We start from the raw sequence: 115,343 nt of genomic DNA, 5'->3' as shown, positions 1-115,343 counted from the left end.
GGCAGTGGCGAAACTGAAGTCAAAGCACTCAATGATGTAAATTTGACTATCCACGAAGGCGAATATTGTTCAATTATGGGGCCTTCTGGTTCAGGTAAATCCACTGCCATGAATATTATCGGCTGTCTAGACCGACCTACAGGCGGACATTATTACTTAGATAATATTGATGTGGCGCAAATGGATGATAAATCATTGGCACACATCCGTAATAAAAAGCTGGGGTTTGTCTTCCAACAATTCCATTTATTGCCTCAGCTAACAGCATTAGAAAACGTGATGCTGCCAATGGTGTATGCTAGTGTCGATCCAAAAGAAAGAAGCGATCGCGCAACAGTTGCATTGACACGAGTCGGTTTAGCAAATCGCCTCAACAACAAACCAACTCAACTATCTGGTGGACAACAACAAAGAGTAGCGATCGCCCGTGCGATCGTTAATCGTCCCGTAGTACTCCTGGCCGATGAACCAACAGGCGCACTTGATTCGCGCACAACCCAAGAAGTCTTAGATATTTTTGGCGAACTCAATGCCAGTGGAATCACTGTTGTCATGGTGACACATGAACCAGAAGTTGCCCGTCAAACCCAGCGCATCGTTTGGTTCCGTGATGGCCAAGTAGTACACTCCAACCTTACCCCAGCCGACTTGAGTCAGTTAGCTGTCTCATAGGTTCTTCAAGTCCGCGTATGCGGACTTAGTTTGTGTAGCCGCACCTGTGCCAAAACCGATTATAAACTTGACGTTTTCCCAGTTTCGGCTTGTGTTGCGATCGGTTTGACATCGGTGTAACCCAACTCACCAGCTATTGTCCGAAACACTGAAATTTGTTCTTCAAAATCTAGTCCTTCAATTTGGGAAACTAGATTATTAATTGCCTTACTTGACTGGTAGCTAGCTGGTATCCCAACCACCGTATCCCCCATAGCTACCGCCCAAGCATACCAAACTAACAACTGGTTATTTTCTTTGATTGCCCCATAAGCACGAGAATATTCTGTGTCTTTGCGGTTAACAATATCCCGCATAATATCTAGTTGCTGCTCATCGGATAATTCAAAATAATCTCCTAGCAGAAGTGGTGCTAACTCTGGTTCAGCCGCAGCAGGGGCAGCTGGCGTGATCGAATCACCCATTTTTTCATAAACAAAATAGAACCAAGCTAATTTGGCATCGGTATCTAAGGCGTTAAACCCATCCACCAATTTTTGAGTTTCATTGCTCTGAGCTTGAGAAATAGTTTTGTCGTAACTTGCAGTCATTATTGTTTGTCTCCAAGGTAATTTAATCGGCCAAGCTAATTTTTACCAGAGTTCGACAATCAGATTCTACTGTCGATAGAAAGAGTTAAACTAATTGGAAATTTGAGCTTTAATCTACCTTTTAATAGAGAGAAAAGTCTCTCTAAAGGAAGCAATAAAACAGCGAATTGCTTTGCTATGCTTGCTGAAGTAAGCAATAAAAAATTTACCTTAAGGTTTTAATTATGCCTGATGAAGTAAAGCCCAATTTAAATGAATCTCCCACTCATGATTCACAATTAGCTGCCGAAAGCATAGCTAGTGGTAACGAAAAAGCACCAACGGTAGATTTTGATGCTGATTATGCAGCTGCACAAAAATTCAGTGTCAGCGAAGTCGATCGCACAGGTAAAGGTGAAGCAGCAGCCGAAGCAGCCACAGCACCTAAATATCAAACCTCTAAGCCACAAGAGATAAAAACTGAAGCGCAGTCAACTGGTAATCCTGATGATTATGCAGAGTTAGCAAAGGAAGTTGGCAATTCTAAGACTGGGGGTGTAACTAATGTCAGTGATGATTTAGTAAAACAAGCTTTAGAAAAGGGTGAACGGAAAAATTAGGTTTTCCTGATATCTTGCTATTTTGTTGGGTTGGGCAATGTCACAAATATTGAAATTGGAGTTTTCGGTATTGGTAGACATTGCCCATTTCAGTATTTTCGTCATTTGTCAATATTTAAGATTTTCACTATCGACTTTTGACTAAGTAAGTCGGTGAGAAAAATTCAATGTATATGAAGAAATATAAATTAGCTGTCGGGTGTGTTATGCCTTACAGCAACGCACCTGAGATTGTTGACGGTGCGGCGCTTGGCGACAACACACCCTACATTAAAATTCCTTAACTAGACATGATATTCAGATATCTCACTTACCATCACTCTTCGCGTTACCCCACCCCAACCCCTCTCCGATGCCTTGGGGAGGGGTTGGGGTGGGGTAGGCATTTGAGCTTAAGTAGTCAAAAGTCAAAATGAATACAGTGTAAGAGTTTCGTTGATTTAGAATGGGTGGTTTATTTACGCCGTACTGTACTAGGTCAATAAACGCTATAATTAACCACCATTCATTACTTCTAGTAGTTCACTAGGTCGCTCAATTAAATAATCTGGATTTTGCTTGGCGAGTACTTCTGCTGAGTTAAAGCCCCAAGTCACTGCAATCACCTGGATATTTGCTTTCTTTGATGCTTCTATGTCTCTGGTTTCATCTCCAACATAAATAACTTCTTGCGGTTTGAGTTGCTTTTGCCGCAATACATTATTAATAATCGTTGTCTTACCAAAAATTGTAATTCCTGAGTAGATAAAATCAAATAGATGATTTAAATCATTGATTGTGAGGAATTGCGTAACATTTTCTTTAGAATTAGAAGTGATAATACCTAGTTTATATCCTTGATTTTGGAGTTCTATTAATGCTTCTTTAATTCCTGGAATTGGTTTTAATTCTGGAATTTTGTTTTTTAATTCTCCTTTAACTTTTTTAACTAGAAAAGGTATTTTAAATAGAGAAACTCCTGAGTACTTAATGATTTCTCTAGATGTTAAGTTCTTGAGAAAGGCTAATTGTTCTGGATGTATGTGTCTATAACCAAAGTCTAAAGCTAGACGATTAGCAATACTTACAAGGGCATCTACTGTATCAGCAATAGTGCCATCAAAATCAAAAATAATTACTTTCGGGGTCATTCTTTGTCTGGATGCGTCAAGATTAGCTAGGGCGTTGCGTCGTAACATTTCTGGCTTAATCCGCCGCAAGGCAGATGCTGGAAATTGTTTATCCCACTCCTGATCTGAGATTTGGGCTAATTCTAGCAGCTTGGGAGCAATATTCCCAGGATAGGGCTGAAATTCTGCAATATCAGTTGTTTGGGCAAAACGTTGATTCCAAGGACAAACATCTTGGCAAATATCACAGCCAGCAACCCAGCCTTGCAAATGAGGTGTGATTGTCTGTGGCAATTCCTCGGCGCGATTTTCAATGGTATGATAGGCAATGCAGCGATTAGCATCTACAACAAAAGGCTGAGTAATTGCACCTGTAGGACAAGCCTGAAGACAACGAGTACAGCTACCACAGTGTTCTGTATGCGGGCGATCGCTCTCTAATTCCAAGTTGGTCAATACTTCTCCCAAAAATACCCAAGATCCATATTGCCGTGTAATCACATTACCATTCTTGGCAATCCAACCAATTCCAGCTTGTTGAGCCAACACTTTATCTTGCACTGGGCCGGTATCTGCATAAGAAGTAGCTCTTACGCCTGCATCAAGAGATTCTAGCCACATAGATAACTGCTTAAGTTTTTTATGCATCACCTTATGGTAATCTCTTCCCCAACCATAACGAGAAATTTTGCCGTATTCCTCACTTTCAGGACGTTGATGTGGTGTGTAGTAATTCAGCGCCACACATACTAGCGATCGCACTTCTGGCATCACTAAGCGGATATCCTGACGCTTTGGGTTAGCCATCCATTTCATATCGGCGTGATAACCCAGTTCAATCCATGCTTGTAACCTCTGCGCTTCTGTGGCATCTACCCTATCTACAGCAGCAATTCCAACTTTGTGAAAGCCCAACTCGCTGGCTTTTTCTTTCACCAGACTGCTGCTTGTTACGGAATAGTGATTCATTTTTTTATTTGGATTTTGCCTAACCAAAGGCGATTTTAGTCTACATTATGTAGTCAATACTTTTGATTAAGATTTATTACTTACCTGACATATAACCCGGATTTCTCACCACATCTCAATAATTAAATAAGTAATGAGTAATGAATCTTACTTATTACTTATTACTTCGCCCGTGAGGGGAGCAGGGGAGAGTTCAATCTGCCAAGTTCAATCCCTTCTCTCCTTGTGAGAAATGCGGGTTAAGACTTCCATCGTGGGGAAGATTTACCAATATGTAGTAATCTATCTCAACAGCGGCTTTCTTTTCACATATTTTTGTACTGAAATTAATATTCAGCTAACATAATACAGGTAATTTTATGAATTCTGCTGAATTTATATCCCCAGCGCAGTTGAAAGCTGAATTCGAGATTGAGGGAATTACAGAATCAAGTGTACTGCGTTATTTTGAAACCTTAAATGCAGGCGAATTTAAGGCAACTGCTGCCTTATTTGCGGTAGATGGTGTGATGCGTCCACCATTTGAATCTGATATTGTAGGGGCAGATGCGATCGCAGCCTACTTAAAACAAGAAGGTCAAGGCATTAAAGCTTACCCCAACTCAGGAATAGCCGAGACTTTAGAAAATGCTACGATCCAAATCCAGATCAGAGGTAAAGCACAAACTTCGTGGTGTAGTGTGAATGTCTTGTGGCTATTTATCCTCAACCAACAACACCAAATTTCATATACTAGAATCAAACTTTTAGCTTCCCCCAAAGAGTTGCTTTCTTTACGTCGTGAAAAATAGCAAATAAGCTAGGCGGGCAAGATGCCATTGGTGTTAACTTAACGCCAAAGCCATAACTTTCAGGACGTAGTGGCTTGGCAAGGCTAAAAGCAAAAAAATTGTAGGTTGGGTGGAGGCTTTGCCAAAGCCAACATCCTGATATGTGTTGGGTTGCGCTCCGCTCCACCCAACCTACGTCTAATGCACAATTTTTTTGCTTGCCACGCCAGTAGGAGGCAAGAGGAATCCCCATTAAAAAATTTAGGCTGCCACCGCGATCGCCAGCCGAACCGGGAGTAATGAGTTTTACATGTCGCGGAGGACTTTTTCAAGCCCCCGCTTTTAGGCGTGGGGTTTCTGACAGCTTTATTCTGACTCCTGAATTCTTCTTCAGAAATAACATGACTTGAAAAATAGTAACTTTCGTTTATTGGACTAATTCAGGTAAAGTAGCTTCTAACTTGAGACAGTTAGCACCATTAATCTGCAACTTGTAATCAACTTTATCCATAAGACGATTCATAATCAGCCAACCATAACCACCTTCTTGTTTTTCCATAGGATTTGGAGCGTAGTAGTTAGACATATCAAAACCTTCGCCGTAGTCCCAAATTTCTAGTGCAAGATCCCGATCTTGCACTTCCAAACGTAGTAAAATCGGTAAATTTGGTTTATCCCTGTGAGCATGACGGACTGCATTTGAATAGGCTTCCACTAAAGCCAGTCTCAAACGACTTGATTGCCGCGACCAATCTACAGATTCTCCTAGTTGAATTTTCAAACATCCCAGCAACCAGTTTTCGACAATATTCAGAAAATTCAAGTCACTTGGTACATGAAGCTCACTTTTCATGACTTACAAAATCTCCAGCGAAAGTATAGTTTGATCATCTTCTTGAACGTGATTATCTGCCTGGATGCGAGCTAGTAAATGGTTAAGAGAAAGTGGTTGTTGCTCTTCTTGTAGGAGTTGCCAAAGACCATCTTGATTCAGCATAGAACGGTTCTCTGGTTCAACCCCAGGCACAGTTTTTACTGATGAATCAGGACTATTTAATACCATTGCTTCTGTAATTCCATCGCTGGCTAGTAACAATGTGTCTCCAGTAGCGAGAACCAAGCGACCAGATTGCGCCTGCCATTTGGGCAAGATCCCCAAAGGAACGCTACGGACTTTGAGGTAATTGGGATTGTCGGCTAAAGTCGAACCGCGTGACCATAATAGTGGATAGATATGACCGGCATTAGTGTAGACGAGTTCCTTAGTGCTAGGGGTATAACAAGCTAACACAAGAGTGATAAAATAATTGTTGCTAATTAAATCTTCACTGAGAGCGTGGTTGAGCTTCTCCATGACCACATTCGGCTCTGCTGGTGTTTCTTGAGATAATTCTCGGCGCAAAACTGAAATAATACTAGCCATAAATAAAGCTGCTGGGACACCCTTGCCAGAAACGTCACCTACAGCCAACCACAAATCGCCTTTGGGATGGACAAACACTTCAAAAAAATCGCCTCCTACTTCCCGCGCCGGATAGCAGCAGGCTTGCACCTTCACGCCTTTGATGTCAGGTAAAGTTTGGCGTAGCAAATTGTATTGAATTTGGCGAGCCACCTCTAACTCAGTGTGAATCTGCTGTTGTTTTTCTTGGAGGCGCTGGTAGAGTTTTGCTTGAGAAAGGGCCAAAGCTGCTTGTTCGGCAACACCTGCAATCAGTTGGATGTCTTCGTCTTCCCAAGGGCGATCGCGTCCCCATTGGTGCAGGGCCAGCACAGCTAATAGATGCTGCTGATAGCTAAGTGGTACAACCAGATGGTGGCAAGGATTACCGTCATATACATCTTGAGCAAGTTGATAATGACGAGTTTCCAGCACTTTCTCAATTAAAATACTGGGGTCAAACAAACAATCAGATACAGGAGATTTAGGATCGTGGTAAAAGAACTTGTCTTGTATCAGGCGATCGCCCTCTACTGGTCTGAGTAAGCAACTGGTAGCTTCAAATGTTTCTCCAATAGTTGCGACAATTTTTTGCAGCATACTGTCATAGTCTAAAGACTCCCGAATTGCCGTTGTCACCGCATTCACCAAAGATTCTCGTCGTAGGGCCCGACGTAACTCTTTAGTGCGCTTCTTAACTAGGCGATATGTATCAGTAGCTTGCTCAACTAAGCCTCGAAGCCGTTCAGGATTCCAGGGTTTAGTAATGTACTTGAATACCTGACCAGAGTTAATCGCATCGACCAAATCTTCGACATCAGTAAAACCAGTTAACAAAATCCGAATCGTGTCTGGAAAGCGTTCTACGGTGCGACTAAAAAATTCAGTCCCATTCATTTCTGGCATTCTTTGGTCAGAAATAATCACCGCCATTTCGCCAAATTTATCTAAGATTTCCATAGCGCCAAAGGCATGGTTGGCTTTATATACTTGAAAATCTCGCCTAAAAGTGCGGTAGAGTAAATCTAAGTTATCCGGCTCATCATCTACCACCATGAGCTTAAGTTTTTCCGCCCCGTTCTCAGCCATATTTGACTTTTTTTTTCACATATTTGAATGGCGAGATAGTATGATGTTTATCCCACCTGATAAATAACAGAAAATCAGAGAAGCCATTCACTTTGAAAATATAACTTTCTCAAAGTTTTGAGTTTCTCTCGATCGTCCTCAATTGTTCCACACCAAAATTAAATTTATCCAACTAACCCAGAACGCAAGGCGCGGACTGCTGCTTGGGTACGGTCATCGGCACATAGCTTATTCAAAATATTGCGAACGTGAGTTTTAACAGTGCCAACTGTGATGTAAAGTCTTTCCGCAATTACTGCATTACTACAACCTTCGACAATCAACTGTAACACTTCCAATTCCCTTTCTGTCAGGGTGTAAGGTTGAATTCCTTCCAAATTCTCAAGAGAATCAGGGTTAGGGGCAATAGTTTTAGTACCGACAAAAGCCGATTCCAACTTTTGAGGATTTTGTTGCGCTTGTTGTAATACAATCCGAGCGATCGCTGGATCGATCCAGGCGTTGCCATTGTAAGTTACTCGCACTGCTTCCAGCAAATTATCAAATTTGATATCCTTCATACAGTAAGAGTCTGCACCAGCGGCAAAAGCTGCCAACACCGCTTCTTTGTTATCCCGCAGCGTCAAAATTAACACTTTTGTAAGTAGCTGCTGCCCATTAGTAGTAGATTTTACCTCCCGTGTTAACTCAATGCCATCCTTATCTGGTAAACCAATATCTACAATGGCAATATCTGGTCGTACCATTTTTAACATCTTTAGCCCCTCAACAGCATTGGCAGCTTCACCTACAACTTCAATTTCATCCTTTTGCTGTAGTGCTGTCCGAATACCTACACGAGTTAGGTCATGATCTTCAATTAAAGCGATACGAATTTTACTCATAGCCAACTTCAGCCCGTTACACTACCTTAACCATAAAGTCGAGTTTCGTGTCATACTCCCACACTAACCGCAAGTAGTATAGTGGGGGCTTCTACTTCCGGAACTAGAGTTGCGAGTCGAGCGTTTTATACTGAGTGAATATTATACTTTAACAATAAAAGTTGGACTGGTTCAGCCCAAATACAAACGCCCAAGACTGAGTAGTTCACTTATGCTTTCTATTCTTGCAGGACAATGGGTGTCTTTCCTGTCAAAGTTCTAATATAAAAAATTTGATAAACTTAACATTCATACAAAACCTGGTGTGAGGATTACTCAAGAATAGGCTATGTCTAACGGCAATCAAGCATTTTCAGTGTTGGGGATACCAGTTCATGTGATGGCTAACTATCCAGGCTGGTTGTTAGAATGCCTGCACGCAGGCAGAGGAACTCATGTAGTAACGCTCAATGCAGAAATGACTATGCAGGCAGAGCGAAATCAATTATTAGCTCAGATCATTAAAAATGCTGAACTCGTGATTCCAGATGGAGCCGGGGTTGTTCTGTATTTACGCTGGCTGTTATGGCAAAAAGTACAGCGTTTTCCAGGGATTGAATTAGCAGAAAAACTTTTGCAAGAACTTGGGCAACAGAAGACAGGAACAAAGATATTTTTCTATGGAGGAGCGCCTGGAGTCGCTGCAAAAACGGCAGATTTTTGGCAGCAGCAAATTCCAGATTTGAGTATAGTCGGCACTCACTCAGGCTACCATTCGGCAGAAGAAGAAGCACAATTGCGACAAACTCTTGCTCAATTGCAGCCACAAGTGATTTTTGTCGGTTTGGGAGTGCCACGTCAAGAGTTATGGATTGCCGAAAACCGCCATTTGTGTCCTCAAGCAATTTGGATTGGCGTTGGTGGCAGTTTTGATATTTGGTCGGGAACTAAAACTCGCGCTCCCGCCTGGTTAGGAAATAATAATTTGGAATGGTTGTATCGCCTTTATCAAGAACCTTGGCGCTGGCGGCGGATGTTGGCTTTGCCAGCCTTTGCAGTGAAAGTGTTTGTTTATCGTTTGACAGCAAGGGGTGCAATTAGTTAAGAGTGCTGAGTGCTGAGTGCTGAATTCTGAGTGTTGAGTGTTCTTACTTAGTTAGTATTAAAGTCTTCAAAAAGTTTTAAATTTTCTTTGTTGAATTTAAATTCCCAGGCGAAACCTGGGAATCCTTATTTTTGAGAGGAATGTCACATCTGAGCCACCAAGCTGTTCGGTTGTGGGTATGAGGAAAATTTAACAATGCCAGTATTAACAACTCAAGTTAAGAAAGACAAATCCCTTCATAGAGAGGATAGTGAAACTCAACAGCGCGGTAGCAATACTACTGCAAAGGTGCTATTGCAATCTGTAACCAAGACTTATGCTAACGGCACTCACGCCTTGTTGAATGCGAATCTTGAAGTGAAAAAGGGAGAATTTCTGTTTATCACGGGGCCAAGTGGTTCTGGTAAATCAACGCTCTTGAAACTGCTCTATGGCCAGGAGTTGCCTACACAGGGAGAAGTAATTGTTGATGAATGTAATGTAGCGGATTTGCGGGGCGATCGCTTGTCATTATTGCGGCGACGGATTGGTATTGTATTTCAAGACTACAAACTCATTAGCCAGCGAACAGTAGCAGAAAATGTCACTTTTGTGCTGCAAGCTCAAGGATATACCCGTAAAGAAATTCAACGGCGCTTGGAACCAACCTTAAAGCTAGTAGGTTTACTGAGTAAAGCTGACTGCTTTCCAGATCAGTTGTCTGGGGGAGAGCAACAGCGGGTGAGTATTGCCCGTGCGATCGTTGGTACACCACCCTTGCTGTTAGCGGATGAGCCTACTGGAAATCTCGATCCAGATAATTCCTGGCAAGTGATCCAGATTCTCCAGAAGTTAAATTCCTTTGGGGCTACAGTAATTGTCACCACCCACGATGAACAATTAGTACGGCGGTGCAATCATCCGGTAGTGCAAGTCCGCAATGGAAGGCTGTCTCGAAAATAAGGACTGGGGACTGGGGACTGGGGATTGGGGATTGGGGATTGGGGACTGGGGATTGGGGATTGGGGATTGGGGATTGGGGATTGGGGATTGGGGATTGGGGATTGGGGATTGGGGATTGGGTATTAACGCTCTTCTATGACTCTGGAGAGAGAATAATCCAAGCGATTAGAAATCGCGGCTACACAAACTCTCGTCCGTCTGCGCGGACTAACGCCAAAATAGGGTTTCAAATTTAATCTGACGAGAGTAATAAAAGAGCGTTAATGAGGACTCATCATTTAACTAATGACTAATGACTAATGACCAATGACCAATGACTAATGACTAATAAACTTTGACTTTTGCTGATACGGGTGTGAAAGTTGTTGCTGTTTTGGGGGGTAAAACTTGTAGGCGATCGCAGGTTTGTAAACTCTTAAAAGCTGCCTCTCGAACTACAACTTCTTCCTCTCGACTCAGTAGGAGTTGCAAGCATTCCACAACATCTTGCTGCACTGAAGAATCAACTCGCTTACGGCTGATCAATTTAGTTAGTTGACGTAGGGCAATCAACCGCTTCAATGGATCTTTTTCTGTTAAGTTGACCAATAACTGATCGAGATGGTCTTCTTCGCGATTTTCATAGAAGTTGACAATTTGCCATACCAATAAAACTAAAGTTAATAGGGTTCCCACACCTTGCGCGATCGCACCAGCAGCAATCCAGTGACTATGAGAGTCAACCCATATTGCCGCTGCCATGTAAGTGCTGACAGTAGCAATACCACCACTGACGACTGCCAAGGCCAAGCGACGATTTGAACTGTTTAAGAAATTACCTATTTTAGACCAGCGTAACTGCCAATCCCACTCCTGCATTGAGTAAACCAATACCATTACCCCAATGCCGATTAAGAGAGCCAATAGCAGTTTCCAGTTCCACAACAACATGGCTATGACGATTGTCAAGAACCCAAGAAAGCCCCCAGGCCCAGAAAAGCGCCTAAATGTTTGCTGCTTTATGGCTCCCTTTGTCTTGAATTTTGTCAGCGACCAGTTCCAGTCGGGGATCTGGTTGATCAATTGCTGCCAAGAAGACGAAGCCTGTGCCACAGTGTTTACCTACTTGATTACGAAATTACTTATTGTATAAGTTTTACTATGGATGAAGAAAGAATCAAGACTCAAACCACAAGATGCCTAGTTTTATGGACGAATAGTAGACTAGTACAGCACAGCGCAAATTAAGATACCATTTTCAACGACTCAGAGCAAGGGCATCTTGTATGTAAGTCTTAATTAAAGACAAAAACGAAAATTATCAAGGGTGAATTGTCCATCAAAAGCACAGAAGGTAACGCTGTAGATGTTATTCACATTGATAGATAATAAAGTATTAGGGGAAATTGCGGAGTCTGAGTTGGCAAGATTAGAGGCTGGTAGTACAGTTTGACCAAGCAGTTGCCGATCGCGATCGTAGGCGGAAAGCACTAGCCGTTGTGAACTAGTGACAAAAGCGCTAACCGAATTAACCGGACGCAAAAAAGTAGCTTCTAAAAATCCGCTTTTGGGCGCTCCCATTAAGACTGTTAGCCCTGAATAGGTTGGAAACGCTGGATTTGATGGCTGTATTGCTAGAGAATTATGAAAAATGACTCCCCAACGTTCATATTGCCGCTCTACTGCTTCAAAACACTTCAAGTCTTCTAAGTCTAAAGAAATACAAGTAGGTACAGTAACTCTGGCAGCATCAATAGCTGGCTCGACCTGACCCCGCCAAGCTGAAGCTTTAATTTCGTTTTGTATACTAAAGTTGTCAAGTGCAAATTTAGCGTCTTCAATCGTTAGTAGTTTATTTGATTGAAGAGTAGCCTGCTTTACCATGACATCCCGCCTTACCATTACTTAGATAATAATCAGATTAGTTATACATTAAATACTATTTTTTCCCCATCATATAGAAGTAGGATTAATAGCTTACTAGAATAAGCGTTTTAACTATTGTTAACGCTCAAAATTCTCAAAATTATTTATGGGTTTTTTGATAGACTACCATAAAAACTTATGCTGGGTTCAGGCTTGAGTTATACTCGCTACCATGAAAAACCCTTATAAAACAGTATTTTCAACCTTAAGTTACTTTTTATTATGAAAAAAATCACCAAATCTTTACAAGTAATCCAGTAATTTTATATCTACTTAATCTGACTGTGGTGAGAAGTCTTAGATGATTGGTTCGCGGATAATAACAATGACCGCGAAGTTTGAACTAAATACTTGAATAGCGGTAGCAGGGCGTTGAGCCAGTGCTGAGTTAAAAGACCAGGTTTCTTTTTTCACTTATGCCAACTAATTACTACAGTTAACAAAGAATACTTATGTTTCAACCACTAGGATTTGAACAACGCTCCATAAATACCTCACTAGGTAGGATGATATATTATACTGCTGCTGGAGCGCCTTGGGAGGACGATGTGACTGCCAAAGATGATCGGGAAACTTTGGTATTCCTGCACGGCTTTGGTGGTGGATCTTCTGCTTATGAGTGGTCGAAAGTTTATCCGGCTTTTGCTGCTGAATATCGGGTCATTGCACCAGATTTGCTCGGTTGGGGTAGGTCTGAGCATCCACCACGGAGTTATAAAATTGAGGATTATTTGACGACGATTCGGGAATTTTTCGAGCAGACTTGTACGGGGCCAGTAACAGCGATCGCTTCTTCTTTGACCGCAGCATTTACAATTCGAGTAGCGGCAGATCATCCTGATTTATTCAAGTCTTTAATTCTTACCACCCCCGCCGGACTTTCGGACTTTGGCGAAGACTACTCCCGTAGTTTTTTTGCCCAGTTAGTTAGCGTTCCCATTGTTGATCGTTTACTTTACAGCACTGGAATTGCTACTAGTGGTGGTATTCGCGGCTTCTTAGAGCAACGGCAATTTGCCAAATCCAATCGAGTCTACCAGGAAATTGTAGATGCTTATCTACAATCCGCCCAACAGCCTAATGCCGAGTATGCAGCACTATCCTTTGTACGTGGCGATTTATCCTTTGATTTATCCCTTTACATTCAACAGCTGACCACTCCCACTGCCATTATTTGGGGAGAAAAGTCAGAGTTTACAGGGCCCTCAATTGGTCGCCGCCTTGCCGAAATCAATCCCCAAGCGATCCGATTTTTTCAACAGTTGGAAGATGTCGGATTAACACCACAATTAGAATTGCCAGCAGTGACAATCGGCTTAATTCGCAAATTTTTGCCTCTGCTTAATTAACAGGAGCAAAACTGCCTATAGCGGTTATCAGTCTTCTGAAGTACAGTAGCAGCAGTGAGTAAACCAACCGAGTAAATTCTCTATCGTCACTTCTGCGAATGCCGCATCTAAGCAAGAGATTAAAAGGGAACAGGGAACGGGCAACAGGCAACAGGGAAATCCCCATAATTAAAATCAGGGGATTTGTACAAGGACACATTGAAACATCGTGGCTTATGCCATCTCGTTTCAAATATTTTTATCTCTTTTCATAAATAAATTTAGGGGCTTTAAACCCTGTATTCGGGGCTAATTTTTTTCTGTTCCCTGTTAAGAGTTCCCTGTTCCCGCCCCGAAGGGGCTTGGTAAATCAGGATATGTCCTTGCATCGATGCGACGGAGAATGTTCTCAATCGGTGAAAAATCGGGAGAGTAGGGGGGGAGATAAATGAGGCGAGCGCCAGCAGCGATGATCAAGGCTTCAAGTTCAGGACTTTTATGAATCGAGCAATTATCCATTAGAACGACTGCGCCAGGCCAAAGCTGAGGTACGAGATGAGAGTGAGATGAAAGCATCAAAGGTCAAGGCATCGATAGAACCTAAACCACTCCACTGGGTGAGCAGTCCTTTTAAGCTAATGGCACCAATTACCGAGACATTTTTGCCTTTGCGGTTGGGCTTTTGAGCATAGGCTCTTTGTCCTGGTAAGGCACGGGCACATTTGCGGATGAAGGACAGATTGACCCCCGATTCATCTAAGAAAATCAGATCTTCTACAGGTATCCAGCTTTTGAGTTTCCAGTACTCAAATCGGGCTAGTTGGACTTCATCGCTGCCTTTTTTCGTGGGGTGGAGACTTTTTTTTTGAGGTTGAGGTGAAGCTTCCAGCGAACCATCCGATTCACCGTGGCCACCCCAATTAAGACCTCTGTTTTCTCGTAAAGTCGTTCCCGCAATTCGCTTAACGTTGCATCGGGCTGTGCTGCGACGAGTTGACGCAGATGCTCAAAGCCTGTGCTTGTGCAGGGGAGCAGGGGAGCAGGGGAGCAGAGGAGAGTTCAATGTGCCAAGTTCAATCCCCTCTGCCCCTCTGCCCATCTGCATTTCAAACTTGTGAGAAATGCGGGATTCTGACTCCTGACTCCTGAATTCTGTTCGATAAGATCCCCAACTTCTTAAAGAAGTCGGGGATCTGCGGGTTTTCATTCTCACAAATCAAATAGGATTACTAGAGAAAATAGTATCAACAAAAGTGAGAATACTATTTGTCTTTTAATCTGATATCAATGACAGTTGCATTGAAGTTGTAGTTAAAGCCTTCTAACTCAAATGGCATCCCAATTTTTACTTTACTGTTACCCAGAACTGGCCCGCTTTCAGTAACTTGGGCTTTGCCGTCTAAAGTCAAAAGAAAATCTGTACTATAATTGTTGGTCTTGGGATCTGGAAGTTCTTTGACAGTGCCATCAGGTTGGAAAACATTGACTGTTCTAGGTAGCTGTTGAATAGATTTGATCTCAATCTGTCCGTAGGGTTGGTTGCGGATAATTACATTAGTTTTTCCGCCTTTTTTTAACCCATTATCGATTAATTTTTCCGGGTCACGTACATTCAAACCACGAACTACTAAGTCTACTTCGATGGGTACTGTTTTCGCACCAACTTGGGCAACAGAACCAGAAGTGCCAGGAAAGATAAAGATGCCAAATATAACTAGCAGAATTACCAGTGCAGCACCTAAATCTAGGAGGTTTATTTTGCCAAACAAGCGACCTTTTGAATCTAAAATAGCCATAAAAACTTTTCCGAGGTAATAACGAAGTAATTGGTTGTAGCAAGAAGGTTTTCGATGGGAACGGCAATTTTCCCTATTTGGTAATAACTCAAAGCATCTGGGGGTTGCGGTTATGCGACAGTTTATCACGAGTTTGTAAGTTCCAATAAGCAGCAGCTAACCCTAAAACTTTTACTGGTTAAGATTGACGTAGCTAGAAAGTAAAATCTAGTGTTTAAACCTGTCTCTAGAGAGAATCCCTAGTTTTCCGCAGTTCGGTAGATTTGCTTAAAAATGATCTGTATAACAACTCCTTTGGGCTGAAGTTAAGAATGCAACTTAGAATACTTTAAATGCGTCTCATGATTTGTCCCATTATTTTATGTTCTCCCGAAATAATCTTCAGAGCGTATTATGTTCAACTGGAAAGGTTTTGTTACAAATTACCGTATATGGCGGCGTCGTTGGTTTTATCCCCTAATTTCGGTGGTAGTCGCCCTGAGTCTGTGCCTGAGTACACCCTTGCCTGGAAGAACTTTAGATTTCTTGCCTCTTCTAATGCAAGGTTTTCAGGCATTTCAGCTTTCTAATATATCTCCTAATCAAGAAGTTGATCTTGGTAAGCAGATTAATCAGGAATTAGTCGGCAGTCAAGTCCGGCTTTACCGCAATCCCGAAGTTAATCGTTATGTAGAGCAAGTTGGTCGGCGTTTAGCAGCGAATAGCGATCGCCCCAATCTCCCCTATACTTTCCAGATAGTTCAGGATGACTCTATTAACGCCTTTGCTACCTTAGGCGGCTATGTATATGTCCACACAGGTTTGCTGAAAACCGCAGACAATGAAGCGGAACTAGCAAGTGTACTCGCCCATGAAATTGGTCACATTGGCGGAAAACACGTAGTCAAGCAGATGCAGCAAAAAGCCCTCGAAAGTGGTCTATTAACAGCCGCCGGCTTAGATCGAAATTCAGCAGTGCAAATTGGTGTACAGTTAGCGCGAGACTTACCACGCAGTCGTCAAAATGAATTTGAGGCTGATCAAAGAGGACTGCGAACTTTGACACGTACTGGTTATTCCCAGTCTGCAATGGTTTCTTTTATGCAAAAGCTGCTGAAAAAAGGTGGTTCTGCGCCGACATTTTTGAGTACACACCCCGGAACTAGCGATCGCATTGATGCCCTCAGACGTGCAATTAACTCTCAACCTAGTAATGGAAAATATGGCTTGGATAACGCTAGTTATAAAGCTAATGTTCGAGCATTAGTGAGGTCTTGACAAGATTGGGCATTGGGCATACAAGTAAAAAGAACCAAGTAAAAAGTAAAAAGAAAGATAAATTTAATATTTCTTTTAACTTTTAACCTTTAACTTTTAACGTGTTTCTTTTCCCCTGCTCCCTTATCTCCTCACTCTCAATTGTGATGGCGGCGATCAACTTTGATTTTAGCTGGATCAACGGTAATTACAACCTCTTCTAAAGGCAGGGTACGGATATAGTTTTTAAAGATATTAACTTGATAAACCAACTGATTTGTGACATCCAGTCCAGTCAACCAGCCACTACGAGGATGATAAGCGCCAGTATCTATATCTAGCCATCCCCTTCCTTGTGCTAGTTTGCCAGGGGAAACACCAGGCAGGGTAAAGGTAATAGTGTGACCGATAATAATTTGCTTATCAGAGAAGTAGGGTTTTTCAATGCTGTGAAATTCCTCTCGTATCCAGCATAGTTCATCGGCTGTTTGTTCTGTCACCGACTTGGAAGGGTCAACACCAGCATGAGTTAACCAAATATCCCCCAAGTCAAGGTATGTAGGCAAAGCTTTTAACCAATCCAGGTGGTCGTCAGGAATTGGAGCCTCTTGGTAACTGGCTACAGTCGCTTGTCCTCCACCATACAGCCATGCCTGCATCGTTGAAGAAGAAGTCCTTTCATTGGTCAGAATGTTTAATAACATCTGCTCGTGATTTCCCAGTAAACATGGGTAGTTATTTCGTTTGACAAAATTGACTACTTGTGCGCTATGAGGTCCACGATCGATTAAGTCTCCCAGAAAATAGACTTGATCTTCTGAGGTGGGGGCGATCGCCTCTAACAATGTCATTAAGCCTTCATAGTGTCCATGCACATCCCCAATTACAATTCGTCTGGGGCTAGTTTCGCTCATTGTCTCTTAGCTACAATAGTTTGGCTAATACTTCTGCTACAGTTTACGCTGTCTGCTTTCCGTAATAGAAGGTAAAAATACTGGATAATGTTTATTTTATTTTAATTCTTGTACGAGTAATAAACTTAACTTATCAAATATATACAAGGGCAGTTGTTTTTCAGATATCACTTATAATGACGATGGCTTAAGACTAGCTTTTTCTGCTAATTTGAACTACTTAGCCGAGAATTTAGGCTCTTGCCATATTCATCACTTTCAACTTCACAATGTCTAAGGATTTCTCTACTGAAATTAGTTCGCGCATCTGCAAGCACATGAATGACGATCATGCTGATGCTGTAGTTATTTATGCTAAAGCTTTTGGCGGTGTTACAGATGTAAGTGCAGCCGAAATGCTGTCAATTGATGCACAGGGTATGGATTTAGCAGCGCAAGTGAATGGAGAGGCTGTACCAGTTCGCATCCAGTTTGATCATGTTTTAGCAGATGCGGAAGATGCCCATCAAACTCTGATTGCGATGGTGAAGCAGGCGCGGGTGAAGGCTAAGTAAGTTACCACCCCTTCGGGGCGGGAGTAGGGAGTAGGGAGTAGGGAGTAGGGGAAGAAATTAGCCCTCGATTTAGGTTTAAAGCCGTACTTCGTCCCACTACGCGCTAACGCCTGCAAGTGGCGCGATCAAATCCTTGTAAACGCTAGCGTAGGTTGAAACCCCGCCCGATGTTAAGCCTGATTTGTTTCCCTACTCCCTACTCCCTACTCCCTTTCATATAGGTTTTCAATTGAATAGACCATACGCGTAGGGGCACAATATATTGTGCCCCTACAATAATTTTTATTGCACGCATTTGAAAATTATTTTTATCTCTATGGAAAAAATTAGGTTTGTTGATTTATTTTCAGGAATAGGAGGAATTAGATTAGCCTTTGAACAAGCGGCTCATTCTTTAAATATAGAAAGTGAATGCGTCTTAAGCAGCGAAATTAATACAGATGCTCGATTCGTTTATGAAAAAAACTTTGCTCAAACAGCTTTAGGTGATATTCGATTAATTGATCAACTACCAGAACATGAATTTTTACTCGCTGGATTTCCTTGCCAATCTTTTTCTCATGCTGGCAAAAAAGAAGGGTTTGTCGATACGCGAGGCACACTATTTTTTGAAATAACAAGATTACTTGATACTTATAAACCACAAGCTTTTATTTTTGAGAATGTTCGAGGTCTTTATAGTCACGAGCAAGGGCGAACATTAGCAACAATTAAGCATGAAATTCAAAAAAGAGGTTATAGTTTTCAGGCTTTTTTACTAAATAGTGCCAACTTTGGCTTACCGCAAAATCGTGTCCGCATTTATTTGGTAGGAATTTTAGATGCTTCTCCCACTTTTGAGTTAACTTCTGACGTGGGGTCTAAAGACTCCCATTCATATAATCCTCAGCAGTTATCTTTGTTTTATCCACCAAAAAAATCTGTGACTGTCGCCGATATTTTGGAAAATAATCCAGATGAAAAGTATGATTGTTCACCAAACTTTGTCAATGCGTTGAAACGAATATTTAATTATGATTTAAATCGCTTACATGGAATCAGGCTGATTGATTATCGGGGTGGAAACTCTATTCATTCCTGGGATTTAGGGTTGCGTGGCGAGTGTAGTGCTGAGGAAATTCAACTAATGAACCGTTTCATATTAAAAAGACGGAATAAACAATTTGGACAAGAACAAGATGGCAAATTATTAACTCAAGAGCAAATAGCTAGCTTTTTTGAACATCCCAATTTAGACGAAATTTTGAATTCACTAGTTACAAAAAAGTGTTTAAAACTTATTAATGATAAATATAAACCTCTCTCGGGTAACTTTTCATTTGAAGTTTATAAATTTGTAGATCCAAATAAGATTTCGGTAACGCTGGTTGCTAGCGATGCCAATAGATTGGGAGTTTACCACAATCAGAGAGTGCGGCGACTAACTCCGCGAGAAGCTGCAAGATTGCAAGGCTTTCCTGATAGCTTTATACTTCATCCCAATGATGATAAGGCTTACCATCAACTAGGAAATTCTGTGAGTATTAATGTAGTTAAAGCTGTGGCTCAGGAAGTGATTATAAAAACCTTATACTCTACTCAAGAAAGAATGGATAAATCTCAGATCACACTTGCTGAATCTTTGAATTACGTTCTTTAACTAGTAGTTAGTGTAATGGTTTGGTCTGAAGTAATTGCTATTCCATTTTAGGGTGTGTTAGACCGAGCCATAACGCACCAAAAGAGTCAAATTTATGCGTTACGCTAACGCATCCTACTGGCGTGTCAAGGCAGGCTAAAATGTTGCAAAAAAATTGTAGGTTGGGTGGAGGCTTTGCCAAAGCCAACATACTGATATCTGTTGGGTTGCGCTCCGCTCCACCCAACCTACGTCTAATGCACAATTTTTTTGCTTGCCATCCCACTACACTCATTTTATACTTAATTATGAATTAAGTTGATGTCATCTCCAACAACACTATCCCAAGCAGCGATTTCAGCTTGATATTCTGCATCCTCAGCATCCTGCTTGAGTGATGTAATCATTTCTGCTGCTAAAATTTGGCGGCGGTGTTCTGCTAGCAGTGTATTGATGTATGCACTACGATTTCCCTGTGCATACTGATCTACAAATTGCAGAATGTCTTTTTTTAGGGTAATTGTGACTTTCATCATCTTTTTTGGCTACGGAAATTAGGTGGACATATATTTTTGGTAATTAATATCAATTTTCTATCTGCAATAACCAAAAGCCGCTATAAGTCATCCCAGAATCATCGGGTTGAACTAACAAAAAATGCAATCCTTGGCTTTGCTGTTTGCGTTGTTCAAATGCTTGGGCTGCTGTTGTAACTTCTGGATCTTCAAATGTGGCAACAATCCACCTATCGACTAAACCAGCTTCTAATATTAAGCCATCTGGTGCGCCAGAGATATAGTTTAAGCTTACGAGACGGGATTGCTGCAACCACCGTGCTAGGCGCATTGATTGCCGTCCACCATAAATTACGACACCAGGGACAGGGAGTGTTGATGCCAAACCCAAATTGATGGGTTTGAGATGTTCTGGGATGTGCAAAATGGGGATGGGGCGATCGCTAAATCTCGTTTCTACATCACTAGCAGCTAGAGTCGCAAAACGCCATTGTTCTCCCCAGAGATTCTCTGGTAATGGTGCTGGGGGCGGTTTATCCAGCGTTGAGGGATATTGCTTTTCTTGTAACCACTGCTTCAACGCCAAAGTGTGACGGGTAGGTTGGACATTAATACTTAAATTGCGTCCAGCCGCCTCAATTAAACTTAGTGACTGAGGACGAAATACCTGAATCACATCGGGCAATTTTTCACCAGCAGCTAGCTCAAGTTGAGTAGTAACCCAATTAGAATTTGCTGCTGACTGGAGACAGGTAGCTTCGTATTTAAAACTGCGAGTTGCGTCACAAATCAACAACTCCCATAAAACTTGTCCAGATGCATCCTGTAAGGGACGACGATAAAAATCAACCTGCCAAATTTTCATTATGTGGGGAGTGGGGAGTAGGGATGAGGGAGATGAGGCAATACGGTTCGGTTAAGGTTTTTTGATTAAAATTCTAAATTCCAAAGACGCGATAAATCGCCGTCTCTACAAAGGAATGATTATTGTAGAGACGGCGATTTATCGCGTCTCTTGCCTTAACCGAACAGTATTGGGAGATGAGGGGGATGAGGATTACATCTGAAATTGACCCTTCTCTGCGAGACGCTCCGCGAACGGCTACGCTCAGGTTAAAAGGGAACAGGGAACGGGCAACAGGCAACAGGGAAATCCCCATAATTAAAATCAGGGGATTTGTACAAGGACACATTGAAACATCGTAGCTTACGCCATCTCGTTTCAAATATTTTTATCTCTTTTCATAAATAAATTTAGGGGCTTTAAACCCTGTATTCGGGGCTAATTTTTTTTCTGTTCCCTGTTAAGAGTTCCCTGTTCCCGCCCCGAAGGGGCTTGGTAAATTTTTTACTTGGTAAAAACAAATTCGCTTATGGATGACGAATCCCCATGATTTTCTGGTAAGATGCCTAATGTCTTGACCATCAATGCCATAAGCGAAAACCAAGCTAGTAGGTACATGTTGCAAGCAAAAGTTTGGGTCTTGGAAGGACTCCTGCCCTTGGAGGGAATGTAAGACCAATAGAACTATGGAGTTCTGGAGGCTATTCCCGATGAATTGGGAGAGCTACGTCCATCTGACGACGAGGTAGTTCACAAAGCCTGAATCCATTCTTTGACAGAATATTCAGTCCAGATGCCATTTTTCCAATAGGGATCGTTTTCAATTAACTGGCGCACAGTGGCTTCGTCTTCGGCTTCGTAAATTCCAAAAACTTTTGTGACATCCTTGGTGGGGCCGATAGTAATCAACACACCGGATTCTTTCTGTTTTGCTAATCCGTCTAAATGAGCTTGACGGTGGGGGACGCGTTTTTCGAGAACGTCTTCGCAGTAAGTTCCCCAGAGTATGTATTTAGGCATAATTACTTGTTACTCCTACTGGTTAATAAGATATTGCTCTGCTAAAAGCTTGAGTCGATCTCCTTCTAAAATGAGATTGTCAATTGCTTCTTTGATTTCAAAATATGGCTGACGAGAGAATTTTTTTTCTCGTTCAATTGCACGTCGAGTTTCTGCCCTCAACCTTCCAGCCCACTTGTGTTTCCCAAAAATGTCCAAGCCAACTGATACAACACTATCTGTACCAGATTGACTTGCTTCCTGATTAATATTACGTATATTTACATTAACCTCCTTTTTGATCGCTCTGAGTTGCTTTTGTAATAGAGAAATTTGTTTAACCTGTAGTTTGACTGATTTAGGATTATCAAGTGTGAGAGACATCTGTGATTGCATCTGCTGAATTTGTTGAGTTATTTCCAGCGTGTTCATAATATGCCCGGTCTAAAATTGAAAATTTTTGGCTAGTCTTTACAGAAGAATTTGAGGCAGAGCCTCAAGTAAAGTATTCCCAGGTTGAACCTGGGAACTAGACCAAAACTCCTAACTCTTAACTCCTAACTCCTAACTCCTAACTCCTAACTTCCCTCCTAACTCCTCAAATTGACGCCGAATTTTTCCACCAAAGCCTCGCGGACTTTATTATGTACTGGTTCAACTTCTGCCTCAGTCAGAGTACGATCGCTAGCCCGATAAATTAAGCGGAATGCTAAACTCCGCTGTCCTTCGGGGACGTTTTCGCCACGATATTCATCAAATAATTCCACTGATTCGAGCAAATCTCTACCCGCTTTGGTAATTACTTTTTCAATTTCGACAACTGAGATTTTCACGGGTGCGAAAAAGGCGATGTCGCGATCGCTAGCTGGATAGGTAGAATAGGGCTGGAATGTTGGCACAAGAACTTCATCTTCTCCCAGAGAATCTAAAAGCACATCTAGATCCAATTGGAAAACGTAAACGGAATCTGGTAAACCTTTTTCTCGTCGTAATTGGGGATGGAGTTGTCCAAAAATCCCCAGTCTGTTACCCCGAATCCACAGAGAAGCGGTGCGTCCTGGATGTAAGCGTTCGTCGCGGCGATCGGGTTGAAATTCGATTTGCAAGCTAAGTTGCCGAAATACACTTTCTAAAATGCCTTTGGCTTCAAACCAGGTGATGGGTTCTTCGCGTCCACTTTTTGACCATTTGCCAAGGGTGCGATCGCCTCCCACAACCCCCGCCAGAGCTTCTGTTTCTTGCAAACCGTCTTCTTCTTGCCAGAAAATTTGTCCGATTTCAAAACCGTTCAGCGCACCATTACCCTGCTCTAAATTGTATTGAAAGGCATCAATTAACCCCGATATCAAATCAGTTCGCAGCGCCGAATATTCAACAAATAAGGGGTTCGACAGGACTATATTTCTGTCTTCTCCTGGTTTGACTAAAGAATAATGGATTAATTCTGTCAATCCTTCAGCCCGCAGGAAAGCTCGTAACTTGCGAACCAGTTCTTGATCTAAAGGCAGATAACCCGCTTCCGCTTTTTCTGGTAAGGTATCACAGAATTTGTTGTAGCCATAGAGACGGGCAATTTCTTCAATTAAATCAATTTCCCGCTCTAAGTCGCGGTAACGATAGGGTGGGACGGAAACTGACCATGTAGGTTGATGGCTGCTATCTTCTCCTGAAGGTGTTAACTTACATCCCAATGCAGTCAGGATGCGCTCAACATCTTGTTCTTGGAGTTCACCTGTATCCTCTTCTAATTCGATGGGCCCCAATATCTGATTAACTCGGTCTAAGCGCAGTGCAATAGAACGACTCCAAGTAGACGGATCGGGGCGGGTGTCGGTAATTTCCTGCTGGACTATAATTCCACTCGCTAATTCACTAATTAAGGATAAGGCGCGGCGATTAGCTATTTCCAACTCAGCCCGGTTAACTCCCCGTTCATATCTGCTAGAAGCTTCACTTCTTAAGCCTGCACTCCTCGAAGAACGGCGAATTGCCACGGAATCAAATAAGGCTGCTTCTAAAAGTAAACTTTGAGTACCTGCATGGACTTCTGTTTCTTCCCCACCCATGACTCCCGCCAGTGCAACGGGTTTGTCGTTAGCGGTAATTAACAAATTTTGGGTTGATAGGGTGCGAGTTTGTCCATCCAGCGTTTTGAGGGATTCTCCAGCAGTGGCGAAGCGAACGCCAATGGTTAAATTTTGGCTACTTGCAACAGATTGTAGGCGATCGCAATCAAAGGCGTGTAGTGGTTGTCCCCATTCCAACAAAACGTAGTTAGTGATATCCACAACATTACTGATGGGACGTACCCCAGCCGCGCGCAAACGCTGTTGCAGCCATTCGGGAGATGGAGCAATTTTGACTTGTTCAATTACCGTACCAATGTATGCAGGACAAGCTTGGGTATCAGCAATTTTTAAAGTTAAATTTCCCGCACTTTTGGGAATAGAGACTTCATCAGGTTCAGAAATACTCAACTTTCCACCAGTTAAAGCTGCTACTTCTCTGGCTACACCTACCATACTCAAAGCATCAGCGCGATTGGCAGTGGCAGTAAGGTCTAAAATTACATCATCTAAACCCAACAACGGCCGCACATCACTACCCAAGGGTAAATTTTCCTGAGTAAAAATATGAATTCCGTCTACATCGGTGGGCAAACCGAGTTCCTTTAAAGAACAAATCATGCCCTGAGATGGGACACCACGTAGTTTTGCAGGTTTAATTTTTAAATCGATGTTGGGTAAGTAAGTACCCGTAGTTGCCACAGGCACATAGATATCTGCCTTCACATTGGCAGCGCCGCAGACAATATTTAAAATCTCATCTGCACCAATATCCACTTGGCAAACACTTAATTTATCGGCGTTGGGATGGGGTTGACGCTCAAGCACTTTGCCGATAACCACGCCATTTGCCCAAGTGCGGCGGTCTTCAATTTCTTCAACCTCAAACCCCGCCATTGTCAGGGTTTCGGCTAAGTCTTCTGGACTAAGTTTTATCTCTACTAGTTCGCGCAGCCAATTTAGAGAAATACGCATGGAGTGTGCTTGTTTTAGGAATCGTCTTTTGTTCTCATTTTAGGGTGCAAGAAGGGCTCGATGGCTATTCGTCCCGCAAGGCGTACCCTTTCACTTGAACAATCCTACTACGTTAGACTGGCAGAACAATCTCTCATGCTCATCTTTTCTTGTCGTTTTGGCTTGTTTCAATGTGGGAGAGATGTTATTGAGCTAACCAGATACGACATGCGATCGCAACATCTAGTATTGGTAAACTTCTAAGATTTTAAGGTTTGTCCACACTTTTTACAACTATATAGTCTGTCAATAAATAATTGATGGATAAATTACCTGTAGAGACGGCGATTTATCGCGTCTCTCTAACTGAGTTAAGTAAGTCGGTGAGAAAAATTCAATGTATATGAAGAAATATAAATTAGCTGTAGGGTGTGTTATGCCTTATAGCAACGCACCTGAGATTGTTGACGGTGCGGCGCTTGGCGACAACACACCCGACATTAAAATTCCTTAACATAGCTGGAAATATTAGCACCGACTTACTTAATAAAAAGACTGGCATTATGAGCAAAACCCTCTATTAACTTTCATCCACTCTGACGCTGTTGCTTATAGTCATAATCATCATGCTATTCAATCGTGCCAAATAGCTCCAGAATTTTCAGTTGCTTTCGACGTTGCACATACTCTCTTAATGCCTCTTCAACAACAGCATCCTTAGTTGGATGACCACCAAGTTCGAGAGCTTCCTTGATTAAGTTTTCGTCAATTTCTAGATTAGTAGCCATGTATAGATTCTTGTAATTACGAATTACCTCTCTCACTCTACAAGAGATTTGACCGCATTTAATAATTGCTGTTTCGTAAAAGGCTTAGTTAAATAAACGTTTGCACCTTGTCGCATTCCCCAAATCCGGTCAATCGGCTGATTTTTAGAACTACAAATAATAATTGGCACTTTTTGAGTTGCTGGATTTTTTTTCAGTTGACGGCAGAATTCAAAACCGCTAATTTCTGGCATTACCACATCAGTAATAATTGCATCTGGCTGGTGATTTATTGCCTTATCCATCCCATCTTTAGCATCATAAGCTTTAATTACCGTGTGTCCGCTGTCTCTTAAAAAACTATTGATTAACTCCAACTGAGAAGGAGCATCTTCGACAACTAAAACTGTAGCCATATTAATTTATACTCACTAGCTTAAAGTCGTTATATTTTACCGTTAATTTAAGCCAAATGCATGAAAACTATTTTTAGTAATTCGGCGCGGGTAAACGGTTTCGTCAGATATCCAGATGCCCCGACTAATTTCGCTTTCACTTTGTCTACAATTCCTTTATTACCAGTGACAAAGATGATAGGAGTTTTCTGAAATATTGAATTATTTCGTATAATCCGACACAACTCATAACCATCGATTCCTAGCATGTTTAAATCCAGCAAAATTAAGTCTGGTTTATGCCTTATAATTGACAAAACTGCTTTGACTGGGTCGTTGATAGTCACTACAGAAAAATTTTCGTTTTCTAAGAAATAGCTAATTTCTTTAAGAATTGTCGGGCTATCATCTACAGAAACGATTTTATGGACTTTTTTTGCTGTGACAGTAGCAGCCGTTACTCTTTGGGAAGTAGGATTTATGTTATTTGATATTGTTGGTTCCTGAAAGTTTTCTTTTGGAGGAGTAGAAATCTGTGGTAATCGCTGAACAGGAACTATTTTCTCTTCAGGAATATTTGGATAAGAATTGACAGTGGTACTTACTTCTTGTTTGGTGTCAACTAACCCTGAAATCAATTTTGAGAAAAGCGATTGCTCCTCAAAAATCTTTGGTAATCTATCATAAGGTGGATCGGGTTCATGTAAGATAATCGCACCCTGAAGGATGTAAGGGTATAAATTGCGAGCCAGTTGGATCTCATCTTGATTCAAAATTGCAGCCAGATGACACAGGCTAAAACCCTTCATCCAAGTAGTTAAATCGGGCTGAAGTTTTGGTAAATCTTGGTTCCCAAGTTTACTGTTAATCAACAGATATGGACGTTGATATGGAGAAGAAATTTGGGGAACAAAAGCTTGCCAATTCTGTAATCTTAGTTGGCAACGATCTAGAATTTTTTCTACATCTAGCCTGCAAATTTTTGTCATTCTACTAAGTGGTTCTGCTAATTCATAACTACCTTCTTTGATTAGCAAAAATGATTCAATCACTTCTTTAACTAATTCTTGAACCAGCACTGCTGCTTGCGTAGAATGTAGATGTTGTTGACTAACAAGCCAAGATATAGCCTGATACTCAGGAGGATAGTTTCTCGATATGTTGTCATCTTCGATTAACTGACTGTGTACATCAGGTTCAAACATCAGCCTTACTTGAATACGAACTTCACTGCTAAGGAGTGGAATTTGGTGACTGAGGCGACGTAAATGGCGTTCTAGTCTATCAAAGGGTTCTACTGAATGGGTGGCGTAGGTTATTTTGCCCTGCTCTAAGTAAATTGACCAAGAAACTGAGTTACTCAATGCTTGTAAGCAAGTACTGTCGGAGCAATTGGATAACTGTCTTAACAAACTGAGAGGACGTAGTTGGGTGAATGCGCCTGAGTTATTCATATTTTTCAAGTTTTTTGCGGAATCAAGAATCGAACATTTGTAGATTAAAAATATCAGTTTATGAAGTATTTTCTTCTTTGTAATATTTCTCTACGCACAAATTATTTCTTTGAAAATATGTATATATATTAAAAACTATAAGTTTTATAACCGATTTGTTACATTTGGCACGTCCTACTTAATTTATCTCAAAAAACAATTAGTGGGTATGAATAAAAGTAAATAATTATTATGGCTAGACTAACAGTCGATGTTAGTTGCTTCTAACCTTTACTGACTACTGACGAGTCTTGGGTGAAGACCTTAAATAATGACGTTTATTTATGCCTACTCAGAAAAGCAAGCAAATTTGATTCCAAGTTAGCGCAGTTACACTGGTATACTTCTAGAGTTAACGATCTGAATTATGGTTAATTACTTTTCTCTTAAGGAACAGTTCTCCTACATAAAATCTTTAAAAAGTTATCTAGGAAAGTTTACGTATTTATTGTACTGTAGGTTTAATGGATATAAATTTTTGGTAGATACATTACAACAGGTAATGCTAGATTTTGATAAACTATTTTTTGCTAAACTAAAATGTACTCAAGTTCTTCTTAAATATATAGAGAACTTCATGAAAATAATTTGTTTAATAAAGATTAGAGCATCTACCACTAGATACTATATTCTATAGTCGCTGAAGCGACTGGCTGAAATTACATACTCTCGATCAAAGGGAAATAAAGCTTTGAACTTTAACATAACACAAAAAGTTATGCATGATACATTAAGACTTGATGAAGTAGTAGAATTTGCTGAGAACCCAGAGCCACGTTGTCCTTGTGTACTTCTATTAGACACATCTGGGTCGATGCAAGGAGATCCGATTGAGGCTTTAAATCAAGGTTTACTCAGCTTAAAGGATGAATTAGTCAAAAATTCCTTAGCCGCAAGACGAGTGGAAGTGGCGATCGTCACTTTTGATAGTAATATCAATGTAGTACAAGACTTTGTGACTGCCGATCAATTTAATCCCCCTATTTTGACAGCACAGGGCTTGACTACAATGGGTGCGGGAATTCATAAAGCTTTGGACATCATTCAAGAGCGGAAATCTCAGTATCGTGCCAATGGCATTGCTTACTATCGTCCTTGGGTGTTTATGATTACCGATGGAGAACCGCAAGGCGAGTTAGAACATACTGTAGAGCAGGCATCCCAGCGCCTACAGGGAGATGAAGCGAATAAGCGGGTAGCATTTTTTACGGTAGGTGTGGAAAATGCGAATATGACCCGTTTAAATCAAATAGCTGTACGTACTCCCCTGAAGCTCAAAGGGCTGAACTTTATCGAGATGTTTGTCTGGTTGTCAACTAGTATGTCAGCTGTTTCTCATTCCCAGGTGGACGAACAGGTAGCACTACCGCCGATTGGTTGGGGGACTGTTTAATTAAAATTGCAGCTTGGTGTTTACACAGCCAGCTGCTGGAAAAAAAATCTATGAACATATCAAAACAGATTACTCAATGGCGGATTGTGGCTGCGTCTGTATGTGGTACAAGTCACTTAAAAAACAATCAATTATGTCAGGATGCTCATCATTGGCAGATATTGTCAGATAACGTTTTAGTGGCGGCGGCAGCAGATGGCGCGGGTTCTGCTAGCCTGGGAAAAGTGGGAGCAATGATTGCTGTGGAGACAGCAATAGAAAACATTTCAACCATTGGGCTGAACCGAAAAAGTTTGAGTGATGATGTCTACGTGCGATCGCTTTTAAATGATGCCATACTAGCTGCTAAAAAAGCTGTAGAAGTTGAGGCAGCTAATTCAGACAAACAGCCTCAAGATTTAGCAACTACCTTAATTATGACGGTTGCCACACCAGAAGTTGTCGCTGTGGCCCAGATAGGTGATGGTTTGGCAGTGGCAAAAGATCGTCTGGGCAATCTGTTGGCACTGACCATGCCTGATAGCGGTGAATATATCAACGAAACTACTTTTTTAACTTCGCCCAACGCCTTAGACAGAGCGCAGATGAGATTATGGCGCACAGACATAGTAAATGTTGGTATCATTACCGACGGACTACAAATGTTAGCTTTGAATATGGTTGTTGGCGAACCTCACAAACCATTCTTTTTTCCACTGTTTGAATTTGTCGCCAATACCGAAGATAAGACATTAGCTAAGGAGCAATTGGTAAAATTTTTACGCTCAGAGCGGATTACCCAACGCACTGACGATGATTTGACACTCATTATAGCCGCATTCAACGACTTATAAGCAATAAATTTACAGGTTTCTCATCTTAAATAACTCCCGTTAGCGGTAATTTCATTATGCAGGTACTACGTTGTTCCCCTAGAAAAGAAATCCTCAGCCTCAATGTCAGTTTGGGGCGTGGCGGTGAAGCTTGTGTTTACACAGTGCCATCCGATAACAACTTGGTGGCGAAGATTTACCACAAGCCAACCACTGCCCATGCTGATAAACTCCAGGCGATGCTAGCCAACCCACCAGAAAACCCAACGGCTAGTTTGGGGCATATCTCTATCGCTTGGCCAGAGGATTTATTACGGGCGGCAGATGGCAAAAATAGCATCCTGGGGTTTTTGATGCCACGCATTCAAGGGATGCGTCCAATCATCGACTTTTACAACCCCAGAACCCGTCGCCAACACTGCCCCCTATTCAACTATCAGTACCTGCTCCGCACGGCGCGTAACCTAGCGGCGGCTTTTGCAGCTTTGCACGCTAGTGGATATTGTATTGGTGATGTGAACGAGTCCAATATTCTCGTCAGTGACACCGCACTGGTGACTTTAATAGACACAGACTCTTTCCAAGTACCAGACCCAAACAACAATGTTGTTTATCGCTGTCCAGTAGGTAAACCAGAGTTTACTCCACCAGAACTACAGAATAAAACTTTTGCCCAACACGATCGCGAAATCTCTCACGATTTATTTGGGTTATCGGTGCTAGTCTTTCAACTCTTAATGGAAGGCACTCACCCATTTTCGGGGATATTTCAAGGTTCGATTGAGCCACCACCCTACGAAGCACGCATTGCATCGGGTCATTTCACTTACAGCGAAAAGCGTTACGTACCCTACTTACCGACACCCATTGCACCCCCTTGGGAAATTCTCCATCCCGGCTTACAAGAACTATTTATCCGTTGTTTTGAAGAGGGTCACAACAACCCACAACTGCGCCCCAGTGCCCAAACTTGGCTCTCAGCAATCGCTGAAGCCGAAGATTCCCTGATTACCTGCACGACAAATCCCCAGCATCGCTACAACAACCACATGCGTAGCTGTCCGTGGTGTGAACGTACCGTGCGATTAGGTGGACGCGACCCCTTTCCATCACATCGGGCTATAGAAGCTAGAGAACATTTACAACCGCGAATCAAACCGAGAAAGCACTACACCCAGACACCGCGTTTTCCGCAGCGTGGTCTGTCACCGCAGCTAAGTAATTACTGGCAGCCAATAATTACCCCCAGCGGTTCATCTTATAAACCTTCCAAGAAGTCAAAATTGTATCCGGTTGTTTTTTGCTTGCTGGGTTTTGGTCTATTGGGATATGCGGACTTAATGATTAAATTTACTCAGCCGTTGGTATCCCAAAATGCCTACACCCAACAAACAATCAAGTCTCTCAAGCCAAATAACAAACTTAGCTTCGCTGATTCCTATCAGCAAGGTTATATTGCTTACAAAGAGCGAGACTATGACAAAGCAATTGTCAGCTTTACCGAAGCGATTGAACAAGAACCTACACAGGCCAGAGCAATTGTAAATCGTGGTAATGCTCGCTATAACCTGAAAGACTATGAAGGAGCAGTTGCAGATTATAGCCAAGCTCTCCAAATCAATCCCAATCAAATCAAAGCTCTGGTAAATCGGGGTAATGCCCGCTATATGCTTGCCGAATATAGCAACGATCCCGATCAAGAGTATAAACTAGCGATCGCTGACTATAATCAGGCCATCGGTCTGGATAAGAATGAAATTGAAGCTTATATCAGACGGGGAATTGTCCGCGCCCAAATGGCTAAATACAGCGGTGAATCCCCACAGGTTTACAAAAAAGCGATCGCAGATTTTACTTACGCCATAAAACTTAATATATCCAAAGCCGAAGCTTACTTTCAGCGTGGTGCTGTCTATTATCAAATTGCTCAATATAGCAGCAATTATGAGCAAGAATATCATCAAGCGATCGCTGACTTTAACCAAGCATTAATCCTCAGCCCCAAACTAGCAAAAGCATATCTCAAACGAGGTATGGTTCGCTACGAACTGGCACAATATGGCGGTAGTGAATCTAGCAAAAACCAGGCAAAAGCTGTCGAAGATATACAGGCATCTACCAAAATCTTTCTTGAGCAAAATGACATGGATAATTATCAGCAAGCACTCAGTAACTTATGCGTAGTCGTAGAAAATAAATGTGATCCTTTATTCCAAGGAGCAAATAATGGGGAAAAAACTAACTAGAAACAAGTAGTTTTTGTTACTTGCATATTTTTGGTTTTGATTGAAAAAATCAAGCCTGACTAGGGTTAGCGTCAGCTAATACCGTTTCTTTGTGAAGCTGCATATAATTCACCCCCCAGCCAATACTGCTCGGATAAGCAGGGGAGGCTGGCGTTGCAGGGGAAGCAAAACTCAACGCCAGCCTCCATTTCTCCCCCGGCTATTGAACAGCTTGCCTCAACCAAGAAATTCCAAAACCTACGCAGTATTCACCCCCCAGCTATCGCCGTCCACCCGATACCTTGGGGGGGGTATTATTATGTGTATCTTCATACAGAATTGGTATAATCCTAGTACAAGAAGGCAAAAGTAAAAAGAAATAATGCTTATTTTGTAAGCTTTCTGGCTATTTTAAATGGGTGTTTTATTTACGCCGTGTTGTACTAGTTATTTCATGGTGATATTTTTATTTTATTTAGTAATTGATTTCTGTACTTATAGATATTCATACAGCTTTTATATAGAAAAGATTTTAATTTATATTTCCTTTATAATTTTGCCGGAAATTACAGTTAGATTATTGACGGAGAAAAAGAAATCAGAAATCAATTTTCCTCCATCTAAGTGCATCCTCTTCATGTCGATAAAGTTAACCAATTTTAGATTTTAGGTTTGCGGTTTGGGATTAGTCATTGAACGTCACGAGCGTCAGAGTAGATTTATTCCGCCCCCTTTCAGAGCGGGGTATGTACCAAAAAACTCTTTTAACCAAAATCCAAAATCCAAAATTGGCACGGTCAAATAATTATATCCCTACAAATCTCCGAGGTAATTGCATGAAAGCGGTGATTTTAGCTGGAGGTCTTGGTACACGCCTCAGTGAAGAAACTAGTATCAGACCTAAGCCGATGGTTGAAATTGGTGGTAAGCCAATTCTTTGGCACATCATGAAAACTTACTCAGCCCACGGCATTAATGACTTCATCATTTGTTGTGGTTACAAAGGTTACATAATTAAAGAGTATTTTGCTAACTACTTCTTACACATGTCAGATGTTACTTTTGACATGCGATTTAACCAGATGAACGTGCATTCTGGTTATGCTGAACCCTGGCGCGTCACCTTAGTAAATACGGGTGATAATACAATGACAGGCGGACGCTTAAAGCGAATCAGCGAACATCTTGGTAATGAGACTTTTTGCTTTACTTATGGTGATGGTGTAAGTAATATTAATATCACAGAGCTAGTTAACTTTCACAAACAGCAAAAGAGCTTAGGAACACTCACAGCCGTTCAACCAGCCGGACGTTTTGGCGCTATTTCTTTAGGATATGAGCAAACCAAAATCACCAGCTTTCGGGAAAAACCTGAAGGTGATGGAGCTTGGATTAATGGCGGTTATTTTGTGTTAGAACCAGAAGTAATCAACTTAATTGCTGATGACTCTACAGTGTGGGAGCAAGAACCATTAGAAAAGCTAGCTGATATGGAACAGCTATCCGCTTTCAGACATGATGGATTTTGGCAACCAATGGACACCTTACGTGATAAAAACTATCTCGAAGGGCTGTGGAAGAACAATCAGGCTCCTTGGAAGGTATGGGAAGAGAAGAGTTAGGAGTTAGGAGTTAGGAGCCAGGAGTTAAATAACAAATGACAAATGACAAATGACAAATAACTTTATAGATTTACTGTAATTTGAAGTGCGATAATACTAATGTATGATTTTGCGATTATCGGTGGGGGAATAGTTGGACTTTCCACAGCGTTGGCTTTAGGAAAACGCTATGCCAATGCTCGTATTTTAGTACTAGAAAAAGAGAGCCAATGGGCATTTCACCAAACTGGCAATAATAGCGGGGTAATTCATTCTGGTATTTACTATAAACCAGGAAGTTTCAAAGCTAAATTTTGTCGTGATGGTTCTCGCTCAATGGTAGAATTTTGCCAAGAGCATGGAATTGACCATGAAGTTTGTGGGAAAGTGATTGTCGCAACTGAAGAACAAGAGCTACCACGCTTAGAAAATCTCTACAAACGCGGCTTAGATAATGGCATAGAAGTCCAGAGAATCAGCCCCGAAGAAGTCAAGGAAATTGAACCTCACGTAAGATGTGTAGGTGGAATTCGGGTATTCTCAACTGGCATTGTTAATTACAAGCAAGTTTGTTTGAAATATGCCCAGTTAATTCAACAGCAGGGTGGAGATTTACACCTCAATACAAAAGTCCTGAAAATCTCTGCAAGTGGTAAAAATCAGCTATTGCAAACAAACAAGGGTAACTTTGAAACCCGCTTTGTAATTAATTGTACTGGATTGCATAGCGATCGCACCGCTAAACTAGGTCAAGTTGAACCCCAAGCCAAAATTGTCCCATTTCGGGGAGAATATTACGAACTCACCCCAGAAAAACGCTATCTGGTTAAGACACTAATTTACCCAGTACCCAATCCAGATTTCCCCTTCTTAGGTGTCCACTTTACCCGAATGATTGATGGTAGCGTCCATGCGGGGCCAAACGCAGTTCTATCGCTCAAACGCGAAGGTTACAAAAAAACCGATTTTGACTTACGGGATTTTCTGGAAGTTATCACCTATCCCGGTTTTTGGAAATTAGCAGCCAAACACGCCCCTGAAGGCATCCAAGAAATCATTCGTTCCTTTAGCAAAGCAGCCTTCACCAGAAGTTTGCAAAAACTAATTCCCGAAGTCCAAGCACAAGACTTAGTTCCCACCCATGCAGGTGTTCGCGCTCAAGCCTTAATGAACGATGGCAAGCTTGTAGATGACTTTTTGATTGTTTCTGGTCAAAACTCCATTCATGTTTGCAATGCTCCTTCTCCGGCTGCCACATCTTCTCTAGAAATTGGTAAAGCGCTTGTGGCAGAAATTCCGCAACTTTCCCATCTAAATAGTGTGGTAACTGCATAGATAACATAGTTATTATTTCCGGGACTGTTGAATTAAGGGATGAATCTTGTATAGTGAGCATCTTTTCTTTACCTGCCTGGAAATACAAGAGACTGGTAAGATACCCATCCCACAAGATAAAAAGTGTAGTGCATCAATTAAGAACCGCTATACCCGGATTTCTCACCACATCTCTCAAAACCTTGTGCTCTTGAGCAGGGGAGCAGAGGAGCAGGGGAGAGATTTGTACAACAAGTTCTTTCCCCTCTGCCCCTCTGCCCCTCTGCCCCTCTGCATTTCAAGCTTGTGAGAAATGCGGGTATAGAGTGCTACTACCTAATGGGTAAGCCTGCAAAGTACATAATGACTCTTGGTACAGCTTTGCATAAGTTCGTAACTTTTTTAAACGCAGAGGAACACAGAGGTAAACGCATAGGCGCAACTCTTGGAGACGCTACGCGTAGCAAGATCCCCGTAGGGGTACGCCTTCCCGCAGGGTAGGTACGCAGAGTTTTGCCAAAGTTAATTCGCTATGAATTAATGAAATGTTGTACTTAGATATAGCGGTTCTGGGTTGAGTCCAATGACCTAAACCCATCCCTACAAGGAAAGGGGAGTAAGATTCAAAGCCTCTCTCCGAAGAGAAGCAAGTGTATTGCATACAAACTAAAAACACTATAGTGGTTCCCTTTTAAATGCAACACGCTGTAGGGTTACACATCTATGCGCCCCTCTAAACGAAGAATTTCACTCATCAATACAAAGGCATTAACACAATGAAAATATTAGTAACTGGAACAGAAGGCTATCTAGGTTCGTTATTACCCCCTCTGTTAATTGAACGAGGACATGAAGTTATTGGTCTAGATACCGGCTTCTATAAAGTTGGTTGGCTATACAACGCTAGTGGCGTGACACCCAAAACCCTCAACAAAGATATCCGCAACATCACCCCTGATGATTTGGAAGGTATTGAAGCAATAGTCCACATGGCGGAACTCTCCAACGACCCAGCCGGACAATTGGCACCAAATATTACCTACGAAATTAATCATGTAGGTTCAGTTCGTCTGGCTAGTCTGGCTAAGGCTATGGGTGTGCGTCGCTTCGTATATATGTCTTCATGCAGTGTCTACGGTGTTGCTACCGCCGGTGATGTCACAGAAGAATCCTCAGTTAATCCTCAAACAGCCTACGCAGAATGCAAAACTCTCGTAGAAAGAGATGTCAGACCACTCGCTGACGATGACTTCTCTCCCACCTTTATGCGGAATGCTACAGCCTTTGGTGCTTCTCCCAGAATGCGTTTTGATATTGTTTTAAACAACTTAGCAGGGTTGGCATGGACTAGCAAAGAAATCAAAATGATTAGTGATGGCACACCTTGGCGGCCATTAGTCCACGCATTGGATATTTGCAAAGCAATAGTCTGCACCTTAGAAGCACCACGCGACATTGTACATAACCAAATCTTCAACGTGGGAGATACAGCAAATAACTATCGCGTTAAAGAAATCGCAGAAATTATTGCTGATATTTTCCCCGATTGTAAATTGTCCTTTGGTGACAACGGCGCAGATAACCGCAGCTATCGCGTATCCTTCGAGAAAATCAACACAATCCTACCTGGATTTAAGTGTGATTGGAATGCTCGACTTGGTGCCCAGCAACTATTTGATTTATTTAGTCAAATACACATGGCTGAAGATACTTTCTTGTTTAGAGGATTTACTCGCTTAAAACAGCTAGAGTATCTGATTCGGACAGAGCAAATTGACAAAGATTTCTTCTGGAATAAAAAGTAGCTAGAGTTAGCTATTAGTGTGTAAATAAAAATTTAACCGTAGTAACTAGTCGTAATTTATGTTTTAGAAATCAGGTATAAACTACGAAACTATGAGAGTAAATCATACACACTAATAGCAGCACGAAAAAGGTTTTCAGACCTATCTCATCCATCAAATTATTTGCAATCAGTGAGTTGAAGTTTATGGCGATCGCAAAATGTCGTTTTAGTGGTCAACCTCTACATCAAACCTTTATTGATCTAGGAATGTCACCTTTAGCCAATGCTTATCTTAGAGCAGAACAGCTAAATAATGCCGAAAAGTTTTATCCTCTCCATGCTTATGTTTCTGAAGACACTCTCTTAGTTCAATTAGAACAGTTTGAAACTCCAAATCACATTTTTAGTGACTATGCCTATTTTTCTTCTTACTCGGTAAGTTGGCTAAAACATGCTAAAGCCTACACCGATATGATGGTAGAAAAGTTCAACTTTAATCATCATAATCAAATTATTGAAATTGCTAGTAACGACGGCTACTTACTGCAATATTTTTTAGAGAAGGGAATCCCCGTTTTAGGCATAGAACCAGCGGCAAATATTGCCAAGGTTGCTGAAGACAGAGGCATTCCTAGTATCAACAAGTTTTTTGGAGTCGAAACAGCCAAAGAACTCGTGATACAAGGAAAACTAGCCGACCTTTTGATCGGTAATAATGTTTTAGCTCATGTACCGGATCTAAACGATTTCATCGCTGGGATGAAACTCATCCTCAAACCCAATGGCATTTTGACGATGGAGTTTCCTCACATCTTACGACTCATTCAAGAAAATCAGTTTGATACGATTTATCATGAGCATTTTTCTTACTTCTCATTCCTGACTATCGAGAAAATTTTTGCAGCACACAACTTGCAACTTTTTGACGTAGAAGAATTATCAACTCATGGCGGTTCACTCAGAATTTATGCCAAACATGACTACGCCGATCATCTCAGTATTAGTGACCGAGTTAGACATTTGAAAGCCAAAGAAATTGCTGCTGGACTGCATCGTATAGAGACTTACATTACATTTGGAGCAAAAGTCAAAGAAACAAAGCACAAGCTATTAAAATTCCTCTTGAGGGCTAAAGCAGAAGGTAAATCAATCGTTGGTTATGGCGCACCAGCTAAAGGCAATACATTGCTTAATTACTGTGGAATTGGAAAAGATTTTATTGATTACACAGTAGATTCCAATCCTTATAAACAGGGATTATTTTTACCTGGAACTCATATTCCTATCTTTGAACCAGATAGAATCCGTCAAACCAAACCAGATTATGTCCTAATTTTACCTTGGAATATCAAGGAGGAAATTATGGAGCAAATGGCATTCATTGGTGAATGGGGTGGACAGTTTGTAGTACCAATTCCTGAAGTAAAAATTTATCCCTGTCCTATTCCGGATAGGCTTTTAATAGCGTCGTAATTACTAAAGAGAAGCAAAAACGCCTCTTTTTACTAAAAATTTAACTTTTCTGAGTAATTAAAAGGCGCATATCTTATAAAATTTATGTCGTCAAACCGCAAAAGAATAAATTTGAAGGCAGCTTTTTAATTACCGAAACTGCTGTTAATACTAGTTCTTATTAACTACAGAGTTGAGCTTAATATGAATAAATTACTGACCATTGCTATACCCACTTATAATCGTGCTGAGTTACTTGATAAACAGTTAGCATGGCTAGCTCAAGCTATCAAAGGTTTTGAAGATGATTGTGAAATTTTAGTTTCTGATAATTGTTCCACAGACAATACTCAAAAGGTGATTCATAAATGGCAAGCAACACTTAGCAATATCACATTTAAATCAAATAAAAATCCTCAGAATTTAGGCGTTGTCAAAAATATCATGTATTGCCTAAATTCTACAATAACAAAATATGTTTGGACAATTGGTGATGATGACCCGATTCAAGATAGAGCCATTGCTTATGTGATTAGCAAACTCAAGGAACATGAAGATTTATCGTTGTTGTTTCTCAACTTTTCCGGTCGTAACCAAATTACTGGTGAACCAGTTCATCCACCCACAATTGTTGGTAATCGCTGGTTTGATATTGATAGTGAAGAAGGTGATGGTGATGGTAAAGCTATATTTGAGCATTGTTTCTCAAAAAGTGTCGGTGCAGTGATTTTTCTGACTGCGACAATTTACCGCACTGATTTAGTGAAACGCGCTCTCCAAAATTGGCAAGATGCTGAGAATAACTGGATATCTTTAGCATATTTAGCCGGATATTGTGCTGCTAATGGTCGTGTAATTGTCACGAAAGAGACTTATTTAGAATGTGTTGTTGGTGTGAGTTATTGGCAGAAAGAACCAAAGTCTGCACTGTTAATGCAATACAAACACATACCCGAAGTGATTTTGAAATTGGAGGAGAGTGGATATTCTAAGCAGTTTTGCAGGCGGATGCTTTTGCAAAACGGTAAAGAAGTCAACTTGAAAGTTTTCTTGGGTGCTTTAAGAAGATGGCCGATGTCCGCCATCAAGACAGTAGTTCCATTTTTGGCTTTAGTCAGCTTGTGTGCTTTTGATGTGATGGTTTCTAAAGAGTTCAGGTTAGCAGAATCAGGTGAAATATCTACTCAAGAAGTGCAGAGCTATAAGCAATAAACTACTAAATTGCTGATAACCATACATCGAAACTAGAAGGAGTTTACGACATGTTTAGTGTAATTAAACGCAAAATATCTACACTATCTTCTGACTTAGAATATTATGTAGCTCGTTGGAAGCATAGCAGAAATCTGCCAGCATTAGAAGGACGCGATCGCAAGATCCTTAATGCTCTCAAAAAAGATGGCGTTTATATCACAACCCTGGCAGATTTAGAGTTGAACTCTAGCTCAGAACTGCTCAAAGCTTCTTACCATCAATTGTCTCAGATGGACAATGCCAAGAATGACCATCTAGACGAAAAATGGCCACAAATTTCCACAGTTACAGGCTTACCAGAATTTTATGCCTGGGGAATGGAGAAAAGACTTCTCAATATCATCGAAAATTATATTGGTCTTCCCATTGCTTTCCACGGTGTACATTTACGCAAAGATTTCAATAATAAACATCAATTTGGGACGCTGCTATGGCATAGCGATGCAGAAGACCGTCGGATTATCAAAATCTTTATTTACTTGAATGATGTAGAAGAAAAAACTGGGCCTTTTGAATACATTCCTCGCTCTTTAACTCCCTTATTTAGTTGGAATTATATTCAGCTTTTCTACAAACTTTGGAAGTCCGGCTATATGGGCATCGATGATGAAGAAGTAAAACCAGTCATCCCCAAATCAGCTTGGAAATCCTGCCCAGGCCCAGCAGGCACAGTCATTATTGTAGATACGAAGAATGCTTTGCATCACGGCACAGTCCGCACAGAAGACCGGTCAGCGCTATTCTTTTGTTACACCGCCAACCCTCCCGAAAGACCAGACCTCTGCACCCAATACTGGGATGATACTTATCCCAGAGCAGAGTTACATTCTGCATCTGATGCAATGTCTGTTTAGGGACTAAGTATTTACTGTGGGGTGAGCATATTGCCCGCACTTGGTTACTGGGCGGGCGAGACGCCTATTTCTTGGAAATCCTTTAATCTGCGGACATTCTAAGACTCAACATTCATCTCAAAGGAATCATCATGATTTTCACCGAAACCGCACTCAAAGACGCATTCATTATTGACTTAGAAGAAAAGCCAGACCATCGTGGTTTTTTCGCTCGGTCTTTCTGCGCTCAAGAATTTGAAGCATACGGATTAAAGCCAACAGTTGCTCAATGTAACCTGTCTTTTAACTACAAAAAAGGCACTATTCGGGGAATGCACTATCAAATTCTGCCAGCAGCAGAAACGAAATTAATTCGTTGTACTAAAGGCGCTATCTATGACGTAATTATTGATATGCGTCCTGAATCTCCTAGCTTTTTATCACACATTGGTGTAGAGCTAACCCCAGAAAATCGCCGCGCTTTGTATGTTCCAGAAATGTTTGCTCATGGCTACCAAGCACTTACAGATGAAACTGAAGTCGTATATCAAGTGGGTGAATTTTACACCCCAGGGTATGAAAGAGGTTTACGCTATGATGACCCATTCTTTAACATTGATTGGCCTCTAGATTTGACTGAAATCTCTGAGAAAGATTTAAATTGGCCTTTGTTGAGAATGATGACTGTTGGCGGTACAGCTTCCAGATAAATTTAAACTCTTTATCTGCACCTCTAGGTGAGATAAAAAATCATTAATTTAGGTAGAAATAAATGCCAAATAATATTCTATCTCGTGTTGGAAATATTATCTCTTTTGTCTCCAATAAAGTTCAAGCTCGGATCAATTACGCTAAGACCTTACAGGTTGTTTCCCTAAAGCCTAAACAGCCTTCTAAAGGAAATGTACTTCTTTCTTATCGGATTGAACCATTCCTCATCAAACCAGGCCAGCCTGTCCCTAATGACCAGAGTTGGAACTGGGAATGTCTACTAATCGCCCAAACTTTTTTAGACTTGGGCTATAACGTTGATGTCATCCAGTTTCATAATGATAAATTCGTTCCTCAAAAAGATTACGCGTTTTTCATTGATATCCGTCATCGTCTAGAAGCGCTTGCGCCAAAACTTAATAAAGATTGCATTAAAATTTTCCACGTTGACATTGCTAATATGATTTTTCGCAATGCAGCAGAATGCAACAGACTTTTAGAACTCCAACAACGCAGAGGAATCACTTTACGTCCACAGCGATTTGAAACGCCCAACTTGGGAATTGAATATGCCGATTACGCTACTGTATTGGGCAACAATTTCACAGTTGATACATTCAAATATGCCAACAAACCAATGTATCGTATTCCCATTTCTTCGTCACTTGTGTATCCCTCTCCTGACGAGAAAGACTTTGAAGCGGTAAGAAAGAATTTTATCTGGTTTGGTGGTAGCGCTTTAGTTCTCAAAGGATTAGACTTGGTTTTAGATGCCTTTGCCCAAATGCCAGAATACCATTTAACAGTTTGTGGCCCGGTAAGTAATGACAAAGAGTTTGAGCAAGCTTTCTATAAAGAACTATACGAAACCCCTAACATTCATACTTATGGTTGGATTGATGTTAGTAGCCCTGACTTTTTAAAGATTACAAATAATTGTTTAGGACTTGTTTATCCTTCTGTTTCTGAGGGACAGGCAGGTGCAGTAATCACCAGCTTACAAGCCGGATTAATCCCGATTTTAAGCTATGAATCTGGTGTGGATGTTCATGATTTTGGTGTGATTTTCGATAACCTTTCCCTTGAAGAAATTAAGGCGAAAGTTAGAAGTATTTCCAATTTGCCTGTTGAAGACCTAAAGTTGATGTCTCGGAAGGCATGGGAATACGCAAGAGCTAATCATACCAAAGAAAAGTTTGCTCAAGCCTACAGAAATGCTGTGGAGCAAATTATCGAAAATCACAGCCAGAAAAAACAGATATCTAGCAAACAATTGGTTAGCATTTAGCCCTGGCGATTAGAAATCGCACGCCAGTTGCTCATGGGGGAAACCCCCTTGGCGCTAGCCTCTCCCTTTGGGAGAAGACCGCACTGGCTTGGCTATACAAACCTAGACGCTTTGCGGCTTCCCGCAGGGTAGTCCGCCTGCGCGGACTAAGGAAAAATTAAGGGTTTTAAACCCACGGAGGTGGGTTTTGCCTGTGTAGCCGCGACTTCTAGTTACTTGGTTTAAGATGTCGCTAACATCAAATGTACTTAATATTTAGCTGTAACAAATTATTAAGTGCAAAATTATCGAGAATTTGTAACACAACAAACAGTTCTAAAAAGGAGTTTAGTTCATGATTATTATCGATCGCGCCTTACAAGCCCGTGCAGCAGCAGGAAATCCTATCAAAGTGGGAATGATTGGTGCTGGTTTTATGGGTCGAGGAATTGCCAACCAAATTGTCAATTCAGTGCCAGGAATGGAGTTAGTTGCGATCTCCAATCGTCAGATTGATGCAGCGAAACAAGCTTATTCGGAAGCCGGAATTGAAGATATTCAAGTTGTTGCAACTGTCAGCGAACTAGAAGATGCGATCGCTAACGGTAAGTATGCAGTCACAGAAGACGCTAAGTTACTGTGTCGGGCCGAGGGCATCGATGCATTAATCGAAGTCACAGGTGCAGTGGAATTTGGCGCTCACATCGTTATGGAAGCGATCGCCCACCGCAAGCATGTGATCATGATGAATGCCGAACTCGATGGTACCATTGGCCCCATCCTGAAAGTGTATGCCGATAAAGCAGGCGTCATTCTCAGCGCTTGTGATGGCGATCAGCCAGGGGTACAAATGAACCTTTACCGCTTTGTCAAAAGCATTGGTTTAACTCCCTTATTGTGCGGTAACATTAAAGGACTCCAAGACCCCTATCGCAATCCCACCACCCAGGAAGGATTTGCTAAACGTTGGGGTCAAAAGCCCCACATGGTAGCTAGCTTCGCTGACGGAACCAAAATTTCCTTTGAGCAAGCGATCGTTGCCAATGCCACAGGCATGAAAGTCGCCAAACGAGGAATGCTGGGATACAACTTCAACGGTTATGTCGATGAAATGGCCCATATATATGATGTTGAACAACTCAAAGAACTGGGCGGCATTGTCGATTATGTAGTTGGAGCAAAACCAGGCCCAGGCGTATATGTATTTGCCACTCACGACGATCCCAAGCAACAGCACTATCTCAACTTATACAAATTAGGCGAAGGCCCGCTTTACAGCTTCTATACTCCTTATCACCTCTGTCATTTTGAAGTTCCCTTGTCCGTAGCGCGTGCTGTTCTGTTCGGTGATGCCGTTATGTCTCCACTAGCAGGCCCACTAGTAGATGTTGTCACTACTGCCAAAATCGACCTGAAAGCAGGAGAAACCTTAGATGGCATCGGCTACTACATGACCTACGGACAATGTGAAAATTCCGATATCGTCCAACAGCAAAATCTTCTACCAATCGGTCTAGCTGAAGGGTGTCGCCTCAAACGAGATATTTCTAAAGATCAAGTCCTCACTTATGAGGATGTAGAATTACCCGAAGGCAGACTTTGCGACCAACTACGAGCCGAGCAAAACACCTATTTCGCTCCAGAAAAAGTCTTAGTAGCAGTTGGATAATATCGGTTCCAAAGATATTTGCAACAAATGAATTGGCTGTAGGGGCGTAGAGACAGGGCGAATAGAATTCGCGGCTACACTAGCATTGTCCGCCTGCGCGGACTAAGGCAAAATTTAGGGTTTGAAACTGAAACCCACCTCCGTGGGTAAAGCCTCGTGTAGACGCGGTTTCTAACCGCCGATTTAACTAAAGTTGTTGATAGTAACTTGCTAGGGGAGCGTTTAAACAACCCCGATCGAAACTTTAGGTTAAATTCATGAAAATTGCTCTCGTCCACGATTATTTAACCCAGCGAGGTGGGGCAGAGCGTGTGTTTGAACTGCTTTGTAAGCGCTATCCCGAAGCAGATATTTTCACATCTTTGTACGATCCCCAAAAAACTATTGATCTAGGCGATCGCATAGTTAATACAACCTTCTTGCAAAAGATTCCTGGTGCAGCAAAATATTTTAGATCAATGGCTCCTCTATATTTTCCTGCCTTTCGTGCCTTGGATCTGCAAGACTATGATTTAATTATTAGCAGTAGCACCAGCTTTGCCAAAGCAGTAAGAAAAAACCCTAATGCTCGCCACATTTGTTTTTGTCATAATGTCACTCGTTTTTTATGGGATACAGCAACTTATTTAAGAGAGTACGGAGACTATAGATATTTTGCTCCTTTACTCGAGCAAGTATTTCAATTAATGAGAAAGGTAGACCTGAAATATGCACAGGAACCTGACCTTTACATTGCTAACTCTAGTGTTGTTGCCCGCCGTATTGAAAATATTTATGGCAAAAAGGCAATAATGGTAAATTATCCAATTGATACTAGTAAATTTGTTTTTTCAGATATAAAAGATGAATATTATCTCGCCTCCGCTCGGATGATCAGTTATAAGCGACTTGATATAATAGTCGAAGCTTTTAATTGGTTAGGGTGGCGGTTATTAATATCTGGTGATGGGCCAGAACAAGCACGGTTAAAATCCAAAGCATTACAAAATATTGTGTTCTTGGGACACGTAAGTGATAGAACCCGCAAAGACTTGTTTTCCAAAGCCAAGTCTATTATTGTCGCAGCCTTAGAAGACTACGGATTAGTGCCAGTAGAGGCTAATGCTAGCGGCACACCAGTCATCGCTTATGGAGCAGGTGGAGTATTAGATACTCAAATTCCAGGTGAAACAGGAGTCTTTTTCAAAAGGCAAACACCCGAATCTCTCCAATTTGCATTACTAGAAGCCAACGGCATTTCTTGGGATTACGATCGCATCCGCAATCATGCTGTAGCAAACTTTTCAGAGAATGCCTTCTTTGGCAAGGTTGAGCAAATTATTAACCAGGCTTGTGGTGTACATCTTTAATAATAAAGAATTCAGGAGTCAGAATTCAGAATAGGCTAAACGTCCCGCTAGCGCTAACAGCATGAATTTTGCCAAACTAGCGAAATCATAGGTTAAATTTACTGGTTTTATCCAATATTTACTAGTCTTCAACTAGTGACCCATGTAAATTATCTACTGATTATATTCTGACTTCTGAATTCTTCTTTATCTCTTAGCGTAAATCTCGAAGACAAGGATAATAAAAGTGGTTCAAGCTAGTCTAAATCCTCAGATAACTCCAACCTCTGAAAATGAAGCAGGTTACGGACAATTATTTGCCGTACTTGTGCGGAGATTCCCTTGGTTTTTAGCAGTATTAATTAGTTCTATTGCTATTGCAAGTATGGTAACTTTAAAGACCAAACCTACTTATAAAAGTTCAATGCAACTGCTAGTAGAACCTAACTATCAAGGTAAAACAGAAGGTGCTGGGTTAGACAACCAGTTTACTGACTCTAATGTGGTCATAGATACTGCCACCCAGCTTAACTTGATGCAAAGTTCGGGACTTATCCAAAAAGCAGTTGATAAACTTCAGTCTGATTATCCAGATATAAGTTCAGGTGAAATTAAAGCTTCTTTGGTCTTAACTCAATTAAGGAGCAAAGAAGATAATGTTGCTACCAAAATCTTTCAAGTTGAATACACCGCTGGAGATCCAGAAAAGACCCAAAAAGTTCTGAGTGCAATTCGACAAGTTTATGTGGAATATAATAAACAACAACAGAATTCGCGTTTACAAAAAGGTCTGCAAATTATCAGGGAACAGTTAAGTAAAGCTAGTGAAGAAGTAAACGCGGCTGAAACAAATTTACAAAGGTTTCGGAGAAATCAGAACTTAATTGATCCAGAGTCACAGGCCAAAGCAATTGAGACAGCTTTGAACAATATTGCCCAAGAACGACAGACAACTCGTGCCCAGTATGGGGAAGCTTTGGCACGCCAAAAATCTTTAGAAGAACAACTTAACCGTTCTCCTCAAAACGCTCTAGTTGCTTCTCGTTTGAGTCAGTCTACTCGCTATCAAGGCTTACTGAACGAAATTCAAAAAAGCGAACTGGCACTAGCACAAGAACGCTTACGCTTTACAGATGAAACTCCGAGTGTGCAAAAGCTCAAAGAACAACTCCAAGGACAGAAGGAATTATTGCAACAAGAGGTAGGAAGAACTTTAGGCGGAAAGTCTGCTGGTGCATTCACTTCTGGAGATTCTCTTCTCGAACGAGGACAACTTGGCCAAATTGATCTCAGCCTTGCTGGTCAGCTAGTGGAGACGCAGACCACTATAGTTTCTTTAACTGCTCGCGATCAAACTTTGGCTCAGAAAGAAAACGAGCTGCGTTTTGAAATCAAACGTTTCCCGCCTCTGTTAGCTTATTACAATCGGATGTTACCGCAGTTGCAATTTAGTCGTGAAAGGTTGGAGCAACTTTTAAGAGCAGAACAGCAATTACGGCAAGAACTTTCCAAGGGTGGATTTAATTGGGAAGTGGTAGAAGATCCTCAAAAAGGCGGACAATTAGGCCCAAATCTCCAACAGAATTTACTGTTAGGTGCTGTGGTTGGGTTAATGTTAGGAGGCATTGCTGCCTTTATTCGAGAATCAGCTGATGATGCAGTTCATACTACTGCTGAATTAGAGAAGCAAATGGCCATGCCGTTATTGGGAACAACCCCCAAGTTACCGCCAGCCAAACCTAAAGAATCAATGATCAAGTTGCCTTTTGGCAAGCCAGAAGTTCTCGCCCCCTGGACAATTCAGGTATTGCAATCTCCACCGCGTTGGGAATCGCTGGATCTGATTTACAAAAACATTGAACTTTTAAATACTGTTACTAATTTAAAATCTTTGATGATCACTTCGGCTTTAGCCGATGAGGGTAAATCAGCTTTGGCGTTGGGTTTGGCAATGAGTGCTGCCCGTTTACACAAAAGGGTGTTGCTGATTGATGCCAATTTACGCGATCCCAGTTTGCACGAACAACTGAATCTTCCTAATGAACAGGGACTTTCAACTCTATTGGCGAGTGATACAACTCTACCCAACCAAATTAGTCTTCAATACTCAGGTTCCTCCTACATCGATATTTTGACCGCTGGCCCCAAACCTATTGACCCCGCGAATCTGTTGAGTTCCCCGCGGATGATACAATTAATGGCAGCATTTGAGGAAAACTATGATTTGGTACTCATAGATGCTCCCCCAGTTCTCGGCTTGGTGGATGCTATGCTGACTGCATCATCTTGTCGTAGCGTGGTCATGGTGGCAAGCATTGGTATTGTGACACGAAGTCAACTGACTCAAGCGACAGCGATGCTGAGTAAGTTAAATCTGATTGGGGTTGTAGCTAATGGGGTATCAAACTCTAGTAGTAATTACGTACCTAATATCAAACAACAGCAATTAGCACTACGTCAAGGTGTGGAAAAGTAGCTAGTACAAGAAGGCAAAAGTAAAAAGAAAGAATGCTTATTTTGTAAGCTTTCTGGCTATTTTGAATGGGTGGTTTATTTACGCCGTGTTGTACTAGTACAGCGCGGCGGAAATCAAGCTACCATTTAAAACAAGCAAAAGCCTTGATATACAAAACTTTTGACTTTTGACTTCCGCCTTGCGGTACTAGTACTACTAAATGATAAATCCCCAACTTCTTAGAGAAGTCGGGGATTTTGCGTTTCGCATTCATAATCAAAATTTAATTTTGTTGCAATCAGGAAAAATTAAGTTTATTTATGCTATCTTTATGGGTTATCAGAGAAATCACTGGCTCTTTAAAGAGTAAATAAAGAATTTATTTGAGCGATCGCTATTTCTACATAGTCTTATATTCTAGAGATTAAAGCACTTCCAAAAAGGTTAGAACACAACAGTAGACTAGTTTTGTGCAGTATATCGACACAATGAACACCTCAGCCTAATTGAACATAGATATAAATTTATGGGTAATTTCCCTCTACACTTTACTACTGTCAGTAGTTCCCGGAAAATCATAATTTACCCATGAATGTTAATAGTAGCGGTGACTGCTACATATCTAATTAGTATCTGTCTAATTTGTACATCTCTACACCAGCAGAATTCTGCACGATATGTGCTTGGCTGAGTGCCAGATAATAACATATTTTTGCGCTCAATTATCTCCAACTTTTTGGAGTTACAACAAGATTTGGATTTGGGTCTTTGGCATTGATAGCCTTTGATAACTCCTCAGCAACTCACTCCTGTATAATCCCAAAGACTTATGACAACTTCAATAATTCCAACTCTAGAGAATTTATATGATGTAACCCAGCAACAGCAAGGTAATCGCCCTGGGCACTGTACACTCCAGTGGCGACGGGGTAAGTTGTTGGTGAAGCCGCTTGGACGAGTTAAACAACCATATCTACCTGCATTAGATAGTAAGCGATCGCTAGTAGAATGCTTACAACATTCTCCTATAAGTTTGGTAAGCATAGATGCAAAACTGGGTGAAGCTTTGCTCAGGTTTTGGGCGGATGCGTGTGAAGAAGCTCAAAAACCAATATTTCTCAGCTTACCCGCTAGCAATAAACTGCCTAACCAACCCTGGAGACTATTGCAGCGACTAATTGATTGGATTGCTGCTTTGGTATTGCTGCTATTAGTAAGTCCAGTCATATTGGGATTAATTGTATTAATGCAGGTTTACTCACCAGGGTCGCTTTTTTGTTGTGAATGGCGTGTTGGAGAACGGGGTAAACTCTTTCGGGCAATTAAATTTTGCACAACTACAAAGCACAACATCAGCCCGCTAGGACGTTGGATGCATAAATATGGTCTTGACAATCTGCCCCAGTTATTTAACGTACTGCGCGGTGACATGAGTTTGACCGGATCTTGTTGTTGGACTTTGGAAGATGCAGTACAGCTAAATAAACTACCAGAAATTACAGCTTCCTGGGAAGTAGAGGCACAGTCTCACCTGTTACATCTAGATAGCCAAACACTATAAGTCATCTGTGCGGTAATTGATGATTTGATTTACCGCACTGAGGCTCAAACAGAAATTGTTTATGTAGCATCTATAGAGTAATACGGTTCTAGATAATTGGTCTTTCAAGACGCGATAAATCGCGTCTCTACATCAGGATTTTGTTGCTCTGTTTGAACTGTATTGATTTATAGCGGTCTATCTACCTTGCCAAACTATTATTATAAAATCCATGCATTTAAAACTTCCTCAACCACTCAGTAATCTGCTCAGAGCTACCAGCTTTTGGCAGGACAACTATTTGATATTGCGAGAATTTAAACACTTTCGCAAAATTGCAATTTTAGCTCTGATATTCTCAATTTTTGCCGCAACCTTTGAAGGCGTGAGTATTGGTTTTTTACTTTCCTTCTTGCAAAGCTTAACCAGTCCCAACGCTCAACCTGTCCAAACAGGAATAGAATGGTTTGATATTTGGATTTTGGGAGCTAAGACATCAGCAATTAATCGCCTATATCGCATATCTTTACTGATTTTATTGAGTACTTGGTTACGTGCCACCTTCAATTATTTTTCTCAAGTCTATACTGAATTATCTCAATTACATCTTGCTGATCGCTTACGTAAACAGATTTTTGAACAGTTACAATCTTTATCATTAAGTTACTTTGCCAAAACTCGTTCTGGTGAGCTAATTAACACAATTACCACAGAAATTGAAAGGATTAGACAGGGTTTCAGTAGCGGAGCCTTTTTAGTGACTAGAGGATTAACAACCCTTGTCTACTTAATATCAATGTTTTTGATATCATGGCAACTAACGCTAATTTCAGCATTATTATTTACCCTTTTAGGTGTAGGATTATCCAATTTAAATGCCAGGGTGAGAGAATCAAGTTTTGGCATGACAACTGCTAATGCTAATTTTACATCAACAGCCGTAGAATTTATTAATGGCATTCGCACTGTTCACTCCTGTGGCACTCAAGAATTTGAGCGCCAGCGTTACTATAAAGCTAGCGACAAGATAATAAGTACTACAACAAAAGTTGTCTTCACTTGGACACTTGTTAAGCCAATTGCTGAAGGGGTAGCTACTACGGTGTTAGTCGGAATGATTATTTTGGCATTCACCACCCTGGTTACTAATGGAACACTACAAGTTGCTTCTTTATTAACATTTTTCTTTGTACTGTTTCGTTTCATCCCATTCGTTCAAGATATTAATGGCACAAGAGCATTTCTCAGTACCTTACATGGTTCAGCAGACAACGTTAAAAACCTCTTAAAAAGTGATGACAAAAATTATTTTCAGAATGGTAAAGTTAGGTTTAATACCTTAAAAAGGTCAATAAATTTAGTATCTGTAGATTTTGGCTACGACGAGCAAAATCTAGTGCTGCATAATATTACCCTAACCATTGAAAAGGGAAAAATGACAGCATTAGTCGGAGCATCTGGGGCTGGTAAAACAACCATTGCTGATTTAATTCCCCGATTTTATAATGCTACAGAGGGATATCTTTACATTGATGAAATTGATGTACGAGAATTTGAAATTAACTCCCTACGTCGCAAAATAGCTGTCGTCAGTCAGGATACTTTTATTTTTAATACTAATGTTTGGCAAAATATTGCTTACGGGACTCCAGAAGCCACTAATGACGAAATTCAAGAAGCCGCTAAACTAGCGAATGCACTGGAATTTATTTTGGAAATGCCTGAAGGTTTTGATACCAAATTAGGAGATCGGGGTGTTAGGTTATCTGGAGGACAAAGGCAGCGAATTGCTATTGCACGTGCCCTATTACGGAACCCAGAAATTTTGATTTTGGACGAAGCAACTAGTGCCTTAGATTCTGTATCTGAGCGCTTAATTCAAGATTCATTAGAAAAGCTATCTGTGGGAAAAACAGTAATTGCGATCGCTCACCGTCTTTCTACTATTTCTAAGGCAGATAAAGTTGTAGTTTTAGAACACGGAAGAATTGTAGAGCAAGGTAAGTATCAAGAACTTTTGGAGCTAAAAGGTAAGCTTTGGGAATATCACCAGATGCAATACCATAATTCGTAATACGTAATACTCGCCTCCAGCGAGAAGCCAGCTACGTAATTCGTAATTATTAAATTACGAATTCGTTATTATCCTCAATTATTTATAGTTTTAACAAGGAAAAATCAATGGTAAATCTAGGCTACCACACTGCTAAAATTCAGGGTAAATTTAATCGCTCCCTATATAAAGCAGCCCTTTCTCAGATTGTCAGCATCCCAATCAAACAAACTCGGCAAGTTCCCATAAGTGTCTATGCTTTATCATGTGAACGCGATTTGCCAGAACAAGTAGCAAGTATTCGCTCATTCATCCGCCATGTCGGCATTCCAGATACATTCACTGTAGTTTCTGATGGTAGCTACACTGACTATAGTTGTGATTTACTTCGCCGCATCCATCCTTGCGTTCAGGTAATACTTTTACAAAACTTCCTAAGAAAGGATTTGCCTCAATGTGTTCTTGATTATGCCCAACTGCATCCAATGGGCAAAAAATTGTCGGCACTCATGTCAATTCCTATTAATGGAACTACGATTTATACTGATTCAGATATTTTATTTTTCCCCGGCGGGATTGACTTAATTAATTTGAGTAACTCCGAGGACAAATACTCTCTTTATCTGCCTGATTGTTCTATGTCACTAGACGAGCGAATTATTTATGATGATTCCGAGAAGTCAAATCCAGTAAATGGTGGATTTATATTATTTAGGCATGAATTTGACTGGAGTTTTGCTATCGAACGTTTAGCAAATCTTCAAGAAAATCCCACTTATTTTACTGAACAAACAATTGTACATTTGACAATGCACCATAATCATGGTAAACCTCTAGGCTCAAAACAATATGTTCTCAATGTAGAAGATCAGTTTATATATCCAGATAAATTTGCTAGTAATCAAATTACTCTGAGACATTACGTTAGTGATGTCAGACACAAATTTTGGTTTAACGTTGGCATATAAATTGATGAAGATTAGGCTCTATTGATATGAGCAACTAAACTAATAATTACGTGAAAATAAGTGGTGAATAATGCCTAACTCAATCAATAATACCAAGCAAAATGAGGAACAGTTGCACAGGGGAATTTTTGAAGAGAACCTGATTTACCAATGCTCCAATTTTAATGTCGGTGGGAGCGGAGGTGTTGAAACTTATTTAGCCTCTCTGTTTGAACATCGACCACCTGATATTAGCGATCGCGTGATAAAATCACTGAAAAATATCGATCAAAGCCAGTTTAAACTGCTGCACATCCACAGTCCAGATTTGCTATTGCAGCTGACAGGCGAATGTCCGACTATCTTCAGCGTTCATAATCACTCATTATATTGTCCTAGTGGCACAAAATATTTAGCAGGGCAACAGACAATCTGCGATCGCAACTTCTCTTACTTAGGATGTAGCTGGGGTAAATTAGTAGATAAATGTGGTAGCCGTAAACCATTAAGAACTCTTAGAGAACTTCAAACCACTCATCAGTTTTTAGATGTATTAAAAAAGATAAAAATTACTTTTATTGCTAATAGCGAATATGTGCGTCAAGAGTTAATTAAAAATGGTGTACCTCCAGAACAAACTGTAACTCTACACTGTGGAATCTCTATCCCACAAACAGCAACAGCACCTTTGAGTTTAGAAATCCATCAAAACCATAGAATTTTGTTTGCTGGGCGGATTGTTTCTGATAAAGGTCTAGAATGGTTACTCAAAACCTTAATACATACAAACCCACACATTCAACTTGATATTGCAGGTGAAGGTTGGGAACGACCACGGTTAGAAAAGTTAGCAAGTACACTCGGATTGAATAACCGGATCACTTGGCATGGTTGGTGCGATACTGATAAACTAAATAAACTTTATCAACAGTGTTTTGCAGTCATCTTTCCTAGTGTTTGGCCTGAACCTGCCGGTCTTATAACTCTAGAAGCTTATGCTCGTTACCGACCTGTAATTGCTAGTGCAGTTGGAGGTATTCCAGAACATTTACGAGATGGAGAAACGGGTATTCTTGTTCTAGCTAATGATATCCAAAAGCTGGCTGGTGCTATTAATGAGTTGTATATAGATCATCCAAAAAGCCGATACATGGGTGAACAAGGTCATGCTTTATTGCTCAAAGAATTTACAATGGCTGCTCATGTAAATAATCTCCGAACAATTTATGCAAAAACAATAGCTGAATTCCCTTACAAAGCGAAAAAACTATATAGCATCTCTCAAGGTAAATAAAGCTTAGTACAACATTTCATTAATTCATAGCGAATTAACTTTGGCAAAACTCTGTGTACCTTTGCGTTTACCTCTGTGTTCCTCTGCGTTTAAAAAAATTACGAACTTATGCAAACCTGTACTTAGTTTAGTCAAAACATCAAATGGTGCATCTTTTATCTATGAAATATAAAGTGAGCAAAATATGTCATTGCATCAAGAATACCAACAACCTTTAGTCAGCGTTATTATCCCCACCTATAATCGACCAGAGTATCTCAAGCAAGCGATCGCTAGTGCTATAAAACAAACTTATCAAAATATTGAAATTATTATTTCTGATAATTGTAGTTCCGAAAATCCCCAAAAACTCGTCACATCTTTTGGTGATTCACGCATTAGATTTTGGCGACATCAGCAAAATGTGGGTATGTTAGCTAATCAGCAGCATGGCTTCAAGATGGCGCAAGGTAAATATGTTGCTAGTCTCCATGACGATGATATCTGGAATGAAGACTTTTTAGCAAAGCTTGTACCACCACTAGAAGCAAATGCTGATTTAATTATCGCTTTTTGTGACCAATATATCATAGATGCTAATGGCATCATTAATCATGTTGGAACCGAAGAAAATACACGCGGTTACAAGCGAGATCAACTAGCAAAAGGAATTCATCAACCTTTTTACAAAATTGGTTTAATAGATAAAAGCATACCTACTGCGGCAGCTTGTGTGATTCGCAATAATTTTGTGGATTGGGATAGTCTTCCCTCAGAAGTTGGCGGAATGTGGGATTTATATTTAACTTATCTGTGCTGTATATCTGGTCATGGTGCTTACTATTATCCAGAAAGATTGACGCGATATCGTGCCCATGAGCAAACTGATACTATGCTCAGTGGTAGTCGAGATGTGCAGGCAAAAATTCGCAAAGCTAAAAGCGAAATGTTTTGTTATCAAGTCTTTATGGAAGATACTCGTCTACAAGAATTCAGAACTTATTTTCAACAGAAATGGTTAGAAGCTAATACTACTTTGGGAATTGGGTTGCTAAGAAGTGAACAGATAGCCGCAGCACGTCCTTATTTTTGGCAAGTGCTGAATAAACAAAAATTTGATGTGCGAACTCTGGCAGCACTTGGTCTGAGTTTTACTCCGCAATTTTTAGCAAGTAAGTTAATGAGAATATCGAAATAATGGAGCAATTGCATCTATATCTTTTAAACTAACCGCAGAGACGCAGAGGGCACAGAGAGAATAAAAACAAGAATATTTTTTAACTCTTAAATTGCACTTTTTTTGAAGATATTATTGTTAGCAAAGGTAGCGTATGAAACTTTGTATTATTACTCATAAAATTAAAAAAGGTGATGGTCAGGGACGGGTAAACTACGAAGTTGCTCAAGAAGCAATTCGTCGTGGTCATGAACTGACATTATTAGCTAGTGAAGTTGCACCAGAGCTAGAAGACAATAGCCAAGTTGATTGGATTAAAATTCCAGTTAAAGGCTATCCTACGGAATTTGTACGTAATTTTATATTTGCCCAAAAAAGTGCAGATTGGTTACGTCAACATCGCTCTGAAATTGATTTAGTTAAAGTCAATGGAGCAATTAATATGACTGCGGCTGATGTGAATGCTGTACATTTTGTCCACAGTTCATGGTTGCGATCGCCTGTTCATATTTCCCGCAACCGCCGCGATTTATATGGTTTTTACCAATGGCTATTTACGGCTTTTAATGCCCGTTGGGAAAAACAGGCTTTCCAAAAAGCGCAGGTTGTGGTGTCTGTATCGGAAAAGGTAGCTCAGGAATTAGTCAATATTGGTGTACCGCGTTCTCGGATTCGGGTAATTGTCAATGGCGTTGATCTAGAAGAGTTTACCCCTGGTGAAAGCAATCGCCAAAAATTAGGTTTACCAGAGAATGTCACCTTAGCCCTGTTTGCTGGAGACATCCGCACACCTAGAAAAAATTTAGATACAGTCCTACACGCCTTGGTGAAAGTTCCCGATTTACATCTGGCGGTGGTAGGTCATATCGAAGGTAGTCCCTTCCCACAACTAGCAGCATCTTTGGGGTTAAGCGATCGCGTGCATTTTGTCGGATTTCGCCGTGATATCCCCGAAATTATGCGGTCAGTAGATTTATTTATTTTTCCTTCCCGATATGAAGCTTGTAGCCTCGTATTGTTAGAAGCACTTTCTTCAGGACTACCAGTAATTACTGCCATAGCTACCGGGGGTGCAGAGTTGGTGACACGAGAATGTGGCATCGTCTTAACCGACTCAAATGATATCGATGCTTTGGCTGTGGCGATGATGTCCTTGGTAAGCGATTCTGCCCGAATGCAGCAAATGAGTCAAGCTGCTCGTTCTGTGGCAGAACAATATAGTTGGACTACTATGGCTCAAACTTATGTGGATCTATTTGAGGAGTTAAGCAAGAATGCGGAACACCGTTCTGATACCAACTTATCGCCGTCCACAAGACCTCTCACGCTGCCTTTTGGCGCTACAGGAGCAAACTAAACCAGTTAATCAGGTGATAGTGGTTGTCCGCGATACGGATGCAGAAACTTGGCAATTTCTGGCGCAACGAAAGGCTGACAATTTGCCATTGCATACTGTGAAAGTAACACAACCGGGAGTAGTAGCAGCCCTCAACGCTGGACTAGCAGCAGTGGAAGGCGATATTGTTTCCATTACTGATGATGATGCCGCACCCTACCCGGATTGGTTGGAGCGTATTGCCGCTTACTTTACCTGTGATAGTCGCCTCGGCGGTCTGGGAGGGCGTGATTGGATACACCACGGCAGTAAATTAGAAGACGAATCCCGTTTAGTCGTTGGACAGTTGCAATGGTTTGGGCGAGTAATTGGCAACCATCACCTGGGAGTGGGAGAACCCCGCGAAGTCGATATTCTCAAGGGCGTGAACATGAGTTTTCGTACCCAAGCAATCGGACAATTGCGCTTTGACGAGCGGATGCGCGGTACTGGAGCGCAGGTACACTTTGAAATGGCGTTTACTCTGACATTAAAACGGGCTGGTTGGAAGATAATTTATGATCCTAATGTTGCTGTAGATCATTATCCAGCACAACGTTTTGATGAAGATCAGCGAAATAACTTTAATGAAATTGCCTTTATTAATTTAGTCCATAATGAAACCTTAGTTTTATTAGAGCATTTGCCATTTATCCGCCGGATTGTATTTTTGTTATGGGCAGTATTTGTGGGTACTTGCGATAGTTTGGGCTTGGTACAATGGCTGAGATTTTTACCTAGTCAAGGGCAGTTGGCTGGGAAAAAATTGCTAGCATCCTGGCGTGGAAGGTGGCAAGGATATAAACAATTCAAAATTCAAAATGACGCTCGCTGACTCGCTAACGCTGCGCTAACAAAATTCAAAATGAATTCAATTTCTTCTTAGTTCTAGTCTCAAGACTGGAAATTAAGACACTTTGGCTGCTGTCTCTAGAGAGCCAGTAATCCAAAATCTAAAATCCAAAATCTAAAATTGAATGAATTCTAAGCAGATACTTTTCAATAGTTTTTTACAAGAAAGCTATTCTCCTGAAGAGCGATCGCAACAGGGTTGGATGGCGATCGCAGGCTTTATGCTACTAACTGTAGTTTGCTATTTTGCTGGTGCTACTGCTGCATTGCGCCTAATTTACCCGGTGACAGCTTTAGCAGTAGGCGTATTTTTATACTTGCGGCATCCCATTCTCTACATCAGTTTTACCTGGTGGATCTGGTTTCTCACACCCTTAGCTACTCGCTTAGTTGACTATCGGGTGGGCTGGGATGCTACCCGTCAAATGCTCATAGCACCTTACTTGGTGGTATTTGTCACCATAGCAACATTCTTACGACACTTTCCCCGCGCTTCTCGTCAAGGGGGCTTGCCGTTTGTTATCGCTTTTATCGGAGTGTTCTATGGCTTTCTAATCGGTCTGATTTATAATCCACCTATCCCTGTAGCCCGCGGATTGATGGATTGGCTTAGTCCGATCATCTTCGCTTTTCACTTATTTATCAACTGGCGAGATTATCCCAGCTATCGCCAAAACTTTCAGCGAACATTTCTCTGGTGTGTGTTGATTTTAGGAACTTATGGCGTATATCAATTTGTAGTGGCTCCTGAGTGGGATAGGTACTGGCTGATACAATCAAAACTATTCATGAGTTCTGGAAATCCTGTACCTTTCGGGATGCGCGTCTGGAGTACATTGCACTCAGTCGGCCCCTTTGGTTCTGTTATGCAAGCTGGATTACTATTGTTATTTACCAGTTCGGGAAGTTTAATTTTTCCGGCTTCAGCTGTTGGTTACTTATCCTTTTTGTTAACACAAGCACGTACTAATTGGGGAGGCTGGTTATTTGGAATAATTATGATTATGGGTTCAGTCAAAGCCAGAATTCAAATGCGCTTAATTATCATCATCGTGGTTATGGCAATTTGTGTTGTACCATTAGCAACTATTCAGCCAATTTCTGGGGTTTTAGCAGCCCGTTTGCAAACTTTTTCTAATCTTCAAGACGATACCAGTTTTAAAGATAGATCGGGAAGTTATGATAAAAACCTTGGTTTAGCCCTTTCTAATGGTCTAGGTAACGGCTTAGGAAATATTTGGAAAGTCAACGAAAAAACTGGTCAAATTGAAGTAGTGGTAATTGATAGTGGCATTTTAGATATGTTTTTCACCCTTGGTTGGTTTGGAGCCATCTTTTATATGGGTGGATTAATCTTGTTAATTATTAGTGTTAGCAGCTATAGTGAAGGCCGTTTTGATAGTTTTCTCAGTGCTGCCCGCGCTATTGGGATCAGTTCTGCTACACAGCTAGTTATTGGTAGTGGAATGTTAAGTGTAGCCGGGATGATTCTTTGGGGATTTTTGGCTATGGCGATGGCAGGACATAAATACTATAGCAATCCTCAGATATCCGACTTCTCTAAGAAGTCGGGGATTTGATAAATATTACAACTTAAATAGGACTGATTAGATTATGAAAGTAATTATTGTAATGCCACTAGCCGAGCAACGAGGCGGCGGTGAAATGATGCTTTGGGATTTGGTACAGCAGGGACGTAATGCTGGTGTTGAGTGGCTGGTGATATTTTTAGAAGACGGCCCGATGGTGGAACAAGTCAAGTCCCTTGGGATTGATGCGCGAGTTGTAGAAAGTGGACGTTTACGCCAAATCCACCGTTTTATTGGCGCTGTTTTGCGGATAGCTGCGATCGCCCGCCGCGAACGTGCAGATATAATTGTCAATTGGATGTGGATCACGCATATATCTGGAGGTTTGGCGGCGATGCTGGCGGGGTTGCCTGCTGTGTGGTATCAACTAGAAGTACCTAGTGATAAGACTTGGTTAGTGCGAATCGCTACTTTAATTCCAGCGCGGGCAATTATCACCCTTTCGCAAGATGGTAAACAAGCACAAGCAGAGATTTGGCCCCATAGACCAACACCTCTGGTTTATCCTGGTGTCGCATTAGACCGATTTGAGCCTAATGCTTTACCAACTCCAGAAGAAACACGGCGGAAACTAGGCTTACCTTTACACGGGCCGTTGATTGGAATTGTAGGACGATTGCAACGATGGAAGGGAATGCACGTATTGGTGCAGGCGATGCCCAAAATTTTACAGAAGTATCCCGATGCCCATTGTGTGGTGGTTGGCGGTAAGCATGATTTGGAACCGGATTATGAGGACTTTTTAAAAGCCGAAATCACCGCCTTGGGATTGAAAAACCAAGTAATTATGGCTGGACTACAGCGTAATATCCCGGAGTGGGTGCAGGCGATGGATGTATTTGTTCATGCATCAGATAAAGAACCCTTTGGGATTGTGATTATTGAGGCGATGGCGCTGGGTAAACCTGTGATTGCTGGCGATGCAGGGGGGCCAACAGAGATTATTACCGATGGGATGAATGGACTATTAACACCTTACGGCGATGCCGATAAATTAGCGATCGCAATTCTCCGCTATCTTGACGAGCAAGAATTTGCCCAGAGTGCGGGAGTAGCTGCTAGGCAACGCGCCCTCGATTTTTCAACTCAGAATTACGCCCAAAATTTTATTAATGCGATTCGTTCTGCAATACCAAGTGTTTCTTAAGTTAATGTAGCATTTTCCTAATGTAGAGACATTGCATTGCAACGTCTCTACCACCAAATGATGTTAATTTCTGGAGATGTCTAGTAGATTGTAGATTCACTAGACATCTGGTGAAAATGAATGTAGAGACGTAGCACTGCTACGTCTCTACAAGGACTCTGGATAACGCATATTTAATTTCTGGAGATGTCTACTATAAAAACCTCAATTTTTCTTAGAGTAGATACCACCTCCATAAACTGCAAACCCACCGTATACAAAAGCTGGCATAATTAGAACAATCCACCATTTTCCTAATAGCCACCATTGATTTACAGGTGTACTCGGCTCAATGTTGTTAGTGATAAAGAACCCCAAAGCAGTTGCTAAACTCGCGATCGCATGAATGTAGATAGGGCATCTGAAGCCAGCTTTCCACCACGCCACCATAGCAGATATCAAGATAAAAGCAATAAGAATAACTTTGATCGTACTCACGTTCAGTCCTCAACAAATTGAACTCCCTCAATCGTGTTCAGCAATCTCAATATCCGAATGCTTCACACTCAAGAGTCGATACACTACTAGTATTCCCATATTAATTTCAGATATAATTCACAACTAAACGATGAAACTGTCTCGTGATGAAAATTAGCCTCTGCACCTCAATGAGTTAACGCCCAGTGCGGGTTGCAATTTTCATAACTCAGGTAGGATTGCGATCGCTGTTGCTCAACCAAAGCTACAATAATGTGCGATGTGCAGTATCCAGTATCTCGACACAAAAATTATCAAAATTAAAACGCTTTAGACAGTCCTGCTTGTTTCAAAACTGCGTTAGCTGTATGGCGTGACTTGATAAAACTATCTACCACAAAACGACGGTCTGTGATTGGACTATACCAAATTTCATGGTCTCCCTTGCCTTGCCTTTCCAAGTAGCATCCAGCTTCCAAAAGCATCTTTTTCAACTCAGGAGTAAAAGACACACCCATTTATGAAATGACCTCTATCAACTCTTGTCGATGGCTGCTTAATTCAAAGCTGATAGAACCCACATAATCAGAAGGCACAATTCGATTTAGAACAAGGAGTTCTGGTATCATTTCTCTGAGCTTTTGCGTAAGAGACTCAATCGTAGAAGCTTCTGTTACTAATCCTGGCACATTTTCACTAGTTGCGACCCAAACTTCTGCATCTTTATCCCAAAATGCTTGAACTTTCAATGTGTTTTGTGTCATGTTCGAGCGCTACACACAAATTTACGACGGTAATTCAAGTTTAAAACATTGGCTCAAGTATCGCATCGTCCCAACATTGAGTGAAACGTAGCTAAAAGCTGATCTTACCTATGGTTAATGTACTAACGAGTTCATACTCCAAATAAATGCGATCGCAACCTACTTTCAAAACGCCAAATTACAGACGAGGAAATACGATCCATTTGCTCGTCAAGACCACGTTCTCTTAATAATTGCTTGAAATACTCTTTTTTAGCAATAAGGTTTGTTAGTCTATTGGGAGAGTTTGTCAGGATGCTCCCCGTTCAGTTGCGGGTTGTACTCCTCAATGCGCTGTCGTTCCATAGCATTGAGATATGATTCAGCTACCAATTCGTAGTATATGACAAACTGCTTCTTTCGCTGTTTTTGTAGCTGATCCAGTCTATGATGGCTATCACCTGCCCAACGACTACGTAAATTTTTCGCCTGCCCTACATACCAAACTATAAATTGTTCATCTAGTACATAGTATATTCCTGAATTTTCAGGAAGTAACTCTCTACTCTTTATACTTATATGAGGTAATTGCAAGATATATTCATTTGCATTCATATTGACGTTCTATAGTTACTAAGTTAGGTATCTACAGCTATAAAACTATCCCGTAGATGAAAGTCAGCCTCCACCCCTCGATGAGTTAACGCCCAGTAAGTCACCTCACCAGCTCTATATTTAATAAGGGTAGTAATGCCAACTTCAATGGCTTGCTCTGCCGAGATGATTTTACCCAAATCGACATCTAACGTAAGTACCAAACCATCAGCTTGATTTTGAACACTAAACGGGAGCTTTTCAAAAGTTGTTTCCTCTTGCATTCCTTGACGATACCCATCAAAATGATAGACATTCCAGTGTCCGGCGAGAGAGAGGTTGAATTCCCAATACCGTTGAGAATTCTTGATGCCAAGGAAAAACTCGAAGCAGGTATCTTGCCACAATTCGTACTTGCGTGATGGTGCATTTGATGGCCTAGGAATTGCAATTTCTTTTAAATCGCCTCCAAGGGTGTAGCAGATGGTAAGTTGATTAGCATTTCGGGAGATATTGCCTGTAATTTTCAAATTAGGAAAGGACTCAGTAGAAGGGAAAGGTTGCAGGGAAAATGTCTGGTCGTTCATTTCATATCTTGGATAATTTTACAAATCTGCGTTTCTTGAGATTCAATACTTTCGGTAAGCTTAAACTGAACGATCGCTCTTGCCAAATTATGTTCTGGGTGCTTAACTTTAAAGTAGACATTCCCTGCTAAATAATCAGCAAAAAATCTCAGTCCTAGTTCAAAAGTAATTAGACGAATCGCATCATATATGTATGCATAATCATTCTCGGTCAGAAATGCTTTAGCCACAGCGAGATAACCCTGTAGAATTTCTTGACACAGATCGGTATCGAAATAAATACTTTCCCAATTCTCAGTTTCTTCACCAACCGGATTGCAACCCGATCGCAGGCAATCACCAATATCGTAATGTACCAGACCAGGTTTCACGGTGTCCAGGTCTATAACGCTGACGGCTTGCTGGGTAACAATGTCAAACATCACGTTATTGATTTTTGGATCGCCGTGCATCAGACGCAAGGGTAGAATACCTTCAGATTTGGCATTTTCTAGGATATGTGCAAAGACTTGGCGATCGCTAACAAACTTTAAGCAATAATTAACTTCAGAAGATTCACTCACACTAGTTTTCGCCAAAACTCCCTCATAATGTTGGAGATAAAGCGGTGTAATATGGAACCCTTCGAGGGTGTCAGCAAGTTTTTCTGGCGGCAAATCGCTGATGAGATTGTGGAACATTCCCAAGGCATAACCGATTTCTTTGGCGTGTGAGCGATCGCCTATACTATCAAAAGACTGGGAGCCTTCAATAAAGCTGATAGCCCGCCAAAATGAGCCGTCTGCACCCTTGCAGTGGTCTTGAGCATTTTTGGTCAACAGTACGCGTGGCACTTCCCAGCGACGATTAAGGGGTATATCCTGCAACCGTTTGTGAACATGTTCTGTGAAGGTACGCATATTCTGCATAATCAGTTGTGGCTGACGAAATACCTGCGTGTTGATGCGTTGCAGGACAAAATTTTGTTCTTTTGAGGAATCTAGAGTTGCTAAAAAGGTGTCATTGATATTACCACTGCCAAATGCTTTGACGCTTGTAACCTGCCCCAGTTGGGTGAATTGGTTAGCGATCGCCACTAGATTTCGGGTACTCTGTGTATTGATTTCTTCTGTCATGTGTTTGACCTGTACTACTCCTCACCTACATTGCACGCAAGCAATAGGGGATATCGTAGCGCAAGTGTCAAGATAATTCGTAATTCGTAATTGATTACCCAGATGTCAATTATGATTTTTTAAAAGTGCTATAGCAAGATACCCGACTTCTCAAAGAAGTCGGGGAGCTGTGGGTTGCAATTCAATAGTTAGGAAATCTCATCGTTATCAACCCACTCGTCATAAGATGAGTCATAACCAATATAATGAACAAAGTATTGCTGACCTTGAATTTGCTCAATAGTTGCAGAATACCAAGCCTCTTGGTCATCATCCCAACATTTTACTTTTTGACCGACTGCATATCCATTGTCATCAGCAGCACGAAGATCGCGAGTGCAAATGTCATCTTCGCCTATCCACTCGTTATGAGATGAACCGTAACCAAGGTAATGAATAAAGAATTGGTCATCTTGGATCTTCTCAATTGTTCCCTGATACCAATCCTCGTCATCATTATCCCAGACTTCCACTGTTTTACTTACTTCATACTGATTCTTATCTGACTTGACAGCAGATGAGACATCTTGAATCGGCTTTTGCTGTTCTTGTTTAATTTCTTCTTTTACTAAAGCATAAGCTTGCAAAATCAAATTGCGAGCGACAGTTTGAGTTCCTGTATGCTCGTAGTAATTGGTAGTTTGATCTAGGAATGCTGCGACAAAATCTAAATTATCATCAGCAATCTGAATAAAATTATCCAAATTGCGAGAAATTGATTGCGGGGTTATGCCTGTTTTGGATACTAAGTCATTCATCCAGCCTTGCACTGAGTTGAAACCCTGACTAATAAAACCAACTTTATCAGAAGGATTATTACCTGGAAGAAAGTTATTAACGGCTAAGAAAACTGGATTTTGAGTTATGAGACCAGCATCAGTGCCGCTAATAACTCCGTGAATTTTGCTCAGGAAATCGGGGCCTAAGGGCAAAATTCCATCTATACAAACTAGAGCGACCATCCGTATTAGGGATGCATTTTGATAGTTGTTAGCAAGGGAATTAGCAAACTCTTGGGGATTAGGTTGAGGAACGCCATTTAGTTTGCAAAAGGCAATGATTTCGACAGCAATCTTTAGTAATAAGTCAATGGATTGAGTGACATCAGCTTTGGGAGTAATTTTGCCTAAAAAAGAGAGAAAGCCGATTTTCTCACTAACTTTATTTGCTAAAGCCGCCGCTGCCATAGCTGTGTCTGCCTTATCAATTGTTTGATAAAGTTTGATTGCAAACTGGTAGCCTTTTTGAGGATCTTTGTATAGATTAGCGGCGCGATCGCGGATTTTCTGGATTACCTTAGCATCGGTTTCTCCAGTAATGCTGCGAATACTATTGTCAAACCCCGTCAAATTGCTCCATTCACCTGGTGCTACATAATCAAGAGCTTTTAAAACTTTGACAGTAATATTGTCAGTCGGTAATTCGTCAACCAACTGAATAATTGATTTGTCCATCAGCCGATCCTCAAAACTCAAAATATGGTTACAATCCGGTTCAGAGTAGCCCAGCGCCCACAAGAAGCTTTTCTCTGGTGGGTGCTGGGCAATTACTAAACCGTATTTATAGAGTTCCCCGAACCGATCAAAAAATAACGATGTTAGCAATAGGTGCTACACCTAAAGATATTGCACAGGCGATTGCTGGTGTATTTTGAATGCTTGATTGTAAACATTAATATGGAGTGATCGCTTAACTATAAAAACTAATAAAAACTAATTCATTTTGCGATCGATACAAATCCTGTTTGTTATTTTAGACAGATAAAAAAGCTGAATCCCTAACTGAAAAACGCCTCCAGCCAGAACAGAATAAGAGAATGTAGAGGGCAAGAAGAACCCACATTTTTAAGTGCGCGTTCCTCCTACCTCCTGATCTGAAAGTGCTGAGTGCTGTACATGGATAGCGGGGCGTTTAGCCCGTGCTGAGTGCTGAGTTATTATTCTCCCCCCAGTCCCCAATCCCCAGTCCCCAGTCCCCCAATACGGTTCGGTTAAGGTTTTTTGATTAAAATTCTAAATTCCAAAGACGCGATAAATCGCCGTCTCTACAAAGGAATGATTATTGTAGAGACGGCGATTTATCGCGTCTCTTGCCTTAACCGAACAGTATTGCCAGTGATTCTATTAACAGCGAAAGTCCAAGGGAGCGATCGCGCCCGTTTCGCCCAGATGGGTATTGCCGGAATTATTACCAAACCCTTTGAACCCACCTCGATTTGCAACGAAGTTACCAAGATTCTGGGATGGAACGATTAATTTTTAAGCTTTGTAACAAAATCTATATCTTTATTAGTTTCTTATTTTTGTAATTTATCTTTCTTGGTTAAAGATAAAAATCTTTTATCTCACCGGAAAAGTGTATGAAATCAAATGAATATGCTAGAGGAGGTAAATATAACTGGCAAAACGATATTGCTCATTGATGATGAACTGAATGTCCGTGAGATAGTAAAATTTTGCCTCCAAGATTTAGCTGGTTGGAATGTGGTGACGGCAGATTCTCCATTAGAAGGATTACAGAATGCAGTACGCCATAGTCCTGATGCGATTGTATTAGACATCTCAATTCGTGATATGGCTAGTTTTGAGTTGATGAATAAACTCAGAAATAATTCAGAAACTCAAGCTATTCCCTTAGTATTGCTCAGTGCAAAAGCGCGATGGCTGGATTCGCAAATTTTGCGACAGTATCAAGTTGCAGGTGTAATCCTCAAACCCTTTAATCCAGTTACCCTCCCTGCTCAAGTTGCTCAATTGCTGGGTTGGGATTTTACTTCACTAATAGAATGAAAAATATTGCCTAGCAAAAATGACTAATTCAGAATCAAGTCGTTTGGGTGAACTCGCCAACCTGTTTTTTAAACTGGGCGTCATTGGCTTTGGCGGCCCAGTTGCCCATATTGCCATGATTGAAGATGAAGTGGTTAAGCGCCGTCAGTGGTTGACAAAGGAGCATTTTCTCGATTTGCTGGGTGCAACTAACCTAATTCCTGGCCCAAATTCCACAGAAATGGCTATCCACATAGGATACATCTATGCAGGATGGCTGGGGCTGATTGTGTCGGGCGTTTGTTTTGTCTTACCTGCGGTTCTAGTTACTTGCGGGTTTGCTTGGGTTTATGTTGCCTACGGCACTCTACCCCAAGTCATTCCCTTACTTTATGGCATTAAACCGGCTGTTTTAGGAATAATTCTTAACGCCCTCTGGGGCTTGGCAAAAAAGGCTGTGAAAACCCACCAATTACTAGTAATTGCTTTGGCTGTAGCATTCCTGACATTATTATTGAAATTAAATGAAGTAGTTGCCCTATTAATTGGGGGATTGCTGGGTATGATTTGGTTACATTCTGGTGATAAAAACGACAAGCCAGGAGATAAAGCCAACTTTCTCATTGCTAGTCTCAGCACCGGCGCAACTTGGAAGGCATCAGCGGCTATTGCTGCATTAGTAGCTACTGCATCTACTGCAACCAATGTTTCTTTATGGCAGTTGGGTTGGTTTTTTCTGAAAGTCGGTAGTGTTTTGTTTGGTGGTGGCTACCTTTTGGTGGCTTTTCTGCAAGGGGGGTTAGTTCAAGAATATGGCTGGCTGACACAGCAGCAGTTATTAGATGCGATCGCAATTGGTCAATTTACTCCTGGCCCAGTACTTTCCACTGCTACCTTTATCGGTTATCTCATTGCCGGCATACCTGGCGCAATTGTTGCCACAATCGGAATTTTTCTACCTTCTTTTGTTTTCGTTGCTGCCTTGAATCCCCTAATCCCACGCTTACGGGCTTCTTCTTGGACTAGAGCCTTTTTGGATGCTGTGAATGTTAGTGCTGTAGCGCTAATGGTTGTTACTACTCTACAACTGGGGACAGCCACTTTAACGTTACCACAAGCCCCATTTGTAGATTTTCTCGGACTTGCGATCGCCATCGTCTCAGCTATTTTAGCTATTCACTACCGCATCAATGCTGCATGGCTAGTCTTTGGTAGCGCTTTCATTGGATGGGGTGCTTCACTCTTGGGCTACACTCGATAAAATTGCAAGTATTGTAGATTAATAGCAGTTATTAGCTTGACTTTAAACACTTGTTAGTTTGTTGACTCGAATTTGTAGAGATTTTTCTGATTTTGTCGGCTTAAACAAGTCAAAAAAAATATATATAAAATCTTGCTTTCAAACTATTTTCATGTGATAATCACCATTAACTACTGTAAACCTACCAATTTATAGTAGTTAATAATCAGAGTTGAATAATTCAGCTTTTGAAAAGCTATAAACATACCAGTCTATAACTTTAGGAATAATACCTATAAAGTTTGCGACTTTGCGTTTTAGCACACATCTGTGCATACATTCGACTTAACTTATAAAGGATGAGAGATAAGTTTTTCATGCCAATTTTTATGTCCCTATTCGATCATTTAAATTACTATCCTCAATAGTTAAGAAATTAGTTTATGAAGTTCCAGTCATTTCATTTTATCCCAAGTTTGGGGCGGTCTAAATCTTCCCAGTCCCCAATCCCTATTACCCCTTATCCCCAGAGGGGGCCCGACCTTCCCCAATCCCCAGTCCCTATTTCAATCCGAGGTCTTTCGGCAATAGTTGCAATGGGTGCATTTTTGGGTTTAGCGATCGCTACTCATACCGGCAGTTCCAAAAATGCTACAGTCACTTACCCGATTGCTACCAACTTGTCAAATGTTACCTTACGCGCTTCAAATTACAAAGGCGGTTGGGATTTGCAACTTAAGTTATCTGGACAAGATAAATTTCCCTACAAAACCGAGTTTACAGAATTTACTGGCGGAAACTTGATCGTACAGGCAATCAACGCCAACGCTATTGATGTTGGTAGTGCTAGCGAGATCCCACCAATTTTTGCGATTCAATCCCAAGGGGCAGTAAAAATCATTGCTTCCATTAAGGGGCCGACAGTGGGTCAAGTCGTACTTGTGCCACAAAACTCCAAAGCGAAGAAGTTTGCTGACCTCAAAGGTAAGAAAATCGGCTATGTCAAAGCGACTACAGCTCATTACTTCCTGATTAAGATGTTGGCACAAGAGGGATTGACACTCAAAGATGTGAAGGCTGTACCGCTAACTATTCCTGACGGACTCTCTGCCTTTAGGAGAGGCGACCTAGATGCTTGGGCTACTTATGGTTACGCAATCCAGCAAGCCCAGAAAGACGGAGCTAAGGTACTCAAATCAGCGAAAAATATTCTCAGCGGTAATTTTACAATTGTCGCATCACCGAGTGCGATCGCCGATCCTAATAAAAAAGTTGCGATCGCAGACTTCCTCTGCCGCATCCAAAAATCGCAAGATTGGCAAGCATCAAATATAGACGTGTGGTCAAAGAACTATGCAAAAGCAATTGGAGTGGATGAAACCTTTGTCCTCAAAGATGCCAAAGAGGGTTTAAAACAGACGCGATCACAAGTGCTGCCAATTTCCCAACAGGCGATCGCTTCTCAGCAAGATGTAGCTGACACCTTTTATCGTGCCGGAGTTATTTCCACGAAGGTTGACGTGAAACCATTATGGGATGGAAGCTTTACCAATGCGATTAATAAATGCAAATAGTCAATCAACGGTTTGACTGACAATAGAAAAGTTAACTGAAACTAAGGTGAAATATGTCAATTCAAGACACAGTAACTAGCTGGGAACAACTGTTAGAAATTGCCCAAAAAAATACCCCTGCTCGACGGGTGCGTAGACCAGGGCAATCTCCTTCTACTGCTCCTATCCCTAGCAGTCTCCATAAACTGCCACCAGATACAGAACCGCCAGTACTTCTTTACCGTGATACTAACTCTTGGTGTCCATTTTGTGAAAGGGTTTGGTTTGCTCTCGAAGAAAAGGAAATTCCCTTTGCAACAGAGTTTATCGACTTGACTAACAAGCCTAAATGGTATACAGACTTAGTTCCTACAACCCTTGTCCCGGCTGCAAAAATTGAGGGAAAGTTAGTTTATGAATCCAAAGACATTCTCTTAGCCTTAGAAGAACAATTTGGGTCAACCTTGCTCCCTGAAGACCCACAGGAAAACGCAGTTGCTAGGCAGTGGCTTGAGGATGCTGAAACCAATGGTGTGAGAGATATCGCTTACAAATTTCTCAGACAAGCTCCTGAAGATCCAAATGAATTAGCCAGCTTACAGGCAACTTTTGAAGCGAAATTAGACGAACTGGAACAACTTCTTGGAAAGTATGCTGGCCCCTACTTTTTGTCAACATTTAGCGTGGTAGATATTACCTACAGCCCCCATTTAGACCGCTTGGCAGCTAACTTACCCGTTTATCGGGGATATCACCTCAAGGGAAATCCCCGGTATCCTCGGATCAACGCTTGGTTTGAAGCACTCAAGCAGCGTCCCGCCTATCAGCGCGTCAAATCGGATGATACCACCAACAATTTACTCCTGCGTCGCCGATGGGGCGTGACACCAATCGGCAATCCTTTGCCCCCTGACCCAGCAGCTAGCCAAGAAATTCAATTTCGGGCAGAAGCGGCTGAGAGGTTGACTGATAACCGAGAAGTTGCTTTAGGAGATATCCTCAAAAACTCCGGGGTGCAAGCATTGGCGGTCAATGGGGACACAACAGCCGTTAAAGAAGCGGTTGATTTTCACCTGAGATTGCTGGCTGACTATCTCATCAACGGCAATGGTGCAGCATTACCGTGGGGGCGCGTGGGTGGCAAAGACAATGCCGATCCCACTGCGGCCGCAATTGGAGCCATCACACTTGCCTATGTGAGAAATCGCATCTGTGCGCCACGGGATATGAGCGCTGGTGCTGCAACTGCATTCCGAGCAGCAGCAGATAAAGTTTTGGCATCTCTCTATTAGCGATCGCTAGTGACAGGCTAAGATTCTATTTCGCATGGTGGTAGTCGGGATAATTTTTAACTACCATAGGACTTACGCAAAAACCCTCTCAAACTCTCATTCCTCCGTGGCCTCTGCGTCCTCTGTGGTAGCCTGCGGTAAGCCGCTCCGCGTCTACGTTTTTCGTTACCTTTGCGTAAGTCCTATACCACCTATGATCCGATCGGCTTCAATGTCAGCCTCCTTGTGGGAATAGGTAAGTTTCAATCCAGGATTACAGCCCAGCACGTCCAATTAGACCGTTTCGGTAATGTTACCCCAAATACCCAATTTCCTATCTGTACCTGCCGTTTCTGCGATCGCCAACTGAGAACTCAGCCCGACAACCATTTTTCACCCAAATACGATCATTCCTATAGCCCCAATTTCCTCTACAAGTGGCGTCAGACAATTGCCTAACAAGCCTCACTCTGCCTCTAGTATGTATTGAACAAGTATTCCTCTGATTATTACGGCTTGAACAAGTAATTATTTCTTGAGCTGAAGCGGGAGATGCAACGCCCAAAAGTGTAGCTATACTAATGCTAGCAACCATAAAGGTGGTAGCAACAATGGGAAGACGGATAGCCATATTCAATGTTAGACCCCTTCAAAAATTCAAAAACAAAAACTATAGTAATTATAGCAAACTGCATTAATAGCCAATTTTCAAATCAATTAAATGCAAAGAATATTTGCATCATTAATAGTATTAAATGCAACAGTTTTTATCAAGAATATAACTACTACTTAAGGAGTAAAGCCAGGAAAGTGAAAAAGCAGAGGAGCAGAGGAGCAGAGGAGCAGAGGAGAAAAACCACGCCACTTGCGGGTGGGGCTTCAACCAAGGAAGCTAGGGAGCAAGGGAGCTATCGCGCCACTTGCGGGCGAAAGCGCGTAGCGGGACGAAGTACGGCTTTGAACCTTATCTTTTTCGTAAAAAGTAAAAAGTCTAAAACCTATATACAGCAGGTTTATAGTAGGCTTTTTCCACTTTAACTTTCGTTTTATAACTGATCTAAGATCAATACATTTGGGCATTGATTTGAGCAAATTTATGTAAATAAAAAAAGGAGAGTATTGCTACTCTCCTAAGGTAATATGAGTGAAAATTTATTTTCTTAGTGATTCAAGCGAGCTTGACGTTCACGTAATTCATGAGTGCGTCGTTCACGAGCTTGACGTTCACGCAATTCACGAGTGCGTCGTTCACGAGCTTGGCGTTCACGCAATTCACGAGCGCGTTGTTCACGGATTTGACGTTCACGTTGAATTCGATTGTTATTAAAAGCTACAGTATTATGATTAAAACGATCGCGCTCAGATTTAAATTCAGCAGCATTAGCATTTTGAGAAAGAGCAGCAATTGAGGTAGCGGCTAATAAGCCTCCAAGTAGAATAGCTTTTAAGCGGTTCATATATTTCTTAATCTGCCTTGCATTACTTGATTTGTACATTCTCAATGTAATCGACATAATCAGATATACGCCTGTGACAAAAGTCATATTTAAATAGTTACTTTTGTCACTAATACTTAGGATTGATATTTAATTTTTGAAATTGGATAACAGCCGAATGTCACTGAATATTTATTATACTTGGATATACTTAGGGAGGCTTTAAGCGTCAGATGCGCTACCCGCCTCCATACCATGTTTTCCGTCTCAACTGCTGAGTTGTTCTTTGCGGAATGTCAAATTATTTCACTAAATCCTTCACCTTGTTCATAATGCTCACTGGATCAATGCCTTGGTGCAAAAATTGTTCCCATAAACCGCCACAACCTTCTTTATGAGTACCAAGATAAGCATACTTGGGAGTCAACCCACGCTCTAATAGCCAACTACCGAAACGGCTGCCCAATCCAGTTCGACGGTTAAAGGATTCCACAACCAGTACAAAAGGAGCATTACCGATTTTCACCATCATCTCTTCGTCAATAACGTTTAGGGTTGGTTTATTGATCAAACCTACGTCTAGCCCTTCTTGCTGGAGACGTTCGACAGCATCGAGGGCACGATACAGAGCTTCACCAAAGCTGATGATGTAGCCTTGGGTTCCTTCTCGAATTACCTCATCTTTGCCAGGGACAAATTTATAGTCGCTACCAAAAAATTCATGACCGTTTTTGTCAAGAATGTTAGGTACTTTAGAACGAGTGGAGAAAATAAATCGCAGTCCCGGATCGAAGAACACAGTTTCTACACAAGCTTTCATTTGATTAGCATCAGATGGAAAGTAAAGACGTGTTTCGTAGCCATCATCTAAACCATTATCAGCAAACATATTGTTCAAACCGAAGTGGCAGGTATTATCTGCCATATCATCGATACCTGCATGAGAAAAGTGACAAAGTACATTAGAGTAGTTCAACCGCGCCATCGTAATCTCTGAGATACACATTTCCAAGAAAGCGCTAAAGGTTGCGAAAATACCTTGTTTTCCTGCCTCCATCCCAAATCCAGCAGCAGCTGAAAAGTTACCCCGTTCCATAATGCCAGAGGAGATAAAAATTTCGGGGTATGCCTCGTGAATCTTCTTCAGACCACAAGAGCCTTCAAGATCGCTATCAATGACTCTGACTTTTTGCTTGCGTTCTGCTTCACTGATGCGACTTAAGACAGAAACTACCGCATCACCAAACACATTGCGGTTAGCATCCCATTTATTACTAGAGCCAAGAAAAGTGTAAGTGTGCTTCGGTTTTTGAATGCTCTTGATGTATTCAACAGCAGCAGTTTGTTGGCGTAATTCGAGATATTGAATTGCTAACTCTACGGAAATCACATCATGACCGTGAGTAGAACCTTCTAATCCTTTAATACCAGGACACATGGGGCGTTTATTGATGATGGCAGCTGGCCCAGGAGTTGCTACAGCTTCGCAAATCCGACGGTATAAGTCGTCTAAATCTTCTCCATCTCCTTCGAGTATCTTCAACCCATGCCCTTCTAAGGTTTTGGCAACGGTAAAGCCAGGTAGATATTTTGAAGGATGTCCGGCGATTGTCACGTCATTATCATCAATGATTAGTTTAACATTAAGATGTTGAGCGACAGCCAAGCGGGCAGCTTCAGCGTCATTACCTTCTTGCTGGGAACCATCGGAACCAAGACAGAAAACAATCTTACCTGGATTTGCGATCGCTACGCCATTGACGTAGGGCCATATATGTCCTAGTCGTCCAGAGCTAAATTTTACACCAGGAGTTAGTCCTAGTTCCGGGTGTCCTGGTAAGCCAGAGTGGGCTTCACGATAGTGTAGGAGTTGCTCACTTGGTAAGTCACCGTGCAAAGCTGCCATCAAATACTGAGTTGCAACTCGATGTCCAGCTTCATCAAAGAAAATCGGCACAAATTGATCTGATGCTGCCTGAAATAAGGCATCAAGTATGACCACCTCTGGTACTGTGTCATAAGGGCCTCCAGTGTGACCACCCACCCCTCTAGCGGCTCCGGTGGCTGTAAACAAGACGATCGCATCACGGCAGAGTTGAATATTTGTTTTTAGGCTCTCTCGTTGCTCCACGGTAAGAGTTGTCTTGGCTGGGTTAAGAACTAGAGGCTTGTAAGCACTCAAATCAATGGGAAATTGAATCTTCGTAACAGTCATAAATTATTCCTTGGATTTAAACCGATTTAAACAGGACAACAGCATTGGCAAATTTCGGAAAAAGCTGTATCAGAAATTTGAGCAATAGCAATCTGACCCTTTTTGATCAACAAAGCAGGCGTGAAAAGTCATTGAAAATGCAGCTAAGATTGTTAAACCCCGCTTGCGTGAATATGCTTGAATTTATTTAAAGGCGATCGAAAATATGCAGAAACCTGCATGTCTATGAGTATAAACTCACAAACGCGCAATTTCAAGATCAAATATGCAACTTCAGGAAAATCAACTATGCTAACTGCGGAGCGACGACAATTTATCTTGGAAATTCTGCGTCGTGACAAGAAGGTACTATCGTCGGAACTCAGCGCTGTTCTAAAGGTTTCTGAAGATACAATTCGTCGGGATCTGCGAGAACTAGCTGAATCTGGTCTTTTGCAGCGCGTTCATGGGGGGGCACTTCTGGTTTCTCCAGCTGTTGCTAGTTATGCCGATCGCCAAAAACAAGCACCGAAAGAAAAAGAAGCGATCGCTCGTGCAGCTGCCAAATTAGTTTGTACAGGGCAGGTGGTGATTTTAGATGGAGGTACAACAACTCTCCAAGTAGCCCGTCATTTGCCCTTGGATTTGCAAGCAACAATTGTCACCAATAGCCCTCCCATTGCGATCGCCTTGGCAGAACATCCCCATGTTGAAGTTGTCATGTTAGGTGGACAACTCTACAAAAAAGCTTTGGTAAACGTTGGTGCTACTACAGTTGAGGCATTACGAATGATTCGTGCAGATTTGTGCATGTTGGGGGTGTGTAGTCTACATCCAGAATTTGGGATTAGTGTACAGAATTTGGACGAAGCCCATGTCAAACGAGCGATGATTACTGGAGCAGCTGAGGTAGTTGGATTAGCCACAGAGGAAAAGTTAGACACTGCTGCACCTTATGTTGTGCAGTCGATTCATGCACTAACTTATCTTGTAACGGCATCGACTGTATCTGATCGGATGCTAACTTCTTACAAAGCTTTAGGTTTGACGATCATCCGTGACGAGTCGGCTTGAGGAAGGCAGTCCCGATGCATGAAAGTGCGCCTTCGGGTAAAAATGTTTCCATCCCCTTTAGGGGAAATGGTTATGTAAAGAATAGAATATCACGCTATTAATGCTCTTGTTCTATTGTTTCCATCCCCGTGAGGGGTAAAGGAATTAAAACTTTACCCATTTAGAAGCCTTATGCAGACAGGGTTACAGATACCCATTTTCGCGGGGGGTCTAATTTATCTGTCAATAAGCTGCATTTGTTGAGAATTTAGTACTAGTAGACCCTCCTCAAAAGCTTACCCAGAGAGATTTTCGCGGGGGTCAACGAAATCATAAGGGTTTTGGCGATCGCCTGACCCCCGCGAAAAATTTACGTACACAAAGTCAAAATAAGTACTTTGAGATTCACTTGGAAACGTCAGATTAAGTTTTCAAGGTTCTGGCGAGTGGTGTCGATGAGTTCAACACATTTGAAAAAACGGTATAGCATTCTACCTGGGGTTGTCAATATTTTGTCAAAACCCTTAATAAATAATTGTGGGTGAGAATGTCGGTAAATTGGAAATCTTAACAATTTTCTTGTGATGTTTCACACGCACCAATATTCACCCAGCTGCTAGAACCATCTTGCCAATGCTCTTTCTTCCATATAGGGGCATTGTGTTTGAGCGTATCAATAGCATATTGGCAAGCTGTAAACGCCTCACTCCGATGGGGACAACCCACTGCTACTAAAACGCTGATTTCCCCAACTCGCAAACGTCCAACGCGATGATGAATCGCGACTCGATTCACATCAGACATAGATAAGCGAATATCAGCAGCAATTTGATAAAATATCCGCAATGCCATCGGTTCATAGGCTTGATACTCTAGAGCAATCACAGGTTTACCATCGGTCTGATTGCGAACCATGCCACTCATCACAACCACAGCACCATTGCCTGGATCGTCAGACTTGGTGTAAATTTCTTCAAGAGATAATGGTGCAAAGGTAATGGCAAAACTATCTCCGGCTCTTGGTTTAACAGCAGAGCTAAGTGTGGTTGTCATAACAGCTTTGATATTGTATGGGCTTTTTATATTGTCTCTGAAAAAAGCGTTGCTAGTCTATGTTTGGTGGCTTTAGTTAATGCTTGTGGGCAAAAGCAGATTTTTGAAGTCGATAAATTTTGTTGCCCATCAGCAATTAAGGGTTAAAATTCTCTTTCCATAGTAAAAATAATTTTATTTGTTAGCAAAAAATTATCATGACCCAAATCTTCTAAAATCCATTTTAAATAACCAAACTTTACTGTTATTGCCGTTAAGTCATATTACTATAGTTAAAGTCATCAAGTTATCTGCTTATTAAATTATTTAAATAATCAGATAGTAATTTGATTGGGCTATCAAGTGCAGTCAAGGCTGAATTGCCTACAGAAGTCTAGATGACATTGATGGCAATGCTCACCTATAGAAAGCGCTATAAATCTACGTTTCTTATTAATACGAGGCAAGTGGTCATTCGGCAATAGTTAGGAAAAATTTAATGACATCTTTCGTGTGTAACAAAGAATCAGCGAGGCTTGAGGCTCTGCATCAGTACCAGATTCTCGACACTCCACCAGAAGAAGCATTCGACGATCTAGCGTTCTTAGCCGCACAGATTTTTAACACACCGATCGCCTTGGTTAATTTAATTGACGCTAACCGTCAGTGGTTCAAAGCCAAGGTGGGGTTAGATATACCAGAAATGCCACGAAATAGGGGTTTCGACTCGATTTGTATGGAAAGTGGCGAAGTTCTAATTATTCCTGACACCTTGGCTGATGAACGCTTTGCGACAAATTCCCTAGTTACTTCTGCTGAATTTGCTGTGAGATTTTATGCTGGCGTACCTTTGCTAGCACCGGGAGGAGAAGCGATCGGGACTCTGTGTATAGTCGATCGCGTACCACACCAAATCAGTCTGCAACAGGTGGAAGCACTGCAAACTCTGAGCCGTATGGTAGTTCGACAACTAGAGATCCGGCGGAACTTAGTTGAACTAGCAAGCATAAAACAGGAATACAAGCAGGCACAAGAGGCATTACATCAAAGCGAATCTATTTTTGGCAGTTTCTTTAACAGTTCACCGATGATGATGGGAATTGCCGAGTTGGTAGATAATGACATCCTGCATATTTCGGATAACCCCGCCACAGCGAAATTTTTTGGACTCACGCCAGAAGCAATGCAAAATCGGCTAGCGCGAGATATGGGTGCAACAGATCAGCGTGTATCCCAGTGGATACATTATTACCGTCAAGCAGAACGCACTCAATCACCCGTCAAGTTTGAATATTCTGACAATATTCCCCAAGGCCAAATATGGGTATCAGCTACAGTCTCAACAATTACAGCAAATTCCGGTAGCCGTAAGCAATTCGCATACATAGCTGAGGATATTACAGAACGCAAACAAATAGAACAAAAAATCTGCGAACAAGCAGCATTGCTGGATATTGTTAGTGATGCAATTGTTGTGCAAGATTTGTCTAACAAAATTTTATTATGGAACAAAAATGCTGAAAAACTTTACGGCTGGAAGTCAGAAGAAGCTATAGGTAAGCAGTCTAATGAACTTTTCTCCACTGAACCTTTGGCGCAACACTTAGAAATTTATCAAACTGTTTTAAAGAATGGTTTTTGGCAAGGTGAGTTACACAAAACCAGCAAATCGGGCAAGAAACTTATCGTTGAAAGTCGCTGGATGCTGATCAAGGATGAGTATTTTCAAGCCAAATCAATTCTCGCCGTTGATACTGATATTACCCAGAATAAACAACTAGAAAAGCAAGTTTTACGTACTCAACGGATGGAAAGTATCGGCACTCTTGCTAGTGGTATTGCTCATGATTTAAATAATGTGTTGTCACCAATTTTAATGTCAGTGCATCTGCTCAAAGCTAAAAGCCACGATCAACAGATTAGTCAGATGTTGTCAATCATAGAAAGCAATGCCAAACGTGGTGCTGATTTAGTCAAGCAAGTACTGTCATTTGCTAGGGGAATTGAAGGCGATGTCCAAGGACAAACCCTTACGCCTCAACACACTGTACTGCAAGTCAAACACCTGATTTTAGAAATGCAGCAAATTATCTTACAAACATTTCCCAAATCAATCGCAGTACACACAGAAATTCAGGAGGACTTGTTACCTATTTGTGCTGATAGTACCCAACTGCATCAGATACTAATTAATTTGTGTCTTAATGCGCGGGATGCTATGCTTACAGGTGGAACTTTAACAATATCTGCCGAGAATATTTGGATTGATGAAATTTATGCGAGTATGCATATAGGGGCTACAGTTGGTGCTTACATTGTCCTGACAGTTTTTGATACTGGGTCTGGAATTAGTCAAGAAATATTAGATAGAATCTTTGAGCCATTTTTTACCACAAAAGAATTTGGGAAAGGTACAGGGCTTGGACTATCAACAGTAATGAAAATTATTAAAGAACATGATGGTTTTATCACTCTATCAAGTTGTGTAGGCAAAGGTACAAAATTTCAGGTGTACTTGCCAGCGGTTAATCAAGTTCCAATCCAATCATTACAAGATATAGAAATACCAACGGGAGCGGGAGAATGCATTTTGGTTGTAGATGATGAAACTGCCATTCAGGAAATTACTAAAACATCCTTAGAAAATTATAATTACACAGCAATTACTGCTAGTGATGGCATGGAAGCATTAGCAATTTATGCCCAGCATAAAGAAAAAATTAGTGCCGCGATTATTGATATAATGATGTCCAAAATGGATGGAGCAACTACCATTCGCACATTGCAACGCATAAATCCGCTATTGCCGATTATTGCTGTTAGTGGACTGGCAACAAGTGAGCAAGTCCCAATCGATAAAACGGCTGAGTATACAGCCTTTTTACCTAAACCTTATACAACGCAAGAATTATTGAAAACCCTACATACAGTTATTAGTCATTAATCTACATTATCTAGACTAGGACTTACGCAAAAACCCTCTCAAACTCTCATTCCTCCGTGGCCTCTGCGTTCTCTGTGGTAGCCTGCGGCAAGCCGCTCCACGTCTACGTTTTTCGTTATCTGTGCGTAAGTCCTATAGACGATCGCAATCATATCTACCTTTAATCTCTTGATTGAAAAAACTGCCAATTGAATCAGAGGAATGTAAATCTTCCCAAGTATCCTCGTCTACGCCTAAGTACTGATAAACAGCGCCACTTTGAAACTCAACTTGCAAAATCTGTTCGTTGCGATCGTAGCCTACAGCCATAGCCATTGAGGAGACAACTGGTAGCATCAGAATTGGTTCTTCTTCAAAGGGTAATGCAGTCGTTTCGGCAATCGCCTCGTTGAGTTCTTGTAATCCTTCATAAGCTTGTATTGGCGCTGGAATTTCCAAAAACTCTAATTCGTCACCTCGGTCGAGCAACAATTGCAAATATCCATCAGAGTGAGCGATCGCGACTAAACTGCTCAAGTCTACCTTAGATAGCTTCATTTATTTTGCGCTCTCCTATTGACGTAGTCGGGAGTGTTAAAGTTTTATGCAACACTTAACTGATATCTTGCACCAGGCGACTGGAAGTCGCGGCTACACAGGCAAAACCCGCCTGTGCGGGTTGAAAACCTTGATTTTGCATTAGTCCGCGTAGGCGGACGAGAGTTTGTATAGCCGCGATTTCTAAGATACTGTTGGCGAATTGATAGGGGGTCTAACTGATCATTGCAATTGCTCTTGATTTTAGTCCGTTTCAACGGACAGTAGCTCTTAGCCCGAAATTTATTTCAGGGCGGGAAAGCAACGCCAAACCAAGGTTTTAGAGGTGAGGGGTCAAACCCATCAAGAGTTGACCAACAGTGTCTTTCTAATTGCCAGGGCTAGGTGCAAGATATGAGTTAAGTGCCTTTGTAGTACAAATATACTATAAAGGCACTTTCATGTCAAGTTTTTTTCACCAAGCGAGAATTTTATGTGTGTAATGTTTTATAAGAAGAATTCAGAAGTCAGAATTCAGCATGAATTCTGTACGAGTGGTTGATAGCGCCGGCGGCAAGCGAGTCCACGAGCGTCTGAATATTGGTTAAAACCTCGCCCGAAGTCAAGCGAAAAAAAATTAAAATATTCTCGCCTTAAAACTCCATCCCTTCATGGGTGGAGTATTCTGACTCCAGCAGGACTTTTTATTTCTTACTAAATATTTTTACAGTCCTAGTGCATAATCTTGGCACTTGCCAATCCCCATCAAATACTGATTATGATCGGATGTCTGTGGGTAATACTAGAGAAAAAATTACTGGCGACGAAGTTCATTATGAACCTAAGTATAGTTGATGATAAATTGCAGATAGAATTTACGTTTCAAGAGCAACTGCTAGCTGTTCGCTTGAATAAACTTTGGCAAATATCACTAGCCCATATTGAACAAGTTACGACAGCCGAACCCCAAAGTAATTGGCGAGAATTGCGTGCCCCTGGTAGCTTTATTCCTGGAGTGATTAAGGCTGGAACTTATTACACTAACCGTGGTAAAGAGTTTTGGTATGTAAATCGAGAGACAAATTATTTAACGATTCAATTGCGAGATGAATCCTACAAACGGATTATCTTAACTATCGATGACAATGAGTCTTGGCGACAAAGACTTTCTCAGATAATTACTGCATAGTTAGCTAAATCAATCAAGAGTGCTGAGTCAAAACACTGCTGCATCATCTTGGCAGCGAGTAAGAAAAGTAGCAGCCTACCAATGGAAATTCCCAGTCGGGGACTGGGAACAAAGAAATCTCTCAAATAGTTGTCTAGTTAGACTTCTAATTTATTTGGTGTTTTCTGTATTAACCACCAGCGACAGCTGGAACAATACTTACTTCATCGCCATCTTTCAGAACTGTATCTATACCATTTAAATGGCGGATATCTTCGCTATCGACGTAAAAATTTACAAATCGACGTAACTTACCCTGTTCATCGCACAACCGAGATTTAATACCAGGAAAGCTTTGTTCTAAAGAATCTAACAATTCAGCAATAGTGCTACCGGTGGATTCTAGAGTAGCTTGATTATTAGTAAAACTCTGAAGAGTTGTAGGAACTAAAACTTTTACAGCCATAGAAGTACGAAGTAAAGGGGTGAGAAGTTAGTTAGGAGTTAGGAGTGAAGAGTTAGGAGTGAGGAGTCATCTGTAAGGGGTGAGGAGTGAAGAATAAAGTAAAGAGTTATGAATAAAAAAACTCCTAACTCCTAACTCCTAACTCCTACTTAAACGAGGACTTGTTGCCATTCCAAGCGATCTAGAGTACGCGATCGCTCTAGGGCCCGTTCAAAACTATCGATCTTAGCATCAATTGTCAAAGGTTCGCCAATGTAGCCTTGTAATGCTTCCTGTGTTTTCAGACCATTGCCGGTGATGTAAAGCACGGTAGTTTCATCTGGATCAATCTTGCCAGCTTCGACCAGTTTTTTCAGCACGGCGACGGTTGTACCACCAGCTGTTTCTGTGAAGATGCCTTCGGTTTCTGCCAGCAACTTGATGCCATCAATAATTTCTGCATCATTGACTGATTCAATGTTACCACTAGTCTTCTGAGCTAACTCTACAGCATAAATGCCGTCTGCCGGGTTGCCGATCGCGATGGATTTCGCAATTGTATTCGGTTTAACTGGCTTAATAAAATCACGTCCTTCTTTAAAGGCTTGGGCGATGGGCGAACATCCATCTGCTTGAGCGCCACTAAAACGGACTTTTTTCCCTTCTACCAACCCGATTTCGACAAATTCGTTGAAACCTTTGTAAATTTTTGTAAATAGTGAACCAGAACCAAGGGGAACAACGACGTGATCGGGTAGTTCCCAACCTAGTTGTTCTGCAACTTCAAAGGCAAGTGTTTTAGAACCTTCAGAGTAATAAGGACGCAGATTAATATTGACAAAACCCCAACCGTGTGTATTGGCAATTTCCGAACAGAGACGATTTACTTGATCGTAGTTACCCTGAACAGCCATAACGGTAGGGCTATATATCAGACTACCTAGAATCTTACCGGCTTCCAAATCTGCGGGGATGAACACACAGCAGTCTAAACCGGCGTGAGCTGCGATCGCAGCTGTAGAATTTGCCAAGTTACCTGTGCTCGAACAAGAAACAGTGGTAAAACCCAATTCCCGCGCCCGAGTCAAAGCAACTGATACTGCCCGATCCTTAAAGCTCAGGGTGGGCATATTCACGGCATCATTTTTTATATAAAGCTTATTTAGACCCAGGCGACGGGCAAGACGATGGGAACGCACCAAAGGAGTCATCCCCGTTCCCACATCAATAACATTATCAGTTGCGACAGGCAAAAAGGGACGGTAGCGCCAAATGGAATTGGGGCCAGCTTGAATTGTTTCACGAGTGACAGTCAGACGTAGGGCGTTGTAGTCATACTTAACTTCTAATGGCCCAAAACATAACTCACAAACATTGCTGGCCTTGAGTTCATATTCTGCACCACATTCCTTACACTTCAAGGCTTGAAAATAGGCAGTGCTGGTTTGGGTTTGGGTTGTAATTGCCTGAGTCATAAACTAGCTTTCCCTGTTTGTCTGTCGACTGTCGCCTGATAGTAACACGAGCAAAAATACCAGTCAAACATACCCGATAAAAATAGTCGGGTATGTTTAGTGTTGAACGGAATGATTCTTGTAAAACTTTAATATCAGTAATCACTGTATTTAGTACTTATACTTACACAATCAATGTTAAACAAAAAGAAAATAGCCTAAAATCCTCAGTATTAATACTTCCAACAAATATGATTAAATTGCATCACGGTTATGATTAAATTGCATTTATTTAAAATACCATCTCATTTAAACGATATAGATCACTTAGCTAACTTTCAATTTTTTAATCTAAATAACTCCACAGAGTAATATAGATTTCTGACAACCAAAACTCAAAAGCACTTTAAAATATAGGTTTTAGTGTTTTTAAAATCTGAGTTAAACCATTAAAATTGCTATGTATGTTGCCAAAATAAAGCTAATTTCTCCGCTTTGATGCACTCATTCACAGCAAGAGAAGTTACTTATTTACACTGAAGATTTTTTTTGCTTTAAAAGCTACATTTCTATATACATCGATAAGTCAGCAAAACACAGTAATAAATTACACATATTTGCTATTGCCAGCCTTGATTCTCAAGGACAAGCGTAAAACAAGTAGACAAATTATTTCTGGTTATTGCCTCAATACGGTTTCTCAGGAGTGTCAGTAATTTAACTTCTTAAATAGGCATTCCCGAAACATTGAAGCTTTGGGCAGCTATAATCGGCAATTCCTTAAGGAATTGCTGAACTTTATCCTGTCTCAAAATCCAAGATACAAGTTCAGCAAACAAACTACTTCTATGGTAAATCGAAATCAATCTGTCAACAAGCAGCGTAAAGTTTACCTATCTCTAGCAGCAACAGCATTATTAACTGGTGGCCTTTTCCAATTTGTCGCGCCTGTATTAGCTGACGGAACTACTGGGGGTACATCTATCAGTAACACTGCGACAGCAACTTACGAAGATCCCAACAATCCAGGGACAACTATAAATTCCACCTCTAACACTGTCACGGTGACAGTAGCAGAGGTTGCGGGTATTACTGTCACAGCGTCAGGTGTTACAGATAACAACGGTGGCACTGTTGGAGTTAACGATTTACTCATCTACACCTATACCCTAACCAACGTAGGTAACGACCCCACCAAATTCCATATTCCTAACCAGGCTACAACAACTGGGCCGGGTACAGTTTCTGGCACATTACCAAATGGTGGTACACTTAATAGCCTGCAATATAGCACCGATGGTGGTGCAACTTGGACAAACGTAACAGCTGGTGGTGTAGATACACCCTCAATTCCAGTTAATGGTACTGTGTTGGTACGTGTGCCGGTAACTGTACAGACTGGCGCTCAATCGGGTGACATAATTAAAGTTACCCTTGGTAACACTCCTGGTGATGCCCAAAACCAACTGCGGAGTCCCGATGGTGGTGATGTTTATACTGTAGATAATCCTGATAACGCAGGTGGCGGGGAAGTTCCTGGCGCACCAGTTAACGGTACACGAGAATCTAGTATTACCCAGCAAATTCAAGTAGGCAACACAGCTAAAACTGTTGCTCTGGCCACAATACTCAAAACTCGGACAGGTTATAACGCTGGTAACACTTCCGTACTCAATGATGATGTGCTGACTTATGGTTTAAGCTTGCGAGTTGAGAGTAACGACGTAACCGGTCGTGGGCTAGCACCCGCAGCTTTAGCTGGTACAACCATCAAGGTAGACGGTAATCCAGTTACTCGCATCTTAGTTTCTGATGCACTTCCAGCATCAACAACTCTTAATGGAACCCCAACTGCTCCTTCAGGGTGGATAGTGGTTTACGCTGGTGAAGATCCTACAACTACAACTGCCGATCAGGCTCTGTGGGAAACTAACAGTGCGAATGTAACAGGTGGTGTAGTTAAACGGGTTGGTTTTATTAACGATCCTAACTCTATCTCTTCAGTTGCCACTGGGACAACCGTTACAGGTTTTACAGTACAAGTAAAGACCACTGGAATCACAGGAACGACAGCGACAAATATTAACAACATCGCTCAAGTGTTCGGTAAAACTGCTGGAGATCCAAATAGCCCTCTACTCTTTGACGATTCAGGCGATCAAAATCCAGATAACATCAACCCCACTAATGGAGCCTTTCCTACTACAGTAGACTCTGGCTATTATCCCGGTACAGTTCCTGCCAATCAAACTGACACAGGTAATAACAACCAAGGTAGTAATTCTGTTACAGGAAATGTCAACATCTACACCGTTTCAGTCGCCCAAGCAAACTCAGTTTTAAACGGGCCGAATAATGCACCTGATGCTGTTGGTCCAACAGATAATAACGACGACTTCACAAACAAATCCTCTTTTGTTCCTCCTAACACATCACCTGGTAGTACGCTTGACCCACAATCAGTTGGTTTCACTAACACAATTAAGAACAATGGCACTAACCCTAACGACATCACAATAGTGCCAACGGCACCAGCAGTTCCCGCAGATTTACCAGATCAGACAAAGGTGACTATTACCTATGGTAGTAATTCTGTTGTCTATACCTACGCATCTGGAATCTTTACAACAACTAGTACAACACCAATTAAAATACTTGCTGTTCCTGCTGGTACAACTGTCAACTATGGTGTAGAAGTTGACCTACCTGCTAATACTAAGCTCTCAACCGATATTGGTAAGGGCTTCCCAGTACCCATTACTGCCTTTATTGACACTAATAATAATGGTGTATTTGATTCTGCTGAAATCAACAACATCTCCATCGATCGCGTTTACACTGGTTTCCTGAAAATGGTGAAGATGTCACGAGTTCTATTAGGAACTGGCCCAGCAGTACAAGGGACTGATGGCACATTCAGTACCACTCCGAAGAAGCCTGCACCAGGAAACATTATTGAGTACCAAATTCAATACACAAATATTTCTGATGCTCAAGCTGGAACTGGTAACGTGATTTTGAATGCTAACAAAGTTGTGATTACTGAAGATGGTACGCAAACCCCCAACAACTGGGCGCTAGACAACGACAATAACACTCAAATTGATACTAGCAACATTGTTGGTTCAGCTAAAGATTCTGGAGCTTCAACTATCCAATTCTTCAGTGGTAATCCAGCTAGTAACCTTGGTATCGATCAAACTGGAACCACGGTAAACAGTGATGTCACAAAGTATGTAAATACTGCTACTGGACAAATTGCTCCTGGTGTTCAAAGAACATTTACCTTCCAACGCAAGGTTAACTAGATAGTTTGATTTCACCCCTCATTGTTTGCAAAGAGGGGTGTGATAGCGCATTTGTGTTTGTAGTTGGCGATTTAGGACTAAAACGCTAACTACAAACTGATTATTTCCTAGCGAAAACAGGGAAAGATAAATCAGCAATCGACATTGTGAAAGTTTTTTGAGGTTATTTATATGAAGCGTCTTTCTTTTGTAAGTTTAGGAGCGTTCGCTCTCATTGCTACAGTCCCATTTGTCGGTCAAATTCCAGGAATTGCAAATGTATGGCATTCTACAAGTGCTGTTGCTGAGAATGTTAAAACTCAAGGGCAAATTCAATTGCGCTTAGAAGCAGAAAAGCAAGTAGTAGCACAGGATCAGCAGGGTAAGCAAAGTCAGAAATGGGAACCTTTGAAAGGTCAAGTTGTGGTGCAACCAGGAGATGTGTTGCGATATACCTTGAGTGGCGAAAATAAGAGCGATCGCCCAGTGAAGAATTTGACTTTTAATCAACCTATTCCTCAAGGAATGGTCTACGTGCTGAATTCTACCAATGTCGCCAACAATGCCAAAGTTATTTACAGCATTGATGGCGGACGTAGCTTTGTCGAAAATCCCACTGTGAACGTTACTCTTCCTAACGGCAAAGTGGAAACAAAACCAGCACCAGCCAGTGCTTACACCCATATCCGTTTGCAGATTCCATCACTTGCAGCGAAGACAACAGTGAAAGCGACTTATCAAACCCAAGTGCGCTGATTGGGACGCGGGGATACGCCATCTTTCTGACTGTATTTCGAGATGGAACCTGGAAACAAGATTCTTAAAGGGTTTTGGCTTAACTGGATTTCCACAAATAAATAAGTGCTTTTATTAACAACAAGCTTGACATTTCACAGGAGATGTGTTTAGTGAGCCGTCCTCAAAACCAAAAGCAAATTACTTCTAGCAGTAGCTGGTGGCGAGGGTTAACAGCTACTATTCTTCTGGGAAGTTTTTTGCATACTACTATATCTATACCAGCGATCGCGCAACAGACTAACAATCAAGTTGCGTCTTCGCCATTAATAAATCAAGCTACTTACACTTATACGGACTCTGCTAATAATAAATATCAAGGGAGTTCTAGTCAGATCAATGCTACTCCTACCCCATTACTTGATCCTTTAGGACGGATCTTAGGTTGTGCTGGCACAATTTTACCTGACTATACAGGTTTTTCAGTTGGGGTATACGAACCTAACTCTAGCGACCCAACGGGGACAGAATTAGGCAGCTTGGTTGCTCTGACTCGAACAGAGTTACCAGATATTCCTAATAATAATGTTCCTGGCGGTAGATCACCAAATACCGAGAATAGTAACCCCTACTTCGTTACGAATAACCCAGCGGGTGTCTACAATTTCCTACTCGATCCGAATAAGGGTCAAACTGATCCAGGTAAAACCTACATTTTTGTAGTTAATCCACCACCAAATTCTATCTACAGACAGCGGCGGATCAAGATTGAAATCCTTGGTAGCACTGGCACACAAGGTAATAATGTTGTGCGATATGTCGCTAGTTCTCTGGATGGTCAACCAATCAGTCTCACAGGCGAAACCAGAGTAGAACAAACAGTTGTTTTAGTTCCCAATGCAGAAGTTGTGGGACTGGATTTATTAGCCTTTGAATTCACCACAAATTTGTGTCAAGCCAATCAGTTACAGATTATTAAAACAGGCGATCGCGCTGCTGCTGAACCTGGAGATACGGTAATCTACCGCCTGTCAGTAAAAAATCTCGCTGATGCTGGTTTGAATAATATATTTGTCACCGACAACCTACCTTTAGGATTCGATTTTTTGCCGAAATCTGTGCGAGGAGAGGTGGATGGTCAACTAGTCACTATCACTTCAGAACGCAATGGTAATACAGTGACATTCCGCACAGATGTAACCATTCCTACACAGAAAGTCTTGAATATTGTCTACGCTGCTCAACTAACACCTGATGCGGTGCGGGGAACAGGTCGCAACAGTGCGATCGTTAATGCCCAACGGGCTGATAACCATTTTAGCACCAAGGATGGCCCTGCAACACACCAGTTGAAAATTAGTTCAGGAATCGTTTCTGACTGTGGCACGATTATCGGCCGGGTGTTTGTTGATAAAAACTTTGACGGTGAACAACAAGCTGATGAGCCGGGGATACCAAATGCAGTGATTTTTCTGGAGGACGGAAACCGCATCACTACAGATCCTAATGGTTTGTTCTCCTTAGCTAATGTCTTACCTGGATACCACACAGGTGTACTAGACCTCAGCAGTATACCTGGTTATACCCTAGCTCCCAACAAAAAATTCCGCGAACGAAATAGCCAATCTCGCTTGGTGCATTTAGAGTCTGGTGGCTTGGTACGTATGAACTTCGCTGTAACCCCCACATTTCAGGAGCCAGTCAAGAAATGAAACCCAGACTGCACTGTGCAACTATATTTAACCTGAAATTGATGGGGGCAATGCCAGTAGCTCTCTGCTTGGTTTTGTATCCTGCCATAGTCAAAGCTGAAATCACTAGTGAAAATCTCCTTTTCCCTGATTCACCTCCGCAAGCAGACAATGGTGTTGAAGATCCTGGCTTTTCAACGAATCTGGAAAATCTCTCTCCAAATCTCTCCCCTAACAGGGGAGAGGCTTTGAATTCTCGCCATCTTTTGGGAGGTTCCAAACAGCAGTTTCTACCTCATGAATTTTCTTCCACTTCTTCAGCACCAACTACTGATACTTCAATGAAGAGGCAGGGGAAAGGGGGCAGGGAGCGGGGGGAAATAACCCCTTCATCCTGCCCTGAAGCGGAGCGGAATATGGGTTTGAGTCCCCCACTTTTGATAATAGCTAGTGCAACAGGTGGGGTCGAATCCCCATCTGAACTATCCCCCCAGCTAAGAGATCCCTGCTCCCTTACCTCTTCTTCAATTCCAGATGTTCAGCCAAGTGAAACGGAAATACAACCATTTCAACCAGCAAACTCTATTGATTTGCCCAGAGGCTTACGCAAAGTAGCCGGAATCGAGAAAAAGACGGAAGTACAAGCGTTTCAACTAGCAACTTCTATTGATTTGCCCAGAGGCTTAAGCAAAGTAGCCGGAATCAAGAATAAAAATGATGGAGGTAAAGACACCGAGACACAGTTGCAAGCTTCTCCAACGGAAATACAACCATTTCAACCAGCAACTTCGGTAGGTTTGCCTAGAGGCTTACGCAAAATAGCAGGAGTAGTGGACAAGGGGACAAGGGGACAAGGGGAAAATCTTCCCGTGTCTCCCACTCTCCCCATTTCTACAGCCATCAAAATCCTCACTCCGACGGCTGACAGTGTTGTAGATGTCCAAGCTAGCACGGTGATTGTACAGTTTCCCGCTGGTAGTCAGGTGGAATTGCGGGTGAATGGCACGTTAGTAGACCCTTCTTTAGTAGGACGAACGGAAAATGATGCCACCACCAACTTAGTAACGCAGACATGGTATGGTGTCTCGTTAAAAGAAGGCACAAACACCATCTCTGCACAAATTATTGGAGGAACAGAACCCCCTGTAACAGTGCAAGTCGCAGTGCGGGGAGCGCCACAGCGACTAACTTTAGAAACGGTTGAGTCTCGTATCCCAGCGGATGGACGTTCTACAGCAACAATTCGGGGTCAACTGCTCGATGCAAATGGTAATCGCTCTAATCGTAATGCTGTTATCACCCTCATACCCACTGCTGGGGAGTTTGTCGGGAAAGACTTCAAGCCCGATGAACCCGGATTTCAAGTGGAGGCGAAAGGAGGACAATTTACAGCGACATTGCGATCGCAGCTAAAAGCCCAAACTGTCAGTATTCGCGCCATAGCTAATAACTTAGAAGCTTTTACTCAACTGCAATTTGAAACGGCATTGCGTCCGAGTTTAGTTACTGGAGTCATAGATTTACGTTTGGGGGCTAGAGGTACAAATTATTACGGCAGTTTCAGTGATTTTCTCCCTCCTGACAAAAACAACGGCACGCAATTAGATTTCCATTCAGCAGTATTTGCCACTGGTGCGATCGGGGAATGGTTGTTTACGGGTGCATACAACAGTTCTCGTAGCCTCAACGAAGATTGTGACTGTAATAACCGCCTGTTTAGAACTTACCAATCCAACGAGCAAAACTATCCTGTTTACGGCGATAGCTCGAAAGTTGATGTCATCACTCCTTCCATTGACAGTGTATTTCTACGTTTCGAGCGTTCATCTCGTATCCCCGGAGTTTCCCCTGATTATGCTATGTGGGGTGACTATAACACAGAAGAATTTGCGCGGGGATCTCAGCAATTTACTTCTATTACCCGTCAACTCCACGGTTTTAAAGCTAACTACAACTTAGGAAATCTCCAAATTACAGGTTTCTATGGCGACCACTTAGAAGGATTTCAACGAGATACTATTGCTCCCGACGGTACTAGTGGTTATTACTTCCTCTCTCGCAGACTACTACAAGCAGGTAGTGAAAATGTCTTTATCGAGTTAGAAGAACTCAATCGTCCTGGAACTGTATTAGAACGCAAACAGCTTAACCGAGGTCCAGACTACGAAATCGATTACGATCGCGGTACATTATTATTCCGCGAACCGATTCTTCGCACCGATATCGATCAAACTGGACAAGTGTTGGTACGCCGGATTGTTGTTAGCTATCAATACGACGATCAAAACTCTGACGGCAATATCTATGCTGGTCGTTTGCAATATAACCTTTCCCGCAAACTTAACTCCGAAAGCTGGATAGGAGCAACTTACGTCCAAGAAAATCATGGGGTGCGTGACTTTCAACTCTACGGTGCAGATGCGCTGATTTCTTTAGGTAATCAGAGTAAGTTAATCGCAGAATACGCCCATTCCACTAATGATTCTGATGTTGTGGGAAGAGTCAGAGGTGACGCTTACCGGTTGGAAGCTGAGGGAAAAATTGCTAACGGAATTCAAGGTCGTGCCTATTATCGCTTTGCTGATACAGGCTTTGCTAATAATGCCACTATCAGCTTTGTCCCAGGACAAACTCGTTATGGAGCGCAGGTTACAGCGAAAGTGACTTCAACGACCAACCTCACAGCGCAATACGACCACGAAGATAATTTTGGGATTGCTCCCCAACCCCTAGACACCTTTGAAGAACTGTTTGCACCCAGTTCTGATGCGATACCTGGGAGCAGGGTTGATAATTCGCTAACGACGATTTCCGCTGGAATTCAACAACGCTTAGGTAGTGCCACTATTAATCTGGATTGGATTCATCGTCATCGGGAAGACCGCATCCCTGACAGCAGCTTGAGTAGTAATTCCGATCAATTGCGATCGCGTTTTTCCATTCCTCTAGCTAAAAACCTGACTTTCCAAGCCCAAAATGAACTAAGTTTATCTTCCCAAAAAGATCCTATTTACCCAGACCGCACCATCTTAGGCTTGAATTGGGCAGTAATTCCTGGTGTCAGTGTCAGTTTAGCCCAACAGTTTTATAGTAGTGGTCAATATTCGGGTAATTCCATCACTAGCTTGAGTGTCAACGGTGAACACAAACTCGGATCGGATACTACCTTGACCGGTCGTTATTCAATTTTGGGTGGTGCTAACGAAATGACTACCCAAGGGGCGATTGGTCTAAATAACCACTGGACTATTGCTCATGGATTGCGGCTGAATGTTGCTTACGAACACGTATTTGGCAACTTCTTCGGACAGACTGCGGCGGGTCAACAATATGCCCAACCCTTCGCTTTTGGTCAATCTGCATCTGCGATCGGATTTGATGGTGGTGATAGCTACAGCATTGGGCTGGAGTACAGTGATAATCCGCAGTTTCAAGCCAGCGCCCGTTATGAACATCGTTCTTCTTCTGGTGGTGGTAATACAGTCATTACCGCAGCGGCGGCGGGTAAAATTTCTCCGGCTCTCACAGCCTTGGTGCGTTATCAACAAGCTGGTTCTTCCAATCAAAAGCTTTTAGGATTGGGGGATACAGCTACCTTAAAGTTGGGTCTAGCCTACCGCGACCCCAATAACGATAAATTTAATGCTTTATTGCGTTATGAATATCGCCAAAATCCTTCAACCATCCCTGACACCATCCTCTTAGGAAGTGGTACAGGTTCCCAAGACCATACCTTTGCTTTAGAAGCGATTTACGCTCCTAACTGGCAATGGGAATTCTACGGTAAGTATGCTTTGCGTAACAGCACCTCTTATTTAGCCAACGATTTAGCTGGTACTAGCACAGTAAATCTGGCCCAATTACGAGCTACCTATCGTTTGGGATATAGTTGGGATTTAGTGGGTGAAGCTCGTGTAATTAGTCAGTCTAGCTATAGCGAAACAGGTTTTGTTGTAGAAACAGGCTACTATCTCACGCCTAACCTGCGCGTCTCTGCTGGTTATGTGTTTGGTAAAGTTGATGACCGAGATTTCTCTGGCACACGTTCTGCGGGAGGCGCGTATTTAGGCTTTACAGTGAAGCTTAACGAATTATTTGACGGTTTTGGACAGCAAAAGATTCCGCCACCTCAGCCACAGGAATCTGCGATGAAAACTTTGGTGAATAAACTCAAGGCTGCAACAAAGGCAATGCAAAAACGTGAAATATAAAACGGTTATTTGTAGAGACGTAGCACTGCTACGTCTCTACATTGGGTTGTAAACAACAGATGGGGAATTTTCACGATGATCAAACCAAGATTTCAAGGCAAATACCGCGTAGAGTCCACCCGTTTACCAAATCGAAATTATGCTGCTAATGGTTGGTATTTCATCACCATTTGTACTAAAGATTGCTTCGATTATTTTGGTCAGGTCGTGTCAGGTCAGGTAAAACTTTCGGAAATAGGAGAAATTGCTCAAAAATATTGGGTACAAATTCCCAATCATTTTGAAGATATCCAAATTGATACATACGTAATTATGCCCAATCATGTCCACGGAATTATAGTTATTGATAAACCCCTATCCCAATATGTAGAGACGTTGCAGTATGTAGAGACGTTGCAGTATGTAGAGACGTTGCAGTATGTAGAGACGTTGCAGTATGTAGAGACGTTGCAGTATGTAGAGACGTTGCACTGCAACGTCTCTACACAACGCGACAGAATTCAACAGGAAACTTTATGCGACGTTACCCAGCGTCAATTCATGTCTGAAATATCCCCAAAATCAGGTTCATTAAGTGCGATCGCACGATCGTATAAATCTGCCGTTACCCGTTGGTGTCGGGAAAATGGTTATGAAAATTTTGCTTGGCAGCCTCGATTTTATGACCACATCATTCGTGCCGATGCTTCTTTAGACCGAATTCGAGAATACATCATTAATAATCCCATTAAATGGGACAAAGACAAAAATAATCCTACAAATTTATGGATGTGATGTTTATACCCACAATGTAGAGACGTTGCATTGCAACGTCTCTACAAATCGTCAATTTATAACCAAGATTTATTAAATTTAAAATCAAATCTTTTTTTCACTATTTAAAAGCGATCGCCACAGAAAATCTAAATACAGATGGTAGATTATCTAAGATTTTGGGCAATCTAAAGACTGGAGATTTATTTGAGGTAAATCAGACATCATTGATGATTAGAGTTAGGAGAATGAGCATCTTTTAAAGGTTATTTTATGGTGACTTACTAATGAAAAACTTAAGGCAAAATTTTCAGGCGTTGGGCTGGGGGCTGATGAGTGCGACATTAGTACTTCAACCTACATTAGTACAAGCTCAATATATCCAGCGATCGTTCTTAAATCCAGGCTTTGAGTCGCCTGTTTTTGGTTCTGCTAATGAACAATGTTACGTTCAAGTGGATCAAAGCCTTATCCCTGGTTGGAGTACCACTCATGGCTCAGTAGCATTAGGAACAGGTAACTGTACTGGTTATGTATCTCCAGGCTCAGTACCACTAATTGAGATTTGGACTTCAGGATTTAATGGCGCTAGTACAGCAACTAATGCAGGGAATCAATTTGCGGAGTTAAATGCTGAACAAGCTTCTGAGTTGTATCAGAATATATGCCTAATTCAAAATGAGACGATCACATTCTCTTTTTTACATCGTGGGCGTTCAAGTGCAACTATTGCTGATGTAGCAAATTTTCTCATTGGACTAAATACTAGTTCAACATCAACTATTTTTGGCACGTTCTCAACAACTAGCGATGGAACAGTTACGGCACAACCATTAGCCCAGAATGGTGCAACTATTCCTACTGTAACTAACAATAATGCCGGAAATGGTTGGGTACGATACTCTGGTACTGTTCCTTACACCGGAACTACTGGGAATAATCCTGTAGGATTTGCGGCTGTTTCTACAGCCGGTGGGAACAATACCATAGGTAACTTCCTTGATGAAGTCCAATTTGCTGGTAAACCTGTGGTTGAGTTTACAGCAAGTTCGGGTGGTGCAGCAGAATCAGAAACTAACCCGACAACTAATCCTCCCAAACTCAGAATCGTTGGTTTAGTGCCAACCGGAGGGATAAGTGTTCCTATCTCCGTCAGTGGTACAGCAGTTTTGGGTACAGATTACAATACAACATCAGGCACATCCACCTTTAATATCACTATCCCCGCAGGTAACTATGATGGTAGTGATGCCACTAGTGTTTTTACGATTCCCTTTACTGTTATTAATAATAACGTTCCTCAAGGTGTGAGGACAATCGTATTCACCATACAAACTTCATCTAGTTTTTTCGCCAGTTCGACCACAGCTTGTGGTGGTTCCCCGACAGTCGTCTCCAATTACACGATCTATGATGATGATTTCCTTAGCGGGAAGGTTTGGGACGATGCTGATAATAGCGCTAATAATACTTTTACTAATATCAATACTGGCTCAGAAACAGGTACTAATGCAGGTGGGTTATTAAATGCCATTCTAGTAGATTCAACCACTAATAAAGTGTTGGTGACAACATCTGTCGCAGCAGATGGTACTTACACCTTTTCCAATGTTCCTCTGAATCAAAGCAACGTCCAAATTATTTTAAGTACAACTGCTGGCACAGTGGGTAATACTGCCCCTGCGCCATCTCTTCCCTCTAATTGGGTCAATACTAGCCCGCTGACGACGGCTATTTTTAATACTGGCACAAACATTTCTAGTAAGGACTTTGGGATTGAACAGTTACCCGATACTAATAACGTCACTGCATCTCTGCAAACAAATCCAGGGGGAACCAATAAATTGCAAGTACCTACCCTATCAGCTACCGATCCTGAAGATGGCAACTTTAGTGTTGGCAAAAGTTTCAAGATTATCAGTCTGCCAACAAATGGGACACTTTATTACAACAACATAGCTGTGACAGCGAACCAAGTCATTAATAATTATGACCCAACTCAGCTGACATTAGATCCAAATGATGGTGCAATAACTGTCACATTTACTGTGGCAGGTGTGGATGCAGCAGGTAAAGAAGATCCCACACCTGCTACTGTGACGATGCCATTTACAGCTAGCAAACCTAAGCTACTTTTAGTTAAACGGATCACGCGCATCAATAACCAGGATTTAAACGACATTGTAGATGGTCGCAGTGACGTTTCTACCACTGCTGCCAATTATGTATCACCCCTTTATGAGACTGATGATGATAGCGATAAACCGTGGCCAATTGGTTATTTGCGGGGATTGATTAATGCTGGGATAGTCAAATTAGGGGACGAATTAGAATACACCATATACTTTCTTTCTAATGGTCTGTCTGATGCAACTAATGTCCGCATTTGTGACTTAGTGCCTGGTAATGTTACTTTTATTCCTAATACTTTTAATGGTATGACTCCTAATGATGGCGGCTTGCCAGAAGCAGATCAAGGAATTGCCCTAGCTATTGGTTCTACTACACCTACGGCTTATCTAACTAATGTAGCAGATAGCGATCGCGGGCGTTTTTATACAGCTAACGACTCAGCCACACCATCATACTGCGGTATTAACACCAATGGGGCAGTAGTGGTCAATATTACAGTTCCAAGTTTTCCCAGTCTACCGGCTGCGACTGGATCTGGTACACCAGCTAATTCTTATGGTTTTGTGCGCTTCCGCGCTAAGGTGAAATAGGTTTAGCTACTGTTAACTGGGGTAATTATATTAACACTACTAGTTAGAGAGACGCGATAAATCGCCGTCTCTACAAGTAATTTATCCATCAATTATTTATTGACAGACTACTACTTCATCGCCATTTCATGACAATCCCAACTCTTCTGGAAAACCGAGCATGATGTTTAGGTTTTGGACAGCGGCTCCTGATGCGCCTTTACCCAGGTTGTCAAGACGAGCAACTAACAACACTTCTTTGGTGGTGTCATTGGCAAATACAAAAACCTGAACAATATTGGTACCGTTTAGTGCAGTCGCATCTAGAAATGTTCCGTCTCGTAGTAGAGTAGAATCTTGGAATGGAGCAACCTGCACAAACTTTTCACTTTGGTAGTAGTTAGCGATCACTTGATGGATAGCCTCACCTGATGGTGGATTGTCCAAAGTTCCCAGCGGCAAAGGCACCTGTACTAGCATCCCCTGTTCAAAATCTCCCACTGCTGGTACAAACAGCGGCGGCGATGCTAACCCTGAGTAATGATGCATTTCCTTAACGTGCTTATGCCCAAACTGCAAACCGTAGATGCTGTATGGATAGAGTGACTCTGCCCCGGTTTGCTGTTCATGGAAGCTATGATATTGTTTGATGAGATTCTTTCCACCACCTGAGTAACCTGACACTGCATTAACGGTGACGGGAAAGTTACTGTTCAGAAGCCCTTTAGCAATCAACGGACGGATACAGGCTAAAAATCCTGTAGGATAACAGCCTGGATTGCTGACAAACTGAGCGCTGGCGATTTTCTCTCGCTGTCCTGGATTTATTTCAGGGAAGCCATATACCCAATCTTTAGCTGTGCGATGGGCACTACTAGCATCCAGGATCTTAACCCTAGTATTTCTGACTAAGCTAACAGCTTCGCGGGCCGCATCATCAGGCAAGCAGAGAATGACAACATCAACAGCATTAATTAGTTTGGCTCGCTCAGTTGCATCTCTATGTTTAGATGCCTCAATGCTAACTAACTCAATATCATCCCGTTGGTTGAGACGTGAGTAAATCTGTAAGCCTGTGGTTCCCGATTCTCCATCGATGAAAATCTTTGGTTTAGTAGTCATACGCTTCTGATATGTGAGTGATATTTTGACTGATTAATACTTACTTGACTAGGACTTACGCAAAGGTAACGAAAAACGTAGACGCGGAGCGGTGAAGCAGCGCGGTCTTCTCACATTGGGAGAGGCTAGCGCCAAGGGGGTTTCCCCCATGAGCGACTGCTGTTAGCGCCGGCGGCAAGCGACGTTAGGAGCGTCACCCGGAAGGGCTTGCCGCAGGCTACCACAGAGGACGCAGAGTCCACGGAGGAATGAGAGTTTGAGAGGGTTTTTGCGTAAGTCCTATTGACCTCTGGTAAATGAATTATAGATGTTAATACTTCACAAAAATATCGCCGAACGGTACGGAAGCCACTTGGCTTTAGACAGTGGAGGAAGTACCAACGGCGAATTTATTCGCTGTGAAGATTAGTTGTGATCAGGGTCTTCAATATACCTTTTAATGACTTCTGCTGAAACCTGCCCAGCCGTGGAATAAAAGTAACTGTTAGTCCAAAGACTTGGCAGCTTTAGCAACTGAGGAAATTCTTTTCTGAGTAGATAGGATGAACGACCCTTAAAAGCTTTAACAACCTGGTTAATGGCTGCATCGGGCTGATACTCAACAAATATGTGATCGAGAAACTGAGGCGGTATGGCAATATCAGCAAGTGTTTCACTCATACTTTGAAAAGTATTGCAGCTATTTTTTTAGTGCTTTACGCTTCCCATAAGGTGTTGATAACTAGTATAACACCTTGTTCTGTCTTGATTTCAGTGCTTTTACCCTGCCAGAACCGTTTTGATTGCGGATAGAAATATATGAAATCTTATATTTTGAAACTGTATGTATTTTAAAATAGGCAAGATTGTGGGAGCGATCGCTGTTTTATTGAGTAATGGTAGTGCAATAGCCCAAGATACACAAAGATATATCACTGTAGGGCATGATAAATTAGGAAACAGTGTAGCTCTGGATACAAAAACTATTCAGGGCACTACATATAAGCTTTACGGAATCTATGGAGATGGCATCTTTGAAACTACCTTTGATGCTTCGTGCAAAGAATCCCGGCTTTTTCGGAATCGCATTGCCATTTATAGCTCAGACGGACAGCTACTTCAAGACGATGAGCAGAAAGGAGAAATACCTTTTGTAGCCGATTCTTCACCAGGCAAAGGAATGCAAATTGTTTGTCAAAAGATTGGTGCCCGTGGTTGGTAGATTAAGTGGGGAATGGGGGGATAAGGGAGCAGGGGGAGAGAAACAAGTTAAAAGTTAAAAGTTAAAAGAAATATTGAATTTATCTTTCTTTTTACTTTTTACTTGGTTCTTTTTACTTGTATGCCCCATGCCCCATGCCCCATATCCAGATAGAAAATACTAAGGACAAAACAACGTGTCACGCGTATCTCGTCCTGTAATGGGATTAGTCCCTTTGGCAAGTTTGCACAATTTTTTTTGCTCATCGGGACGTAGCAGCGTATCAGTAAAATCTGCCCCGTCAATGATTGCACCATCAAATCTGGCGTTAGCAGCAAAAGCACCCTCCAACAGTGCATTTGTCAAATTTGCTCTGACTAAACGAGCTGAGTCTAAAGTGGCATTTCTCAAGTCAGAACCCTCCAAATTCGCAGACTCTAAATTTGCTGCAAAGAAGCTGACACCGTTCAAATTAGCGTGGCTGAAGTTGCTTTGGCGAAGATTAGCTTTAGTAAAGCTAGAGTCTGTTAAATCACGTCCAGAGAAATCAGCCTCAACCAAAATTTCCTTATTATATTCCAGTGCTAAAGCTGTTGGAGCAAAACCTGCGGTTGCGGTAATGCTAAATATTCCCCACAGTAATAAGCTGACTATGCTTGCCCAAATTCGGGCGCTTAACTTAGAATTCATGCGATTTTTAGCCTATGGCGAACCCTCCTCCATCTCATTATCCTTGAGTCAGAGATGTTAGCGCAAAAATCCTTTAAAAATATTTTGATGAATACTATTTCAAGTTCATACGACGATTTGAAAATCTTGCTCTCCAGATTCGGCCTGACATTGAACTCCCGTCTACCCTAATGCAATGGCTGGAGGAATTATATAACAGCGACCGGATATTACGAAAAAGATAAGGTTCAAAGCCGTACTTCGTCCCGCTACGCGCTTTCGCCCGCAAGTGGCGCGATAGCTCCCTTGCTCCCTAGCTTCCTTGGTTGAAGCCCCACCCGCAAGTGGCGTGGTTTTTCTCCTCTGCTCCTCTGCTCCTCTGCTTTTTCACTTAGGCGTGGCACTGTCTATGTTGTGCAAGGGGTATGTAATTACTTGTTTTGGTATCGTTAGAGAACAATAGAATACCAGATTTTTATGAAATATTTAAATAGTGGTCAATTAGGAGAAGACCTAGTAGCCGAATGGTTGCAATCTACAGGTTGGCTAATTCTCCATCGTCGCTTTTCTAGTCGGTGGGGGGAAATTGATATCATCGCTGAATATGCTAGAGAAGCAGAGGGAACAGCAGGAGAACTCAGGACTCAGCACTCAATATTGATTTTTGTTGAAGTCAAAACCCGCAGTTCAGGTAGCTGGGATGCAGGGGGAAGAAGCGCAATTACCCTACAAAAGCAAGCAAAAATCTGTCGTACATCTGAAATATTCTTAGCCCAGCATCCTGATAAGGTAGATTATTCTTGTCGATTTGATGTTGCTATTGTCTACTGTCAAAGGATACCAAAAAATCTGATTGGAGTTACAGCAAACCAGGAAGCTCTAGCTACTTCATCAGTACCCGGATATAAGTTTAAGCTGCAAGAATACATTCCAGCAGCTTTCGACTCTTTAATTGATAATGGTTGATCGGTAATGGATAAAATATCTTGATTACCAATGACCAACTATTTTGTAGTGGCGTTACAACCAAAAGTATCACGCCAAAGTTTCTGGACAGTAGCCTAAGCCTCGGACAAACTGTTGCCGAAATGCTTCAATTTCGTCTCTTTCTGGGCTACCATGAGAAACGATCGCTACTTGATAACGACGCATCACATCCACAGGGCACTGTCCCGCTTCCAAACTCCAAAGTGCCATTTGCACCCTCATTGGCGGTTCGTAGCTAATTCCTAATTCATTTAGAAAAGCCCGAAAGTCGCCATCTTCTTGGGGCGAGACTTGACCTTTGAGTTTGATCCTAACCACCCAGCCATCAATTTGATGAATTACGGTGACGAACGAAACTGGTGTCTGGGGTCTAGCGTGGAGGTGTTGAACGACCCTCAGGGTTAGACTGGCATTTGCCAGATAGTACAAGTATTCCATGTTTGTTGGTGCTTGGGATCAAAGCCAATCCTACATATCTATATTCGTCAATCAGTGCCCCTTCCCGGTAGGGTAAAAGCCCCCGTTTTTAGATGGGGAGGTTTACCCAATTTTTATGTTAAGTTTTCCGTGTTACTTAATAGTAACAATCTTATAGCCTAGAGACAAAACTGAGCCAAGATCCCTTAAAGTTCCTTTAGAAGGGAAAGCTTAAACTAGCTTTTTTGAGAGAGTATAAATACTAAATAAAGCAAAAACTAGTACAAGCCAATTTGAAAGATACATCTCGTCCACAAGCAAAAGATTTTGAATTAGATTGCTCGGTAGCTGGCTATGACTACGAACTACCTCCAGAACTCATTGCCCAAAATCCAGCAGTTCCTAGAGATAGTTCGCGGTTACTGGTAGTTGATTCTCCCACTACAGGCATCGAAACAGCATCCCTACACCATATTTTCCATGATTTGCCTGGACTGCTACGCTCTGGTGATTTGTTGATTATGAACAATACAAGAGTCATTCCAGCGCGGCTTTATGGTCATAAATCCACTGGTGCGAAAATCCAAGTGTTGCTGTTGGAAGAACGGCAGCATAACTGTTGGTTAGCTTTAGTTAAGCCAGGAAAAAGCTTCAAACTGGGAGCGAAGATTATTTTTGAACCAAGGCAATTAGGGATTCGGGATTATAAAGATTCTTCCCCAATCCCCAGTCCCCAGTCCCCAATCCCCAGCCCCCAACTCACGGCTACAGTTTTAGAAACAGACGCAGCAACCGGAGGGCGTTTGTTGCAATTTGATGTACCAGAGGGAAAGTCCTTGGTGCAACTGTTAGAGGTATTTGGTGAAGTACCGCTACCACCGTATATCACGACCTCAGAAGCAGCTGATGAGCAGTATCAAACAGTTTATGCTAAACAGCCAGGAGCGATCGCAGCTCCGACGGCAGGATTACACTTTACCCCAGAATTATTACAACAGTTGCGCGATCGCCAAATCAATCAAGCTTTTGTAACGCTACACGTTGGTGTAGGTACATTTCGCCCTGTGGAAGTGGAGGACGTAACTACCCATAAAATGCATGAAGAATGGATTGAAGTTCCCGCCGCCACAGTAGAGCAAATCCACGCTACTAAAGCTGCTGGCGGTCGGATTATTGCTGTAGGAACAACAGCAGTAAGGGCTTTGGAAGGGGCAGCTAAATCTGGGAACTTACAACCATATTGCGGTAAAACAGACTTGTTTATTTATCCCGGCTACCAATGGCGGGTAGTGGATGGTTTGATTACGAATTTTCACTTACCGCGTTCTAGTTTATTGATGCTGGTAAGTGCGCTAATTGGTAGACAACGGTTATTGAATATATACAACGAAGCGATCGCTTTTGGATATCGCTTTTATTCCTTCGGTGATGCCATGCTAATTTTGCCGTCAGCGGTGGGAATAGGGAGTAGGGAGTAGGAAATTATGCAATTTGAGATTTTTCCTTCAACCCAAAATCTAAAAATCTAAAATTGGCAGAGTTAAAAGTTGAAAATTTGGAATTTTTTCTTTCGTGGTGGGTACTCTGACTTATGAGGAGTTAAAAATAAGTATAGGTCTGTTATTCATGTCTGAAAAATACCTATTTTCTCAGGGGTTAAATTTATTTTGCCAGGTGACACTCGTTGGGTGTTCTGCGTTTTTGGTCTTGGCTGCACCGGCAATTACTAATTTCCCAGTTAGCAAGTTGCTGGCAGAAACCGCAATTTCTCAGGATTTGGAAGCAGCGAGCTTTTTCCAGCAGGGAGTGACGCGCTATAACCGCCAAGACTTACAGGGCGCGGAATATGCCTTTCGTCAAGCGTTGCAGCGAGATTCTAGCCTTGGGGCAGCGCGAAATTATCTGGGTAATATATTTATGGAGCAAAATCGCCTGGATATAGCTTTACAAGAATATACAGAGGCGATTAAGATTAATCCCAATTTTAGCGAAGCTTATTACAACTTAGGGTTAGCGTTGCAACGACAAGGAGAAAAAGAAGCGGCGATTACGGCTTATCGCCAGAGTTTGGTGATAGACCCCACAAGGGTGGCAGCGCTGTATAATCTGGGTTTGGTGCTGTATGAACAAGGGCAGGTTGAGGATGCGATCGCAGCATACCAGCAAGTAATCAATCTAGATAGCACTTATGCCAATGCTTATTTTAATCTAGCGATCGCCTTGCAACAACAAGGAAAAATAGAGCCTGCGATCGCTTCTTATCGCCAAGTATTGCAGTTAGATCCTAAAAATGCCACAGCTTACAATAACATGGCAAGTTTGCTAGCAATGCACGGTCAAGCTTCTGAGGCTATTTCTGTTTATCGGCAATCTATTCGCCAAAATCCGAAAAATGCCTCAGCTTACTATAACTTGGGAGTCACTTTATATAATCAGGGCGACATCAAGAAAGCCAATGGAGTCTTGAAACGCGCTCATCAGGAGTATGTTGAGCAAGGCAACATTGAACAAGCCCAAAAAATTGATCAGCTAATGCAGCAAATTGCCCAGCAAAATGGACAACAGCAACCTCAAGCTAGTCAAACAGCTGTGCAGACACCAGAGCCAAAAATACAAAATCAACCAGAAACGCCAGCAAACCCTAGCAATGTCCCTATATCAGCTGAACCACAGATTACTTCAACGAGTCCCGGACAATAAAAAATTCAAAATTCAAAATTAATATTCTGACTTTATTTAAAAACATACATGGTAGGCTACGAACCAGTATGTTTTTTTGAATTTTACTACTAGTTTTTTCATGAGTGCAACACTTTACCAGCAAATTCAGCAGTTCTACGATGCTTCCTCTGGTCTGTGGGAGCAGATTTGGGGCGAACACATGCACCACGGCTACTACGGTGCTGATGGCAGCCAGAAAAAAGACCGTCGTCAAGCTCAAATTGATTTAATCGAAGAACTGCTCAATTGGGCAGGGGTACAAGCAGCAGACAATATCCTGGATGTGGGTTGTGGCATTGGTGGCAGTTCTTTATACCTGGCAGAAAAGTTTAATGCTAAGGCAACAGGGATTACTTTAAGTCCTGTGCAAGCTGCCAGAGCAACGGAACGCGCAATGGAAGCGAATTTGAGTCTGAGAACTCAGTTTCAAGTAGCCAATGCTCAAGCAATGCCTTTTGCTGACAATTCTTTTGACTTGGTTTGGTCGTTGGAAAGCGGTGAACACATGCCAGATAAAACTAAGTTTCTTCAGGAGTGCTATCGGGTGTTGAAACCTGGTGGCAAGTTAATTATGGTGACTTGGTGTCATCGACCAACTGATAAGTTACCACTGACGGCGGATGAAGAGAAGCATTTGCAGGATATTTATCGGGTGTATTGTTTGCCTTATGTGATTTCTTTACCAGAGTATGAAGGCATAGCCCGTCAACTTCCATTAAACAATATCCGCACCGCCGATTGGTCAACCGCTGTCGCTCCTTTTTGGAATGTAGTAATTGATTCGGCGTTCACTCCCCAAGCACTTTGGGGCTTACTAAATGCCGGTTGGACTACCATTCAAGGGGCATTATCGCTGGGGTTGATGCGTCGCGGTTATGAGCGTGGGTTAGTTCGGTTTGGCTTATTGTGCGGGAATAAGTAGAAAGCAGGGGGGCGGAGGGGCAGGGGAGAAAGAATATCAACGCTTCATTAACCAAGGTGAGGGGTTACTAATCATATTCACCAAACTACCTAAGTACAGCTTTGCATAAGTTCGTAACTTTTTTAAACGCAGAGGAACACAGAGGTAAACGCAGAGGTACGCAGAGTTTTGCCAAAGTTAATTCGCTATGAATTAATGAAATGTTGTACTAAGATTCGATTGTAGATTTTATATAATTCTCTAATTCAATCCATGTTTGTGTTTCTGCTCCCCTAGTTATCCACCTTTTCATCTTTGAGGAACTTGAGGATGTCGTATTTATTTTTAGGGCATGGGGCATTGGGCATTGGGCAAAACAGTTCCGTTAGCGGATAGCTAGGGTTTAGCCCGTTCCGAGTTTCGAGTGCTGAGTAAAGAAATGAGATTCCCCACTCAGCACTCAGCACTCATTACTCAGCACTCTTGAGGGGCATTGGGCATGGAGAAGAGACAAGGAAGAAAGGGGAGCGAATTTCAAAGTCCCTCTCCCAAGCTTGGGAGGGGGATTTAGGGTGAGGGCTTTTGATTCATGCGAGAAGTCTAATGACCAATTTCTGTGACAATGATTAACAACCAGCCAGAATATTGTATTTAAGCTACTCATGAGCCAGAGTTCTGAAAACAGCCCTTTACCAGGCAAACCTGTTCAATCATATTTCCAGTGGTTATACGCTTTCTGGAAATTCTCTCGCCCGCACACAATTATTGGTACAAGTCTGAGTGTTTTAGGTTTATATTTAATTGCCATTGCCATTAATCCTACTGATTCCCTACTCCCTACTCCCCACTCCCTAATCCCTCTGTTGGGCGCATGGATTGCTTGTCTGTGTGGCAATGTCTACATTGTGGGGCTGAATCAATTAGAAGATGTGGAAATTGACAAGATTAATAAGCCTCATTTGCCCCTAGCATCTGGTGAGTTTTCTCAGCAAACAGGGCAATTGATTGTTGCTTCTACTGGGATTTTGGCGCTAGTTGTGGCGTGGCTAACTGGCCCATTCTTATTGGGGATGGTGGCCATTAGTTTGGCCATTGGTACTGCTTATTCTTTACCGCCAATTCGCTTGAAACAGTTTCCCGTTTGGGCGGCGCTGTGTATTTTTTCGGTGCGCGGTACGATTGTTAACTTAGGGCTATATCTGCATTACAGTTGGGCGTTGCACCAAAGTCAAACAATTCCGATTGTGGTGTGGGTACTGACGTTATTTATTTTGGTGTTTACTTTTGCGATCGCGATCTTTAAAGATATCCCCGATATAGAAGGCGATCGCCTCTACAATATTACTACTTTCACCATCAAACTCGGCTCGCAAGCTGTGTTTAATCTGTCTCTTTGGGTAATAACTACCTGCTATTTGGGAATTATTCTGGTTGGGGTGCTACGCGTCGCCTCAGTTAACCCCATATTCTTGATAGTGACTCATTTGGCGCTGTTGGCTTGGCTGTGGTTGCGGAGTTTGACGGTAGACTTAGAAGATAAAAGTGCGATCGCTCAATTCTACCAATTTATCTGGAAACTCTTTTTTATGGAATATCTGATTTTTCCTATCGCCTGTCTTTTGGCTTAGACAATGCTAGAAACCTTTCCCACTAGTTCGATTATCGCTGCTATTGTAGTTGCGATCAGTCTGTCAATCCTTGGTTATTTCGCTTGGAAAACTTTGATAACCTCAGATTTATTTCAAAAAGGCATCAATCTTGCTCAAGCAAAAGATTACCAAGGTGCAGAAGCAGCCTTTCGCAAAGTGATTTCTATCAACTCTACAAATGATGTAGTGCGCTTATTTTTGGGAGATGTTTTAAACCAGCAAGGACAAGTAGAGGAAGCAACAGAATTATTCCAAGAAGTAATTCGCCGCAGTCCGAAAAATCCTGATGCTTACTTGCGTCTGGCAAATATTCTCATGCAGCAAGAGCGAGAAGAAGAAGCTAAAACTAACCTGATACAAGCTAAAGATTTATTACAAAAACAGCGCCAACCTGAAAAAGCTAAAAAAATCACTCAACTGTTAGATAAAATGAGTGCTAAGTCAAGTGAATCTTAAGTTGAATGAGAATTGCGAAGATTAAATTTTCCTGTTTTGTCTCCTAATTTTTTTGCCATTCTCATCATTATGGTGAGAATGGTTTTTATTTTGGAATTTATCGAACATAATTCAGGAGTCAGGAGTCAGAATGAATTCTGTACTACTGGCGGATAGCACTGCGCTAGCAAGTATTTGAGCGTCACATCTTGATTCTGACTTCTGTTAGCGCAGCCCATTCTGACCGAAAACGACTCATGATACAGAGCAACTAAATTTATTTATGGGGATCAATAATGCAATAATTTTGAATTCGTAGAGAAGCGACGTGACTTCTTCCTCAATCTCTTACTTCCTATCTTCAGACACGATATTATTAAATTTTATCGATTCCCAAAAATCAAGTATTTATGTCAGACATAATATCACAATTGTGGACTATTTTTTTTACATCAGAATCATTTATTCCACATGGACACTGTTATCTATGGCAAACGAATTTAGTTTGGTTACACATATTATCTGATTCGTTTATTGCACTAGCTTATTACTCGATTCCAGCTACACTATTTTACTTTGTTCGTAAGCGGCAGGATTTGCCCTTTGATTGGATTTTTCTGCTATTTAGTGCATTTATTGTAGCTTGTGGCACTACTCATTTAATAGAGATTTGGACACTTTGGCATCCCATCTATTGGGTTTCGGGGTTTGTCAAAGCAGTAACAGCCACAATATCTTTTATTACAGCAATAAATCTTGTGTATCTAGTTCCCCAAGCATTGGCATTTCCTAGCCCTGCTCAACTGGAACAAGCAAATCAAGAACTTCAAACCCAAATAGCCGAACGCTTACGGGTAGAGAAGGAACTGCGAAAATACCAGAATCATCTAGAAGAAATGGTTGCTGTTCGCACCAATGAAATTACTAAAACTAATGAGCAATTACAACAAGAAATCTTTGAACGCCAACGCATCTTAGAAATTCTCCGACAAAGCGAAGAACGCTACCGTTACTTGGCTGAGGCAATTCCTCAACTTGTATGGACAACTAAACCTAATGGTGAATGTGATTTTTTTAATCAAAATTGGTGCGATTATACAGGGCTAACATTAGAGCAGTCCTTAGGTTCTGGTTGGTTAGCGGCATTGCATCCAGATGATGTTCAAAGGGCTGATAAGGTGTGGTCTGATGCTGTAAAAAGTAGAACTATATATAACAATGAATATCGCTTTAAACGGGCTTTGGATGGTTCCTATCGTTGGCAGTTAGCGCGAGGTTTACCGCTCAAAGATGAGCAAGGTTTTGTAGTCAAGTGGTTTGGAACCTGTACAGATATCCACGAACAAAAACAAATACTTGAAGAACGGGCACACCTACTGGAATTAGAACAAGTAGCACGAGCGAAAGCAGAAACAGCCAATCGAATTAAAGATGAATTTTTAGCCGTCCTTTCTCACGAACTACGAACTCCACTAAATGCAATTCTTGGCTGGTCAAAGTTGTTGCAAACTCGCAGGTTAGACCAAACAAAGACATCGGAAGCACTAGCCACAATTGAGCGGAATGCTAACTTACAGGTGCAACTCATTGAGGATTTGCTGGATATCTCCAGAATTTTACAAGGCAAACTGACGCTGAATATTACGAAGATTAACCTAGAGTCTACGATATTGTCGGCACTAGAGACAATGCATTTAGCAGCAGAAACAAAGTTGATTGAGGTGAATACAGCGTTTGAACCAGATGTGGGACAAATCATGGGCGACTCGACTCGTTTGCAACAAGTCATCTGGAATCTCCTTTCTAATGCGATCAAATTTACACCCAGGGGAGGAAAGGTAGAAGTGCGATTAGAGGAAGCTGATGGCTATGCTCAAATAATTGTTAGTGATACAGGTAAGGGAATTAACGCTGATTTTTTGCCTTATGTGTTTGATTACTTCCGCCAAGCAGATAGCACCTCTACAAGAAATTTTGGGGGATTGGGATTAGGATTGGCAATTGTGCGTAATATTATCGAAATGCATGGCGGCATCGTCAAAGCAGATAGTCGCGGTGAGGGTAAAGGGGCAATATTTACTGTTAGCTTGCCGCTTCTGCCAGATGCAAGACCAAAGCTGACGGATGAACAAAATGGCCCGGCATTATTAGCTCCTAACTCCTTACCCCTCAGTGGTATCCGGGTTTTAGTTGTCGATGATGATACTGATTCGCGAGATTTTGTTGCTTTTGTATTAGAGCAAGATGGGGCTTTTGCCATTGCAGTATCTTCTGCTGATGAAGCATTACAAACCTTAGCAGAGATCAAGCCAGATGTGTTAGTCAGCGATATTAGTATGCCATATATGGATGGCTATATGTTAATAAATCAAGTGAGAACTTTGACCCCAGAACAAGGTGGACAAATTCCAGCAATTGCCTTGACTGCCTTCGCAAGAAATGATGACCAGCAGGAAGCGCTAAACGCTGGGTTTCAGATGCATTTACCTAAGCCTCTTAATCCAGAAGAATTAATTGCAGCCATTATTAAACTTATGGGAATAAAAGTGTCAACAATTTCCTAAAAACCGATTTTTTACTCATAATAAAGCTTCATCTATAGCAATCCTAAATCAGTTGTGAAATTACTCATTGAGCTAGGGAACAGGGAACGGGGAAGAAGGATTACAAATGTACTTTGTTTTTTTACAAATGAAATTGGCAAGCAAAAAAATAGTTCATTAGACGTAGGTTGGGTGGAGCGGAGCGCAACCCAACATCCTGAGATATGTTGGGTTACGCAAAGCCTCCACTACAATTTTTTGCAACATTTTAGCCTTGCCACGCTACTACGTGTATTTCAAAAATCAAATAGGAGTCCTATATATTGTGTACAAACAAACAATTATATGAGAGTACACTTGTATCAAGTTAGCCTAATCACTTATAATTCGTGCTATAGCCCCGCCAAAGCTACGCTTTTGCTCCCTTCAGAGCAAGCAAAGAGGGGCTAGTACAAGAAGGCAAAAGTAAAAAGGCAAAAGTAAAAAGAAAGAATGCTTATTTTGTAAGCTTTCTGGCTATTTTAGATGGGTAGTTTATTTACGCCGTGTTGTACTAGGGTATTTTTTGATGGCAATTAGCCGAACTTGATATTACATGTCAACCAAGCAGGTAAGGTAAGAAAAATGCTGAGAAACAAGAATCTACTGGTAGCAGCTATTATCTGCTTGTGTTTGAATAATGGGAATACTGCCTTTGGTAAAGATGTTGGCGTTGTTTTGGCAAAAATTTCAGACTCAGATCGAGCAGCACTTCCTCAGAACAAAAACGCAGAGGCTAAATTAGAGGAAGGAAATAATCTCTATAAACAAGGAGATTTAAAAGGAGCAGAGGCGGCTTTTCGGAAGGCAATTGAACTGCAACCCAGCTTTGCACAAGCTTATATTGGCTTGGGAAATACTCTCGACGATCAAGGTAAACCACAAGAAGCGATCGCACAATACAATAAAGCCATTAGCCTCGATCCTCAAGATTCTGGAGCATACTTTAATTTGGGTTTGACTTTAGCGAGAGTGGATCAATTAGAAGCGGCGATCGCACAATACAAAAAAGCCATTAGCCTCGAACCCAAGTATGCTGAAGCTCACTACAACTTAGGAAATGCTCTCTACGCTCAAGGTAAGCTAACCGAAGCAGTCACCGAATATACCCAAGCGATTAGCCTCAAACCGGATTATGCCCCGACTTACGCACGTTTGGGAAATGCTCTATACGATCAAGGCAAGCGAGAAGAAGCGATCGTACAATACAAAAAAGCTATAAGTTTCAATCCCAAGTATGCAGACGCTCACTATTACTTAGGAAACGCTTTGTACGCTCAAGGAAAACCAACAGAAGCAGTGGCAGAATATACAGCAGCCATTGGCTTAGATCCGAAAAATACAGCAGGTTATAATGCCTTGGGAAATGCTCTATACGATCAAGGCAAACTAGAAGAAGCGATCGCACAATACAAAAAAGCTATAAGTTTCAATCCCAAGTATGCAGACGCTCACTATAATTTAGCAAGTGCTTTATACGCTCAAGAGCATTTACCCGAAGCCGTCGCCGAATATACTCAAGCGATTCGCCTCGATCCGAAACATGCACAAGCTTACACAGGTTTGGCAAATGCGATGGACGATCAAGGTAAGCCACAAGAAGCGATCGCACATTACAAAAAAGCCATTAGCCTCGTACCCAACTATGCTTATGCTTACTATAATTTGGCCATCACTTTGGGCAGGGAAAAACAGCTAGAAGAAGCGATTTTAAATTTAAAAAAAGCCAGAGAGTTATTCCAAGCAGAAGAAAACAAGGAAATGGTTGAGCAAGTCGATCAGCTCATTCAAAAAATTAATACGCGAACGAATTGAATAAAGGGGATTGGGGACTGGGGACTGGGGACTAGAGATTGGGGAAGAAGAACTATTGATAAATGACAAATGATTGTGAATCAAGAAAGGGGGAAAGTCTACCTTGTAGGTGCTGGGCCTGGAGATGTGGCATACCTGACAGTAAAGGCTTACAATCTTTTAGCTGCTGCTCAGGTGTTAGTCTACGATGCTTTAGTAGATGCTCAATTATTGCAGTGCGTACCAGATGATTGTCTGAAGTTGGATGTCGGCAAACGCGGTGGTAAACCCAGTACAAGCCAAGCAGAGATTAACAAGTTACTTGTAACGCACTGTCTGCAAGGTAAACAAGTTATACGGCTGAAATCAGGCGATCCGTTGATTTTTGGGCGTTGCACTTCTGAAATTGAAGCGTTGAAAGCATCCGATTGTGATTTTGAACTGATACCAGGAATTTCCTCAGCCCTTGCAGCACCTTTGTTAGCAGGAATTCCCCTGACAGATCCGGTGTTAAGCCGCGCTTTTGCAGTATTGACAGCGCACGAACCAGAGGTTTTAGATTGGGAGGCACTCTCACGGTTAGAGACACTGGTGATTTTGATGGGAGGGCAGCATCTAGCAGAGATTGTAGATCAATTGATGCGGCACGGGCGATCGCACTTAACACCCATTGCCATCATCCGTTGGGCGGGAACTCCTAATCAACAAATTTGGACAGCGCAACTAGGCAATATTTTGGAACAAACCACCGGATTATCACTTTCTCCGGCGGTAATTGTGATCGGCGAAGTTGTTGGGCTACGCAAGTACTTACAACCTGAGAAAATAGATTGTCAGGATTCGACTACAGCCAAAACTTTTAGCCTCCCTGCTATGTCAAGCAACTTCCCCCAATCTCCCCTTACTGGTAAAATAATCTTGGTGACACGTTCAGTTAGCCAGTCAAGTCAATTTAGCGATCGCCTCATCGCATTAGGTGCAACAGTCATCGAAATGCCTACCTTAGAAATCGGCCCGCCTTCCAGTTGGGAAGCTTTGGATCGTGCGATCGCTCATTTATCTGACTTCGACTGGTTAATTCTCACTTCTACCAATGGCATAGACTACTTTTTTGAAAGACTAAATGCTCAAGGTAAAGATACCCGTGCCTTAGCAGGCGTCAAAATTGCCGTTGTTGGTGAGAAAACAGCCCAAAGTCTCAAACAACGCTCTCTACAAGCAGATTTTATTCCCCCCAATTTTGTTGCCGATTCTTTAGTAGAAAATTTCCCAGAGCAACTGGATGGTAAAACGGTTTTATTTCCCAGAGTTGAAAGCGGTGGAAGAGAGGTTTTAGTTAAGGAATTAACTATCAAGGGAGCAAAGGTAATAGAAGTTGCCGCATATCAATCTTGTTGTCCTAGTAGTGTTCCAGCTGCGGCAGAGTTAGCTCTCCAAAACCGCAAGGTAGACGTGATTACCTTTGCCAGTTCTAAAACTGTGCAATTTTTCTGTCAACTTACTAACAATATATTTTCCCACAACTCTGATGCTAGCCAATTCTTAGAGGGCGTTTGTATTGCCTCTATCGGCCCCCAAACCTCCAAAACTTGCCATACTTTATTCGGACGTGTGGATGTAGAAGCAGAAGAATATACTTTAGATGGTTTAACCCAAGCACTGATCCTATGGGCGACAAATTCTTAGATGAGGGATTGGGGACTGGGAACTGGGGACTGGGGACTGGGGACTGGGGACTGGGGACTGGGGACTGGGAACTGGGGACTGGGGACTGGGAACTGGGGACTGGGGACTGGGAACTGGGGACTGGGGACTGGGTAATGGGAGAATTATTAAAGAAGTCTCTTCCCAATCCCTAATCCCCAATCCCCAATCCCTAATCCCCAATCCCCAATCCCTAATCCCTAATCCCCAATCCCTAATCCCTAATCCCTAATCCCCAATCCCTAATCCCCAATCCCCAATCCCCAATCCCCAATCCCCAATCCCCAATCCCTAATCCCTAATCCCCAATCCCCAATCCCTAATCCCTAATCCCCAATGCCTAAACGTATAATCGGCTTAACTGGAGGTATTGCCACAGGCAAAACCGCCGTCACCAATTATTTAGCTAGCGTTTATAATCTGCCAATTTTGGATGCAGATATTTATGCTAGAGAGGCAGTATCTTTAGGTTCGCCGATTCTGGGTGCGATCGCTCAACGTTACGGCGAACAAATTTTACTACCCGATGGCAGCCTCAACCGCCAAAAGCTAGGCGAAATTATCTTTAATCGTCAAGATGAACGCAACTGGATAGACAATTTGATTCACCCTGACGTGCGCGATCGCTTCCTCAAAGCAATTGCCCAGTCTTCCTCACAAATATTGGTGTCAGTAGTGCCTCTATTATTTGAAGCTGGGATGACTGATTTAGTTACAGAAATCTGGGTAGTGCGTTGTTCTCAAGAGCAACAACTACAAAGATTGATACAACGAAACCATTTAAATAGAGAACAGGCACAAGCTAGAATTAACAGCCAATTATCTATCGAAGAAAAAGTGGCTCATGCAGATGTCGTTTTAGATAACTCCTCCACCCTAGAAGTATTACTGAAGCAGGTAGATGTAGCCCTAAAAACCCACAAGTAGATACTAAATACTATTTATATTAAAAAATATACATAAACGACATTTTCAAGATACAAAAATTTTATAATATAGTTAAGTAATAAACACTCATGTCTCACAATACTTTATCCAATAATTAAGTGGTTTTACAGTTGAATTTACGGTTAATATCACCGTAAATTTAAGTGAGTTAACTTTATGAATTATCAGTTATATCTTTTAATTTTTATTAAGTGCCTTCTCTTCAATTAGGACAGGTATGAACTTAAGTTTTAGTTTTTTAAATAAATTATCTTTGGTTATCTCTTCAGCAACAAAATTAAAACAGAAGAATAAAATACACGATTATAGTCAACAAGTTTGGGGAAGCGACTACGTATTTGAGCGCCTCAACGAAGGAATGATTGGCTACATGACTGGAGTAGGGACAGGCATCAAACCCTGCGATCGCATTATTTTACGAGAAGGTTGTGAATCCTATCAATATCAAGTTGAAGAAATTGATTACTATTCCGATCCATCTGATATGTGGATAGCTTTACTCAAGCAAGTAAGTAGGCAAGAATAACTATTTATTGCGTATGCAGAACGCTACAATAGTACATATCTCTCAGAAAATGACTCCTCTTGCGATCTCTACAAGAGCATCGGTGAGAGGTTCAGATAATCTTACTTTTGTCAATTAGAAATTATGCTTAAAATTTGGAAAGAGCCGAGGTATGAAGTTAACTGTTGTACTGAAATTATGGGTTAAGAATAAATGATGCGTATCAAGATGACGCGTAGGCAAAGCCCAACCTAGGCATCGCCCAATCAAAAATTCTGTTTCTAACCCCGATTTCAGCAATATTTTAAGTACTATTGCTTATTGACAAATTGTATCTGACCTTAACCTCTCACAAATGCTACAAGAGGAGTTATTTTCCGCTAGACTTAACTTAAGGAACGTGGATTAAATAAGATGCAAAACTTCATCCTATCTCTAGCTTCCCTCTCCTTAAAAAGGAGAGGGATTGAGGGTGAGGTAAACCAGGGACATAAATTGTATGTTATTTAATTCTTATTCCTATGTATAAGCTGAAACTTATATTTATCAGGAAATTGGACTTTATTAATCACAATAGAAAAAATTTCACGCCCCAATAAAGTAGGCTACTTCCCTTAATTAGATGAAGTTGAACTAACCTGTCGAAGAAACTCAATATTCAAATCTAACTTTTTTCCTAACCATAAAGAATGCTCCGTATGATCTGAGACAGCATCGCCTGTATTCGGGTGGACAAGAATATCCAATCCCTCACGATTGAGCATTAACCAAGGAACGACTTTATCGAATTGATTCGGTAAGAAAGCAACTTGATACATCCCTTGTGGGTGGGGCCCGATGGGGTGGTCAAACCAGCGTCCGAGTTGCACGTCAAATCTAGCGCCCAATCCTTCACGTACACGCACAGCTACATCCTGACTCGCAGTATCGAAGTAAACATGAGCGTGAAAACCAGTGATCTCAATAGCATCTTCCTTCATAGATCCACTTTTCGCTCTTAACTCTAATTTTGGGTAGTGGACTTTTTCTTTCTTACTGAAAAAGCGATCAATCAATTCTATCCCAATACCGTGCAGTTAAAGATAGATTGTGGAAATTTGACTCACAGAGGTTATCGATTGAAGTAACTAGTACCGCAAGGCGGAAGTCAAAAGTCAAAATGAATATAGCCTAAGAGTTTCGTTGATTTGGAATGGGTGGTTTATTTACGCTGTGCTGTACTAGATAGCCGAGAATAAACCAAATTCAGAATTTGATTAGCGAAGATTTATGCAGTGTTATAGGAATCCTATTTGATTCCTGAAAAAATCTAAGTATAAGTATATGTAGTAGTGTGGCAAGACTAAAATGTTGTAAAAAAATTGTAGGTTGGGGAGCCACTGCGTTGCGCGGGTTAAGAGCGTTGTAGCAAGTGGCGTTGGAGGCTTTGCCAAAGCCAACATCCTGATATATGTTGGGTTGCGCTCCGCTCTACCCAACCTACGTCTAATGCACTATTTTTTTGCTTTCATACCCTACGTGTATTTCAACAATCAAATAGGAGTCCTATAGTAGTAAGTATTTTAGTCCTTATTTTCTAAACACTAAAGTCCTTACTACAAACACTCAAAACTAGGCTGACAAAGTAGTATTTAGTTGACGCTGAAAGCGCTTGTAGTTTCTTTGACAACCTCATCTATTTTAGGAGTAACTGAAAGATGCACAATATGCACTGAACAAGGAGTATGGTGAAGAACGTAATTACTCACACTACCGAGAAATAGTTCCATCAGCCCAGAGCGACCCCGACGCCCCATAACAATTAGATCAGCACCATAACTATGGGCTAAATCACAAACTATCCGGCCAGGATTACCAACATTTTGCGTAAATTCCGTAGTGACACCTGCTGTGTTAGCTTGAGCAGAGAAAGATTGCAACATCTGGATTCCTAGATTTTTAAAGGTATCCCACTGCTTTTGGTATAACTCAAAGCTTTGACTACTTAATCCTGGATAGTAGTCCATATTAGACAACATCGGTACATAAGGACTACCCTCTTCTTCAGGAGATAGGACGTGCAGTCCCTAGCTATCTAATTGGTATTTCAGGGCTTGAGACTCAAGCACAGAGAGAAGTTCGGTATGTTGATTGACTAAACCTTGTATTGCGGTAAT

Annotated in this window: 97 protein-coding genes and 4 pseudogenes (1 of these 101 running past the window's edge); 60 read left to right on the top strand and 41 right to left on the bottom strand. The window is 41.7% G+C overall.

Translation table 11 applies throughout. The features are described from left to right. On the top strand, nt 1-672 hold the 3' portion of the coding sequence (locus V7K67_RS10505; RefSeq protein ID WP_334711113.1) for an ABC transporter ATP-binding protein. Its footprint begins 93 nt before the window's first position; the window shows 672 of its 765 coding nt (coding positions 94-765); its start codon lies off the left edge, out of view; its stop codon occupies nt 670-672. 59 nt (nt 673-731) lie between these two features. Here V7K67_RS10505 and V7K67_RS10500 read toward each other — a convergent pair whose 3' ends face one another. Beyond that, entirely contained in the window at nt 732-1,262 is a 531-nt protein-coding gene (locus tag V7K67_RS10500; protein ID WP_334711114.1) for an orange carotenoid protein N-terminal domain-containing protein, read from the bottom strand. 224 nt (nt 1,263-1,486) lie between these two features. Here V7K67_RS10500 and V7K67_RS10495 point away from each other — a divergent pair, with 224 nt between their 5' ends. Beyond that, entirely contained in the window at nt 1,487-1,861 is a 375-nt protein-coding gene (locus V7K67_RS10495; protein ID WP_334734070.1) for a hypothetical protein, read from the top strand. Between the two features lie 494 nt (nt 1,862-2,355). On the opposite strand, the gene V7K67_RS10490 is transcribed toward V7K67_RS10495, so the two are convergent. Next, nucleotides 2,356-2,991, bottom strand: coding sequence for an HAD-IA family hydrolase (locus V7K67_RS10490; RefSeq protein WP_334711117.1), 636 nt, complete (start codon nt 2,989-2,991; stop codon nt 2,356-2,358). Continuing rightward, a pseudogene (queG, locus tag V7K67_RS10485) lies at nt 2,966-3,939 on the bottom strand (tRNA epoxyqueuosine(34) reductase QueG). Before queG ends, V7K67_RS10490 begins: the two are co-directional and overlap by 26 nt. 359 nt (nt 3,940-4,298) lie before the next feature. Here queG and V7K67_RS10480 point away from each other — a divergent pair. Then, nucleotides 4,299-4,730, top strand: a complete 432-nt coding sequence (locus tag V7K67_RS10480) for a nuclear transport factor 2 family protein (protein ID WP_334711118.1) — start codon at nt 4,299-4,301, stop codon at nt 4,728-4,730. Nucleotides 4,731-5,136: 406 nt separating this feature from the next. Here the strand turns inward: V7K67_RS10480 and V7K67_RS10475 are convergent, their stop codons facing one another. The 3 genes from V7K67_RS10475 to V7K67_RS10465 all read right to left on the bottom strand — a co-directional run bounded on the left by V7K67_RS10475 (nt 5,137) and on the right by V7K67_RS10465 (nt 8,123). Then, on the bottom strand, nt 5,137-5,562 hold the full coding sequence (locus tag V7K67_RS10475) for an ATP-binding protein (RefSeq protein WP_179065960.1): 426 nt from the start codon (nt 5,560-5,562) through the stop codon (nt 5,137-5,139). A gap of 3 nt (nt 5,563-5,565) precedes the next feature. Continuing rightward, nucleotides 5,566-7,239 (bottom strand): SpoIIE family protein phosphatase, encoded by a 1,674-nt coding sequence (locus V7K67_RS10470; RefSeq protein WP_334734068.1) that lies wholly within the window; start codon nt 7,237-7,239, stop codon nt 5,566-5,568. 164 nt (nt 7,240-7,403) lie between these two features. Then, nucleotides 7,404-8,123: a response regulator transcription factor gene (locus V7K67_RS10465; RefSeq protein WP_334734067.1), complete on the bottom strand. Its 720-nt coding sequence runs from the start codon at nt 8,121-8,123 to the stop codon at nt 7,404-7,406. Nucleotides 8,124-8,451: 328 nt separating this feature from the next. On the opposite strand from V7K67_RS10465, the gene V7K67_RS10460 reads away from it, so the two are divergent. From V7K67_RS10460 to V7K67_RS10450, 3 genes are all read left to right on the top strand, one after another. Continuing rightward, the gene (locus tag V7K67_RS10460; protein ID WP_334734066.1) at nt 8,452-9,207 is read left to right on the top strand and encodes a WecB/TagA/CpsF family glycosyltransferase; all 756 of its coding nucleotides are present in this window, start codon (nt 8,452-8,454) and stop codon (nt 9,205-9,207) included. A gap of 195 nt (nt 9,208-9,402) precedes the next feature. After that, nucleotides 9,403-10,149 (top strand): cell division ATP-binding protein FtsE, encoded by a 747-nt coding sequence (gene ftsE, locus V7K67_RS10455; RefSeq protein WP_334734065.1) that lies wholly within the window; start codon nt 9,403-9,405, stop codon nt 10,147-10,149. Further along, complete coding sequence (locus V7K67_RS10450) at nt 10,127-10,288, top strand: hypothetical protein (protein WP_335166409.1); 162 nt, start codon at nt 10,127-10,129, stop codon at nt 10,286-10,288. Before ftsE ends, V7K67_RS10450 begins: the two co-directional genes overlap by 23 nt. Before the next feature lie 185 nt (nt 10,289-10,473). Here V7K67_RS10450 and V7K67_RS10445 read toward each other — a convergent pair whose 3' ends face one another. Continuing rightward, on the bottom strand, nt 10,474-11,241 hold the full coding sequence (locus tag V7K67_RS10445) for an armadillo-type fold-containing protein (protein WP_334734063.1): 768 nt from the start codon (nt 11,239-11,241) through the stop codon (nt 10,474-10,476). A 186-nt stretch (nt 11,242-11,427) separates the two neighbouring features. Further along, on the bottom strand, nt 11,428-12,012 hold the full coding sequence (locus V7K67_RS10440; RefSeq protein ID WP_335166407.1) for a hypothetical protein: 585 nt from the start codon (nt 12,010-12,012) through the stop codon (nt 11,428-11,430). Nucleotides 12,013-12,506: 494 nt separating this feature from the next. On the opposite strand from V7K67_RS10440, the gene V7K67_RS10435 reads away from it, so the two are divergent. Further along, nucleotides 12,507-13,403 carry an alpha/beta fold hydrolase gene (locus tag V7K67_RS10435; protein WP_334734061.1) on the top strand — a complete coding sequence of 299 codons (897 nt, stop codon included), beginning with the start codon at nt 12,507-12,509 and terminating at the stop codon, nt 13,401-13,403. Between the two features lie 309 nt (nt 13,404-13,712). Here the strand turns inward: V7K67_RS10435 and V7K67_RS10430 are convergent, their stop codons facing one another. The 3 genes from V7K67_RS10430 to V7K67_RS10425 all read right to left on the bottom strand — a co-directional run bounded on the left by V7K67_RS10430 (nt 13,713) and on the right by V7K67_RS10425 (nt 15,178). Next, a complete protein-coding gene (locus V7K67_RS10430; protein ID WP_335166405.1) occupies nt 13,713-13,958 on the bottom strand; it encodes a transposase in 246 nt (81 codons plus the stop codon). After that, nucleotides 13,894-14,112: a hypothetical protein gene (locus V7K67_RS34345; protein WP_442943805.1), complete on the bottom strand. Its 219-nt coding sequence runs from the start codon at nt 14,110-14,112 to the stop codon at nt 13,894-13,896. The genes V7K67_RS10430 and V7K67_RS34345 overlap by 65 nt, the downstream gene beginning before the upstream one ends. A gap of 532 nt (nt 14,113-14,644) precedes the next feature. After that, the gene (locus V7K67_RS10425) at nt 14,645-15,178 is read right to left on the bottom strand and encodes a DUF4330 domain-containing protein (protein ID WP_334733556.1); all 534 of its coding nucleotides are present in this window, start codon (nt 15,176-15,178) and stop codon (nt 14,645-14,647) included. A 393-nt stretch (nt 15,179-15,571) separates the two neighbouring features. On the opposite strand from V7K67_RS10425, the gene V7K67_RS10420 reads away from it, so the two are divergent. After that, entirely contained in the window at nt 15,572-16,435 is an 864-nt protein-coding gene (locus V7K67_RS10420) for a M48 family metallopeptidase (protein ID WP_334733555.1), read from the top strand. A gap of 137 nt (nt 16,436-16,572) precedes the next feature. On the opposite strand, the gene V7K67_RS10415 is transcribed toward V7K67_RS10420, so the two are convergent. After that, nucleotides 16,573-17,328, bottom strand: a complete 756-nt coding sequence (locus V7K67_RS10415) for a metallophosphoesterase family protein (protein ID WP_334711128.1) — start codon at nt 17,326-17,328, stop codon at nt 16,573-16,575. Between the two features lie 269 nt (nt 17,329-17,597). On the opposite strand from V7K67_RS10415, the gene V7K67_RS10410 reads away from it, so the two are divergent. Continuing rightward, the gene (locus V7K67_RS10410; protein ID WP_334711129.1) at nt 17,598-17,882 is read left to right on the top strand and encodes a DUF2470 domain-containing protein; all 285 of its coding nucleotides are present in this window, start codon (nt 17,598-17,600) and stop codon (nt 17,880-17,882) included. 316 nt (nt 17,883-18,198) lie between these two features. Beyond that, nucleotides 18,199-19,521, top strand: a complete 1,323-nt coding sequence (gene dcm / locus V7K67_RS10405; protein WP_335166402.1) for a DNA (cytosine-5-)-methyltransferase — start codon at nt 18,199-18,201, stop codon at nt 19,519-19,521. A gap of 281 nt (nt 19,522-19,802) precedes the next feature. Here dcm and mazE read toward each other — a convergent pair whose 3' ends face one another. From mazE to V7K67_RS10360, 9 genes are all read right to left on the bottom strand, one after another. Continuing rightward, complete coding sequence (mazE, locus tag V7K67_RS10400; RefSeq protein ID WP_334711131.1) at nt 19,803-20,036, bottom strand: type II toxin-antitoxin system MazE family antitoxin; 234 nt, start codon at nt 20,034-20,036, stop codon at nt 19,803-19,805. 49 nt (nt 20,037-20,085) lie between these two features. Beyond that, nucleotides 20,086-20,880, bottom strand: a complete 795-nt coding sequence (locus V7K67_RS10395; protein WP_334733554.1) for a Tab2/Atab2 family RNA-binding protein — start codon at nt 20,878-20,880, stop codon at nt 20,086-20,088. A gap of 73 nt (nt 20,881-20,953) precedes the next feature. Then, entirely contained in the window at nt 20,954-21,241 is a 288-nt protein-coding gene (locus tag V7K67_RS10390) for a hypothetical protein (protein ID WP_335166400.1), read from the bottom strand. A 368-nt stretch (nt 21,242-21,609) separates the two neighbouring features. Continuing rightward, on the bottom strand, nt 21,610-21,879 hold the full coding sequence (locus V7K67_RS10385) for a YciI family protein (RefSeq protein ID WP_334733552.1): 270 nt from the start codon (nt 21,877-21,879) through the stop codon (nt 21,610-21,612). Nucleotides 21,880-21,894: 15 nt separating this feature from the next. Continuing rightward, a complete protein-coding gene (locus V7K67_RS10380) occupies nt 21,895-22,290 on the bottom strand; it encodes a hypothetical protein (RefSeq protein ID WP_334733551.1) in 396 nt (131 codons plus the stop codon). A gap of 158 nt (nt 22,291-22,448) precedes the next feature. After that, nucleotides 22,449-24,899, bottom strand: a complete 2,451-nt coding sequence (gene pheT / locus V7K67_RS10375) for a phenylalanine--tRNA ligase subunit beta (protein ID WP_335166398.1) — start codon at nt 24,897-24,899, stop codon at nt 22,449-22,451. A 608-nt stretch (nt 24,900-25,507) separates the two neighbouring features. After that, nucleotides 25,508-25,666, bottom strand: a complete 159-nt coding sequence (locus V7K67_RS10370) for a type II toxin-antitoxin system VapB family antitoxin (protein ID WP_334733548.1) — start codon at nt 25,664-25,666, stop codon at nt 25,508-25,510. Nucleotides 25,667-25,698: 32 nt separating this feature from the next. Further along, nucleotides 25,699-26,061 (bottom strand): response regulator transcription factor, encoded by a 363-nt coding sequence (locus tag V7K67_RS10365; protein ID WP_334733547.1) that lies wholly within the window; start codon nt 26,059-26,061, stop codon nt 25,699-25,701. A 47-nt stretch (nt 26,062-26,108) separates the two neighbouring features. Continuing rightward, on the bottom strand, nt 26,109-27,494 hold the full coding sequence (locus V7K67_RS10360; protein ID WP_334733546.1) for a response regulator: 1,386 nt from the start codon (nt 27,492-27,494) through the stop codon (nt 26,109-26,111). A gap of 757 nt (nt 27,495-28,251) precedes the next feature. Here V7K67_RS10360 and V7K67_RS10355 point away from each other — a divergent pair. From V7K67_RS10355 to V7K67_RS10245, 23 genes are all read left to right on the top strand, one after another. Further along, complete coding sequence (locus tag V7K67_RS10355; RefSeq protein WP_334711139.1) at nt 28,252-28,926, top strand: vWA domain-containing protein; 675 nt, start codon at nt 28,252-28,254, stop codon at nt 28,924-28,926. Nucleotides 28,927-28,976: 50 nt separating this feature from the next. Further along, the gene (locus V7K67_RS10350) at nt 28,977-29,759 is read left to right on the top strand and encodes a PP2C family serine/threonine-protein phosphatase (protein ID WP_334711140.1); all 783 of its coding nucleotides are present in this window, start codon (nt 28,977-28,979) and stop codon (nt 29,757-29,759) included. 56 nt (nt 29,760-29,815) lie between these two features. Next, nucleotides 29,816-31,984, top strand: a complete 2,169-nt coding sequence (locus tag V7K67_RS10345) for a tetratricopeptide repeat protein (RefSeq protein WP_334733545.1) — start codon at nt 29,816-29,818, stop codon at nt 31,982-31,984. 815 nt (nt 31,985-32,799) lie between these two features. Further along, nucleotides 32,800-33,585, top strand: coding sequence for a glucose-1-phosphate cytidylyltransferase (gene rfbF / locus V7K67_RS10340; protein WP_334733544.1), 786 nt, complete (start codon nt 32,800-32,802; stop codon nt 33,583-33,585). Between the two features lie 99 nt (nt 33,586-33,684). Further along, nucleotides 33,685-34,899 (top strand): L-2-hydroxyglutarate oxidase, encoded by a 1,215-nt coding sequence (gene lhgO / locus V7K67_RS10335; RefSeq protein WP_334733543.1) that lies wholly within the window; start codon nt 33,685-33,687, stop codon nt 34,897-34,899. A 755-nt stretch (nt 34,900-35,654) separates the two neighbouring features. Further along, complete coding sequence (locus tag V7K67_RS10330) at nt 35,655-36,683, top strand: NAD-dependent epimerase/dehydratase family protein (RefSeq protein WP_334733542.1); 1,029 nt, start codon at nt 35,655-35,657, stop codon at nt 36,681-36,683. 185 nt (nt 36,684-36,868) lie between these two features. Next, entirely contained in the window at nt 36,869-38,137 is a 1,269-nt protein-coding gene (locus V7K67_RS10325) for a class I SAM-dependent methyltransferase (protein ID WP_334733541.1), read from the top strand. A 183-nt stretch (nt 38,138-38,320) separates the two neighbouring features. After that, nucleotides 38,321-39,328 (top strand): glycosyltransferase family 2 protein, encoded by a 1,008-nt coding sequence (locus tag V7K67_RS10320; RefSeq protein ID WP_335166394.1) that lies wholly within the window; start codon nt 38,321-38,323, stop codon nt 39,326-39,328. Between the two features lie 50 nt (nt 39,329-39,378). Next, nucleotides 39,379-40,224, top strand: coding sequence for a phytanoyl-CoA dioxygenase (locus V7K67_RS10315; protein WP_334733539.1), 846 nt, complete (start codon nt 39,379-39,381; stop codon nt 40,222-40,224). A gap of 131 nt (nt 40,225-40,355) precedes the next feature. Beyond that, the gene (gene rfbC / locus V7K67_RS10310) at nt 40,356-40,913 is read left to right on the top strand and encodes a dTDP-4-dehydrorhamnose 3,5-epimerase (protein ID WP_335166392.1); all 558 of its coding nucleotides are present in this window, start codon (nt 40,356-40,358) and stop codon (nt 40,911-40,913) included. 62 nt (nt 40,914-40,975) lie between these two features. Continuing rightward, entirely contained in the window at nt 40,976-42,202 is a 1,227-nt protein-coding gene (locus V7K67_RS10305; protein WP_334733537.1) for a glycosyltransferase, read from the top strand. A gap of 334 nt (nt 42,203-42,536) precedes the next feature. After that, nucleotides 42,537-43,850, top strand: a complete 1,314-nt coding sequence (locus V7K67_RS10300; protein WP_334733536.1) for an NAD(P)H-dependent oxidoreductase — start codon at nt 42,537-42,539, stop codon at nt 43,848-43,850. 257 nt (nt 43,851-44,107) lie between these two features. Beyond that, nucleotides 44,108-45,199, top strand: coding sequence for a glycosyltransferase (locus tag V7K67_RS10295; protein WP_335166389.1), 1,092 nt, complete (start codon nt 44,108-44,110; stop codon nt 45,197-45,199). A gap of 226 nt (nt 45,200-45,425) precedes the next feature. Continuing rightward, nucleotides 45,426-47,654: a GumC family protein gene (locus tag V7K67_RS10290; RefSeq protein WP_334707601.1), complete on the top strand. Its 2,229-nt coding sequence runs from the start codon at nt 45,426-45,428 to the stop codon at nt 47,652-47,654. Between the two features lie 808 nt (nt 47,655-48,462). After that, nucleotides 48,463-49,194 (top strand): heterocyst development glycosyltransferase HepC, encoded by a 732-nt coding sequence (gene hepC, locus V7K67_RS10285; RefSeq protein WP_334733534.1) that lies wholly within the window; start codon nt 48,463-48,465, stop codon nt 49,192-49,194. A 211-nt stretch (nt 49,195-49,405) separates the two neighbouring features. Continuing rightward, nucleotides 49,406-51,247: a heterocyst formation ABC transporter subunit HepA gene (gene hepA, locus V7K67_RS10280; RefSeq protein ID WP_335166387.1), complete on the top strand. Its 1,842-nt coding sequence runs from the start codon at nt 49,406-49,408 to the stop codon at nt 51,245-51,247. Nucleotides 51,248-51,354: 107 nt separating this feature from the next. Continuing rightward, nucleotides 51,355-52,194, top strand: a complete 840-nt coding sequence (locus V7K67_RS10275; protein WP_334733532.1) for a hypothetical protein — start codon at nt 51,355-51,357, stop codon at nt 52,192-52,194. Between the two features lie 70 nt (nt 52,195-52,264). Then, on the top strand, nt 52,265-53,467 hold the full coding sequence (locus V7K67_RS10270; protein WP_335166384.1) for a glycosyltransferase family 4 protein: 1,203 nt from the start codon (nt 52,265-52,267) through the stop codon (nt 53,465-53,467). Nucleotides 53,468-53,651: 184 nt separating this feature from the next. Beyond that, on the top strand, nt 53,652-54,644 hold the full coding sequence (locus V7K67_RS10265) for a glycosyltransferase family 2 protein (RefSeq protein WP_334733530.1): 993 nt from the start codon (nt 53,652-53,654) through the stop codon (nt 54,642-54,644). A 133-nt stretch (nt 54,645-54,777) separates the two neighbouring features. Next, entirely contained in the window at nt 54,778-55,980 is a 1,203-nt protein-coding gene (locus V7K67_RS10260) for a glycosyltransferase family 4 protein (RefSeq protein ID WP_335166382.1), read from the top strand. Further along, on the top strand, nt 55,898-56,833 hold the full coding sequence (locus V7K67_RS10255; RefSeq protein WP_334733528.1) for a glycosyltransferase family 2 protein: 936 nt from the start codon (nt 55,898-55,900) through the stop codon (nt 56,831-56,833). The genes V7K67_RS10260 and V7K67_RS10255 overlap by 83 nt, the downstream gene beginning before the upstream one ends. A gap of 142 nt (nt 56,834-56,975) precedes the next feature. After that, on the top strand, nt 56,976-58,430 hold the full coding sequence (locus V7K67_RS10250; protein WP_334733527.1) for an O-antigen ligase domain-containing protein: 1,455 nt from the start codon (nt 56,976-56,978) through the stop codon (nt 58,428-58,430). A gap of 34 nt (nt 58,431-58,464) precedes the next feature. Next, a complete protein-coding gene (locus tag V7K67_RS10245; protein WP_334733526.1) occupies nt 58,465-59,586 on the top strand; it encodes a glycosyltransferase family 4 protein in 1,122 nt (373 codons plus the stop codon). A gap of 204 nt (nt 59,587-59,790) precedes the next feature. Here V7K67_RS10245 and V7K67_RS10240 read toward each other — a convergent pair whose 3' ends face one another. From V7K67_RS10240 to V7K67_RS10210, 7 genes are all read right to left on the bottom strand, one after another. Next, nucleotides 59,791-60,063 (bottom strand): hypothetical protein, encoded by a 273-nt coding sequence (locus tag V7K67_RS10240; RefSeq protein WP_334733525.1) that lies wholly within the window; start codon nt 60,061-60,063, stop codon nt 59,791-59,793. 299 nt (nt 60,064-60,362) lie between these two features. Then, nucleotides 60,363-60,560 carry a type II toxin-antitoxin system HicA family toxin gene (locus V7K67_RS10235; RefSeq protein ID WP_334707819.1) on the bottom strand — a complete coding sequence of 66 codons (198 nt, stop codon included), beginning with the start codon at nt 60,558-60,560 and terminating at the stop codon, nt 60,363-60,365. Further along, the gene (locus V7K67_RS10230; protein ID WP_334707818.1) at nt 60,561-60,806 is read right to left on the bottom strand and encodes a DUF1902 domain-containing protein; all 246 of its coding nucleotides are present in this window, start codon (nt 60,804-60,806) and stop codon (nt 60,561-60,563) included. Between the two features lie 273 nt (nt 60,807-61,079). Next, nucleotides 61,080-61,400, bottom strand: coding sequence for a GIY-YIG nuclease family protein (locus V7K67_RS10225; protein ID WP_334733524.1), 321 nt, complete (start codon nt 61,398-61,400; stop codon nt 61,080-61,082). A gap of 23 nt (nt 61,401-61,423) precedes the next feature. Further along, nucleotides 61,424-61,966 (bottom strand): DOMON-like domain-containing protein, encoded by a 543-nt coding sequence (locus tag V7K67_RS10220; protein WP_335166378.1) that lies wholly within the window; start codon nt 61,964-61,966, stop codon nt 61,424-61,426. Then, the gene (locus V7K67_RS10215) at nt 61,963-63,081 is read right to left on the bottom strand and encodes a phosphotransferase enzyme family protein (protein WP_334733522.1); all 1,119 of its coding nucleotides are present in this window, start codon (nt 63,079-63,081) and stop codon (nt 61,963-61,965) included. The genes V7K67_RS10220 and V7K67_RS10215 overlap by 4 nt, the downstream gene beginning before the upstream one ends. Before the next feature lie 188 nt (nt 63,082-63,269). Continuing rightward, nucleotides 63,270-64,574 carry a Tudor-knot domain-containing protein gene (locus tag V7K67_RS10210; protein ID WP_335166418.1) on the bottom strand — a complete coding sequence of 435 codons (1,305 nt, stop codon included), beginning with the start codon at nt 64,572-64,574 and terminating at the stop codon, nt 63,270-63,272. A gap of 546 nt (nt 64,575-65,120) precedes the next feature. Between V7K67_RS10210 and V7K67_RS10205 the strand changes: the two genes are divergently transcribed. From V7K67_RS10205 to V7K67_RS10185, 5 genes are all read left to right on the top strand, one after another. Next, a complete protein-coding gene (locus tag V7K67_RS10205) occupies nt 65,121-65,375 on the top strand; it encodes a hypothetical protein (protein ID WP_334733521.1) in 255 nt (84 codons plus the stop codon). A 114-nt stretch (nt 65,376-65,489) separates the two neighbouring features. Continuing rightward, the gene (locus V7K67_RS10200; RefSeq protein ID WP_334733520.1) at nt 65,490-65,909 is read left to right on the top strand and encodes a response regulator; all 420 of its coding nucleotides are present in this window, start codon (nt 65,490-65,492) and stop codon (nt 65,907-65,909) included. Between the two features lie 19 nt (nt 65,910-65,928). Continuing rightward, nucleotides 65,929-67,149, top strand: a complete 1,221-nt coding sequence (chrA, locus tag V7K67_RS10195; protein WP_334733519.1) for a chromate efflux transporter — start codon at nt 65,929-65,931, stop codon at nt 67,147-67,149. Nucleotides 67,150-67,724: 575 nt separating this feature from the next. After that, entirely contained in the window at nt 67,725-68,702 is a 978-nt protein-coding gene (locus tag V7K67_RS10190) for an ABC transporter substrate-binding protein (RefSeq protein ID WP_334733518.1), read from the top strand. A 53-nt stretch (nt 68,703-68,755) separates the two neighbouring features. Beyond that, entirely contained in the window at nt 68,756-69,973 is a 1,218-nt protein-coding gene (locus V7K67_RS10185; RefSeq protein ID WP_335166375.1) for a glutathione S-transferase family protein, read from the top strand. 409 nt (nt 69,974-70,382) lie between these two features. Here V7K67_RS10185 and V7K67_RS34340 read toward each other — a convergent pair. From V7K67_RS34340 to V7K67_RS10175, 3 genes and pseudogenes are all read right to left on the bottom strand, one after another. Next, nucleotides 70,383-70,547 (bottom strand): annotated as a pseudogene (locus tag V7K67_RS34340) (DUF3011 domain-containing protein); the annotation flags it as partial. A 565-nt stretch (nt 70,548-71,112) separates the two neighbouring features. Then, nucleotides 71,113-71,409, bottom strand: a complete 297-nt coding sequence (locus V7K67_RS10180) for a hypothetical protein (RefSeq protein ID WP_335166373.1) — start codon at nt 71,407-71,409, stop codon at nt 71,113-71,115. A gap of 280 nt (nt 71,410-71,689) precedes the next feature. Further along, nucleotides 71,690-73,603, bottom strand: a complete 1,914-nt coding sequence (locus tag V7K67_RS10175; RefSeq protein WP_335166371.1) for a transketolase C-terminal domain-containing protein — start codon at nt 73,601-73,603, stop codon at nt 71,690-71,692. Nucleotides 73,604-73,891: 288 nt separating this feature from the next. On the opposite strand from V7K67_RS10175, the gene V7K67_RS10170 reads away from it, so the two are divergent. Then, complete coding sequence (locus tag V7K67_RS10170; RefSeq protein WP_334733513.1) at nt 73,892-74,656, top strand: DeoR/GlpR family DNA-binding transcription regulator; 765 nt, start codon at nt 73,892-73,894, stop codon at nt 74,654-74,656. A gap of 546 nt (nt 74,657-75,202) precedes the next feature. Here V7K67_RS10170 and V7K67_RS10165 read toward each other — a convergent pair. Beyond that, on the bottom strand, nt 75,203-75,688 hold the full coding sequence (locus tag V7K67_RS10165) for a molybdenum cofactor biosynthesis protein MoaE (protein WP_335166369.1): 486 nt from the start codon (nt 75,686-75,688) through the stop codon (nt 75,203-75,205). Between the two features lie 478 nt (nt 75,689-76,166). Between V7K67_RS10165 and V7K67_RS10160 the strand changes: the two genes are divergently transcribed. Continuing rightward, nucleotides 76,167-78,611, top strand: a complete 2,445-nt coding sequence (locus V7K67_RS10160; RefSeq protein WP_335166367.1) for a hybrid sensor histidine kinase/response regulator — start codon at nt 76,167-76,169, stop codon at nt 78,609-78,611. 132 nt (nt 78,612-78,743) lie between these two features. Here the strand turns inward: V7K67_RS10160 and V7K67_RS10155 are convergent, their stop codons facing one another. After that, nucleotides 78,744-79,148, bottom strand: a complete 405-nt coding sequence (locus V7K67_RS10155) for a KTSC domain-containing protein (RefSeq protein ID WP_334733510.1) — start codon at nt 79,146-79,148, stop codon at nt 78,744-78,746. Between the two features lie 814 nt (nt 79,149-79,962). Between V7K67_RS10155 and V7K67_RS10150 the strand changes: the two genes are divergently transcribed. Further along, nucleotides 79,963-80,316, top strand: a complete 354-nt coding sequence (locus tag V7K67_RS10150; protein ID WP_334695669.1) for a hypothetical protein — start codon at nt 79,963-79,965, stop codon at nt 80,314-80,316. A gap of 169 nt (nt 80,317-80,485) precedes the next feature. Here the strand turns inward: V7K67_RS10150 and V7K67_RS10145 are convergent, their stop codons facing one another. After that, complete coding sequence (locus tag V7K67_RS10145) at nt 80,486-80,761, bottom strand: ubiquitin-like small modifier protein 1 (protein WP_334733509.1); 276 nt, start codon at nt 80,759-80,761, stop codon at nt 80,486-80,488. A gap of 149 nt (nt 80,762-80,910) precedes the next feature. After that, the gene (thrC, locus tag V7K67_RS10140) at nt 80,911-82,215 is read right to left on the bottom strand and encodes a threonine synthase (RefSeq protein WP_335166364.1); all 1,305 of its coding nucleotides are present in this window, start codon (nt 82,213-82,215) and stop codon (nt 80,911-80,913) included. A gap of 827 nt (nt 82,216-83,042) precedes the next feature. Between thrC and V7K67_RS10135 the strand changes: the two genes are divergently transcribed. The 6 genes from V7K67_RS10135 (at nt 83,043) to V7K67_RS10110 (ending at nt 95,594) form a co-directional block, all read left to right on the top strand. After that, nucleotides 83,043-85,502, top strand: coding sequence for a beta strand repeat-containing protein (locus tag V7K67_RS10135; RefSeq protein ID WP_334706857.1), 2,460 nt, complete (start codon nt 83,043-83,045; stop codon nt 85,500-85,502). 171 nt (nt 85,503-85,673) lie between these two features. Next, a complete protein-coding gene (locus tag V7K67_RS10130; protein ID WP_334733508.1) occupies nt 85,674-86,237 on the top strand; it encodes a hypothetical protein in 564 nt (187 codons plus the stop codon). Between the two features lie 143 nt (nt 86,238-86,380). Next, nucleotides 86,381-87,928 carry a hypothetical protein gene (locus V7K67_RS10125; RefSeq protein WP_335166362.1) on the top strand — a complete coding sequence of 516 codons (1,548 nt, stop codon included), beginning with the start codon at nt 86,381-86,383 and terminating at the stop codon, nt 87,926-87,928. After that, nucleotides 87,925-92,118: a TonB-dependent receptor gene (locus V7K67_RS10120; protein WP_335166360.1), complete on the top strand. Its 4,194-nt coding sequence runs from the start codon at nt 87,925-87,927 to the stop codon at nt 92,116-92,118. The genes V7K67_RS10125 and V7K67_RS10120 overlap by 4 nt, the downstream gene beginning before the upstream one ends. Before the next feature lie 75 nt (nt 92,119-92,193). Further along, nucleotides 92,194-92,892 (top strand): transposase, encoded by a 699-nt coding sequence (locus V7K67_RS10115; RefSeq protein WP_335166358.1) that lies wholly within the window; start codon nt 92,194-92,196, stop codon nt 92,890-92,892. 266 nt (nt 92,893-93,158) lie between these two features. Next, a complete protein-coding gene (locus tag V7K67_RS10110) occupies nt 93,159-95,594 on the top strand; it encodes a hypothetical protein (protein WP_334706852.1) in 2,436 nt (811 codons plus the stop codon). A 126-nt stretch (nt 95,595-95,720) separates the two neighbouring features. On the opposite strand, the gene argC is transcribed toward V7K67_RS10110, so the two are convergent. Continuing rightward, on the bottom strand, nt 95,721-96,695 hold the full coding sequence (gene argC / locus V7K67_RS10105; protein WP_335166355.1) for an N-acetyl-gamma-glutamyl-phosphate reductase: 975 nt from the start codon (nt 96,693-96,695) through the stop codon (nt 95,721-95,723). 405 nt (nt 96,696-97,100) lie between these two features. Further along, a pseudogene (gene tnpA, locus V7K67_RS10100) lies at nt 97,101-97,307 on the bottom strand (IS200/IS605 family transposase); the annotation flags it as partial. 211 nt (nt 97,308-97,518) lie between these two features. On the opposite strand from tnpA, the gene V7K67_RS10095 reads away from it, so the two are divergent. Then, a complete protein-coding gene (locus V7K67_RS10095; protein WP_334731387.1) occupies nt 97,519-97,896 on the top strand; it encodes a hypothetical protein in 378 nt (125 codons plus the stop codon). A 159-nt stretch (nt 97,897-98,055) separates the two neighbouring features. Here V7K67_RS10095 and V7K67_RS10090 read toward each other — a convergent pair whose 3' ends face one another. Then, entirely contained in the window at nt 98,056-98,565 is a 510-nt protein-coding gene (locus V7K67_RS10090; protein WP_334731386.1) for a pentapeptide repeat-containing protein, read from the bottom strand. A gap of 456 nt (nt 98,566-99,021) precedes the next feature. Here V7K67_RS10090 and V7K67_RS10085 point away from each other — a divergent pair, with 456 nt between their 5' ends. After that, nucleotides 99,022-99,510 (top strand): YraN family protein, encoded by a 489-nt coding sequence (locus V7K67_RS10085; RefSeq protein WP_334731385.1) that lies wholly within the window; start codon nt 99,022-99,024, stop codon nt 99,508-99,510. Between the two features lie 69 nt (nt 99,511-99,579). Here V7K67_RS10085 and V7K67_RS10080 read toward each other — a convergent pair whose 3' ends face one another. Next, nucleotides 99,580-99,969, bottom strand: a complete 390-nt coding sequence (locus V7K67_RS10080) for a hypothetical protein (RefSeq protein ID WP_012412259.1) — start codon at nt 99,967-99,969, stop codon at nt 99,580-99,582. 245 nt (nt 99,970-100,214) lie between these two features. Here V7K67_RS10080 and queA point away from each other — a divergent pair, with 245 nt between their 5' ends. From queA to V7K67_RS10025, 11 genes are all read left to right on the top strand, one after another. After that, nucleotides 100,215-101,426, top strand: a complete 1,212-nt coding sequence (gene queA / locus V7K67_RS10075; protein ID WP_335166416.1) for a tRNA preQ1(34) S-adenosylmethionine ribosyltransferase-isomerase QueA — start codon at nt 100,215-100,217, stop codon at nt 101,424-101,426. 148 nt (nt 101,427-101,574) lie between these two features. Next, a complete protein-coding gene (locus tag V7K67_RS10070) occupies nt 101,575-102,648 on the top strand; it encodes a tetratricopeptide repeat protein (RefSeq protein WP_334731384.1) in 1,074 nt (357 codons plus the stop codon). Between the two features lie 100 nt (nt 102,649-102,748). After that, complete coding sequence (locus V7K67_RS10065; RefSeq protein ID WP_334731383.1) at nt 102,749-103,591, top strand: methyltransferase domain-containing protein; 843 nt, start codon at nt 102,749-102,751, stop codon at nt 103,589-103,591. Nucleotides 103,592-104,232: 641 nt separating this feature from the next. Further along, nucleotides 104,233-105,198, top strand: a complete 966-nt coding sequence (locus V7K67_RS10060) for a homogentisate phytyltransferase (protein ID WP_334731382.1) — start codon at nt 104,233-104,235, stop codon at nt 105,196-105,198. A gap of 3 nt (nt 105,199-105,201) precedes the next feature. Continuing rightward, entirely contained in the window at nt 105,202-105,675 is a 474-nt protein-coding gene (locus V7K67_RS10055; protein WP_334709722.1) for a tetratricopeptide repeat protein, read from the top strand. Between the two features lie 389 nt (nt 105,676-106,064). Next, nucleotides 106,065-108,218: a hybrid sensor histidine kinase/response regulator gene (locus V7K67_RS10050; protein WP_334731381.1), complete on the top strand. Its 2,154-nt coding sequence runs from the start codon at nt 106,065-106,067 to the stop codon at nt 108,216-108,218. A gap of 603 nt (nt 108,219-108,821) precedes the next feature. After that, entirely contained in the window at nt 108,822-110,051 is a 1,230-nt protein-coding gene (locus V7K67_RS10045) for a tetratricopeptide repeat protein (RefSeq protein ID WP_335166351.1), read from the top strand. Nucleotides 110,052-110,120: 69 nt separating this feature from the next. Next, nucleotides 110,121-111,716: a uroporphyrinogen-III C-methyltransferase gene (cobA, locus tag V7K67_RS10040; RefSeq protein ID WP_442943802.1), complete on the top strand. Its 1,596-nt coding sequence runs from the start codon at nt 110,121-110,123 to the stop codon at nt 111,714-111,716. Further along, entirely contained in the window at nt 111,698-111,889 is a 192-nt protein-coding gene (locus tag V7K67_RS10035; RefSeq protein ID WP_335166349.1) for a hypothetical protein, read from the top strand. The genes cobA and V7K67_RS10035 overlap by 19 nt, the downstream gene beginning before the upstream one ends. 181 nt (nt 111,890-112,070) lie before the next feature. Beyond that, complete coding sequence (gene coaE / locus V7K67_RS10030) at nt 112,071-112,661, top strand: dephospho-CoA kinase (RefSeq protein WP_334731378.1); 591 nt, start codon at nt 112,071-112,073, stop codon at nt 112,659-112,661. Between the two features lie 274 nt (nt 112,662-112,935). After that, a complete protein-coding gene (locus V7K67_RS10025) occupies nt 112,936-113,208 on the top strand; it encodes a hypothetical protein (RefSeq protein WP_334709719.1) in 273 nt (90 codons plus the stop codon). A gap of 593 nt (nt 113,209-113,801) precedes the next feature. On the opposite strand, the gene V7K67_RS10020 is transcribed toward V7K67_RS10025, so the two are convergent. Next, on the bottom strand, nt 113,802-114,167 hold the full coding sequence (locus V7K67_RS10020) for a DOPA 4,5-dioxygenase family protein (protein ID WP_334732210.1): 366 nt from the start codon (nt 114,165-114,167) through the stop codon (nt 113,802-113,804). Nucleotides 114,168-114,818: 651 nt separating this feature from the next. After that, nucleotides 114,819-115,250: pseudogene (locus V7K67_RS10015) on the bottom strand (universal stress protein); the annotation flags it as partial. Nucleotides 115,251-115,343 lie beyond the last annotated feature (93 nt).

Origin of the sequence: Nostoc sp., from assembly GCF_036917155.1 — a bacterium.
GTDB lineage: Bacteria > Cyanobacteriota > Cyanobacteriia > Cyanobacteriales > Nostocaceae > Nostoc.
The sequence above is the reverse complement of the archived record's forward strand: the minus strand, read 5'-3'. Positions and strand labels throughout refer to the sequence as shown.

Coding starts and splice junctions, on each gene's coding strand:
- V7K67_RS10500 (WP_334711114.1), bottom strand. CDS start 1,262: ATGACTGCAAGTTACGACAAAACTATTTCTCAAGCTCAGAGCAATGAA.
- V7K67_RS10495 (WP_334734070.1), top strand. CDS start 1,487: ATGCCTGATGAAGTAAAGCCCAATTTAAATGAATCTCCCACTCATGAT.
- V7K67_RS10490 (WP_334711117.1), bottom strand. CDS start 2,991: ATGACCCCGAAAGTAATTATTTTTGATTTTGATGGCACTATTGCTGAT.
- V7K67_RS10480 (WP_334711118.1), top strand. CDS start 4,299: ATGAATTCTGCTGAATTTATATCCCCAGCGCAGTTGAAAGCTGAATTC.
- V7K67_RS10475 (WP_179065960.1), bottom strand. CDS start 5,562: ATGAAAAGTGAGCTTCATGTACCAAGTGACTTGAATTTTCTGAATATT.
- V7K67_RS10470 (WP_334734068.1), bottom strand. CDS start 7,239: ATGGCTGAGAACGGGGCGGAAAAACTTAAGCTCATGGTGGTAGATGAT.
- V7K67_RS10465 (WP_334734067.1), bottom strand. CDS start 8,123: ATGAGTAAAATTCGTATCGCTTTAATTGAAGATCATGACCTAACTCGT.
- V7K67_RS10460 (WP_334734066.1), top strand. CDS start 8,452: ATGTCTAACGGCAATCAAGCATTTTCAGTGTTGGGGATACCAGTTCAT.
- ftsE (WP_334734065.1), top strand. CDS start 9,403: ATGCCAGTATTAACAACTCAAGTTAAGAAAGACAAATCCCTTCATAGA.
- V7K67_RS10450 (WP_335166409.1), top strand. CDS start 10,127: ATGGAAGGCTGTCTCGAAAATAAGGACTGGGGACTGGGGACTGGGGAT.
- V7K67_RS10440 (WP_335166407.1), bottom strand. CDS start 12,012: ATGGTAAAGCAGGCTACTCTTCAATCAAATAAACTACTAACGATTGAA.
- V7K67_RS10435 (WP_334734061.1), top strand. CDS start 12,507: ATGTTTCAACCACTAGGATTTGAACAACGCTCCATAAATACCTCACTA.
- V7K67_RS10430 (WP_335166405.1), bottom strand. CDS start 13,958: ATGCTTTCATCTCACTCTCATCTCGTACCTCAGCTTTGGCCTGGCGCA.
- V7K67_RS10425 (WP_334733556.1), bottom strand. CDS start 15,178: ATGGCTATTTTAGATTCAAAAGGTCGCTTGTTTGGCAAAATAAACCTC.
- V7K67_RS10420 (WP_334733555.1), top strand. CDS start 15,572: ATGTTCAACTGGAAAGGTTTTGTTACAAATTACCGTATATGGCGGCGT.
- V7K67_RS10415 (WP_334711128.1), bottom strand. CDS start 17,328: ATGAGCGAAACTAGCCCCAGACGAATTGTAATTGGGGATGTGCATGGA.
- V7K67_RS10410 (WP_334711129.1), top strand. CDS start 17,598: ATGTCTAAGGATTTCTCTACTGAAATTAGTTCGCGCATCTGCAAGCAC.
- dcm (WP_335166402.1), top strand. CDS start 18,199: ATGGAAAAAATTAGGTTTGTTGATTTATTTTCAGGAATAGGAGGAATT.
- mazE (WP_334711131.1), bottom strand. CDS start 20,036: ATGATGAAAGTCACAATTACCCTAAAAAAAGACATTCTGCAATTTGTA.
- V7K67_RS10395 (WP_334733554.1), bottom strand. CDS start 20,880: ATGAAAATTTGGCAGGTTGATTTTTATCGTCGTCCCTTACAGGATGCA.
- V7K67_RS10385 (WP_334733552.1), bottom strand. CDS start 21,879: ATGCCTAAATACATACTCTGGGGAACTTACTGCGAAGACGTTCTCGAA.
- V7K67_RS10380 (WP_334733551.1), bottom strand. CDS start 22,290: ATGAACACGCTGGAAATAACTCAACAAATTCAGCAGATGCAATCACAG.
- pheT (WP_335166398.1), bottom strand. CDS start 24,899: ATGCGTATTTCTCTAAATTGGCTGCGCGAACTAGTAGAGATAAAACTT.
- V7K67_RS10370 (WP_334733548.1), bottom strand. CDS start 25,666: ATGGCTACTAATCTAGAAATTGACGAAAACTTAATCAAGGAAGCTCTC.
- V7K67_RS10365 (WP_334733547.1), bottom strand. CDS start 26,061: ATGGCTACAGTTTTAGTTGTCGAAGATGCTCCTTCTCAGTTGGAGTTA.
- V7K67_RS10360 (WP_334733546.1), bottom strand. CDS start 27,494: ATGAATAACTCAGGCGCATTCACCCAACTACGTCCTCTCAGTTTGTTA.
- V7K67_RS10355 (WP_334711139.1), top strand. CDS start 28,252: ATGCATGATACATTAAGACTTGATGAAGTAGTAGAATTTGCTGAGAAC.
- V7K67_RS10350 (WP_334711140.1), top strand. CDS start 28,977: ATGAACATATCAAAACAGATTACTCAATGGCGGATTGTGGCTGCGTCT.
- V7K67_RS10345 (WP_334733545.1), top strand. CDS start 29,816: ATGCAGGTACTACGTTGTTCCCCTAGAAAAGAAATCCTCAGCCTCAAT.
- rfbF (WP_334733544.1), top strand. CDS start 32,800: ATGAAAGCGGTGATTTTAGCTGGAGGTCTTGGTACACGCCTCAGTGAA.
- lhgO (WP_334733543.1), top strand. CDS start 33,685: ATGTATGATTTTGCGATTATCGGTGGGGGAATAGTTGGACTTTCCACA.
- V7K67_RS10330 (WP_334733542.1), top strand. CDS start 35,655: ATGAAAATATTAGTAACTGGAACAGAAGGCTATCTAGGTTCGTTATTA.
- V7K67_RS10325 (WP_334733541.1), top strand. CDS start 36,869: ATGGCGATCGCAAAATGTCGTTTTAGTGGTCAACCTCTACATCAAACC.
- V7K67_RS10320 (WP_335166394.1), top strand. CDS start 38,321: ATGAATAAATTACTGACCATTGCTATACCCACTTATAATCGTGCTGAG.
- V7K67_RS10315 (WP_334733539.1), top strand. CDS start 39,379: ATGTTTAGTGTAATTAAACGCAAAATATCTACACTATCTTCTGACTTA.
- rfbC (WP_335166392.1), top strand. CDS start 40,356: ATGATTTTCACCGAAACCGCACTCAAAGACGCATTCATTATTGACTTA.
- V7K67_RS10305 (WP_334733537.1), top strand. CDS start 40,976: ATGCCAAATAATATTCTATCTCGTGTTGGAAATATTATCTCTTTTGTC.
- V7K67_RS10300 (WP_334733536.1), top strand. CDS start 42,537: ATGATTATTATCGATCGCGCCTTACAAGCCCGTGCAGCAGCAGGAAAT.
- V7K67_RS10295 (WP_335166389.1), top strand. CDS start 44,108: ATGAAAATTGCTCTCGTCCACGATTATTTAACCCAGCGAGGTGGGGCA.
- hepC (WP_334733534.1), top strand. CDS start 48,463: ATGACAACTTCAATAATTCCAACTCTAGAGAATTTATATGATGTAACC.
- hepA (WP_335166387.1), top strand. CDS start 49,406: ATGCATTTAAAACTTCCTCAACCACTCAGTAATCTGCTCAGAGCTACC.
- V7K67_RS10275 (WP_334733532.1), top strand. CDS start 51,355: ATGGTAAATCTAGGCTACCACACTGCTAAAATTCAGGGTAAATTTAAT.
- V7K67_RS10270 (WP_335166384.1), top strand. CDS start 52,265: ATGCCTAACTCAATCAATAATACCAAGCAAAATGAGGAACAGTTGCAC.
- V7K67_RS10265 (WP_334733530.1), top strand. CDS start 53,652: ATGTCATTGCATCAAGAATACCAACAACCTTTAGTCAGCGTTATTATC.
- V7K67_RS10260 (WP_335166382.1), top strand. CDS start 54,778: ATGAAACTTTGTATTATTACTCATAAAATTAAAAAAGGTGATGGTCAG.
- V7K67_RS10255 (WP_334733528.1), top strand. CDS start 55,898: ATGCGGAACACCGTTCTGATACCAACTTATCGCCGTCCACAAGACCTC.
- V7K67_RS10250 (WP_334733527.1), top strand. CDS start 56,976: ATGAATTCTAAGCAGATACTTTTCAATAGTTTTTTACAAGAAAGCTAT.
- V7K67_RS10245 (WP_334733526.1), top strand. CDS start 58,465: ATGAAAGTAATTATTGTAATGCCACTAGCCGAGCAACGAGGCGGCGGT.
- V7K67_RS10235 (WP_334707819.1), bottom strand. CDS start 60,560: ATGGGTGTGTCTTTTACTCCTGAGTTGAAAAAGATGCTTTTGGAAGCT.
- V7K67_RS10230 (WP_334707818.1), bottom strand. CDS start 60,806: ATGACACAAAACACATTGAAAGTTCAAGCATTTTGGGATAAAGATGCA.
- V7K67_RS10225 (WP_334733524.1), bottom strand. CDS start 61,400: ATGAATGCAAATGAATATATCTTGCAATTACCTCATATAAGTATAAAG.
- V7K67_RS10220 (WP_335166378.1), bottom strand. CDS start 61,966: ATGAACGACCAGACATTTTCCCTGCAACCTTTCCCTTCTACTGAGTCC.
- V7K67_RS10215 (WP_334733522.1), bottom strand. CDS start 63,081: ATGACAGAAGAAATCAATACACAGAGTACCCGAAATCTAGTGGCGATC.
- V7K67_RS10210 (WP_335166418.1), bottom strand. CDS start 64,574: ATGGACAAATCAATTATTCAGTTGGTTGACGAATTACCGACTGACAAT.
- V7K67_RS10200 (WP_334733520.1), top strand. CDS start 65,490: ATGAATATGCTAGAGGAGGTAAATATAACTGGCAAAACGATATTGCTC.
- chrA (WP_334733519.1), top strand. CDS start 65,929: ATGACTAATTCAGAATCAAGTCGTTTGGGTGAACTCGCCAACCTGTTT.
- V7K67_RS10190 (WP_334733518.1), top strand. CDS start 67,725: ATGGGTGCATTTTTGGGTTTAGCGATCGCTACTCATACCGGCAGTTCC.
- V7K67_RS10185 (WP_335166375.1), top strand. CDS start 68,756: ATGTCAATTCAAGACACAGTAACTAGCTGGGAACAACTGTTAGAAATT.
- V7K67_RS10180 (WP_335166373.1), bottom strand. CDS start 71,409: ATGAACCGCTTAAAAGCTATTCTACTTGGAGGCTTATTAGCCGCTACC.
- V7K67_RS10175 (WP_335166371.1), bottom strand. CDS start 73,603: ATGACTGTTACGAAGATTCAATTTCCCATTGATTTGAGTGCTTACAAG.
- V7K67_RS10170 (WP_334733513.1), top strand. CDS start 73,892: ATGCTAACTGCGGAGCGACGACAATTTATCTTGGAAATTCTGCGTCGT.
- V7K67_RS10165 (WP_335166369.1), bottom strand. CDS start 75,688: ATGACAACCACACTTAGCTCTGCTGTTAAACCAAGAGCCGGAGATAGT.
- V7K67_RS10160 (WP_335166367.1), top strand. CDS start 76,167: ATGACATCTTTCGTGTGTAACAAAGAATCAGCGAGGCTTGAGGCTCTG.
- V7K67_RS10155 (WP_334733510.1), bottom strand. CDS start 79,148: ATGAAGCTATCTAAGGTAGACTTGAGCAGTTTAGTCGCGATCGCTCAC.
- V7K67_RS10150 (WP_334695669.1), top strand. CDS start 79,963: ATGAACCTAAGTATAGTTGATGATAAATTGCAGATAGAATTTACGTTT.
- V7K67_RS10145 (WP_334733509.1), bottom strand. CDS start 80,761: ATGGCTGTAAAAGTTTTAGTTCCTACAACTCTTCAGAGTTTTACTAAT.
- thrC (WP_335166364.1), bottom strand. CDS start 82,215: ATGACTCAGGCAATTACAACCCAAACCCAAACCAGCACTGCCTATTTT.
- V7K67_RS10135 (WP_334706857.1), top strand. CDS start 83,043: ATGGTAAATCGAAATCAATCTGTCAACAAGCAGCGTAAAGTTTACCTA.
- V7K67_RS10130 (WP_334733508.1), top strand. CDS start 85,674: ATGAAGCGTCTTTCTTTTGTAAGTTTAGGAGCGTTCGCTCTCATTGCT.
- V7K67_RS10125 (WP_335166362.1), top strand. CDS start 86,381: ATGTGTTTAGTGAGCCGTCCTCAAAACCAAAAGCAAATTACTTCTAGC.
- V7K67_RS10120 (WP_335166360.1), top strand. CDS start 87,925: ATGAAACCCAGACTGCACTGTGCAACTATATTTAACCTGAAATTGATG.
- V7K67_RS10115 (WP_335166358.1), top strand. CDS start 92,194: ATGATCAAACCAAGATTTCAAGGCAAATACCGCGTAGAGTCCACCCGT.
- V7K67_RS10110 (WP_334706852.1), top strand. CDS start 93,159: ATGAAAAACTTAAGGCAAAATTTTCAGGCGTTGGGCTGGGGGCTGATG.
- argC (WP_335166355.1), bottom strand. CDS start 96,695: ATGACTACTAAACCAAAGATTTTCATCGATGGAGAATCGGGAACCACA.
- V7K67_RS10095 (WP_334731387.1), top strand. CDS start 97,519: ATGTATTTTAAAATAGGCAAGATTGTGGGAGCGATCGCTGTTTTATTG.
- V7K67_RS10090 (WP_334731386.1), bottom strand. CDS start 98,565: ATGAATTCTAAGTTAAGCGCCCGAATTTGGGCAAGCATAGTCAGCTTA.
- V7K67_RS10085 (WP_334731385.1), top strand. CDS start 99,022: ATGAAATATTTAAATAGTGGTCAATTAGGAGAAGACCTAGTAGCCGAA.
- V7K67_RS10080 (WP_012412259.1), bottom strand. CDS start 99,969: ATGGAATACTTGTACTATCTGGCAAATGCCAGTCTAACCCTGAGGGTC.
- V7K67_RS10070 (WP_334731384.1), top strand. CDS start 101,575: ATGTCTGAAAAATACCTATTTTCTCAGGGGTTAAATTTATTTTGCCAG.
- V7K67_RS10065 (WP_334731383.1), top strand. CDS start 102,749: ATGAGTGCAACACTTTACCAGCAAATTCAGCAGTTCTACGATGCTTCC.
- V7K67_RS10060 (WP_334731382.1), top strand. CDS start 104,233: ATGAGCCAGAGTTCTGAAAACAGCCCTTTACCAGGCAAACCTGTTCAA.
- V7K67_RS10055 (WP_334709722.1), top strand. CDS start 105,202: ATGCTAGAAACCTTTCCCACTAGTTCGATTATCGCTGCTATTGTAGTT.
- V7K67_RS10050 (WP_334731381.1), top strand. CDS start 106,065: ATGTCAGACATAATATCACAATTGTGGACTATTTTTTTTACATCAGAA.
- V7K67_RS10045 (WP_335166351.1), top strand. CDS start 108,822: ATGCTGAGAAACAAGAATCTACTGGTAGCAGCTATTATCTGCTTGTGT.
- cobA (WP_442943802.1), top strand. CDS start 110,121: ATGATTGTGAATCAAGAAAGGGGGAAAGTCTACCTTGTAGGTGCTGGG.
- V7K67_RS10035 (WP_335166349.1), top strand. CDS start 111,698: ATGGGCGACAAATTCTTAGATGAGGGATTGGGGACTGGGAACTGGGGA.
- coaE (WP_334731378.1), top strand. CDS start 112,071: ATGCCTAAACGTATAATCGGCTTAACTGGAGGTATTGCCACAGGCAAA.
- V7K67_RS10020 (WP_334732210.1), bottom strand. CDS start 114,167: ATGAAGGAAGATGCTATTGAGATCACTGGTTTTCACGCTCATGTTTAC.